This is a genomic window from Nocardia sp. NPDC057353 (genome assembly GCF_042667085.1).
Taxonomy (GTDB): Bacteria; Actinomycetota; Actinomycetes; order Mycobacteriales; family Mycobacteriaceae; genus Nocardia.
Map to the genome: position 1 here is coordinate 167,705 of NZ_JBHVAK010000001.1, position 103,481 is coordinate 271,185.

The window sequence follows — 103,481 nt, forward strand, 5'->3', positions numbered from 1 at the left end:
GCACCCGCTCCTCGGCGCCGCGGTCGGGGTGGCCGAGGCGGGCACCGTCGTGCTCACCGGACTGGTCTCCGCGCGCACCCACCCGTGGGTGGCCGACCACGCTGTCTTCGGTTCGATGCTGCTGCCCGGCACCGCCTTCGTCGAACTCGCCGTGTGCGCGGCGGATCAGGTCGGCTGCGGCCGCGTCGAGGAACTGGTGATCCTCACACCGCTGATCCTCGGCGCCCCTGACGACCCGGCCGTGACCGAACTCCAGGTCGTCGTCGGGAGCGAACAGGGCAGCCGCGGCATCGACATCTACTCCCGTACCCGCGGGGACGGCACCGACCGGCCCTGGACTCGGCACGCCACCGGCACGCTCGCCCCGGAACCGGCGGATCGCGGAGCCGGCGGCCTGCCGCAGCCCTGGCCCCCCGGGGCCCCGATCCCGATCGAGGACCACTACGACCGGTTGGCTGCCACCGGACTCGGCTACGGCCCCGCCTTCCGCGGACTGCGCGGGGCGTGGCGGCACGACGGCGACATCTACGCCGAGGTTGCCCTGCCCGATGCCGCCGCCGACGGCGGCTACGGTGTCCATCCGGCGCTCCTGGACGCCGCCCTGCACGCGGTCGGGTTCACCGGGATCGGCGCGGACACCGAAGCAGGTGCCGGACTGCTGCCGTTCTCCTGGACCGGCGTCGAGCTGCACGCCACCGCCGCCCGCGCGCTGCGAGTCCGCCTGCACCGCACCGCAGCCGACACGGTGACCCTGACCGCGACCGACCCGCTCGGCGCGCCGGTCATCACCATCGAGGGGTTGACCCTGCGGCCGGTGAGCAGGGATCGGCTCCGTCCTGCTGCCCGTGACCTGTACACGGTGGAGTGGACGCCGCACGCCGACCACACCGGGGCCGAACCCGCCGGCTCCTGGGCCGTGCTCGGCTCAGCGGAGCTGTGTGCCGCACTGCTCGCCGCGGGCGCGGACGCGAGGCTGTACGACACCCCCGACGACCGTGATCCGGCCGATGCCGTCGGCCGGGTCCTGGAACTCGTACAATCCCGGCTGCAAGCACCCGAGACCACACCCCTGGTCGTGCTGACCGACCATGCCGTCGGCGTGCAGCCCGGCGACCCGGTGCATCCGGCCGCCGCGGCGGTGTGGGGGCTGGTGCGGTCGGTGCAGACCGAACACCCGGGCCGGGTCGTGCTCATCGACAGCGACAGCACCACCTCGGGCACCGAATTGCTGCGCGCGTCGGTCGCCGGGGAGCCGGAGGTCGCCGTGCGCGACGGGGTGCTGTACACCCCGCGGCTGGTGCCCGAGACCGCGGCGGGGCTCGAGCTCCCAGGCACGGCCTGGCGGCTGACGCCGGGAGCGGACGGATCGCTGGAGAGCGTGTCGGCGGAGCCGGTCGCCGCGGCTGCCGTCGGCGCGGGCGAGGTGCGGGTGCGGGTGCTCGCCGCCGGGGTGAACTTCCGCGATGTGCTGATCGGGCTCGGCCTGTACCCCGGTGCGGCGGTGCTCGGTAGCGAGGGCGCCGGGGTGGTCGAGGAGGTCGGGGCCGAGGTCACCGGGATCGAGGTCGGCGATCGGGTCATGGGGCTCTTCGTCGGCGGGTTCGGGCCGTCGGTGGTGGTCGACCGGCGCACGGTGACCAGCATCCCCGCCGGGTGGTCGTTCGCGCAGGCGGCGTCGGTGCCGGTGGTGTTCCTGACCGCTTGGTACGGCTTGCGGGATCTGGCGCAGGTCCGGTCGGGGGAGCGGTTGCTGATCCATGCCGCTGCCGGTGGTGTGGGCATGGCGGCGACGCAGTTGGCGCGGCTGTGGGGTTTGGATGTGTGTGCGACTGCGAGCCCGGGCAAGTGGGCCGCGGTGGATGTCGAGCGGATCGCTTCTTCGCGTGAGTTGGGTTTCGGTCGGGTGCTGGGCGAGGTCGATGTGGTGCTGAATTCGTTGACCGGGGAGTTCTTGGACGAGTCGTTGTCGATGCTCGGCGCGGGTGGTCGGTTGATCGATATGGGCAAGCTCGATGTCCGGGATCCGGGCGAGGTGGCGGAGCGGTATCCGGGGGTGCGGTATCGCCGATTCGATTTGGCGGAGGCGGGTCTGGATCGGATCCAGCAGATGCTGGCCGAGCTGGCAGCGCTGTTCGAATCGGGCGCGCTCAGCCCACTGCCGACCCGGAGCTGGGACGCCCGCCGCGCCGTGGACGCGCTGCGTTTCGTGCAGCAGGCACGGCACATCGGCAAGGTCGTGCTCACCATCCCGCAGCCGTGGAATACCGAGGGCACGGTGCTGATCACCGGCGGCACCGGTGTCCTCGGCGCGGCTCTGGCACGCCACCTGGCCGCCACCGGGACGACCGGGCTGGTCCTCACCAGCCGCCGCGGCGCCGACGCGCCGGGCGCGGCGGAGCTGATCGCCGAGTTGGCCGGCGCGGGCGCGGCCGTTGAGGTGGTGGCCTGCGATGTCGCCGACCGGCAGGCGGTCGCTGCGCTCCTGACCGGAATCCCGAAGCTGACGGCGGTCGTGCACGCGGCCGGTGTACTCGACGACGGGGTGGTGGAATCGCTCACCCCGCGGCAGGTGCGGTCGGTGCTCGCCGCCAAAGCAGACGCCGCCCGGCACCTACACGAGCTGATCGGCGAGCGAACGCTGGTCCTGTTCTCCTCCGCCGCCGCGGCTTTCGGCAATGCCGGGCAGGCCAACTACGCGGCGGCCAACGCCTACCTGGATGCGCTGGCTACCGCGCGCCGCGCGCAGGGCCTTCCGGCGGTGTCGATCGGCTGGGGACTGTGGGAGCAGGCCAGTGCCATGACCGGTGCGCTCACCGGCGCCGATCACGCCCGCATGATTCGCGGTGGCATGCGCCCGCTACCCACCAGCCGCGGCCTCGCCCTCTTCGACGCGGCCGTCACCGGTGCGGCGACAGCGGTCCTCGCCATCGACCTGGACCACGGCGCGCTCCGCAGGCATCCGGAGACGATCCATCCGTTGCTCCGCGACCTGGTGCGCGCGCAGGCCCGCCGGGTCGCCGCCGACGACGCCGAGACGCCCGCGGGCGCGGCCGCCCGGCTGGCGGCCATGACCGAACCGCAGCGCTACCGCTATCTGTCGGAGCTGGTCCGCGGCCATGCCGCCACGGTGCTCGGGCACCGCGATGCCTCCGGTGTCGACACCGACCGCGCCTTCCGCGACCTGGGGTTCGATTCGCTGACCGCCGTCGAACTCCGCAACCGCCTGGCGAGCAGCACCGGCGTCGCCCTGCCCTCCACCCTGATCTTCGACCACCCCACCCCCGAATCCGTCACCCGTCTCCTGCTCCGGACGCTCCTCACCGACACCGCCGACCGGCCGACCGCGAGCCCGACCGCCGCGGCCACCGGCGACGCCATTGCCGTGGTGGGGATGGCGTGCCGGTTCCCCGGCGGGATCGGCACCCCCGAGCAGTTGTGGGAGCTGGTGATCGGTGCCGGTGACGCCATTACCGTCATGCCGGACGACCGCGGCTGGGACATCGCCGCGGTCTACAACCCCGATCCCGCAGGCGTCGGCACCTCGTACTCGCGCGAGGGCGGGTTCCTGCACGACGCGGGCGATTTCGATGCCGGGTTCTTCGGGATCTCCCCGCGCGAGGCGCTGGCGATGGATCCGCAGCAGCGTTTGATGCTCGAGGTCGCCTGGGAAGCGCTGGAGAGCGCCGGAGTGAACCCGAAATCATTGCGCGACAGTGATACCGGGGTCTTCGCAGGGGTGACCTATCACGATCACGCGTCCCGGTTGCGGAGCGTACCCGAGGGTCTGGAGGGGCTGCTCGGGACCGGTAGTTCGGCGAGTGTGGTGTCGGGCCGGTTGTCGTATGTGCTCGGCTTGCAGGGCCCGGCCATGACGATCGATACCGCGTGCTCGTCGTCCCTGGTCGCCACCCATCTGGCGGCACAGGCGCTGCGCGGCGGCGAATGCTCACTCGCGCTGGCCGGTGGCGTGACGGTCATGGCAACCCCGAGTACCTTCGTGGATTTCAGCAGGCAGCAGGGGCTCGCGGCCGATGGCCGGTGCAAGGCCTTCGATGCCGCCGCGGACGGTTTCGGCCCGGCCGAGGGTGTGGGTGTGTTGGTGCTGGAGCGGCTGTCGGACGCGCGGGCCAAGGGTCATCCGGTACTGGCGGTCCTGCGTGGTAGCGCGGTGAATCAGGACGGTGCGTCGAACGGGTTGACGGCGCCGAACGGGCCGGCTCAGCAGCGGGTGATCCGGCAGGCCCTCGCGTCGGGCGGGTTGCGTCCTTCCGAGGTGGATGTGGTCGAGGCGCATGGTACGGGGACCGCGCTCGGTGATCCCATCGAGGCGCAGGCGCTCATCGCCACCTACGGGCAGGACCGCGACGAGCCGTTGTGGCTGGGGTCGATCAAGTCCAATATCGGGCATACGCAGGCCGCGGCCGGGGTCGCCGGGGTGATCAAGATGATCATGGCGCTGCGGCACGAGGTGCTGCCCGCGACGCTGCACGTGGACGAGCCGACGCCGCATGTGGATTGGTCGTCGGGTGCGGTCTCGCTGCTGCGGAGTGCGCGGGAGTGGCCGGTCAACGGCCATCCGCGGCGCGCGGGGGTCTCCTCGTTCGGGATCAGCGGCACGAATGCGCACGTGATTCTGGAGCAGGCGCCCGATAGTGCCGAGCCCGAGCCGCTGGTCGCCGAGGGGCCGGTGGCGTGGGCGTTGTCCGCGCGTGGGCCGGAAGCACTGGTCGCGCAGGGGAAGCGGCTGGCTTCCTGGGTACGCGAGCACCCCGAGTTGGACCCAGTCGATATCGGCTGGTCGCTCTCGACCCGGTCGGTGTTCGAAGACCGTGCGGTAGTGGTCGGGCGTGATCGCGACGAACTGCTCGCCGCGCTGGCGGCGGGCGTGGTCGCCGGCCGGAAGGCGGGTGGGCTGAGCGTGATCTTCGGCGGGCAGGGTTCGCAGTGGGTCGGTATGGGTCGTGAGCTCGCGGCGGCGTTTCCGGTGTTCGCGGAAGCCTTGGACGAGGTGTGCGGGTATCTGGACGAGTCGTTGCGGGGGGTGATCGACGACGATCCGGTGCTGTTGAACGAGACCCGTTATACCCAGCAGGCGTTGTTCGCGGTCGAGGTCGCGTTGTTCCGGCTGCTCGAATCCTGGTCGATCACCCCCGATTACGTGCTCGGGCATTCGATCGGCGGCCTGGCGGCGGCGCATGTGGCGGGGGTTCTTTCGCTGCCGGATGCTGCGCGGGTGGTGGCCGAGCGTGGCCGTTTGATGCAGCGGCTTCCCGGTGGTGCGATGGTCTCCATTCGCGCGGGTGAGCGAGAAGTTCGTGGATCGTTGGTGCCGGGTGTGTCGATCGCGGCGGTCAATGCCGTCGATGCCGTGGTGATCTCGGGTGATGAGGACGCTGTCCTGGCGGTGGCCGCGAGGTGGGGGCGGACCAAGCGGTTGGCGGTCTCGCATGCGTTCCATTCCGCGCACATGGACGCCGTGCTGGGGGATTTCGCCCGGGTACTCGAGGGTGTCGAGTTGTTGCCGCCGCGTATTCCGGTGGTGTCGGACCGTACCGGTGAGTTGTTGACCGTCGAGCAGGCGACCTCGGTCGAGTACTGGGTGTCCCATGTGCGGGAGACGGTCCAGTTCTCGAAGGCGCTCGATGTCCTGGCCGATACCCATCACCTCGATGTGATGAAGCTGTTGCGCGGCGAGCGCGAGCTCCTGGAAGGCGTGGCCCGCGCGTTCACGGCAGGCACCGATGTGGACTGGTCCGTGGTGAAGCCAGGACGTCGAGTGCCGTTGCCCACCTATGCCTTCCAGCACGAACGCTACTGGCTCGAATCCACCACGGACGACACCGCATTCTGGCAGCTGATCGAGTCGGGGGACGACGACACCCTGACCCCGGTGCGCGATGCCCTCGCGGCCTGGCGCTCCTCCCGCCGCGCGCACGCGCAGCTCGACTCCTGGCGCTACCGCATCACCTGGAAGTCCGCGACCGAACCGCTCGGCACCGGCGTGCTCACCGGCACCTGGCTGATCGTCACCGCCTCCGGCCTCGATGAGCTCACCGCGGCGTGCGCTCGCGCGCTCACCGCGCGCGGCGCCACGATCGTCGTCACCGACGCCCCGGACGAACTTCCCGGCACGGCGGCACCGTTCACCGGCGTGCTGTCCCTGCTCGGCCTGCTCGACCTGCCGGATTCCACCGGGGTTACCCCCGGGCTCGCGCGGACGGTGCGCCTCATCCAGACGCTGAGCAGGAAGGAAGCGGGCGCACCGCTGTGGTCGGTGACCCGCGGCGCGGTCTCGACCGGCGCGGGCGACGAGCTGACCGCGCCCGCTCAGGCGATGGTGTGGGGCCTCGGCCGCGTCGCCGGGCTGGAGCACCCCGCACGCTGGGGCGGGCTCATCGACCTGCCCCCGGATGTCGACGCCGACGCCGAACGCGCGCTCTGCGCGGTCCTCTCGGGCACGACCGGTGAGGATCAGGTCGCGATCCGCCCGACGGGGGTGTTCCTGCGTCGCCTGCTCCCCGCACCCGCGAACGGCGCGCTGCCGGGAGTGGTTCCGGTCGCGGGCGGCACGGTCCTCATCACCGGCGGCACCGGTGCGCTGGGCGCACACGTGGCCCGCTGGGCCGCCGCTCAGGGCGCGAGCCGGATCCTGCTGCTCTCCCGGCGCGGCCCGGACACTCCCGGAGCCGGTGAGCTGATAGCCGAACTGCGTCCGTCGGCAACCGAGATCGCGGCGGTGGCCTGCGACATCACCGACCACGATGCAGTGGCGGGGATCATCGCCGCGATTCCGGACGAGCACCCGCTCACCACCGTCGTGCACACGGCGGGTGTCAGCACGCGGAGCGCCGTTGCCGATCTGGACACCGCCGGGCTGGCCGCGGTGACGGCGGCCAAGGTAGGCGGAGCGCTGGTGCTGCACCGGGTGCTCGCCGCGCTGCCGAACCCGGTGCGGCTGGTGCTCTTCTCCTCGGCCGCGGGCATCTGGGGCGGTGGCGGGCAGGGCGCCTACTCGGCGGCCAATGCTTACCTCGACGCCCTCGCCGAGCACCGGGCGGCCACCGGCGCGCCGACCACCGCCGTCGCATGGGGGCCGTGGGCGGCGGGCGGCATGGTCGACCGGGCGGCCAGTGAACAGCTGGACCGGCGCGGGCTGATCCTGCTGCCCCCGGACGCCGCCGTGCGCGCGCTGCACCGGGCGCTCGAGCTCGGCGACACCGCGATCACCGTGGCCGATATGAACTGGTCCCGGTTCTACCCCGCCTACGCCGATGCCAGGCAGCGCCCGCTGCTCGGCGACCTACCGCAGGTAGCGGCGCTGCTCGCGGCGGCGGAGCCGGATCCGGGCGGTGCCGGGCACCCGGCGCTGGTGGATCGGTTGGCCGAGCTGAGCGAGGCCGAGCAGCGCAAACACCTGCTCGAGCTCGTCCGTTCCGAGGCGGCAGGCGTTCTCGGCCACGCGAGTTCCGCCGCGGTGCCGACGACGCGCGGCTTCCTGGACTCCGGTTTCGACTCGCTGCTCGCGGTCGAATTCCGGAACCGGCTCGGCGTGGTCACCGGGCTCGCGCTGCCGTCCACCCTGCTTTTCGACTACCCCACGGTGGCCGCGGTCGCGGAGCACCTGCACGACCAGCTCTTCGACGTGGATGCCGGGTTGGCCGCCGCCCTGGAGCGTCTCGAGGCGATCCTGTCCCGGGAATCCGCCACCGACGATGTGCGCCTGCTGGTGAAACGCCGGATCGATCCGCTGCTGAACGGACGGCCGGATGCGAACGCGAACCCGGACCGGTTCCGAGAGTTCACGCCGGACGACATGTTCAAGCTCATCGACGACACCCTGGGTCTCGGATCAGCGGATGCCTCGGCTCCGAACGAGGAGGATGCGTAATGTCCACTGATCAGAAGATGTTCGACTACCTCAAGCTGACCGTCGCGCAGCTGGAGAACAGCCGCCGCCGCATCAGTGAACTGGAGGGCCGCTCGGGCGAGCCGCTCGCCATCGTCGGCATGGCGTGCCGGTTGCCCGGCGGGGTGCGGAATCCGGAAGAGCTGTGGCAGCTGGTGCTGCGCGGTGCGGACGCGATCACCGGATTCCCGGCGGGCCGCGGCTGGGATCTGGCCGGGCTCTACGACCAGGACCCGGACAATCCCGGGACCTCCGCCACCCGCGAAGGGGGATTCCTGCACGACGCGGGCGAGTTCGACGCCGACTTCTTCGGCATCTCCCCGCGCGAGGCGCTCGGCATGGACCCGCAGCAGCGGCTGCTGCTGGAGACGAGTTGGGAGGCGCTCGAGGACGCCCACATCGACCCGAAGACATTGCACGGTAGCAATACCGGTGTCTACATCGGCAGCAATGCGCAGGACTACGGGATCGTGGCGCAGGGCTCAGCGGCGCGGTCCGACGGCTACCTGCTCACCGGCACCGCGGGCAGCGTGCTCTCCGGGCGGGTGGCGTACACGTTGGGGTTGGAGGGGCCCGCGGTGACCGTCGACACCGCCTGCTCGTCGTCGCTGGTCGCGCTGCACCTGGCCGGGCACGCGCTGCGCGCGGAGGAGTGCTCGCTGGCGCTGGTCGGCGGGGTGGCGGTGATGGCCACTCCGACCGGATTCGTGGAGTTCACCCGGCAGCGCGGGCTGGCCGCAGACGGCCGGTGCAAATCCTTCGCCGGCGCCGCCGACGGCACCGGCTGGGGCGAGGGTGTCGGCATCCTCGTACTGGAACGTCTCTCGGACGCGCGGGCGAAGAACCACCGGGTGCTCGCGGTGGTCAAGGCCGGTGCGGTGAACCAGGACGGCGCCTCCAGTGGCCTGACCGCGCCGAACGGCCCGGCCCAGCAGCGGGTGATCCGACAGGCGCTGACCGCCGCCGGGCTGGACGTCGCCGATGTCGATCTCGTCGAGGCGCACGGCACCGGTACCTCCCTCGGTGACCCCATCGAGGCGCAGGCGCTGCTGGCCACCTACGGGCAGGACCGCACCGAGCCGCTGCGGCTGGGGTCGATCAAGTCGAATATCGGCCACACCCAGGCCGCCGCCGGTGTCGCCGGTGTCATCAAGATGGTGCAGGCATTGCGGCACGGGGTGATGCCCGCGACGCTGCACGTGGACGAGCCGACGCCACAGGTGGATTGGGCGTCGGGCGCGGTCGAGCTGCTGACCGAGGCGCGGGACTGGCCGGAGCGCGAGCGTCCGCGCCGGGCCGCCGTCTCGTCGTTCGGGATCAGTGGGACCAATGCGCACGTGATTCTGGAGCAGGCGCCGGAGGCCGACGAGGTCGAGCCGGTCGAGGCTCACGGGCCGGTGGCGTGGGTGGTTTCGGGCCGGGGCCGGGATGCTGTCGCGGCGCAGGCGGGCCGGTTGGCGGAGTGGGTGCGGGAGCGTCCGGAGCTGCTGCCGGTGGATGTGGCGGGCTCGCTGGTGGCGACGCGGTCGGTGTTCGAGGACCGCGTGGTGGTGGTCGGTGCGGACCGCGACGAACTGCTGGCGGGGCTCGACGGCGCGGCACAGGGGTTCCCGCATCCCGGCGTGGTGACCGGTACGGCGGGTCCGGAGTCCGGTGTGGTGTTCGTATTTCCCGGCCAGGGTGGTCAGTGGGTCGGGATGGGCCGTGAGCTGCTGGCATCGTCCCCGGTATTCGCGGCACGAATGGGAGAGTGCGAAGCGGCGCTCGCGCCCCATGTTTCCTGGTCTCTGCGTGACGTTCTGTCCGAGGAGGACGCGCTGGCGCGGGTGGATGTCGTGCAGCCGGTGCTGTGGGCGGTCATGGTGTCCCTCGCCGCTGTCTGGGATTCGCGGGGTGTGCGTCCCGCCGCGGTGATCGGCCACTCGCAGGGCGAGATCGCCGCCGCCGTCGTCGCAGGCGCGCTGAGCCTCGAGGACGGTGCCAGGGTGGTGGCGCTGCGCAGTGCCGCGCTGCGTTCCCTGAGCGGCAGCGGAACCATGCTGTCGGTCGCCGCTCCGGTGTCGGAACATCCCGGCGTCTCCGTCGCGGCGATCAACGGCCCCGATTCTGTCGTTCTTTCGGGCACGATCGAAGCCTTGCAGCAGGTCGTGGACGAGCTGGGCGACGACGTCCGGACCCGTTGGCTCCCGGTCGATTACGCTTCGCACTCCCCGGCGGTGGAGACCCTGCGCGAAGAACTGGCCCGGCAGCTCGCCGGTCTCGCACCGGCGCGGTCGCGGGTGCCGCTGTACTCCACGGTCACCGCGGGCGTCCTCGACACCACGACGATGGATGCCGCCTACTGGTACGAGAACCTGCGCACCACGGTCGATTTCCACGGCGCGGTCACCGCCGCGCGAGAAGACGGTCTCACCAGACTCGTGGAGGTCTCCCCGCACCCCGTACTGTCCGGCACGGTCACCGTCGGCACGCTGCGCCGCGATCAGCCCGAGCAGCGCCAGTTCCTGCTCGCGGCGGCGGAACTGTTCGTCACCGGCACCCCGATCGACTGGGACACGGCGGGCCGCCGCATCCCGCTGCCCACCTACGCCTTCCAGCACCGGAACTACTGGGTCGAACCCGCCACCGAAACCGTCGACGCCGAGTTCTGGCACCGGGTCGAGCAGGGCGATATCCCCGCGCTCGCCACCTCCACCGCCCCCGAGTCCTGGGAAGCGGTCCTGCCCGACCTGCTCGCCTGGCGCGACCGCAAGCAAATCCGCGGCCGCGTCGCCTCCTGGCGCTACCACGTCACCTGGACACCGCGTCCGGCCCGGCCGGTGGCCGCACCGACCGGAACCTGGCTCGTCGTCGCCGCCGACGAGGACCCGCACGCCGAGGCGCTCGCGACCGCCCTCGAGCACGCGGGCGCCACCGCCAGGATCATCCGCCCCGACGGCGCGGAGATCGGTGCGCGTGCCACCTGGACTCCGTCCCTCACCGGTCCCTGCTCCGGCGTCGTCTCGCTGCTCGGCCTGGCGGAGCAGCCGCATCCGCGCTATCCGACGGTCCCGACCGGGCTGGCAGGCACCGTGAGCCTGCTGCAGGCGCTCGGTGCCGCCGGAATCGACGCTCCGCTGTGGTGCCTCACCCGGGGCGCCGTCGCCACCGGGCACGGGGACGAGTTGCGCAACCCCACCCAGGCGCTGGTCTGGGGAATCGGCCGGATCGCCGCGCTCGAGCATCCGGAGCGCTGGGGTGGGCTGCTCGACCTGCCGCCCGACCCCGGCGCCGCCGAGTGGGCGGCGGTCTGCGCGGCACTTGCCGCCGACGACGGCGAGGACCAGCTGGCGCTGCGCCCCACGGGCGTCCGGGTGCGGCGGCTGGTGCCCGCGCTGCCGGTGAGTGCCACGGCACACGATGATGACTGGGCCGGTGGCACGGTGCTCGTCACCGGCGGCACCGGGGCGCTCGGCGCGCACATCGCACGCTGGGCCGCGCGGCGCGGCGCCGCTCGGTTGCTGCTGCTCGGCCGCCGCGGGCAGGCGACGCCCGGGATCGAACCGCTGCTGGACGAGCTGCGGGCCACCGGCTGCCGGGCCGACGTCGTGGCCTGCGACGTGGCCGACCGCACCGCGCTGGCCGGTGTCCTCGCGGATATCCCGGTCGAATTCCCGCTGACGGCGGTGATCCACGCGGCGGGCGCGCTCGATGACGACCTGCTGGACGCGCTGCACCCGGCCCGCATGGAGACACCGCTGGGCGCGAAGGTGACGGGCGCGTGGAACCTGCACGAGCTGACCGCGGAGCAGCCGCTGCGGAAATTCGTCCTCTTCTCGTCGTTCGGCGGCGTCGTCGGCTCGCCCGGCCAGGGGAACTACGCCCCGGCCAATGCCTACCTCGATGCCCTTGCCCAGTACCGGCGCGCCCGCGGGCTGCCCGCCACCGCGGTCGCCTGGGGCGCCTGGGCGGGCGACGGCATGGCGCGGCAGCCGACCATCGACCGCTTCATCCGGCACGGCGTCCCGCCCATGGCGGTCCCGGACGCACTGCTCGCCTGGGAGACCGCGCTCGCCGCCGACGAACCCGCCGTGCTCATCGCGGATATCGACTGGCAGAAGTTCTGGGTCGCCAACAATGCCGAGCGGCGCAACCACCTCTACGATGACATCCCCGGCCTCGGTGACCGGATCGCGGAGCTCGGCGCACCCCGGGCGGGCCGCCACGACCTGGCCCGGCAGCTCGCGGGCAGCTCTGCGGCCGAGCAACGCGCCACCGTGCTCGAACTGGTCCGGCGCACGGTCGCGACCGTGCTCGGGCACACCGGAGCGGAACGCATCGAGGTAGGCCGCGCCTTCCGCGACCTCGGTTTCGACTCGCTGACCGCGGTCGAACTCCGCAACCGGCTGGGTGCCGCCACCGCCGTTCCGCTGCCCGCCACCCTGGTGTTCGACTACCCGACCGCCGACGCCGTTACCGACCACATCCTCGGTGAACTCTTCGGCGCCGCGGCTGCGGACCCACCGATCACCCGCGCCGGCGAGCCGGGGGAGCCGCTGGCCGTCGTCGGCATGGCCTGCCGGTACCCCGGCGGGGTCGGCTCCCCGGACGAGCTGTGGCGGCTGATCCTGGACGGCGGCGACGCCATCACCCCCTTCCCGGCCGATCGCGGTTGGGATCTCGACGCCCTCTACGACCCGGATCCCGACAGTCGCGGCACCACCTACGCCCGTGCGGGCGGATTCCTGCACGACGCGGGACGATTCGATGCCGCCTTCTTCGGCATCTCCCCGCGCGAGGCGCTCGCCATGGACCCGCAGCAGCGGCTGCTGTTGGAGACGAGCTGGGAGGCACTCGAGCACGCCGGAATCGACCCGACGACCCTGCGCGGCAGCGATACCGGCGTCTTCACCGGTCTGAGCTACCACGACTATCTGTCCGGCATCGACACCCTGCCCGACGGCGTCGAAGGGTTCGTCGGCACCGGCAGCTCCGCGAGCGTGGTCTCGGGGCGGATCGCCTACCTCTTCGGACTGGAGGGGCCCGCCGTCACGCTGGACACCGCCTGCTCGTCCTCGCTGGTGGCCATGCACATGGCCGCGCAGGCGCTGCGCTCCGGCGAGTGCTCGATGGCGCTGGCCGGTGGCGTGACCGTGATGGCGACGCCGTCCGGGTTCGTGGAGTTCTCCCGCCAGCGCGGGCTCGCCGAGGACGGGCGCTGCAAGGCGTTCGGCGCGGCCGCCGACGGGTTCGGCCCCGCCGAGGGCGTTGGTGTGCTCGTCCTGGAGCGGCTCTCGGACGCGCAGGCGAACGGCCATTCGGTGCTCGCGGTGCTGCGCGGCAGCGCGGTGAACCAGGACGGCGCTTCCAATGGGTTGACCGCGCCGAACGGGCCGTCCCAGCAGCGGGTGATCCGCCGGGCGCTGGACGCCGCCGGTGTGACCAGCGCCGAGGTGGATGTGGTCGAGGCGCACGGCACCGGGACCGCGCTCGGTGATCCCATCGAGGCGCAGGCGCTGCTGGCGACCTACGGGCAGGACCGTTCGGAGCCGTTGTGGTTGGGGTCGGTGAAGTCGAATATCGGCCACACTCAGGCCGCGGCCGGGGTTGCGGGGGTGATCAAGATGGTGATGGCGCTGCGGCACGGGGTCATGCCGCCGACGTTGCACGTCGAGGAGCCGACGCCGCACGTGGATTGGTCGTCGGGGGCGGTCGAGTTGCTCACCAGCGCGCGGGAGTGGCCTGTTGATGGTCGTCCGCGGCGGGCGGGGGTCTCCTCGTTCGGGATCAGCGGCACGAACGCGCACGTGATCCTCGAGGAGGCGCCTGATAGTGCCGAGCCCGAGCCGCTGGTCGCCGAGGGGCCGGTGGCGTGGGCGTTGTCCGCGCGTGGGTCGGAAGCGCTTGCCGCGCAGGGGAAGCGGTTGGCGCAGTGGGTGCGGGAGCATCCGGAGCTGGACCCTGTCGATATCGGGTGGTCGCTGGCGCGGACCCGTGCGGTGTTGGAGGACCGTGCGGTGGTGGTCGGGAGCGGTCGCGGCGAGTTGCTGGCGGCGCTGGAGGCGGGTGTGGTTCCCGGGCGGCGTGCGGGTGGGCTGAGCGTGATCTTCGGCGGGCAGGGTTCGCAGTGGGTCGGTATGGGTCGTGAGCTCGCGGCAGCGTTCCCGGTGTTCGCCGCAGCCCTGGACGAGGTGTGCGGGTATCTGGACGAATCGCTGCGGGACGTGATCGACGACGATCCCGAGCTGTTGAACGAGACCCGCTACACTCAGCAGGCGCTGTTCGCGGTCGAGGTCGCGTTGTTCCGGCTGCTCGAATCCTGGTCGGTCATCCCCGATTATGTGCTCGGGCATTCGATCGGCGGCCTGGCGGCGGCGCATGTGGCGGGGGTTCTTTCGCTGCCGGATGCTGCGCGGGTGGTGGCCGAGCGTGGCCGTTTGATGCAGCGGCTTCCCGGTGGTGCGATGGTCTCCATTCGCGCGGGTGAGCGAGAAGTTCGTGAATCGTTGGTGCCGGGTGTGTCGGTCGCGGCGGTCAATGCCGTCGATGCCGTGGTGATCTCGGGTGATGAGGACGTTGTCCTGGCGGTGGCCGCGAGGTGGGGGCGGACCAAGCGGTTGGCGGTCTCGCATGCGTTCCATTCCGCGCACATGGATGCCGTGCTGGGGGATTTCGCCCGGGTACTCGAGGGTGTCGAGTTGTCGCCGCCGCGTATTCCGGTGGTGTCGGACCGTACCGGTGAGCTGTTGACCGTCGAGCAGGCGACCTCGGTCGAGTACTGGGTGTCGCATGTGCGGGAGACGGTCCAGTTCTCGAAGGCGCTCGATGTCCTGGCCGATACCCATCACCTCGATGTGATGAAGCTGTTGCGCGGCGAACGCGAACTCCTGGAAGGCGTGGCCCGCGCGTTCACCGCGGGCGTCGACGTCGACTGGTCCGCGGTCAAACCCGGTCACCGAGTGCCGCTGCCCACCTATGCCTTCCAGCACGAGAACTACTGGCTGACCTCGACTCGAACCGGCCCCGCCGCCCTCGGCCTCGGCCCGGCGGCCCATCCCATGCTCGGCGCCGTCATCGGCATCCCCGAGACCGGGGTCACCGTCCTGACCGGCCACCTCTCCCTGAGCACCCTCCCGTGGCTGGCCGATCACGCGGTGATGGACACGGTGCTCCTGCCCGGCACGGCCTTCGTCGAACTGGCGGTGCAGGCCGGGGATCGGGTGGGCGCGGCCGGGCTGGAGGAGCTCGTGCTGCACGTTCCGCTGGTGCTCCCCGACGCCGGTGCCGGGCGGGATCTCCGGGTGATCGTCGGCGGGGAGCAGGAGGCCGGGCTGCGGGCCGTCGACATCTACTCCCGCGACCCCGCCGATACCGCCGCCTGCGAGGACAACTGGATCCGGCACGCGAGCGGCATCCTCGGCGCGGTGCGCCCGGCCGGGAGCGGCGACCCCGAGTTCGCGACCTGGCCGCCGACCGGTGCGGAACCGCTGGAGCTGACCGGCTTCTACGCGGGGCTGCACGATCTCGGCTTCGACTACGGCCCGGTATTCCGCGGCCTCCGCCGAGCCTGGCGGCGCGGCGACGACATCTTCGCCGATGTCGCGCTGCCGCAGCAGGATCGGACCGCCGCCGCGGACTACGCCCTGCACCCCGCCGTCTCGGACGCGGCGCTGCACGCCATCTCGCTCTTCGACACCGAGCACACCGGCGGCGGAATGCCGTTCGCCTGGGCGGGGGTGTCGCTGCACGCCAACGCGGCCGCCGAGCTACGGGTCCGGGTGACCCGCCGGGCGGACGGGGCCATTGCCGTCACCGCCGCCGACCCGGGCGGCGTGCCGGTGCTCGATATCGAATCGCTGACCCTGCGCCCGGTAGCCGGGGAGCTGCTCGGGCGGCCGCACCCGGCCAGGGCGGACGATCTGTTCGTCCTCGACTGGGTGGCCGCCGTCGCCGAAGCGCCCCGGGAGGTCGGGACGTGGACCGAGCTGTCCGGGCTCGAGCAGATCGGTCCGGGCAATGCCGTACTCCCCGTTACCGCGGGCGATGTCGCCGACACCGTGCAGCACGTCCTCGATGTGCTGCGAGCCTGGCTGACCGAGGCGGACAGCTCCGCCCGGCTGGTGATCGGCACCGCCGGCGCGGTGGCCGTCGGCCCGGACGACGACGTGCAGAGCCCGGCGGGCGCGGCGGTCTGGGGGCTGGTGCGCACCGCGCAGTCCGAGCACCCGGATCGGCTGATCCTGCTGGACGCCGACCGGCAACAGCTCGACCCGCCGACGCTCGCCGCCGTGCTCGCCTGCGGCGAACCCCAGGTCGCGCTGCGCGGCGATGTTCTGCACGTGCCGCGGCTGCACCGGGCGCAACCCGCCGCCGAGCAGCAGGCCGTGCGCTGGGACGAGGCCGGGACGATCCTCGTGACCGGTGGCAGCGGCGCCCTCGGCCGGGTGATCGTCCGGCACCTGGCGGAGCAGGGCGCCCGGCACTTCCTGCTCACCGGCCGCCGCGGCGAGGACGCACCGGGGGTCCCGGAGTTCCGCACCGAACTCCGGGGCCTCGGCGCCGACGTCGAGGTCGTCGCCTGCGACATAGCCGACCGGGGCGCGGTGGCCCGGCTGCTCGACGCCATCCCGCCGGAGCGTCCGCTCTCCGCCGTGGTGCACGCCGCGGGCATCGTCGACGACGGCACCCTCGAATCGCTCACCCCCCGGCAACTGCGCACCGTCCTCGCCCCGAAGGTCGACGGCGCCCGCCACCTGCACGAGCTGACCGCTGGGCTCCCGCTCTCGGCCTTCGTGCTCTTCTCCTCGGCCTCCGGCACCTTCGGGAACGCGGGGCAGGCGAACTACGCGGCGGCCAATGCCTTCCTGGACGGGCTGGCCGCGCACCGGCGCCATCGCGGGCTGCCCGCGGTATCGCTCGGCTGGGGGCTGTGGGCCGAGGCGAGCGGGCTGACCGGCGGGCTGAGCGAGGTCGACCGCAGCCGCATGCGCCGCGGTGGCGTCGCCGCGCTCTCCAACGAGCAGGGCACCGCGCTGTTCGATGCCGCGCTGGTGGCCGGGCGGCCCGCCGTCCTCCCCATCCGGCTGCGGCTCACCGGCCGGGACGATCTCGCCGCACCGGTGCCGCCGCTGCTCCGCGACCTGATCCGCACCCGCCGGAACGCCGGAACCGCCGCGGCCGAACCGGATACGCTCGTCCGGCGGCTGCGCGGGGCCGCGCCGGACGAGCAGCGCGGCACCGTGCTCGAGCTGGTACGTACGCAGATCGCGAGCACGCTGGGGCACAGTACCGCGGGCCGGATCGACGAAGATCGGGCGCTGCGCGAGATCGGCTTCGACTCGCTGACCGCGGTCGAGCTGCGCAACCGGCTCGGCGCGGCCACCGGGCTGCGGCTCCCCGCCACCCTGACCTTCGACTACCCGACCCCGGCCGCCATCGCCGAGCACCTGCTCGGCGAACTCCTCGGCCGGAACGAAGCCGTCCGCGCGGCGGCGGCCCCGGTGGGCTCGGACGAGCCGCTCGCGGTGGTGGGGATGGCCTGCCGGTATCCGGGCGGTATCACCAACCCGGACGAGCTGTGGCAGCTGGTCGCCGAGGGCCGGGAGGGCATCACGCTGTTCCCGGGCGATCGCGGCTGGGATATCGACGCCCTCTACCACCCGGATCCCGGCAACCGCGGCACCTCCTACGCGCGGGAGGGCGGTTTCCTGCACGAGGCCGGGGAGTTCGACGCGGGCTTCTTCGGAATCTCCCCCCGCGAGGCGCTGGCGATGGACCCGCAGCAGCGGCTGCTGCTGGAGACCGGCTGGGAGGCGCTGGAGAACGCGGGGATCGACCCGAAGTCACTGCGGGGCAGCGATACCGGCGTCTTCGCCGGGCTGATGTACCACGACTACGTCACCAGGTTGACGGCCGTCCCGGACGGTGTCGAGGGGTACATGGGCACCGGCAACGCGGGCAGCGTCGTCTCGGGCCGCGTGGCCTATGCGCTCGGGCTGGAGGGTCCGGCGGTGACGGTGGACACCGCGTGCTCGTCGTCGCTGGTGGCATTGCACTGGGCCGGGCAGGCGCTGCGGTCGGGGGAGTGCTCGATGGCCTTGGCCGGCGGGGTGACGGTGATGGCGACGCCGGGAACCTTCGTGGATTTCAGCCGTCAGCGGGGGCTGGCCGCGGATGGCCGGTGCAAGTCCTTCGCGGGTGCCGCCGATGGGACGGGGTGGAGTGAAGGCGTGGGTGTCGTCGTGCTGGAGCGGCTCTCCGATGCCATCGCCAACGGGCATCCGGTGCTGGCGGTGCTGCGCGGGAGTGCGGTGAATCAGGACGGCGCCTCGAATGGCCTGACCGCGCCGAACGGCCCGGCTCAGCAGCGGGTGATCCGCCGCGCACTCGACGCCGCCGGCTTGACCACCGCCGAGGTGGACGTGGTGGAGGCGCACGGCACCGGCACCGCGCTCGGTGACCCCATCGAGGCCCAGGCGCTGCTGGCCACCTACGGCCGGCACCGCACCGAGCCGCTGTGGCTCGGTTCGATCAAATCGAATATCGGTCACACCCAGGCCGCGGCCGGGGTCGCGGGTGTCATCAAGATGGTGATGGCCATGCGGCACGGGGTGCTGCCCGCGACCCTGCACGTGGACGAGCCGACGCCGCACGTGGACTGGGCGTCCGGGGCGGTCGAGCTGCTGACCTCCGCGCGGGACTGGCCTGACGCCGAGCGCCCGCGGCGGGCGGCGGTGTCGTCCTTCGGGATCAGCGGCACGAACGCGCACCTGATCCTGGAGCAGGCGCCCGAGCTCGCGGCACCGGAGCCGGTCGCCGCCGCCGAGGGGCCGGTGGCCTGGGTGGTGTCGGGGCGGGGCCGGGACGCCGCGGCGGGCCAGGCCGGGCGGCTGGCGGCCTGGGTGCGGGCGCGCCCGGAGCTGCGGCCCGTCGATATCGGCTGGTCGTCGGTGACCTCGCGATCGGTGTTCGAGAACCGGATCGTGGTGCTCGGCCGGGACCGCGATACGCTCCTGGCCGGCCTGGACGCCGCGGCCGCCGGGGCCCCGCACCCCGGCGTGGTGTCCGGGGCCGTGCTCGCCACCGATTCCGGTGCGCGGCCCGGCCTCGCCCTGCTGTTCGCGGGGCAGGGCTCGCAGCGGCCGGGGATGGGGCGCGAACTCGCCGCCGCCTTCCCGGTGTTCGCCGCGGCGCTGGACACCGTCTGCGCGGCACTGGACGAATGGCTGCCGCGCCCGCTGCGCACGGTGCTGTTCGCCGAGCCGGGTACGCCGGAGGCGGCGTTGCTGGACGAGACCCGCTACACCCAGGCGGCGCTCTTCGCCGTGCAGGTGGCGCTGTTCGAGCTGCTCGAATCCTGGTCCGTCACCCTCGGTCACCTGCTCGGGCACTCGATCGGCGGGCTGGCCGCCGCGCATGTGGCCGGGGTCATGTCGCTCGGCGACGCGGCGCGGGTGGTGGCCGAGCGCGGGCGCCTGATGCAGCAGCTGCCCCGCGGCGCCATGGCCGCCATCCGCGCCGGAGAGCAGGAAGTGCTGGACTCGCTCACCGCGGTGCTCGGGGCCGACGCGCCGCAACGGATCGGGATCGCCGCGGTGAATGCCCCCGACGCCACGGTGATCTCCGGTGATCCGGACGCCGTCGCGGCGCTCACCGAGCACTGGATGGCCGCCGGGCACCGGGTCAGAGAGCTGGCGGTCTCGCACGCCTTCCACTCGCCGCAGATGGACTCGGTCCTGGACGACTTCCGCGCGGTGCTCGAGACCGTCGAATTGCATCCGCCGCGGATCCCGGTGATCTCGGACAGCACCGGCGAGCCGCTCACCGCCGAGCAGGCGACCTCCCCGGAGTACTGGGTGCGCCATGTGCGCGAGACCGTGCGGTTCTCCCGGGCGCTGGCCGGGCTCGCGGAGCGGGGCGTCGGGTACTTCGTCGAGCTCGGGAACGGCGGCCTGGCGGGGCTCGCCGCCCACCACACGACCACGGGAGCCGAGGTGTCGGTAGGGCTGCTGCGCGGCGCGACCGAGCCGGAGGCGGTGCTCACCGGGGTCGCGCGGATCTTCGCCGCCGGGGTGCAGGTGGACTGGTCCGCGGTACGCCCCGGCCACCGGGTTCCGCTGCCCACCTACGCTTTCCAACGGCAGCGGTACTGGCTGGAGGCCGATGCGGCGCACGCTGCCGATGTCACGGGCGCGGGGCTGGATCCAGTCGCGCACCCGCTGCTCGGGGCCGCGGTCAGCACCGCCGACGGCGGTACGGTCGTGCTCACCGGCCGGCTCTCGACCCGGAGCCAGCCGTGGCTGGCCGAGCACACCGTGCTGGGGACCGTGCTGCTGCCGGGCAGCGTCTTCCTCGAACTGGTGAGCCGCGCAGGCGCCGAGGCCGGATGCGGCCGGATCGACGAGCTCGTGCTGCACAGCCCCGCCGTCCTCGACCACGACGGCCTCGACCTCCAGGTGCTGGTCGGCCCGGCGGACGCGGCGGACACCCGCGCGGTGGACGTCTACTCCCGCGCCGATCGAGGCGAGTGGACCCACCACGCCACCGGACGGCTCTCGAGCGCGGCCGAGGTGCGGGCCTCCGCCGCGACCCCGTGGCCGCCCGAGGACGCGGAGCCCGTCGATTTCGCCGAGCTCTACGACCGGCTGGCGCTGGCCGGTATCGACTACGGCCCTACCTTCCGCGGGCTGCGCGGCGTGTATCGCGCCGGTGCGGAGGTCTTCGCCGATGTCGCGCTGCCCGCTGCCGATCCCGACGGCGCCGGTTTCGGGCTGCACCCCGTGCTCGGCGACGCGGCCCTGCACGCCGTCGGATTCACCGCGCTCGCCCGGGACGGCGGCATCGGCACCGGCGGGCTGCCCTTCACCTGGAGCGGGGTCACGGTGGCGCGGACCGGGGCGCAGGCGCTGCGGGTGCGGCTGCGTCCGACCGGCGCCGACACCCTGGAGCTGCTCGCCACCGACACCGCGGGCACCCCGGTGCTCTCGATCGACTCGCTCACCCTGCGCGCCGTCGCCGCGCCACCGCGCGGTACCCGCGATCTCTACACGGTCTGCTGGACGCCGCTCCCGGCCGTGCCGGGCAGCTCCCCGCTGATCCGCATTCCGGCCGTCCCCGCGGAGCCGTCCGCCACCGCCACCGCCGTGCTCGACCTGACCGCGCACGGCGGCCCGGAACCGGCCGCGGTGCACGCGGCGGTGACCACCGCGCTCGACGCCGTGCAGCGCTGGCTGGCCGCCGACGGCACCGCCCGGCTCGCCGTCCTCACGAGGCACGCGGTCGCGATCGACGAGACCGACGCCGCGCCGGACCCGGCGGCCGCCGCGGTCTGGGGGCTGGTCCGCACCGCGCAGTCCGAACACCCGGACCGGTTCGTCCTGATCGATGTCGACCACCTCGACCCCGACGACCGGGAGCTGGAACGCGCTCTGGCACGGCCGGAGCCGCAGTTGGCGCTGCGCGGCGGCACCCCGCACAGCCCCCGGCTGCGCCGGGCCCGGGTACCGGACGGCATCGAACCGCCGGAGTGGACCGGGACGGTGCTCATCACCGGAGGCACCGGCGTGCTCGCCGCCGCGCTCGCCCGTCACCTGGCCCGCGCGGGCGCGCCGCGGCTGCTGCTCGCGAGCAGGCGCGGCCCCGACGGCGACGGCACCGCCGCGCTGGTCGCGGAGCTTGCCGCCGCCGGTGCGCACGCCGAGGCCGTCGCCTGCGATGTCGCGGATCGTGAGTCGGTGGCCGCGCTGCTGCGCGGCATCCCGGCGAGCCATCCGCTGACCGCCGTCATTCACACCGCGGGCGTGCTGGACGACGGGGTGCTCGACGCGCTGACGCCGGAGCGCATCCGGACGGTGGCGGCGCCGAAGGTGGACGGGGCATGGAATCTGCACGACCTCACCCGCGAGCTCCCACTCACCGCCTTCGTGCTGTTCTCCTCGGCAGCGGCGACCTTCGGCAATCCGGGGCAGGCGAACTACGCGGCGGCCAACGCCTACCTCGATGCCCTGGCCCGCCACCGGCACGGCGCGGGGCTACCGGCGACCGCGCTGGGCTGGGGGCTGTGGGCCGAGACCGGCGGCATGGCGGGCCACCTCGATCACGGCCGCGCCGACCGGATGGACGCGCTCTCCACCGATCAGGGGCTCGCGCTCTTCGATCTCGCGGTGGGACAGCCGCAGGCCTGCCTGCTGCCGATGCGCGTCGGGCGCGAGGCACTGCGACCCGACGGGCCGACGCATCCCCTGCTGCGGGAGCTGGTGCGGGCACCGACCCCCGGCGGCCCCGACCCGGGTGACGTGCCTCCGGTCGAGCGGCTGGCCGGGCTCGCCGAGCCCGAGCAGCGGAAATACCTGCTCGATCTGGTGGCCGCGCACATCGCGCCGGTGCTCGGCTTCGCCGGCCCCGCGGAGGTGGATCCGAACCGGAATTTCCTGGAGATGGGGTTCGACTCGCTGGCCGCCATCGAGCTCCGGAATCGGCTCGATACCGCGACCGGGCTGCGGTTGCCGACGAGCCTCGTCTTCGACCAGCCGACGCCGACGGTGCTGGCGCTGCACCTGCTGGAGCAGCTGCGGCCGAGCCGGGAATCGCAGCTCGCGGAGGTGTTCGACGCCATCGACCGGGGCCTCGACCGGCTGCTCCGGCTCGGGCTGGAGGAGCCGGACGGCGGCGGCGAATCGGCGGCCGCGCAGCGGTTGAAGGCGCTGGGCGCGCGGGTGGCGAAGCTCAGGACCGACGGTGCGGCTGCGTCGGCGACGGGCGATCTCGCCGATCTCGACGACGACGAAATGTTCAGTCTCATCAGCAAGACCCTCAATATCTCCGAGGACTAGGCGGGCGCGATCATGAATACCGAGGACAAACTTCGCCGCTTCCTCAAGGAAGTCACCGCCGAGCTGATGGACACCCGCAAGCGGCTCGACGACGTGGTCGCGGCGGCGCAGGAGCCGCTGGCCGTGGTCGGCATGGCCTGCCGCTACCCCGGCGGCGTCCGCACGCCGGACGAGCTGTGGCGGCTGGTCGCCGAGGGCGGCGACGGGATCGGCGCCTTCCCGGCCGACCGCGGCTGGCCGCTGGACGCGCTCTACGACCCGGACCCCGAACACCCGGGCACCTCCTACACCCGAGAAGGCGGATTCCTGCACGAAGCCGCCCTTTTCGATCCGGCGCTGTTCAACATCTCACCGCGCGAGGCACTGGCCATGGACCCGCAGCAGCGGTTGCTGCTGGAGACCGGGTGGGAGGCGATCGAGAGCGGCGGTATCGCGCCGAAATCGCTGCAGGGCAGCGATACCGGCGTCTTCGCCGGGATCATGTACCACGATTATTCGTCCCGGCTGCACTCGGTGCCCGAGGGTGTCGAAGGCTTCCTCGGCACCGGCAATGCCGCGAGCGTGCTCTCCGGCCGGCTCGCCTACACGCTCGGCCTGGAGGGGCCTGCGGTCACCCTGGACACCGCCTGCTCGTCGTCGCTGGTGGCGTTGCACTTGGCCGCGCAGGCGCTGCGCCGTGGCGAGTGCTCGCTGGCGCTGGCCGGTGGGGTGACGGTCATGGCGACTCCGGCGACATTCGTCGATTTCAGCCGCCAGCGCGGGCTGGCCGCCGACGGACGGTGCAAGTCCTTCGCCGGCGCCGCCGACGGCACCGGCTGGGGCGAGGGCGTCGGAGTCGTGGTGCTGGAACGGCTCTCGGACGCGAAGGCCAAGGGGCATCGCGTCCTGGCCCTGCTGCGCGGGAGCGCCGTCAACCAGGACGGCGCCTCCAGCGGGTTGACCGCGCCCAACGGCCCGGCGCAGCAGCGGGTGATCCGGCAGGCGCTGGCCGCCGCCGGGCTCAGCGCCGCCGATGTGGATCTGGTGGAGGCGCACGGCACCGGGACCTCGCTCGGTGATCCCATCGAGGCCCAGGCCCTGCTGGCCACCTATGGTCGTGACCGCGAGTTCCCGCTCGGGTTGGGGTCGATCAAGTCGAACATCGGGCACACGCAGGCCGCCGCGGGTGTCGCCGGGGTGATCAAGATGGTGCAGGCGCTGCGGCACGGGGTGATGCCTGCGACGCTGCACGTGGACGAGCCGACGCCCCAGGTGGATTGGGCGGCCGGGGCGGTGGAGTTGCTGACCGCTGCTCGGGAGTGGCCGAGAACGGGGCATCCGCGGCGGGCGGCGGTGTCGTCGTTCGGGATCAGTGGCACGAACGCGCACGTGATTCTGGAGCAGGCGCCGGAGGTCGACGAGGTCGGGCCGGTCGCAGCCGGTGGTCCGGTGGCGTGGGTTGTGTCGGGCCGGGGCCGGGACGCTGTGGCGGCGCAGGCGGGCCGGTTGGCCGAATGGGTGCGCGAGCGCACGGAGCTGGCACCGGTGGATGTCGCGGGGTCGCTGGTGGCGACGCGGTCGGTGCTCGAGGACCGCGTGGTCGTGGTCGGTGCGGACCGCGAGGAATTGCTCTCCGGCTTGGATGCCGCGGCCGCCGATCTCCCGCACCCCGGTGTCGTCACCGGCGCGGCCGGTCCCGGTTCGGGTGTGGTGTTCGTGTTCCCCGGCCAGGGTGGTCAGTGGACCGGGATGGGTCGCGAGCTGCTGGCGTCCTCGCCGGTTTTCGCGGCGCGGATGGACGAATGCGCCGAGGCTCTCGCCCCGCACGTGTCGTGGTCGCTGCGGGACGTTCTCTCCGATGAGGATGCGCTGGCGCGGGTGGAGGTCGTGCAGCCGGTGCTGTGGGCGGTCATGGTCGCGCTCGCGGCGGTCTGGGAAGCGCGGGGCGTCGAACCGGCTGCGGTGATCGGTCACTCGCAGGGCGAGATCGCCGCCGCTGTGGTCGCCGGTGCGCTGAGCCTCGAGGACGGTGCCCTGGTGGTGGCGCTGCGGAGCGCAGCGCTGCGCCGGCTCAGTGGCAGCGGGACCATGCTGTCGGTCGCCGCCCCGGTGGAGGAGCGCCCCGGGATCTCGATCGCCGCCGTGAACGGCCCCGACTCGGTGGTCCTGTCCGGCACCACGGAGGCCCTGCAGGAGTTCGCCGCCGAGCTGGATCCGAGCGTGCGAACCCGCTGGCTTCCGGTCGATTACGCTTCACATTCACCCGCTGTAGCGGTCCTGCGCGAGGAACTCGCGCGAACGCTGGCGAGCGTACGTCCCGGCCCGAGCCGGGTTCCGCTGTACTCCACGGTCACCGCGAGCATCCTCGACACCGCGACGATGGATGCCGCCTACTGGTACGAGAACCTGCGCAGCACCGTCGATCTGCACGGCGCGGTCACGGCAGCGCGAGCAGACGGTCTCACCAAGCTGGTGGAGGTTTCCCCGCACCCGGTACTCCCGGGCACCGTCACCGTGGGCACCCTGCGCCGCGACCAGCCCGAGCAGCGCCAGTTCCTGCTCTCGGCGGCGGAGCTGTTCGTCACCGGCACCCCGATCCACTGGGACTTCGGTGGACGCCGGATCGCGCTGCCCACCTATGCTTTCCAGCACCAGCGCTTCTGGCTGGATGCAGGCACCTCCGCCCCCGGCGGATCACCGCACCCCCTGCTCGACGCGGTGGTGGAGGTCGCCGAGGCGGGCACCGTCGTCCTCACCGGCCGCCTCGCGCACGGCACCCACCCGTGGGCCGCCGATCACCGGGTCATGGGCGCGCCGCTGCTCCCCGGCACCGCCTTCGTGGAACTGGCGCTGTACGCAGCGGACCGGATCGGGTACGGCAGGGTCGAGGAGCTGATCATCCACACCCCGCTGGTGCTGAGCGAGGCCACCGAACTCCAGCTGGTCGTCGCCACCACCGAGGCCAGGACCTTCGACATCTACTCGCGCCCCGGCGAGGACGATGCCGCGGAACGGCCCTGGGTCCGGCATGCCACCGGAACCCTGACCCCCGGTGGCACCGTGCCGCCCCCGCCGGACCTGGCGTGGCCGGCGCCCGGCGCGGCGCCGGTGCCGGTCGAGGGGCTGTACGACGACCTCGCCGCCGCCGGGCTCGACTACGGCCCCGCCTTCCGCGGCCTGCGCGCCGTCTGGCAGGCCGGGGACGAGACCTACGCGGAGATCGAGCTGCCCGACGCCGGTACCGGGTTCGGCATCCACCCGGCCGTCCTGGACGCCGCGCTGCACGCCGCCGGATTCACCGGGGCCGGTGCGCCGGGGCTGCTGCCCTTCGTGTGGACCGGCATCGAGCTGTACGCCACCGACGCCCGCGCACTCCGGGTGCGGCTGCGCCGCACCGGAACCGGCGGCGACACGGTGACGCTGACCGCCGCCGATCCGACCGGTGCGCCGGTCGTCGCCATCGAGGGGCTGACCTTCCGGCCCGCCGCGCGGAACCAGGCCGCCCGGGCCCTTCCGCGCGATCTGCACGTTCTCGACTGGACCCCGCTCACTGCCGAGATGGCAGCGGGCGAACCGGTTTCGTACGAAGTCCGGCAGCCGGGCAACGGTGCTTCCGAGGTACCCGCCGCACCCGCCGCCGACTCGCCGGACCTGCGCATCCTCGATCTCACCGCGGTGCCCGCGGAGACCGGCGCCACCGACCTCGTGCGCTGGGTGCTCGAGCAGATGCAGGAAGGGTTGCGGGCCGGACCGTCCCTGGTGGTGCTGACCACGGCCGCGGTGGCGGTGCGGCGCGGCGATCCGGTCGATCCGGTGCGGGCCGCGGTCTGGGGCTTCGTGCGCTCGGTACAGACCGAGAACCCGGACCGCGTGGTGCTCGTCGATACCGACGCCCCGGGCGACGGCCCGGCCCTGCTCGCCGCGGCTGCCTCGGGCGAACCGCAGGTCGCGCTGCGCGCTGCGGTGGTGTGGCGACCGCGCGTGGTGCGTGGCGCCGAGCCGCGGCTCGCGCTGCCCGGCGCGGGGGTGTTCGACGGCGCGGACTGGCGGATCAGCGGCGGCACGGACGGATCGCTGGAGAGCGTGGCCGTGACCGTCGCGCCGCCGGTGCCGCTCGCGCCGGGGCAGCTCCGGATCCGGGTGCTGGCGTCGGGGGTGAACTTCCGGGACGTGCTCATCGGGCTCGGCGTGTACCCCGGCGATGCCGGGCTAGGCAGCGAGGGCGCCGGTGTGGTGACCGAGGTCGGCCCCGAGGTCACCGGGGTCGCGGTGGGCGATCGGGTGATGGGGCTGTTCGTCGGCGGGTTCGCACCCAGTGTGATCGTGGATCGGCGCATGGTGACCCCCATACCCGCCGGGTGGACGTTCGCGCAGGCGGCATCGGTGCCGGTGGTGTTCCTCACCGCCTGGTACGGCTTGCGGGATCTGGCCGGCGTTACCGCGGGCGAGAAGCTGCTGGTGCACGCCGCCGCCGGTGGAGTGGGAATGGCGGCGCTGCAACTGGCGCGGCACTGGGGCCTCGATGTCCGCGCGACCGCGAGCCACGGCAAGTGGCCGGTGCTGCGGGCGGCCGGGATCCCGGACCAGCACCTCGCATCCTCGCGGGAGCCGGGCTTCGCCGACCGGCTCGGCGGCGTCGACGTGGTGCTGAACTCGCTGACCGGGGAACTCCTGGACGAGTCGCTCTCGATGCTCGGCCCCGGTGGTCGCCTGATCGACATGGGCAAACTCGATGTCCGCGACCCGGACGAGGTCGCCGAGCGGTGGACGGGGGTGCGGTACCGGCAGTACGACCTCGCCGAGGCCGGGCTGGACCGCATCCAGCAGATGCTGCGCGAACTGGGTGAGCTCTTCGGCACCGGCGCGCTGTCGCCGCTGCCGGTGACCTGCTGGGACGCGCGCGAAGCGGTCGGGGCGCTGCGATTCGTGCAGCAGGCCGGGCACATCGGCAAGGTCGTGCTGACGATCCCGCAGCCGTGGGATCGGGCGGGCACGGTGCTCGTCACCGGCGGCACCGGTGTACTGGGCACTGCGCTGGCACGGCACCTGGTGGCGGCGGGCGCGCAACGCGTGGTGCTGACCAGCCGCCGCGGTGCCGAGGCGCCGGGCGCCGCGGAGCTGGTGGCCGAGCTGACGGGAGCCGGTGCGCGGGCCGAGGCGGTGGCCTGCGATCTGACCGACCGGGATGCCGTCGCCGCGCTGCTGGCGGGGATCCCGGAGCTGACGGCGGTCGTGCACGCGGCCGGAGTCCTGGATGACGGCGTGGTCGAGTCGCTGACCCCGCAGCGGATCGACGCCGTGCTGGCCGCCAAGGCCGATTCCGCCCGGCACCTGCACGAGCTGACCCGCCTGCTCCCGCTCTCCGGATTCGTGCTCTTCTCCTCCGCCGCATCGACCTTCGGCAATGCCGGGCAGGCCAATTACGCGGCCGCCAATGCCTACCTGGACGCGCTCGCCACCGCGCGCCGCGCGCAGGGCCTCCCGGCCGTCTCGATCGGCTGGGGGCTGTGGGAGCAGGCCAGTGCGATGACCGGCGCGCTGACCGAGACCGACCACGCCCGGATGACCCGCAGCGGCGTCCGCGCCCTCTCCACCGCAAGGGGGCTCGCGCTCTTCGATATCGCGGCGGCCGCGGCCGACCCCGCCCCGCTGGCGATCGGCCTCGACCACCGTGCGCTGCGCGCCGGAGCGGTCCACCCGCTGCTGCGGGATCTGGTGCGCGCCCCCGCCCGGCGCACCGCGGGCGACCGGGTCGCGGGCGACACCCTGGCCGACCGGCTGGCGACGCTGAGCGACGACCGCCGCCACCGCTATGTCCTCGACCTGGTCCGCGCCCACACCGCCACCGTCCTCGGCTACACCGACACCACCGGCATCGGCGCCGACCGGGCCTTCCGTGACCTGGGCTTCGACTCGCTGACCGCGGTGGAGTTCCGGAACCGGCTGGCCGGGAGCGCGGGCGTCGCGCTGCCGTCGACCCTGGTCTTCGACTACCCGACACCCGACGCCGTCACCGGCTACCTGCTGCGCGCCGTGCTGCCGGGAACGGCGGCCGCCGCAGCCGGTCCCGCCACGTCCGGGACCGGTGACGACCTGGTCGCGGTGGTCGGCATGGCGTGCCGGTTTCCTGGCGGCGTCACCACCCCGGAGCAGTTGTGGGGGCTGGTGGCCGAGGGCGGGGACGCGATCACCGTGCTGCCGGACGACCGTGGCTGGGACGTCGACGGCATCTACGACCCCGACCTCGGCAGCGTCGGCACCTCCTACACCCGCGAGGGCGGCTTTCTGCACGACGCCGGTGATTTCGATGCCGGGTTCTTCGGGATCTCGCCGCGCGAGGCGCTGGCGATGGATCCGCAGCAGCGGTTGATGCTCGAGGTCGGCTGGGAGGCGCTGGAGAGCGCCGGGATCGATCCGAAGTCGTTGCGCGACAGTGATACCGGAGTGTTCGCCGGGGTCACCTACCACGACCATGCCGCCCGGTTGCGCTCGGTGCCCGATGGCCTGGAGGGGCTGCTCGGGATCGGCAGCTCGGCCAGCGTGGTCTCCGGCCGGTTGGCCTATGTGCTCGGGTTGCAGGGGCCGGCGATGACGGTGGACACCGCGTGCTCCTCCTCGCTGGTGGCGATCCACCTGGCCGCGCAGGCGATCCGGTCGGGAGAGTCGGCGCTCGCGCTGGCAGGCGGGGTCACCGTGATGACCACGCCGGGCACCTTCGTGGATTTCAGCAGGCAGCAGGGGCTCGCCGCCGACGGGCGGTGCAAAGCCTTCGATGCCGCCGCCGACGGCTTCGGTCCGGCCGAGGGTGTCGGTGTCCTTGTCCTGGAACGTGTCTCGGAGGCACGGGCGAAGGGGCATCCGGTGCTGGCGGTGCTGCGCGGCAGCGCGGTGAACCAGGACGGCGCCTCCAATGGGCTGACCGCGCCCAATGGCCCGTCCCAGCAGCGGGTGATCCGGCAGGCGTTGGCTGCCGGTGGGCTCACCGGCGCCGAGGTGGATGTGGTGGAGGCGCACGGTACCGGGACCGCGTTGGGTGATCCCATCGAGGCGCAGGCGCTGTTGGCGACCTACGGGCAGGACCGTTCGGAGCCGTTGTGGTTGGGGTCGATCAAGTCCAATATCGGCCACACCCAGGCCGCCGCCGGGGTCGCCGGGGTGATCAAGATGGTGCTGGCCATGCGGCACGGCCGCATGCCGCGAACCCTGCACGTGGCCGAGCCGACGCCGCACGTCGACTGGTCGGCCGGGGCCGTCGAGCTACTCGCCGCCGAACGGGAGTGGCCGGTCGGCGATCGGCCGCGCCGCGCCGCCGTCTCCTCCTTCGGGATCAGCGGCACCAATGCGCACCTCGTGCTCGAGCAGGCCGAAGTGCCCGCCGAACAGCGGCCGGACGACGCCGGAGCCGCCGAGCCGGTGGCCCTGGTGCTCTCCGGCCGCGGCCACGACGCGGTCGCCGCCCAGGCGGCCCGGCTGGCCGAACGGCTCCGTGTACGGCCCGAGCTGACCGCCACCCGGTGGGGCATCACCGATATCGGCTGGTCGCTGGCGGCGACCCGCGCTGTGTTCGAGGACCGCGCGGTGGTGATCGGCGCGGACGGCGCCGAACTGCTCGCCGGGCTCGACGCCGTGGCCGCCGGTGCCCCTCATCCGGCCGTGGTGTCCGGCTCCGCGACCGCGGGTTCCGCTGTGGCGTTCGTCTTCCCGGGCCAGGGCGGCCAGTGGGTGGGGATGGGCCGTGAGCTGCTGGCGTCGTCGCCGGTCTTCGCGGCGCGGATGGACGAATGCGCCGAGGCGCTCGCCCCGCACGTCTCCTGGTCGCTGCGCGAGGTCCTCGGTGACGAGGAGGCGCTGGCGCGGGTCGACGTCGTGCAACCGGTGCTGTGGGCCGTGATGGTGTCGCTCGCCGCGGTGTGGGAGTCGCTGGGCGTCGAGCCCGCCGCGGTGATCGGGCATTCGCAGGGCGAGATCGCGGCCGCTGTCGTCGCGGGGGTGTTGAGCCTGGGGGACGGCGCCAGGGTGGTGGCGCTGCGCAGTGCCGCGCTGCGGTCGCTGAGCGGCACCGGCACCATGCTCTCGGTCGCGCTGCCCGTCGCCGAGATCCGGGAACGGTTCGCCGACGACCTCGCCACCGAGCGGGTCGCGGTCGCGGCGGTGAATGGCCCCACCTCGGTGGTGCTCTCCGGCCCGCGCGCTGCCCTGGAGCAGATCGCGGGCCTACTGGGTGAGCAGGTCCGGATCCGCTGGCTCCCGGTCGACTACCCCTCGCACTCGCGCGCCGTCGAGGTGCTCCGCGACGAGCTGGCCGGGACGCTGGCCGGGATCAGCGCCGGGCCCGGCCGGGTGCCGGTCTACTCGACGGTGACCGCAGGCCCGCTCGACACCACCGCCATGACCGGACGCTACTGGTACGAGAACCTGCGCGCCACCGTCGCCTTCCACGGCGCGGTCACCGCCGCGCTCGGCGACGGCATCACCGGCTTCCTGGAGATCTCGCCGAACCCGGTGCTCAACGCCGCCGTACAGGAGACGCTCGACGCGAGCGAGCACACCGGCGTCGCGGCGGGTTCGCTCCGCCGTGACCAACCCGAGCAGCGGCAGCTGCTGGCCGCCGCCGCGCAGCTGTTCGTCACCGGCATCGCCGTCGACTGGGCCGGGCTGCACCCCGGCGGGCGCCGAATCGAGCTGCCCACCTATGCCTTCCGGCACCGCCGCTACTGGCTGGAGACCGGAACCGAACCGCGCCGCGACGTGCTCGACGAGCAGTTCTGGCAGCTGGTCGAGCGCGGCGACCCCGACGAGCTGAGCCGCGCCATCGCCGCCGACGCGGGCACCGCCGGAGCCTGGGAATCGGTGCTGCCCGAACTCGCCGCCTGGCGGGAGCGGCGCGACGCCCGCGCCAGGGCCGAATCCTGGCGCTACCACGTGACCTGGAAACCGCACACCGTCGCCGACGCGCCCCGGCCCGCGGGCACCTGGCTGCTGCTCACCCCGGACGGCAGCGACACCACCGGCTGCGCGGCCGCGTTCGAAGCGCTCGGCATGACCACCGTGACCGCCGCACCGGGCACCGACCGCGCCTGCCTCGAAACCGTCGCGGCGGAGCCGCTCTCCGGCGTGCTCGCGCTCACGGCGGACTCCGAGGATCCGCTCGCCACCACCGCGACCGCCGTCGCCCTGATCCAGGGTCTCGGCGCTGCCGGGATCACGGCACCGCTGTGGTTCCTGACCCGCGGCGCCGTCTCGACCGGGCCGGCCGACGTGCCGCGCAGGCCGCTGCAGGCTGCGCTGTGGGGGCTGGGCCGGGTGACCGCGCTGGAGCACCCCGGCCGCTGGGGCGGGCTGATCGACCTGCCCGAGACCGTGGACGAGGGCACCTGGCGGTTGGTGTCGCTGCTGATCACCGCCGCCGACGGGGAGGACCAGCTGGCCGTCCGCTCAGCGGGCGTCTTCCGCCGCCGCCTGCTCCCCGCACCGGCCGTGGCGCGGCCGGCCGAGCCGGAGCCCGATCCGGAGGGGACCGTGCTGGTCACCGGCGGCACCGGTGCGCTGGGCAGCCATATCGTGCGCCTGCACCTCGCGCGCGGCGCCCGGCACGTGCTCGTGCTGAACCGCACCGGCGCCGATCCGAAGGGTCCGTTCGCCGGGGACGACCGGGTCGAGGTCGTCGCCTGCGATATCGCGGACCGCGCGGCGCTGGCCGGGGTGCTCGCCACCATCCCGGCCGGATGCCCGCTCACCGCGGTCGTGCACGCGGCCGGGGCGCACGGGGACGGCCCGGTCGAGGCACTGACCCCGCAGAGCGTGCGGGATTCGCTGCGGGCCAAGGTCGAGGGGGCATGGAACCTGCACGAACTCACCGGCGGGCTCGGGCTGCGTTCGTTCGTGCTGTTCTCCTCGCTCGCCGCGGTACTCGGCTCGCCCGGGCGCGGCGCCGACGCACTGGCCAATTCCTGTGTGGACGCGCTGGCCGCATACCGCCGTGGCCACGGCCTGGCCGCCACCACCATTGCCTGGGGCCCCTGGCACACCGGCGAGACCACCCGCGGAACGGCGGCATTCGACACCTTCGTCCGGCATGGCGTGCCGCCGCTCGACCCGGCCGTCGCGCTGGAGGCCTGGCGCGGCACGGCGGGCACCGACGTCCTGGTGGCCGATATCGCCTGGAAGAAGTTCTGGGTCGCGACCAATGCCGAGCGGCGCAACCCGCTCTTCGACGAGATCCCTGCCGTCCGAGAGCAGGCAGGCGAGCTCGCGGCACTGGAGCCGGAGGCCAGGTCGGCGTTGGCCGATCGGCTCGCCGGGCGGGCGGCGGCCGAGCAGCGCCGGACCGTGGTCGAGCTGGTGCGAGCGCACGTCGCCGCGGTACTGGGGCACGAGAACCCGGGCGACGTGGTGCTCGGCCGCGCCTTCACCGAGATGGGGTTCGACTCGGTCACCGCGGTGGAGCTGCGGAACCGGCTGAACGCCGCGACCGGCCTGACCCTGCCCGCCACGCTCGTCTTCGACTACCCGACCATCGAGGCCGTCGCCCGGCATGTGCTCGAACTCCTCGGCATCGCGGCCGCGGCCACCGGCGCCGCGCGCCCCCCGGGCGCTGCCGCCGCCGACGAGCCGCTGGCCGTGGTGGGTATGGCCTGCCGGTTCCCCGGCGGCGTCACCGATCCGGAGCAGCTGTGGCGGCTGGTACTCGACGGCGGGGACGCCATCAGCACGCTGCCTACGGATCGCGGCTGGGATCTGCGTGGCCTGTACGACCCCGATCCCGACCGGCCGGGCAGCTCGTACACCCGCGAGGGCGGATTCCTGCACGAGGCGGGGCAATTCGACGCGTCCTTCTTCGAGATTTCCCCGCGCGAGGCGCTGGCCATGGACCCCCAGCAGCGGCTGCTGCTGGAGACCAGCTGGGAGGCGATCGAGAGCGCCGGGATCGACCCGAAGTCGTTGCGCGGCGGTGATGTCGGGGTTTTCGCGGGAACCAACGGCCAGGACTACGCGGCGGTCGTGCAACACGTGCTGCAGGACGCCGGCGGCTATCTCATGACCGGCAATGCCGCCAGCGTCTTCTCCGGCCGCATCTCCTACGCCCTCGGGCTGGAGGGCCCGGCGGTGACGGTCGATACGGCGTGCTCGTCGTCGCTGGTGGCGCTGCACTGGGCCGGGCAGGCGCTGCGGGCGGGGGAGTGCTCGCTGGCCCTGGCGGGCGGGGCGACGGTCATGGCGACGCCCGGCACGTTCGTGGATTTCAGCCGTCAGCGGGGGCTGGCTGTGGACGGCCGATGCAAGGCTTTCGATGCCGCCGCGGACGGTTTCGGCCCGGCCGAGGGTGTGGGTGTGCTGGTGTTGGAGCGGCTGTCGGACGCGCGGGCCAACGGCCATCCGGTGCTGGCGGTGCTGCGGTCGAGCGCGGTGAATCAGGATGGTGCGTCGAATGGTTTGACTGCGCCGAACGGTCCGGCTCAGCAGCGGGTGATCCGGCAGGCGCTCGCGTCGGGTGGGCTCACCGGCGCCGATATCGATGTGGTGGAGGCGCACGGTACCGGGACCGCGCTGGGTGATCCCATCGAGGCGCAGGCGCTGTTGGCGACCTACGGGCAGGACCGTTCGGAGCCGTTGTGGTTGGGGTCGATCAAGTCCAATATCGGCCACACCCAGGCCGCGGCCGGGGTTGCGGGGGTGATCAAGATGGTGATGGCGCTGCGGCACGGGGTCATGCCCGCGACTCTGCACGTCGAGGAGCCGACGCCGCACGTGGATTGGTCGTCGGGGGCGGTCTCGCTGCTGCGGAGTGCGCGGGAGTGGCCGGTCAACGGTCACCCGCGACGGGCTGCGGTCTCCTCGTTCGGGATCAGCGGCACGAACGCGCACGTGATCCTGGAGCAGGCACCCGAGGTTCCGGCGCCCCCGGCGGCCGAGACGGTGCCGGAGGCACCGACGGCATGGGTGGTCTCCGCACGCGGGCCGGAGGCGGTCGCCGGGCAGGCCGCCAGGCTGGCGGAGTGGCTGCGGGCCAGGCCGGAGTCGTCGCCCGCGGACATCGCCTGGTCGCTGGCGTCCACCCGCTCGGTATTCGAGGACCGCGCGGTGATCGTGGGGCACGATCGCGGTACGTTGCTGGCCGGGCTGGCCGCCGTGGCCGCGGCGGAGTCGCATCCGGGTGTGGTGTCCGGCTCCGCCGCCGGTGGTTCCGGTATCGCCTTCCTGTTCGGCGGGCAGGGTTCGCAGCGGGTGGGCATGGGCCGCGAGCTCGCGGCCGCGTATCCGGTCTTCGCCGCAGCTTTCGACGAGGTGTGCGGGTACCTGGACGGGTCGTTGCGGGAGGTGATCGGCAACGATCCGGTCTTGTTGAACGAGACGCGGTACACCCAGCAGGCGTTGTTCGCGGTCGAGGTCGCTTTGTTCCGGTTGCTCGAATCCTGGTCGATCACGCCCGACTACGTGCTCGGGCATTCGATCGGTGGCCTGGCCGCCGCGCATGTGGCGGGAGTGATGTCGTTGCCGGACGCCGCGCGGGTGGTGGCCGAGCGCGGCCGGTTGATGCAGGAGCTGCCCGGTGGTGGCGCGATGGTGTCGATCCGGGCCGGAGAACGGGAAGTGCTCGATTCCATCGGGCTGGTACTGCCGGACAGCGGTGCGGTCTCGGTGGCGGCGGTGAATGCCGCCGATGCGGTGGTGATCTCGGGTGACGAGGACGCGGTCACCCAGGTCGCCGGATACTGGCTGGCGGCGGGGCGGCGAACCAAGCGCCTTCCGGTCTCGCACGCTTTCCACTCGCCCCACATGGACCCCGTCCTGGACGAATTCCGCGACGTTCTTGCCGGCGTCGAGCTGCATCCCCCGCTGATCCCGGTGATCTCCGACAGCACCGGGGAACTGCTGACGGCCGAGCAGGCCACCTCCCCCGACTACTGGGTGCGGCACGTGCGCGACAGCGTCCGGTTCGCCGGTGCCCTCACCCACCTGGCCGGACGCGGGGTCGCGCACTACCTCGAGCTGGGTGACGGGGGTCTGGCGAGCCTGGTGCACGAGGGCGTCGCGGCGGGGCTGCTGCGGGGTGGGAGCGAGGCGGCGGCGGTGCTGACCGGGGTGGCCCGGGTCTTCACCGCGGGCGTCGACGTCGACTGGGCGGCGGTCACCGCGGGCCCGGCCGTGCGCCGGGTTCCGCTGCCCACCTATGCCTTCCAACGCCGTCGCTACTGGGTCGAGGCCGGCCCGGCCGCCGAGCCCGCGGAGACCGACAGCGTGGACGCGGAGTTCTGGCGCATGGTCGAATCCGGTGACGTGGAGCAGCTCGCTCCGCTGCCCTCCGACACGGATCCGGCAACGGTGCTCGCGGCGCTCTCGGCCTGGCGCGCCGCCCGCCACGCGCGGTCGGTCATCGACTCCTGGCGCTACCGGGTCGAGTGGCGGCCCGCGACCGCGCCGCTCGGCAGCGGGCGGCTCACCGGCACCTGGCTGATCGCCGCCGGTACCGCGACCGACCCGCTGGTAACCGCGTGCGAGCGCGCCCTCACCGCGAACGGGGCGAACAGCGTTGTGCTGGGCGGCGGCTCGGAGCGTGAGCAGTGGGCGTCCCGGTTGGCGGACCTCGCCGGCCCCACGATCGCCGGAGTCCTGTCTCTGCTCGACCTCCCGGATACCGGAACCCGCGGCCCCGCGGGCACCCTGGCCCTTGTCCAGGGGCTCGGCGACGCCGGGATATCCGCGCCGATGTGGTCGGTGACCCGCGGCGCGGTCGCGGTGGGGCCGTCCGAGGTGGTGGAGTCCCCGGCCCAGGCGATGGTGTGGGGGCTGGGCCGGGTCGCGGCGCTCGAGTACCCGGACCGCTGGGGCGGGCTGATCGATCTGCCCGAGGTAGTGGACGCCCGCGCGGAGCGGGCACTGTGCGAGGCGCTGTCGGGTGCGGGCGCGGAGGATCAGGTGGCCATCCGCTCGGCGGGCGCCTTCCTGCGCAGGCTGGCGCCCGCGGCCGCCGGCCCCGCCCTGGAGGCCGAAATCACCGGTACGGTGCTGATCACCGGTGGTACCGGCGCCCTCGGCGGGCACGTCGCTCGGTGGGCGGCGGCGCGCGGCGCGCGGCGGCTGGTGCTGCTCTCCCGCAGCGGCCCCGGCGCGGCGGGCGCCGGAGCCCTGCTCGACGAATTGCGCGGTGCCGGAGCGGAGGCGGAGCTGCTGCGCTGCGATGTCACCGATCCGGAGGCGGTGGCCGCAGTGCTCGCCGGTATCCCGGCGGAGCATCCCCTGAGCCTGGTGGTGCACGCCGCGGGCGTCGGCACCATGGCCGGGCTCGACGAACTGGACAGCGCCGGGCTGGCCGCGGTCACCGCGGCCAAGGCGGGCGGTGCGGCCGTGCTGCACGGTGCGCTCGCCGAGCTCGCGATCTCGCCCCGACTGGTGCTGTTCTCCTCCGCGGCGGGGGTGTGGGGCGGCGGCGGCCAGGGTGCCTACTCGGCGGCCAACGCCTACCTCGACGCGCTCGCCGAGTACCGCGAGCGGAGCGGGCTGCCCAGCACGGCGATCGCCTGGGGCCCGTGGGCCGACGGCGGCATGGTCGACCGCGGGGAGGGCCAGCAGGAACGACTCGGCGACCGCGGAATGGCGCTGCTGGCACCGGAATCGGCGATCCGGGCGCTGGAGTATGCGCTCGGCGCCGGGGACACCACCGTCACCGTGGCGGAGATGAACTGGTCCCGCTTCTACCCGGTCTACGCCTTCGCCCGGCCCCGCCCGTTCCTGCGCGACCTGCCCGCGGTGGCGGCGCTGCTCAGCGCCGACGACGAGCCGAGCGCGGCTACCGCGACCGCCCGGTCGGGATTGGTCGAGCGGCTCACGACGCTGCCGGAAGCGGACCGCGCCCCGCTGCTGCTCGACCTGGTCCGGAATCAGGTCGCGGCGGTGCTCGGCCACCCGGACCACCGGGAGATCGGCGAGGCACGGTCGTTCCGCGAACTCGGGCTGGACTCGCTCACCGCGGTCGAGCTGCGGAACCGGTTGAATACCGAGACCGGGCTCGGCCTCCCGGCCACCCTGGTCTTCGACTACCCCACCGCGCGGGACATCGCGGACCACCTGCTGGACGCGCTGCTCGGCGGTGATCGGAGCGAGGCCGCGGAGGTCGACGAGAGCGCATTCCGATCGGCGCTGGAACAGGTCGGCTACGAGCAACTCCGGGAGTCCGGCGTGGTCGCCTTCGTCATGCGGGTGCTGGATTCGGCGCGCGACGCCGCCGCCGAGGCGGGCACCGAGATCGACGACCTCGATACCGCGGGGCTCCTGGAGATGGTTCGACGAAACAGGATCGAGCGCGATTTCGCGCTGGACGGTCGGGAAGCGGAATAGCCATGGATGCGAACGAGCTGATCGAGGCGCTGCGGGATTCCCTCAAGGAGATCCGGTCGCTGAAGGACGAGAAGGCCGAGCTCCTGCACCGGAGCACCGAGCCCATCGCAGTGGTCGGGATGGCGTGCCGATTCCCCGGCGGCATCGACGACCCCGGACAGCTGTGGCGATTCGTCGTCGCGGGCGGCGACGCGATCACCGATTTCCCCACCGATCGCGGCTGGGACATCGAGGCGCTCTTCGACCCGGATCCGGACAGCCGCGGCACCTCCTATACGAGGGCGGGCGGATTCCTGCACGACGCGGGCGATTTCGACCCCGGATTCTTCGGCATCTCACCGCGCGAGGCGCTGGCCATGGACCCGCAGCAGCGGCTCATGCTGGAAACCAGCTGGGAGGCGCTGGAGAACTCCGGCATCGCCCCGGCCTCGCTGAAGGGCACCGACACCGGCGTCTTCTCGGGGGTGACCTACCACGACTACATCTCCGGGCTGCGGAACCTGCCGGACGGCGTGGAGGGCTTCCTCGGCACCGGCAATGCGGCCAGCGTGCTCTCCGGCCGGGTGTCCTACGTGCTCGGGCTGGAAGGACCCGCCGTCACGCTGGACACCGCCTGCTCCTCGTCGCTGGTGACGATGCACCTTGCCGGCCAGGCGCTGCGCCGCGGCGAGTGCTCGCTGGCGCTCGCGGGCGGGGTGACCGTGATGGCCACCCCCGGCGCCTTCGTGGATTTCAGCAGGCAGCGCGGCCTCGCCGCCGATGCCCGCTGCAAGGCGTTCGCGAAGGGCGCGGACGGCACCGCGTGGGGCGAGGGCGTCGGTGTGCTGGTGCTGGAGCGCCTCTCCGACGCCGAGGCCGCAGGCAGGCGCGTGCTGGCGGTGCTGCGCGGCAGCGCGGTGAACCAGGACGGCGCCTCCAACGGCCTGACCGCGCCGAACGGCCCGTCGCAGCAGCGCGTGATCCGCCGGGCCCTGGCCGCGGCCGGGCTGACCACTGCCGATATCGACGCGGTGGAGGCGCACGGCACCGGAACCTCCCTGGGTGACCCCATCGAGGCGCAGGCGCTGCTGGCGACCTACGGCCGGGACCGCACCGACCCGCTGTGGCTGGGGTCGATCAAGTCGAATATCGGCCACGCGCAGGCGGCGGCGGGCGTCGCCGGGGTGATCAAGATGATCATGGCGATGCGGCACGGCGTCCTGCCTGCGACGCTGCACGTGGACGAGCCGACCCCGCACGTCGACTGGTCCGCCGGGGCGGTGCGGCTGCTCACCGAGCGGCGGGACTGGCCGGTGAACGGGCATCCGCGCCGGGCCGCGGTGTCCTCGTTCGGGGTCAGCGGCACCAATGCGCACGTGATCCTGGAGGACGCGCCCCGCGCCGAGCGGGAACCCCCGCGGGACGACGAGGCGCCGGTGGCGCTGGTGCTCTCCGGCCGGGGGCCGGAGGCGGTCGCCGCGCAGGCCGGGCGGCTCGCCGAGCGGCTGCGCGAGGAATCCGCTCCGACACCGGTCGAGGTCGCCCGGTCGCTGGTGTCGACGCGGTCGCTGTTCGAGGATCGGGTGGTCGTGGTCGGCGTCGACCGTGGGGAGTTGCTCTCGGGGTTGGATGCGGCGGCGGGGGGGTTCCCGCACCCGGGTGTGGTGTCGGGGTCTGTGCGTCCGGGTTCGGGTGTGGTGTTCGTGTTCCCGGGTCAGGGTGGGCAGTGGGTGGGGATGGGTCGTGAGTTGTTGGCGTCGTCTCCGGTTTTCGCGGCGCGGATGGATGAGTGTGCGGAGGCCCTGTCCCCGTATGTTTCGTGGTCGTTGCGTGATGTCCTCGGTGACGAGGAGGCGTTGGCGCGGGTGGATGTGGTGCAGCCGGTGCTGTGGGCGGTGATGGTCTCGCTGGCGGCGGTGTGGGAGTCGCTGGGCGTCGAGCCCGCTGCGGTGATCGGGCATTCGCAGGGTGAGATCGCGGCCGCTGTGGTCGCGGGGGTGTTGAGCCTGGGGGATGGTGCCCGGGTGGTGGCGTTGCGCAGTGCGGCGCTGCGTTCGCTGAGTGGCAGCGGGACCATGCTGTCTGTCGCCGCACCCGTCGGTGAGCGGCCGGGCATCTCGGTCGCCGCGGTGAACGGCCCGGAGGCGGTGGTGCTGTCCGGCACGACGGAAGCCCTCGAGGCGTTCGCCGCCGAGCTGGATGCCGAGGTTCGGACCCGGTGGCTTCCGGTCGATTACGCCTCGCACTCCCCGGCTGTCGAGTCCCTGCGGGACGATCTGCTGCGGGTGCTGTCCGATGTGCGGCCCGGGCCGGGCCGGGTGCCGCTGTACTCGACGGTCACCGCGAGCATCCTCGACACCACGACGATGGATGCCGCCTACTGGTACGAGAACCTGCGTACGACGGTCGATTTCCACGGTGCGGTCACCGCTGCACGCGCGGACGGCCTCACGAAACTGGTGGAGGTCTCCCCGCACCCGGTGCTGCCGGGCGCGGTCACCGTGGGCACGCTGCGCCGCGATCAGCCCGAGCAGCGCCAGTTCCTGCTCTCGGCGGCGGAGCTGTTCGTCACCGGCACCCCCGTCGACTGGAGCGCCGTGCACGGCACCGACCCGCACTGGGTCGAGCTCCCCACCTATGCCTTCCAGCACCGGCGCTACTGGCTCGAATCCGGCCGGGCCGGGGGCGGGGACGCATCCGGCCTCGGACTCGATCCGGTCGAGCACCCGCTGCTCGGCGCGGTGGTGGCGCTCGCCGAGGCCGATACCGTCGTGCTGACCGGACATCTTTCGGCCCGGACGCACGCGTGGGTGCTCGACCACACTGTGCTGGGATCGGCGCTGCTGCCGGGTACCGCCTTCGTGGATCTGGCCATCTGCGCCGCCGATCGGATCGGCTACGACCGGGTGGACGAACTCGTCATCCACACCCCCCTCGTGCTCGGTGAGCCGAGGGACCTGCAGATCGTCGTCTCCGGTGCCGACCGCGGCCGGACCATCGACATCTACTCCCGCCCGCACGGCAACGACACCTGGACCCGGCACGCCACCGGCACCCTGACCAGGGAACCGGCCCCGGCACCGCACGACGACCTGCCCGGTGAGTGGCCGCCCGCCGAGGCCGAGCCGGTGCCGCTGGACGACTTCTACGATCGGCTCGCCGATGCCGGGTTGGCGTACGGCCCGGCCTTCCGCGGTTTGCGCGCCGCCTGGCGGCACGCGACCGATGTGTACGCCGAGGTCGCGCTGCCCGACCGGGACGGCTCGGCCGAGGCGGGTTTCGGCGTGCACCCGGCGCTGCTGGACGCGGCGCTGCACGCGTCCGGGCTCGCCGGGATCGGTGCGGAGACCGCCGCGGGGACGGGGCTGCTTCCCTTCGCCTGGACCGGTATCGCGCTGCACGCCACCGACGCCCGCTCACTGCGGGTCCGGTTGCGCCGCACGGCGGATGACACCGTGGCGGTGAGCGCCACCGACCCGCTCGGCGCCCCGGTGATCACCATCGACGGGCTGACGCTGCGCCCCGTCACCCGCGAGCACATCGCGGCCGACGACGGCGCCGCCCGCGATCTCTACACCGTCACCTGGGTGCGGCATCCCGCCGATCCCGAGCCGGGCATCGAGATCGACTGCACGGTGCTGGCCGCGGCCGCCACCGACCTGGCCGCGGTGGTCGCCGCACCGCCTGCGGTACTGGTCCTGGCAATCCCGGACGGCACCGAATCCGCCACCGCGCTCCTGGGTCGGACTCTCAGCGTTGTCCAATCCTGGCTCAGCGCTGCGGAATTGGGCAGCACGCGGCTGGCCGTGCTGACCCGCAATGCCGTGGCGGTGCGCCCCGCCGACCTTGTGGACCCGGCCGCGGCCGCGGTCTGGGGGTTCGTGCGCTCGGTGCAGACCGAGAACCCGGACCGGGTGCTGCTGATCGATACCGATACCGACGGCATTCCCAGCACGGCCATCGCGTCCGGGCAGGCGCAGGTCGCCGTGCGCGGGGGCGAGCTGTCGGTGCCGAGGATCGGGCGCGGTCACGCTGCAGGCACCACCTCGCTCGCCACCCCGTCGACGGTGTTCGGGGGCACGGAGTGGTGCATCGGCGGCGGCACCGACGGGTCGCTGGAGAGCATTGCCGCCCGCCCGGCGGAGCCCGGCGCGGTGGGCCCCGGCGATGTGCGGGTCCGGGTGCTGGCGGCCGGCGTGAACTTCCGTGATGTGCTGATCGGCCTCGGGGTCTACCCCGGCGACGCCGTCATGGGCAGCGAGGGCGCAGGCGTGGTGGAGGAGATCGGCGCCGAGGTCACCGGGGTTGCGGTGGGCGATCGGGTGATGGGCATGTTCGTCAGCGGCTTCGCACCGACGGCGGTCATGGACGCGCGCATGGTGACCCGGATGCCGTCGGGATGGTCGTTCGCGCAGGCAGCGTCGGTGCCGGTGGTGTTCCTGACTGCCTGGTACGGCTTGCGGGATCTGGCGCAGGTCCGGTCGGGGGAGCGGTTGCTGATTCATGCCGCTGCCGGTGGTGTGGGCATGGCGGCGACGCAGTTGGCGCGGCTCTGGGGTGTGGATGTGTGTGCGACTGCGAGCCCGGGCAAGTGGGCCGTGGTGGATGTCGAGCGGATCGCTTCCTCGCGTGAGTTGGGTTTCGGTCGGGTGCTGGGCGAGGTCGATGTGGTGCTGAATTCGTTGACCGGGGAGTTCTTGGACGAGTCGTTGTCGATGCTCGGCGCGGGTGGTCGGTTGATCGATATGGGCAAGCTCGATGTCCGGGATCCGGGTGAGGTGGCGGAGCGGTATCCGGGGGTGCGGTATCGCCGATTCGATTTGGCGGAGGCGGGTCTGGATCGGATCCAGCAGATGCTGGCCGAGCTGGCAGCGCTGTTCGAGTCGGGCGCGCTCACCCCGCTGCCGACGACCTGCTGGGATGCCCGCGATGCGATCGACGCGCTGCGCTACGTCCAGCAGGCCAGGCACATCGGCAAGGTCGTGCTCACCGTTCCGCAGCCGTGGAATACCGAGGGCACGGTGCTGATCACCGGCGGCACCGGTGTCCTCGGCGCGGCACTTGCGCGGCACCTGGTCGCGGCCGGCGCCCGCAAACTGGTCTTGACCAGCCGTCGCGGGGCCGAAGCGCCCGGTGCCCCTGAGCTGATGGCCGAACTCGCCCGCACGGACGCCCGAGTCGAGATCGTGGCCTGCGATGTTTCGCACCGTGATTCGGTCGCCGCGCTGTTGGCAGGGATCCCGGACCTGACGGCGGTCGTGCACGCGGCCGGTGTGCTCGATGACGGCACGGTGGAAACGCTGACCCCGGAGCGGATCGAAGCCGTGCTGGCCGCCAAGGCCGACGCCGCCCGGCACCTGCACGAGCTGACCCGCGATCGGCCGCCTGCGGGCTTCGTCCTGTTCTCCTCCGCCTCGGCGACCTTCGGCAATGCCGGGCAGGCCAACTACGCGGCGGCCAACGCCTACCTGGATGCGTTGGCTACCGCGCGGCGGGCGCATGGCCTTCCGGCGGTGTCGATCGGCTGGGGGCTGTGGGAGCAGGCCAGCGCGATGACCGGTGCGCTGACCCGCGCCGATCACGCCCGCATGAGCCGCGGCGGCACTCGCGCGCTCTCCACCGCGCGCGGCCTGGCCCTGTTCGACATCGCCGCGGCCGCACCGGAGCCCACGCCGCTCGCCATCGTTCTCGACCACGACGACCTGCGCGCCCGCGCCCGCTCCGGCGCGGTGCACCCGCTGCTGCGCGACCTGGTGCGCGTGCCCGCCCGCCGTTCCGCCGCGGCGGGTCCGGAGACGGCCGCGGGGCTCGGTGCCCGGCTGACGGCCATGACCGCGGGGCAGCGCCACCGGCATGTGCTCGACCTGGTCCGCGCGCACACCGCGACCGTGCTGGGCTACCCGGACGCCGCCGGTATCGGCGCCGACCGCGCCTTCCGGGACCTGGGGTTCGATTCGCTCACCGCCGTCGAGTTCCGCAATCGGCTGGCGGCGAGCATCGGCCGCACCCTACCCTCGACCCTGGTCTTCGATTTCCCCACCCCGGACGCCGTCACCCGGCACCTGCTGGAGGCCATCGACCCCGGCCCCACGGCCACCGCGAGCACCGCCACCGGCGAGGCAACCACCGAGGACGCCGTGGTCGTGGTGGGGATGGCGTGCCGATTCCCGGGCGGGGTCGGCACCCCGGAGCAGCTGTGGGACCTGGTGATCGGCGCCGGTGATGCCATCACCCCGCCCCCCGGTGACCGTGGCTGGGATCTGGACAGCCTCTACAACCCCGACCCGGACAGCGCGGGCACCTCCTACACCAGCGAGGGCGGATTCCTGCACGGCGCGGGCGATTTCGATGCCGGGTTCTTCGGGATCTCCCCGCGCGAGGCGCTGGCGATGGATCCGCAGCAGCGGTTGATGCTGGAGGTCGGCTGGGAGGCGCTGGAGAGCGCCGGAGTGAACCCGAAGTCGTTGCGCGACAGTGATACCGGTGTGTTCGCGGGCGTGACTTATCACGATCACGCGTCTCGGTTGCGGAGCGTGCCCGAGGGGCTGGAGGGGCTGCTCGGGACCGGTAGTTCGGCGAGTGTGGTGTCGGGCCGGTTGTCGTATGTGCTGGGTTTACAGGGCCCGGCCATGACGGTGGACACCGCGTGCTCGTCCTCGCTGGTGGCGGTCCACTTGGCGGCACAGGCGCTGCGCGGCGGCGAGTGCTCGCTGGCCCTGGCGGGCGGCGTGACGGTCATGGCGACGCCGGGCACCTTCATCGATTTCAGCCGCCAGCGCGGGCTGGCCGGGAACGGCCGCTGCAAGGCCTTCGATGCTGCCGCCGATGGTTTCGGCCCGGCTGAGGGTGTGGGTGTGTTGGTGCTGGAGCGGCTCTCGGACGCGCGGGCGAAGGGCCATCCGGTGCTCGCGGTGCTGCGTGGCAGCGCCGTGAACCAGGACGGCGCCTCCAACGGGTTGACGGCGCCGAACGGCCCGTCCCAGCAGCGGGTCATCCAGCAGGCGCTCACCGCCGGTGGGTTGACCACGGCCGAGGTGGATGTGGTCGAGGCCCACGGCACCGGCACCGCGCTCGGCGATCCCATCGAGGCGCAGGCCCTCATCGCCACCTACGGGCAGGACCGCGAGGAGCCGCTGTGGCTCGGGTCGATCAAGTCCAATATCGGCCACACCCAGGCCGCCGCCGGGGTCGCCGGGGTGATCAAGATGATCATGGCGCTCCGGCACCGGGTCATGCCGCCGACGCTGCACGTCGAGGAGCCGACACCGCACGTGGACTGGTCCGCGGGTACGGTCGAGCTGCTCACCAGCGCGCGGGAGTGGCCGCGCAACGGCCACCCGCGGCGCGCGGCGGTCTCCTCGTTCGGGATCAGCGGCACGAACGCCCACCTCATCCTGGAACAGCCGCCCGAGCCCGCGCCTGCCGCGACCCCGGAGCCCGCCCTCGAGGGCCCGGTGGCCTGGGTGGTCTCCGGTCGCGGCCGCGCCGCCGTGGCCGCGCAGGCCGGCCGGCTGGCTTCCTGGGTACGCGAGCACCCCGAGTTGGACCCGGTCGATATCGGATGGTCACTGGCCTCGACCCGTGCGACCTTCGAGGACCGCGTCGTCGTGGTCGGCGACGATCCCGGCACCCTGCTCGCCGGGCTCGACGCGGCCGCCCGTGACGAACCGCACCCCGCCGTGGTGTCCGAGCCGGATGCGGGCGCCGCCACCGGCCTCTGCCTGCTGTTCGGCGGACAGGGTTCGCAGCGGGTCGGTATGGGGAAGGAACTCGCGGCCGCGTACCCGATCTTCGCCGATGCTTTCGATGAGGTGTGCGGGTATCTGGACGATTCGCTGCGGGAGGTGATCGACAACGATCCGGTGCTGTTGAACGAGACCCGCTATACCCAGCAGGCGTTGTTCGCGGTCGAGGTCGCGTTGTTCCGGCTGCTCGAATCCTGGTCGATCACCCCCGATTACGTGCTCGGCCACTCGATCGGTGGCCTGGCGGCCGCTCATGTGGCCGGAGTCATGTCGCTGCCGGATGCCGCGCGGGTGGTGGCCGAGCGTGGCCGGTTGATGCAGGAGCTTCCCGCTGGCGGCGCGATGGTGTCGATCCGGGCCGGTGAGCAGGAAGTGCTGGACTCGATCGGGCTGGTGCTGCCGGACAGCGCGGTGGTGTCGGTGGCGGCGGTGAATGCCGCTGATGCGGTGGTGATCTCGGGTGATGAGGACGCGGTCACCGAGGTGGCGGGCTACTGGCTGGCGGCGGGGCGCCGGACGAAGCGTCTTCCGGTTTCGCATGCTTTTCACTCGCCCCGTATGGATCCTGTCCTGGACGAGTTCCGTGGGGTCCTGGCGGGTGTCGAGCTGCGTCCGCCGTTGATTCCGGTGATCTCCGACAGCACGGGGGAGCTACTGACGGTCGAGCAGGCCACCTCGCCGGAGTACTGGGTGCGGCATCTGCGTGACACCGTCCAGTTCTCCCGCGCGCTGTCCGGTCTCGCCGAGCAGGGCGTGAACCGTTTCCTCGAGCTCGGCGACGGTGGTCTGGCGAGCCTGGTGCACGAGGGTGTCGCTGCGGGACTGTGGCGGGGTGAAAGCGAGGTGACGGCGGTGCCGACCGGGGTGGCGCGGGTCTTCACCGCGGGCGTCCACGTCGACTGGGCGGCGGTCACCGCGGGCCCGGCCGCGCGCCGGGTTGCGCTGCCCACCTACGCCTTCCAGCACGAGCACTACTGGCTCCCCAGCGGGAGCGCACCCGCCGCATCGGCGGATGGAATCGACGCCGAATTCTGGGCCATGGTCGATGCCGGGCAACTCCCCGCGCTGCCGTCCGGCACCGATCCGGCGCCGGTACTCGCCGCGCTGGCGGAATGGCGGAGCGCGCGCCGAGCCAGGTCGGAACTCGACGAGCTGCGCTACCGGGTCGACTGGATCCCGGCCACCGCGCCGCTCGGCGACGGGCGGCTCGCCGGCACCTGGCTGCTCGTCACCGCACCGGGCGCGGAGGAGACCGCCGCCGCGTGCGCGCGGGCGCTCACGGCGCGCGGCGCCACCGTCCGGGAGTCGGCGGCCGGTGATCGGCAGACCTGGCAGGAGCGCCTGGCCTGCGAGCCGCCGACCGGAGTCCTGTCCCTGCTGGGGCCCGCGGGCACGCTCGCCCTGGTGCAGGGGCTCAGTGCGGCAGGGCTGCGGTCACCGCTGTGGTGCGTGACCCGCGGCGCCGTCTCGGTGGCGGGCTCGGACCCGCTGACCGCGCCGGAACAGGCCATGATCTGGGGCCTCGGCCGGGTCGCCGGACTCGAACACCCGGATTGCTGGGGCGGATTGATCGATCTTCCCGCCCAGCTCGATACCCGCGCGGAGCGGGCCCTGGCCGAGGTGGTGACCGGCACCGGCGGGGAAGACCAGGTGGCCATCCGCTCGGCGGGGGTGTTCCTGCGCAGGCTGGTCCCCGCTCCGGGCGCGGGCGCGGAACCGCCCGCGGAGCTGGACGGCACCGTCCTCGTCACCGGCGCCGCCGGTGCGCTCGGCGTGCACGCCGCCCGCTGGGCCGCCGCCCGCGGCGCCCGGCGGCTGGTGCTGCTCAACCACGACGATGCCGCGGAGGAGCCGGCCGGTCTGCCGGTGCGGACGGTGCGGTGCGATCCCGCCGATCGGGCCGCGCTCGCCGCGGTGCTCGCCGAGATCCAGCCGCTCAACGCTGTCGTGCACGCCGCCGTGCGCGGTGCCGACGACGTCCTCGAGGCCATCGACCCCGACCGGCTGGAAGCCGTGCTCGACGCCGAGCGGACGGCCGCCCGCACCCTGCACGAGCTCACCGCCGCGCTCCCGCTCTCGGCCTTCGTGCTGTTCTCCTCCGCCGCGGGCGTGTGGGGCGGCGGTGGTCAGGGCGCGTTCTCGGCCGCCAATGCCTATCTCGACGCGCTGGCCGAGCATCGCCGCCAGGCCGGGCTGCCCGCCACCGCCATCGCCTGGGGGCCATGGCAGGAGAACGGCGGGCACGAAGGTGCGCAGGCTCGCGAGCGTTTCGATCGGCAGGGCCTGCGCACCATGGACCCGGCCGCCGTGATGGCCGTGCTGGACGGCGCGACGGCCGCGGGTGGGCGCACGCTGGCGGTCGCGGACGTCGACTGGGCCCGGTTCTACCCGACCTTCGCGCTGGCCCGCCCGCGCCCGCTGCTCGCGGCGCTTCCCGCCGTCGTCGAGCTGCTGAACCGGCAGGACGACGACGGCGCGCCGAACGAGGCGAAATCGGAGTGGGTGGCCCGGCTCACCGCGCTCTCCGGCGCGGACCAGCAGCGGCTGGCGCTGGACCTCGTCTGCACCCACGTCGCCACCATCCTCGGGCACGCGGGGCCGCGGTCGGTCGAGCCCGACCGGCCGTTCCGGGAGGCCGGGTTCGACTCGCTCACCGCCGTCGAACTCCGCAATCACCTGAACCGCGCCACCGGCCTCGCGCTCCCGGCGACGTTGATCTTCGACTACCCGACGCCGAGGGAGATCGCGGACCACATCCGCGCGCTGCTCGGTGCGGAGCGGAACGGCGAGGCGACGCCGGTGGCCGAGCGGGTGGCCGCCCTCGAGCAGGAGGTGACCAGGGCGATCGCGGAGTTCACGCGGGCGCCGGAGCGGATCGATCCGGACGAGATCGCGAGCGTGGTCGCCCGGATGAAATCGGTGCTCTCACGGTACGAATCGGTGCGATCGCTGGCCCGGCCGGAAGCCGGGGACCGTGATCTCGAAGCCGCGTCCGTGAACGAGCTGCTCGATTTCATCGACGAAGAATTCGGAAGCGTTGCGGAATAGAGGGCTTTCCCATGGTTGAGAACGACACGCCGATGGTCGACAACGACACACTGGTCAAATATCTGCGCCGGGTGACCGCCGAGCTGCGGGACAGCCGCCGCCGGGTGACCGAACTCGAGGAACGCACGGCCGAGCCGCTCGCGCTCGTCGGCATGGCGTGCCGGTACCCGGGGAACGTGCGCTCCGCCGACCAGCTGTGGCAGCTGGCCGCGACGGGTGGCGAGGGCATCTCCGGATTCCCGGCCGACCGCGGCTGGGACGTGGAGGCGCTGTACGACCCGGACCCGGAGAACCCCGGGACCTCCTACACCCGCGAGGGTGGCTTCCTGCACGACGCGGGGCAGTTCGACGCCGGATTCTTCGGGATCTCGCCGCGCGAGGCGCTGGCCATGGACCCGCAGCAGCGGTTGCTGCTGGAGACGTCATGGGAGGCGTTCGAGACCGCAGGAATCGATCCGAAGTCGCTGAAGGGCAGCGATACCGGTGTCTTCGTCGGCATGAGCTACCACGACTACCTCGCTCAGCTGGAATCCGTCCCGGAGGGGTTGGAGGGATACCTCAGCACCGGCAATTCGGCGAGCGTGCTCTCCGGCCGGATCGCCTACGTCTTCGGATTGGAGGGCCCGGCGGTCACGCTGGACACCGCCTGCTCCTCGTCGCTGGTGGCGCTGCACCTGGCAAGCCAGGCGCTGCGCCGGGGTGAGTGCTCGATGGCACTGGCCGGGGGAGTGGCGGTGATGGCGACCGCTGCCTCCTTCATCGATTTCAGCCGCCAGCGCGGCCTGGCCGCGGACGGTCGGTGCAAGGCCTTCGCCGGCGCCGCCGACGGCACCGGCTGGGGCGAGGGCATCGGCGTGGTCGTGCTGGAGCGGCTCTCCGACGCCCGCGCGAAGGGGCATCCGGTGTTGGCGGTGCTGCGCTCCAGCGCGGTGAACCAGGACGGCGCCTCCAATGGCCTGACCGCGCCGAACGGCCCCGCCCAGCAGCGGGTGATCCGACAGGCGCTGACCGAGGCCGGGCTGAACGCCGCCGATATCGATCTCGTCGAGGCGCACGGCACCGGCACCTCCCTCGGCGACCCCATCGAGGCGCAGGCGCTGCTGGCCACCTACGGACAGGACCGCACCGAGCCGCTGCGGCTTGGGTCGATCAAGTCGAATATCGGCCACACCCAGGCCGCCGCCGGTGTCGCCGGTGTCATCAAGATGGTGCAGGCGCTGCGGCACGAGCTCATGCCCGCGACGCTGCACGTGGACGAGCCGACGCCGCACGTGGATTGGACCGCGGGTGCGGTCGAGCTGTTGACCGAGCCGCGGGCCTGGCCCGCCAACGGCCATCCGCGCCGGGCCGCCGTGTCCTCGTTCGGGATGAGTGGGACCAATGCGCACGTGATTCTGGAGCAGGCGCCGGAGGCCGACGAGGTCGAGCCGGTCGAGGCTCACGGGCCGGTGGCGTGGGTGGTTTCGGGTCGGGGCCGGGATGCTGTCGCGGCGCAGGCGGGCCGGTTGGCGGAGTGGGTGCGGGAGCGTCCGGAGCTGCTGCCGGTGGATGTGGCGGGCTCGCTGGTGGCGACGCGGTCGGTGTTCGAGGACCGGGTCGTGGTGGTCGGTGCGGATCGCCAGGAGTTGCTGTCCGGATTGGATGCGGCGGCAGCCGGGCTGCCGCACCCCGGAGTGGTGACCGGCACGGCGGGTCCGGAGTCCGGTGTGGTGTTCGTGTTCCCGGGCCAGGGTGGTCAGTGGGTGGGGATGGGGCGCGAGCTGCTGGCGTCCTCGCCGGTCTTCGCGGCGCAGATGGACGAGTGCGAAACGGCGCTGGCGTCCCATGTTTCGTGGTCGCTGCGCGATGTCATCGGTGACGAGGAGGCGCTGGCGCGGGTGGATGTGGTGCAGCCCGCCCTGTGGGCGGTCATGGTCTCGCTGGCCGCCGTCTGGGAATCCGCGGGCGTCGAACCGGCCGCGGTGATCGGTCACTCGCAGGGCGAGATCGCCGCCGCTGTGGTCGCGGGTGTGCTGAGTCTCGAGGACGGCGCCCGCGTCGTGGCACTGCGCAGCGCCGCGCTGCGTTCGCTGAGTGGCAGCGGAACCATGCTCTCGGTCGCCGCCCCGGTCGAGGAGCGGCCGGGAGTGTCGGTTGCCGCCGTGAACGGCCCGGATTCGGTGGTCCTCTCGGGCACGACCGAGGCCTTGCAGCGGGTGGTGGACGAACTCGGCGATGAGGTCCGCACCCGCTGGCTCCCGGTGGATTATGCCTCGCATTCCCCGGCGGTGGAGACTCTGCGCGATGAACTGGCACGCAGCCTGGCCGGGCTGACGGCGGCCGCGGGTCGGATCCCGTTGTACTCCACGGTCACCGCGGGCGTCCTCGACACCACGACCATGGATGCCGGGTACTGGTACGAGAACCTCCGTGCCACTGTCGATTTTCACGGTGCGGTCACGGCCGCACGGACTGACGGCCTGACCACCCTGGTGGAGGTCTCGCCGCACCCCGTTCTGCCCGGTGTCACCACCGTGGGCACCCTGCGCCGCGACCAGCCCGAGCAGCGGCAACTCCTGCTCGCGGCGGCGGAGCTCTTCGTCACCGGCACCCCGATCGACTGGGATACAGCGGGCCGCAGAGTCCCGCTGCCCACCTACGCCTTCCAGCACCAGCGGTACTGGCTCGAGTCCGCCCGCTCGGCCCGCGCGGACGTGACCGGCCTCGGCCTCGGCTCCCTCGGACACCCCCTGCTGGGCGCGATGGTGGGCGTCGCCGAAGCCGATACCGTCGTGCTCACCGGCACGGTGTCGCCGCGCACCCACCCGTGGGTGGCCGACCACGCCGTGCTCGGCTCGATCCTGTTGCCCGGCACCGGGTTCGTGGAGCTCGCGATCTGCGCCGCGGATCAGATCGGCTACGGCCGGGTGGACGAACTGGTCGTCCACGCACCGCTGCTCCTCGGCACGGTCACCGAGCCGGCGCCGGGGGTGACCGAGATCCAGATCGTCATCGGCGGCGCCGACCCGGACGGCGGCCGCGGGATCGATATCCACTCCCGCCCGCAGGACGGGGACGTCCCCGATCTGCCCTGGACGCACCATGCCACCGGCGTCCTCACCCCGGACGCCGCCGCACCCACCGAAGGCGAATCGGGGGCTGCCTGGCCGCCCCGCGGCGCGGAGCCGGTGGCGATCGACGGCCTCTACGAGGCGCTCGGCACCGCCGGATTCGGCTACGGCCCCGCCTTCCGCGGGCTCCGGGCGGTCTGGCGGGCGGGCAGCGACGTCTACGCCGAGGTCGCGCTGCCCGGCACCGTGGAGAACGCGGGCTTCGGCCTGCACCCGGCGCTGCTCGACGCCGCCCTGCACGCGATCGGCGCGACCGCGCTGATCGGGGCCGACGGCGCGGGACAGCTGCCGTTCTCGTGGTCCGGGGTCACCCTGCACGCGAGCGCCGCCGAGACGCTGCGCATCCACCTGCGCCGCTCCGGCGCCGCCGACGCCGTCACCCTGACCGCCACCGACCCCACCGGCGCGCCGGTCGTCACCGTCGACTCCCTCGCGCTGCGCCCGGTCACCGCCGACCAGGTGCGGGTCCGCCGCGGGCCGGACGACCTGTACGTCCTGGACTGGACCCGCACCGCGACCCCGACGGCCGCGGCGAGTACCTGGGCGGTACTCGGCACCGCCGGACACGGTGTGGCGCCTGCATTGTCGGCCCGCGGGGCCGCGCCCGCGGTATACGCCGGCGTGGCCGAGGCGGCGGCCGACGGCGCCCCGCCGGAGTTCGTCGTGCTCGATCTGACCGAGCCCGCCCAAAGCGGCCCCGCCGCCGTGCGCGATCGGGTCTGCGCGACCCTCGCGGTGGTGCAGGAGTGGTTGCGCACGCCGGAGCTCGATTCCGCCCGGCTGGTGGTGGTGACCCGCGGTGCCGTCGCGGTGCCGGACGGTGATGTCACCGATCTCGCCGGCGCGGCGGTGTGGGGGCTGATCCGCACCGCGCAATCGGAGGAGCCGGACCGCTTCGTCCTGGTGGATCTCGACCCCGCCGCGGTGCGCACCGGGCTGCTCCCGGAGGCGGTAGCGACCGGCGAGCCGCAGGTGGCGCTGCGTGCGGACGCGGTGTTCGTGCCTCGCGTGCACACGATGGATCTCGGCGCCGCAGCGCCCGTGGATCTCGGCGCCACGGCGTCGACGGACCTCGGCACCGAGGCGTCGCCGGTGACCTGGGGCGAGGGCACCGTGCTCGTCGTCGGTGGCACCGGTGTGCTCGGCGCGATGATCGCGCGGCACGTCGTCGCCCGCGGCGCTCGGCACCTGCTGCTCACCAGCAGGCGCGGCATCGAGGCGCCGGGCGGGCGGGAGCTGGTCGCCGAACTCGCGGCCGCGGGCGCCGAGGCCGAGGTCGCGGCCTGCGATGCCGCGGACCGTGCCGCGCTGGCCGCTGTGCTGGCAGGCATTCCCGCCCACCGTCCGCTGCGCATCGTCCTGCACACCGCCGGTGTGCTGGACGACGGCGTGCTCGATTCCCTGACTCCGGAGCGGTTCACGACCGTCTTCGCCGCGAAGGTCGACGCGGCCTGGCACCTGCACGAACTCACCGCCGAGCTGCCGCTGGCGGCGTTCGTGCTCTTCTCTTCGGCATCGGGCACGTTCGGCAACGGCGGGCAGGCCAACTACGCGGCGGCGAACGCCTTCGTGGACGGCCTCGCGCACCATCGGCGCGCCCGCGGGCTGCCCGCGGTATCGCTGGGGTGGGGTCTCTGGGCCCAGGCCAGCGGCATGACCGGGCACTTGGCCGAGGAGGACCGCAAGCGGCTCGATCGCAGCGGCGCCGCGGCGCTGCCCAGCGCAACGGGGCTCGCCCTGTTCGACGCCACCGTCACCGCACCCCGCCCGGCCGTGCTGCCCATGCGGATCAATATGGCGCTGCTCCGCAAGCAGGCGGCGAGCGGCGCGCTGCCCGAGACCTTCCGCGAGCTGGTGCGGGTGCCGAGCCGCCGGGCCGCGAGCAGCGGCACCGGCGCCTCGGGTGCGTTGGCCGACCGGCTCGCCGGGCTGCCGGAGGCCGACCAGCTCGGTGCCGTGCTGGAGGTGGTGCGCGCCCACGTGGCGGCCGTGCTCGGCCACACCGACGCCGGGCAGGTCAGCGTCGACCAGGCGTTCCGCGACCTCGGCTTCGACTCGCTCACCGCCGTCGAGCTGCGAAACCGGCTCGGCGCCGCAACCGGGCTGCGGCTGCCCGCCACCCTGATCTTCGACTACCCGACCCCGACCGCCATCGCCGAATTCGTGCTGCCCCAGGTATCGGGCCGGGCGCCGGAGCGGCATCGGCCGGGACCGATCCGTGCGGCAGGCACCGACGAGCCGCTGGCCGTGGTCGGCATGGCGTGCCGGTTCCCCGGCGGCATCGGCTCCGCCGACGAGCTGTGGCGCTTCGTCCTGGACGGCGGCGACGGGATCTGCGATTTCCCGACCGACCGCGAATGGGATGTCGAGGCGCTCTACGACCCGGATCCGGAGAATCCCGGCACCTCCTACACCCGGGAGGGTGGATTCCTGCACGAAGCCGCGCTGTTCGACCCGGGGTTCTTCGGGATCTCGCCACGCGAGGCGCTGGCCATGGACCCGCAGCAGCGGTTGCTGCTGGAGAACTGCTGGGAGGCGCTGGAACACGCGGGAATCGATCCGCGGTCGCTGAAAGGGAGCGACACCGGGGTTTTCGCCGGTGTCATGTACCACGACTACTCCGCGCGGCTGGCCGCCGTGCCCGAGGGGATCGAGGGCTTCCTCGGCACCGGGAACGCGGCGAGCGTGCTCTCCGGCCGAGTGGCCTACGTGCTCGGGTTGGAGGGGCCCGCGGTCTCGGTGGACACGGCCTGCTCCTCCTCGCTGGTGGCGCTGCACTGGGCGGCGCAGGCGCTGCGCTCCGGCGAGTGCTCGATGGCACTGGCCGGCGGCGTCACGGTGATGGCGACGCCGACCAGTTTCGTGGAGTTCTCCCGCCAGCGCGCGTTTGCCCCCGATGCCAGGTGCAAGGCGTTCGCCAAGGCCGCCGACGGCACCGGCTGGGGTGAGGGCGTCGGGGTGCTCGTGCTGGAACGGCTTTCGGATGCTCAGGCCAAGGGGCACCGGGTGCTGGCGGTGCTGCGCGGCAGCGCGGTGAACCAGGACGGCGCCTCCAACGGGTTGACCGCGCCGAACGGCCCCTCCCAGCAGCGGGTGATCCGCCAGGCGCTGGCAGCCGCGCGGCTGACCACCGCGGAGGTGGATCTGGTCGAGGCGCACGGCACCGGCACCTCCCTGGGTGACCCCATCGAGGCCCAGGCGCTGCTGGCGACCTACGGCCAAGACCGCACCGAGCCGCTCCGGTTGGGGTCGATCAAGTCGAATATCGGCCATACCCAGGCCGCCGCAGGTGTCGCGGGCGTCATCAAGGCGGTGCAGGCGCTACGGCACGGGGTGATGCCCGCGACGCTGCACATTGACGAGCCGACCCCGCAGGTGGATTGGTCCGCGGGCGCGGTCGAGCTGCTCGGCGCCGCGCGCGCGTGGCCGGAGCACGGCCGCCCGCGGCGGGCCGCGGTCTCCTCGTTCGGGATCAGCGGGACGAATGCGCACGTGATCCTGGAGCAGGCGCCGGAGATCGCCGAGCCGGAGCCGGTGGCTGCCGAGGGGCCGGTGGCCTGGATCGTCTCCGGCCGCGGGGCCGGCGCGGTCGCGGAGCAGGCGGGCCGGTTGGCCGGGTGGGTGCGCGCGCATCCCGAACTCGCACCGGTCGATATCGCCGGTTCGCTGGTGTCGACGCGGTCGCTGTTCGAGGATCGGGTGGTCGTGGTCGGCGTCGACCGTGGGGAGTTGCTCTCGGGGTTGGATGCGGCGGCGGGGGGGTTCCCGCACCCGGGTGTGGTGTCGGGGTCTGTGCGTCCGGGTTCGGGTGTGGTGTTCGTGTTCCCGGGTCAGGGTGGGCAGTGGGTCGGGATGGGTCGTGAGTTGTTGGCGTCGTCTCCGGTGTTCGCGGCGCGCATGGATGAGTGTGCGGAGGCTCTGTCTCCGTATGTTTCGTGGTCGTTGCGTGATGTCCTCGGTGACGAGGAGGCGCTGGCGCGGGTGGATGTGGTGCAGCCGGTGCTGTGGGCGGTGATGGTCTCGCTCGCCGCGGTGTGGGAATCGTGGGGTGTGCCTCCGGCGGCGGTGATCGGTCATTCCCAGGGTGAGATCGCGGCCGCTGTGGTTGCGGGGGTGTTGAGCCTGGGCGATGGTGCCCGGGTGGTGGCGTTGCGCAGTGCCGCGCTGCGTTCGCTGAGTGGCAGTGGGACCATGCTGTCGGTTTCGGCCCTGGTGGAGGAGCGGCCCGGTGTCTCGGTCGCGGCTGTGAACGGCCCGGAGGCGGTGGTGCTGTCCGGCACGCCGGAAGCCCTCGAGGCGTTCGCCGCCGGGCTCGACGAGCAGGTTCGGACCCGGTGGCTTCCGGTCGATTACGCCTCGCACTCCCCGGCTGTCGAGTCTCTGCGGGACGATCTGCTGCGGGTGCTGTCCGATGTGCGGCCCGGGCCGGGCCGGGTGCCGCTGTACTCGACGGTCACCGCGGCCGTGCTCGACACCACCGCCATGGACGCGAGCTACTGGTACGAGAACCTCCGTACGACGGTCGATTTCCACGGTGCGGTCACCGCTGCACGCGCGGACGGCCTCACGAAACTGGTGGAGGTCTCCCCGCACCCGGTGCTGCCGGGCACGGTCACCGTGGGCACGCTGCGCCGCGATCAGCCCGAGCAGCGCCAGTTCCTGCTCTCGGCGGCGGAGCTGTTCGTCACCGGCACCCCCGTCGACTGGAATTTCGGCGGACGACACATCCCGCTGCCCACCTACGCTTTCCAGCACCAGCGCTTCTGGCTGGAATCCGGTGCCACCGGCACCGGCGACGCTCGCGGCCTCGGCTTGGGCGTGGTCGCGCACCCGCTGCTGAGTGCGGTGCTGGAGGTGGCCGAGTCCGGCACCGTCATCCTGACCGGCCGCCTCTCCGCGCGCACCAGCCCGTGGGTGGCCGATCACGCCGTGCTCGGCTCGATCCTGCTGCCCGGAACCGGATTCGTCGAGCTCGCCGTCTGCGCGGCCGACCGGGTCGGCTGCGGCCGGGTCGAGGAGCTGGTCATCCACACGCCGCTGATCCTCGGCGCGGCCGACGATCCGGCCCCGGCCGCGACCGATGTGCAGCTCATGGTCGGAAAACCCGGCCCCGACGGCGGCCGGGAGATCGACATCTACTCCCGCCCGCACGAGGACGACAGCCCGGACCGGCCGTGGACCCACCACGCCACCGGCACTGTCACCCCGGACACCACCGAGCCTCCCGCGCTCGGGGACTGGCCGCCGCACGGCGCCACCCCCGTCGAGATCGACGGTCTCTACGACAACCTCGCCGCCACCGGCTTCGCCTACGGCCCCACCTTCCGCGGGCTGCGCGCGGTCTGGCGGACCGGCGACGACGTGCACGCCGTGGTCGCGCTCCCCGACGGTGCCGAAAGCAGCACCGCCGGAGCCGCATTCGGTCTGCACCCGGCGCTCCTGGATGCCGCGCTGCACGCCGTGACGCTCAGCGCCGACGACCGGCTCGACCTCGGCGGCGACGGCTACGGGCTGCTGCCCTTCTCGTGGTCCGGCGCGGTGCTGTACGCCACCGGCGCCTCCACGCTGCGGGTCCGGCTGCGCACCATCGGCCCGAACACCGTGCGGCTGCTGGCCACCGACCCCGCGGGGGCACCGGTCGTCTCGGTGGACTCGCTGGTCCTGCGGCCCGTGGCCGCTGACCAGGTCAAGGCGCAGCGCCCCACCGAGAACCTGTACGCGGTGCGGTGGGTTCCGCTGCGTTCCGCCACCGACCAGGTACCGGAGCGGTGGACCGTGCTCACCGCACCGGACTCGGCAGGCTTCGAGGAGCTGACCGGCCCCGGCAGGCCGGCGGCGACGCTCGACCACCTGCTCGCGGCCGGCCCGCCGGAACTCGTCCTGCTTCCGTGCACCGGGCCCGCCGAGCAGGCCGGTGCCGGGGTGCGCGCCGCGCTCGAGATCGTCCAGGCCTTCGTCACGGCTCCGCAGCTCGAATCCGCGGTGCTGGTGGTCGTGACCAGGGACGCGGTCGCGGTCGACCCCGACGAGCCGATCGCGGGGCTGACCGGCTCCGCGGTGTGGGGGCTGCTGCGCGCGGCCCAGGCCGAGCACCCCGGCCGCTTCGTTCTCGTCGACATCGGCCGCGACCCCGTTGACCCCGCGGCCCTCGCCCAGGCCATGGCCAGCGGCGAACCGCAGCTGGCGCTGCGCGGCGCCGCGATCTCGGTGCCGCGGCTGCACCCGGTCCGGCCCGAACCCGCCGAGCCGCCGCCCGGCCGGGACGGCACCGGCACGGTGCTGATCACCGGGGGCACCGGCACGCTCGGCGCCGCGGTGGCCGAGCACCTCGCCGCCACCGGGGCCGAACGGCTGCTGCTCGTCGGCAGGCAGGGCCCGGCCGCGCCCGGCGCGGACGACCTGGCGGCCCGGCTCCGGGCGCTCGGCGCGGAGGCCGAGATCATCGCCTGCGACGTCGCGGATGTCGACGCCGTGCGTCGGCTGCTCGCGGAGATCCCCGCCGATCGGCCGCTGCGCTCGGTGGTGCACACCGCGGGCGTGCTGGACGACGGCGTCCTCGAATCGCTCACGCCGGACCGCGTCGACCGGGTCTTCGCGCCGAAGGCCGACGCGGCCTGGAACCTGCACCTGCTCACCGCGGAGCTGCCGCTGGAGTCGTTCGTGCTGTTCTCCTCGGCCGCGGGTACTTTCGGCAGCGCCGGGCAGGGCAACTACGCGGCGGCGAACGCCTTCCTGGACGGGCTGGCCCAGCACCGCCGGGCCCGCGGCCTACCCGCCATCGCGCTCGCCTGGGGGCTGTGGGCGGAGGCCAGCGGCCTCACCAGCCACCTCGACAGCACCGATCGCAGCCGGATCAACAGGGCGGGCGGGCTCGCGCTCTCGACCGAGCAGGCGCTGGCGCTCTTCGACGCGGCGGTCGGCGGCGGCTGCCCCGCAGGCACCCTGCCCATCCGGATGGATACCGCCGTACTGCGCGCCCAGGCCGACGCGGGCAGCCTGCCACCGCTGCTGCGCGACCTGGTGCGGACCCCGATCCGGCGGGCGGCCGCCGGCGCCGCGGCGAGCGGCGGCGAATTCGCGGCCAAGCTGGCCGCGCTGTCCGAACCCGAGCGCCGCGTGGCCGTACTCGACCTGGTCCGGGCGCACGTCGGCGCGGTGCTCGGCTTCACCGACCCCAGGAGCGTCGACGTGCGGCGGGCCTTTCGGGAGCTCGGCTTCGACTCGCTCACCGCGGTGGAGCTGCGCAACCGGCTCAGCACCGCCACGGCGGTGCGGCTGCCTGCCACGCTGATCTTCGACTACCCGACCCCGGCCGCCATCGCGGATTTCGTCCTCGAGCGGGTGGCCGGAACGGCGTCCGCGCAGCCCCGGATCACCACCGCCGCCGCACCGGACGGCGAGCCGATCGCGGTGGTCGGCATGGCCTGCCGCTTCCCCGGCGGCATCCGCACCCCGGAGGAGCTGTGGCAGCTGGTCGCCGACGGCGGCGACGGCATCGCCGGTTTCCCGCTGGACCGCGGCTGGGACATCGGCGCGCTCTACCACCCGGACCCGGAGAACCCCGGCACCTCCTACACCCGTGAGGGCGGCTTCCTGCACGACGCCGGCGGGTTCGACGCGGGCTTCTTCGGGATCTCCCCGCGCGAGGCGGTCGCCATGGACCCGCAGCAGCGGCTGCTGCTGGAGACCAGCTGGGAGGCGCTGGAGAACTCCGGTATCGACCCGAAGTCGCTGAAAGGCAGCGATACCGGGGTCTATGCCGGGCTCATGTACCACGACTACTCGGCCCGGCTCACCTCGGTGCCGGACGGCGCCGAGGCATTCCTCGGCATCGGCAACGCGGGCAGCGTCGCCACCGGCCGGGTGGCGTACGCCCTCGGGCTGGAGGGTCCGGCGGTGACGGTGGACACCGCGTGCTCGTCGTCGCTGGTGGCCCTGCACTGGGCCGGGCAGGCACTGCGGTCGGGGGAGTCCTCGCTGGTGCTGGCGGGTGGGGTGACGGTCATGGCGACGCCGGGGACCTTCGTGGACTTCAGCCGTCAGCGCGGGCTGGCGGCGGACGGCCGGTGCAAGTCGTTCGCGGGCGCCGCCGACGGCACCGGATGGAGCGAAGGCGTCGGTGTCGTCGTGCTGGAGCGGCTCTCCGACGCGATCGCGAAGGGGCATCCGGTGCTGGCGGTGCTGCGCGGCAGCGCGGTGAACCAGGACGGCGCCTCCAACGGCCTGACCGCGCCGAACGGCCCGTCCCAGCAGCGGGTGATCCGGCAGGCCCTGGCCTCGGCCGGGCTCGGCACCGCCGACATCGATGTGGTCGAGGCGCACGGCACCGGAACCTCCCTGGGCGACCCCATCGAGGCCCAGGCGCTGCTGGCGACCTACGGCCAGGACCGCACCGACCCGCTGTGGTTGGGGTCGATCAAGTCCAATATCGGCCACACGCAGGCCGCGGCCGGGGTCGCCGGGGTGATCAAGATGGTGATGGCGCTGCGTAACGGCGTCATGCCCGCGACCCTGCACGTGGACGAGCCGACACCGCACGTGGATTGGGCGTCGGGCGCCGTCGAGCTGCTGACCTCCGCCCGGGACTGGCCGGTCAACGGCCACCCGCGCCGGGCCGCTGTGTCGTCGTTCGGGATCAGCGGCACCAATGCGCACGTGATCCTCGAGCAGGCGCCGGAGATCGCCGCACCCGAACCGGCCCCGGTCGAGGGCCCGGTGGCCTGGGTGCTCTCCGCCCGCGGCCCGGACGCGCTGGCCGCGCAGGGGCAGCGGCTGGCCCGGTGGGTGCGCGAGCGCCCCGAGCTGGCGCCCGCCGATATCGGCTGGTCGCTGGCGGCGGCGCGCTCCCTGTTCGAGCATCGCGCCGTGGTGATCGGGAACGATCGCGACGAGCTGCTCGCGGCCCTGGACGCGGGCGTGAGCTCCGGCCGGAGCGCGGGTGGGCTCGGGATGATCTTCGGGGGGCAGGGCTCGCAGCGGCCGGGCATGGGTCGTGCACTCGCGCGGGCATTCCCGGTCTTCGCGGCGGCACTCGACGAGGTGTGCGGCCATCTGGACGAATCGCTGCGGGACGTGATCGACAACGATCCCGAGCTGCTGAACGAGACCCGCTACACCCAGCAGGCGCTGTTCGCGGTCGAGGTCGCATTGTTCCGGTTGCTCGAATCCTGGTCGATCACCCCCGACTACGTGCTCGGGCACTCCATCGGCGGCCTGGCGGCGGCGCATGTGGCGGGGGTGCTGTCGCTGCCGGACGCGGCCAAGGTCGTCACCGAACGCGGCCGGTTGATGCAGGAACTCCCCGGCGGTGCGATGGTCTCGATCCGCGCGGGCGAGCAGGAGGTCCGCGGTTCGCTCGAACCCGGTGTCACCATCGCGGCGGTGAATGCCCCCGACACCGTGGTGATCTCGGGTGACGAGGATGCGGTGCTCGCGCTCGCCGGGCACTGGGAACGGTCCGGGCACAAGACGAGGCGGCTCGCCGTCTCGCATGCCTTCCACTCCCCGCACATGGACGCCATGCTCGCGGATTTCGCCCTGGTACTCCAGCAGGTGGAGCTGTCGCCGCCGCGCATCCCGGTCGTCTCGGACCGCACCGGTGAACTGCTCACCGCCGGCGAGGCGACCTCGGTGGAGTACTGGGTCCGGCACGTGCGCGACACGGTCCAGTTCTCCCGCGCACTCACCTACCTGGCCGAGCGGGACGTCACCAACCACCTCGACTCGGCCGCTCTGCTGCGCGGCGAGCGGGAATTACTCGACGGGGTCGCGCGGGTCTTCACCGGGGGCATCGACGTGGACTGGACCGCGGTCCGGCCGGGCCGCCGGGTTCCACTGCCCACCTACGCTTTCCAGCATCGCCGCTACTGGCTGGAGTCGACCCCGGAGAACGTCGACGCCGAATTCTGGCGGCTGGTCGAATCCGGCGACGCCGACGAGTGGGGATCGGTGCGCGACGCCCTGACGGCCTGGCGCTCCGCCCGGCTGGCCCGCACCGCGGCCGACTCCTGGCGGTACCGGGTGCAGTGGCGGCCATCGGCGTCCCCGCTCGGCACCGGCAGCCTCTCCGGCACCTGGCTGCTCGTCACCGCCTCCGGACACGAGCAGACCGCCGCCGCCTGCGCGGCCGCGCTGCGCGACCACGGCGCCACCCCGGTGACCGTCGACCCGGGGCCGGACGGCGCCGACTGGCCCGCGCTGCTCGGCGCGGCGACCGAAGCCCCGATCGCCGGGGTGCTCTCGCTGCTCGGGCTGCTGGACGAGCCACTCCCCGGTGCGGGCGGTGTCTCGCGCGGCCTGGCCGGAACGCTAGAGCTGGTCCGCGCGCTCGGCGCCGCCGATGTGCGGGCGCCGCTGTGGTGCGCCACCCGCGGCGCCGTCGCGGTGGGGGACTCCGATCCGCTCACCGCGCCGGTGCAGGCCATGGTGTGGGGGTTCGGGCGGGTGGTCGCGCTCGAACACCCCGAACGGTGGGGCGGGCTGATCGATCTCCCGGAGACCATCGACACCCGCGCCGGGCGCGCGCTCGGCGCGGTGCTCTCCGGTACCGACGGTGAGGACCAGGTCGCGATCCGGTCGTCGGGCACCTTCCTGCGCCGCCTCGTCCCGGCCCCGGCAGACCCCGGCGCCAACGACGGCGAGCTGCTGCGGGGAACGGTGCTGATCACCGGCGGCACCGGTGCGCTCGGCGCGCACATCGCCCGCTGGGCGGCGGCGAACGGGGCGCAGCGGCTGCTGCTGGTCTCCCGGCGCGGACCGGCCGCGCCCGGCGCCGCCGACCTCGTCGCCGAGCTGACCGACACCGTGCCGGTGCGGGTGGCTGCCTGCGACGTCACCGATCGGGCCGCGCTGGCCGCGGTGCTCGCCGAGATTCCCGACGAACACCCGCTGACCACCGTGGTGCACGCGGCGGGCGTCGACGTCCACCAGTACGCGCCCGCCGCCGAACTGGACCTGGAGCTGCTCGCCCCGGTGGTCGAGGCCAAGCTGTCCGGCGCGACCGCGCTGGCCGAGGTGCTCGAGGCGTACCCGGAGGTCGGATCGTTCGTCTTGTTCTCCTCCGCCGCCGGGGTGTGGGGTGGCGGCGGCCAGGGCGCCTACTCCGCCGCCAATGCCTACCTGGACGCGCTGGCCGAACAACGTCGCGGCCGCGGCCTCCCGGCCACCGCCATCGCCTGGGGGCCGTGGGCCCAGACCGACGGCGCCGGGATCACCACCACCGCGCAGCAGCAGATGGAGCGCCGCGGCTTGCCCGCCATGGCGCCGGAATCGGCGCTGGACGCGCTGCACCGGGCCATCGCCAACGCCGACACCGCGCTCACCGTCGCCGATGTGGAGTGGGAGCGCTTCCACGCCTCCTTCGCGCTCTCCCGCCCCCGGCCGCTGCTGCACGACATCCCGGAGGTACGGGCCGCGCTGCAGGAGGCGGTCGGGGAACAGCCGGACCGGACGGCGTTCGCCGAGCACCTGGCGGGGCTCGCCCGCGCCGAGCAGCAGCGGGCCGTGCTGGAACTGGTCCGCGCCGAGGTCGCGGAGGTGCTCGGGCACGGCGATCCGGCCGAAGTCGATCTCACCCGGGCATCGCGCGATCTGGGCTTCGATTCGCTGACTGCGGTACAGCTGAGCCGCCGGTTGCAGGTCGCGGCGGGGCTTCGGCTGCCCGCCACCCTGATCTTCGACTATCCCACCTTCGCCGAGTTGGCCGCACACATCCACGAGCAGCTGACCGACCGCACCGGCGAGCTGTTCGCCGTGCTAGAGCAGCTCGAGGGCCGGATCGCCGATCCCGCCCTGGACGCCACCGCGGGCATGGCGGCGGTGGAGCGGCTCGCGCAGGCCGTGGCGCGGCTGCGCGCCGAACTGACCAGCCGGGGCCCCGCGGCCGACACCGCGGCCCGGATCGATGAGGCATCGGACGACGAGATCTTCGAGCTTCTCGACCTGGAGCTCGAATGACCGGGCCGACGAGGGGAATGCGATCATGACCGAAGAGCGGCTCCGGGACTACCTGAAGCGGGCCACCACCAATCTGATCGAGGCGCGCCGCCGGATCACCGAACTCGAGGATCGCGCGAAGGAACCGCTGGCACTGGTGGGTATCGGCTGCCGGTTCCCGGGCGGGGTCCGCACGCCGGACGAGCTGTGGCGGCTGGTGGCCGACGGCGGCGACGGCATCGCCGAATTCCCCGCCGATCGCGGCTGGGACGCCACGGCGCTCTACGACCCCGACCCGGAGAACCCCGGCACCTCCTACACCCGCGCGGGTGGATTCCTGCGCGACGCCGGTCTCTTCGATGCGGGGTTCTTCGGAATCTCACCGCGCGAGGCGCTGGCGATGGATCCGCAGCAGCGATTGCTACTGGAGAGTTCCTGGGAGGCGCTGGAGCACGCGGGGATCGATCCGCGGTCGCTGAAGGGCAGCGACACCGGCGTCTTCGCCGGGACGAACGGCCAGGACTACGGCGTCGTCGCCCAGCTCGCACTGGACGACGCAGGCGGATATCTGCTGACCGGCAATGCCGCCAGCGTGATGTCCGGGCGGGTGGCCTACGTGCTCGGGCTCGAAGGCCCCGCCGTCACCCTGGATACGGCGTGCTCGTCGTCGCTGGTCTCGATCCACCTGGCCGCGCAGGCGCTGCGCCGCGGCGAGTGCGCGCTGGCACTGGCCGCGGGCGTCACCGTGATGGCGACGCCGACCAGCTTCGTGGAGTTCTCCCGGCAGCGCGGGCTGGCCGCCGACGGCCGGTGCAAGGCCTTCGCGAAGGCGGCGGACGGCACCGGCTGGGGCGAGGGCGCCGGCGTCGTCGTACTGGAACGGCTCTCGGACGCCGAGGCCAACGGGCATCGGGTGCTGGCGGTGCTGCGCGGCAGCGCGGTGAACCAGGACGGCGCCTCGAATGGGTTGACCGCGCCGAACGGCCCTTCCCAGCAGCGGGTGATCCGGCAGGCGCTGGCCGATTCCGGGCTCACGACCGCGGATATCGACGTGGTGGAGGCGCACGGCACCGGCACCGCGCTCGGTGATCCCATCGAGGCCCAGGCGCTGCTGGCCACCTACGGGCGCGAGCGCGAGAAGCCGCTGTGGCTCGGTTCGATCAAATCGAATATCGGTCACACTCAGGCCGCGGCCGGGGTCGCGGGTGTCATCAAGATGGTGATGGCCATGCGGCACGGGGTGCTGCCCGCGACCCTGCACGTGGACGAGCCGACGCCGCACGTGGACTGGTCGGCGGGAGCGGTGCAGCTGCTGACGGCCGCCAGGGACTGGCCTGACGCCGAGCGCCCGCGGCGGGCGGCGGTGTCGTCCTTCGGGATCAGCGGGACGAACGCGCACGTGATTCTGGAGCAGGCGCCTGCGGCGGCCGCACCCGAGCCGGTCGACTCCAGCGGGCCGGTGGCCTGGGTGGTGTCGGGTCGTGGCGCGGATGCCGTCGCCGCCCAGGCGAGCCGGTTGGCGGCCTGGCTGCGCGAGCGTCCGGAGCACACAGTGGCCGAGGTGGCCGGTTCGCTGGTGTCGACGCGGTCGCTGTTCGAGGACCGGGCGGTGGTGGTCGGCGCCGAGCGCGACGAACTGCTGGCGGGGCTGGACGCGGTGGCACAGAGGGTTCCGCATCCGGATGTGGTGTCGGGGTCCGCACGTCCGGGTCCGGGTGTGGTGTTCGTGTTCCCGGGCCAGGGTGGGCAGTGGGTCGGGATGGGTCGTGAGCTGTTGGCCTCGTCACCGGTCTTCGCGGCGCGCATGGACGAGTGCGCGGAGGCCCTGTCCCCGTATGTGTCCTGGTCGCTGCGCGATGTCCTCGGTGACGAGGAGGCGCTGGCGCGGGTGGATGTGGTGCAGCCGGTGCTGTGGGCGGTGATGGTCTCGCTCGCGGCGGTGTGGGAGTCGCTGGGCGTCGAGCCCGCTGCGGTGATCGGGCATTCGCAGGGTGAGATCGCGGCCGCTGTCGTCGCGGGGGTGTTGAGCCTGGGGGATGGTGCCCGGGTGGTGGCGCTGCGCAGTGCGGCGCTGCGCTCGCTGAGCGGCAGCGGGACAATGCTGTCGGTCGCCGCCCTGGTCGAGGAGCGGCCCGGCATCTCGGTCGCCGCGGTGAACGGCCCGGACGCGGTGGTGCTGTCCGGCACGACGGAAGCCCTCGAGGCGTTCGCGGCCGAGCTGAATGCCGACGTTCGAACCCGGTGGCTGCCAGTTGATTACGCCTCGCACTCACCGGCGGTCGAGGTCCTGCGCGAGGAGATCACGCGAACGCTGGCGGACGTGCGGCCCGGCCCGAGCCGGGTGCCGCTGTACTCGACGGTCACCGCGGCCGTGCTCGACACCACCGCCATGGACGCGAGCTACTGGTACGAGAACCTGCGCGCGACAGTCGATTTCCACGGTGCGGTCACCGCTGCACGCGCGGACGGCCTCACGAAACTGGTGGAGGTCTCCCCGCACCCGGTGCTGCCGGGCACGGTCACCGTGGGCACGCTGCGCCGCGACCAGCCCGAGCAGCGCCAGTTCCTGCTCGCAGCCGCCGAACTCTTCGTCACGGGCACCCCCGTCGACTGGCCCCGAACCGGCGACCGGATCCCGCTGCCCACTTACGCGTTCCGGCCCGACCGGTACTGGTTGGAGCCCGGCGCCATCGGCGTCGCCGACGCGACCGGCCTCGGGCTGGACTCGGTCGACCACCCGCTGCTCGGCGCCGCGCTCGGCGTGGCCGAGGCCGACACGGTGGTGCTGACCGGCCGCATCGCCACCGCCACCAACCCGTGGGTGGCCGACCACGCGGTGCTCGGCTCGGTGCTGCTCCCCGGCACCGCCTTCGTCGACCTGGCGCTCTGCGCGGCGGACCGGGTCGGCTGCGGGCGAGTGGACGAGCTGATCGTGCACACCCCGCTCGTCCTCGGCGCGGCCGACGCGGGCCTGCAGGTCGTGGTCTCGGGCACCGGCGAGGTCAGGTCGATCGCGATCTACTCCCGCCCGCACGACACCGACCTGCCGTGGACCCACCACGCTACCGGCGCCCTCGCCGCCGGTGACCCGGCCCCGCCCCCGCAGCGGGACTGGCTCCCCGCAGCAGCGGTGCCGATCGGGATCGACGGGCACTACGACGATCTCGCCGCCGCCGGTTTCGGCTACGGCCCCACCTTCCGCGGCCTGCGCGCGGTCTGGCAGGACGGCGACGACATCTACGCCGAGGTCACGCTCCCCGACACCGCGGAGAGCGCGGGGTTCGGGCTGCACCCTGCGCTCCTGGACGCCGCCCTGCACGCCGTCGCCGCCACCCGGCGCGACGATGTGCGGACGGCGCGGATGCTGCCCTTCTCCTGGGCGGGCGTCACCCTGCACGCCACCGGAGCCACCACCCTCCGGGTCCGGCTGCGGCCCGACGGCACCGGACTCGCGCTCACCGCGGTCGACCTGACCGGCGCACCCGTGATCACCGTCGAATCGCTGACCCTGCGCCCGGTGCGGCCCGAGGGGATCGGGCCCGCCGAGCAGCCCGCTCACCGGCACCTCTTCGCCCTCGACTGGGTACCCGTCGAAACCGCCTCGGCCGCGACCCGGTCGGCTACCTGGGCGGTACTGGACACCGGCGAGCTGTGCGACGAGGCCGGGATCGGCAACCTGGTCCAGGGCGCCGTCCTGCGGGGTGTGGAGGTCGAGGTGGTGAACGATCTCGACCGCATCGGCGCGGCCGGGCAGCGGGTGGACGCCGTCGTCCTGCCGGTTGCCATCGCCGACGTTGCCGCCGAGCGCGCCGCCGTCGTCGTCCGGACCTTGCTCACGCTGGTGCAGCGTTACCTCGCGGCACCGGCGCTCGGGTCGGTCCGCTTCGTCGTGCTGACCACGGGAGCGGTCTCGGTCGGCGCGGACGACCCGCTCACCGACGTTTCCGGCTCCGCCGTGCTCGGCCTGCTGCGCACCGCGCAATCGGAGAACCCGGACCGGTTCGTCCTCGCCGACCTCGACGCCGCCGCCCTCGGGACCGGCGCCCTGCTCGACGCCGTGCTGGGCACCGAACCGCAGCTCGCGGTCCGCGGCGACCGGTACTACGCCCCGCGCGTGCACCGCCTCGCCGCGCGCCCAGGCGAACGCCCGCCCGCCCGTGGAACGGTGCTGATCACCGGTGGAACCGGAGTGCTCGGCAGTGCCGTCGCCCGGCATTCGGCGGCCGGGGGTGCGCAGCGGCTGGTCCTGCTCTCCCGGCGCGGGCTCGACGCGGCCGGGGCCCGCGAGCTGCGCGACGAGCTGCGCGCCGCGGGCGCCGAGGTCGAGATCACCGCGTGCGACCTCACCGACCGGGCCGCGCTGGCCGCGGTGCTGGCCGACATCCCGGCGGCCCATCCGCTGGTGGCCGTCGTGCACGCTGCGGGCACGCTGGACGACGGGGTGCTCGAGTCGCTCACCCCGGACCGGGTGGATACCGTTTTCGGCCCCAAGGCACTCGGCGCCTGGCACCTGCACGAGCTCACCGCCGGGCTGCCGCTGACCGATTTCGTGCTCTTCTCCTCGGCCTCTGCCACCTTCGGCAACGCCGGGCAGGGCAACTACGCCGCGGCCAATGCCTACCTGGACGGGCTGGCCGCGCACCGCAGGGCGCTCGGCCTGCCCGCCGTCTCGCTGGGCTGGGGGCTGTGGGCGGAGCGCAGCGAGATGACCGGCGACCTGGCCGCCGACGCCCGCGGCAGGCTGCACGACGCCGGCTCGGCGGCGCTCTCCACCGAGAGCGGGCTCGCGCTCTTCGACATCGCCACCGGCGCGGGTCCGGCCTGCGTGCTGCCGGTGCCGCTGGACCCGCGCGCACTGCGGGCGCAGGCCGCGAGCGGCCTCGCCCACCCGCTGCTGCGCGACCTGGTCGAGGTGCGGGCGCGCCGCACCGCGGTGAACGAGATCGACACCGCGGGCGCGCTCGCGGCGCTGCCCGCGCCCGAACGTGCCCGGGCGATCGAAGAATTCGTGATCGCCACCGCTGCGGCGGTCCTCGGGCACCGCGGCCCGGAGACCGTCGGCCCGGACCGGAACTTCCTGGAGCTCGGCTTCGACTCGCTCACCGCCATCGACCTGCGCAACCGGCTCGGGCACGCCAGCGGGCTGCGGCTGCCCGCCAGTGTGGTCTTCGAGTTCGCGACCCCGGCCGAGCTGGCTGCGCGGCTCACCGCCCTGCTCTCCGAGACCGCGGCCCCGGCGCCCGCGCCGCCCGCGGCGGCCGCCGTCGATATCAAGACGCTCTTCGCGCAGACCTGCGCGCGCGGCAGCCACGACCGCGCCCTCGACATGCTGATGACCGTCGGCGATCTAATGCCGAGCCTCGCCGACGCAGGCGATGCCGAGCCCCAGGAGCCGGTGTGGCTGTCGCGCGGGGCCGAGACCCCGCGGCTGGTCTGCTTCCCGGCCTTCGGTGCCATGTCCGGCCCGCACGAGTACGCACGATTCGCTGCGCATTTCGCCGGGAAGCGCGATGTCGCCGCGGTGCGGTACCCGGGATTCGCCGGGGAGCCGCGCACCCCGGACTCGGTGGCGGTGCTGGCCGACCTGCTGGCCGCCACCATCGCCGAGCACCTCGCCGACCGGCCCTTCGCGCTGCTCGGGCACTCCGCGGGCGGCATGGTGGCCCAGGCGACCGCCGAGAGGCTCGAGGACATGGGGCTGGAGCCGGCCTGCCTGTTCCTGATGGACGTCTTCCTGCCGCGCCGCGGCGAGATCCTCGCCGTCGGCGCGCCGATGATGGACAACTTCCTCGCGCGCGACGGCGGTGCCGTCCCGATCACCGACCGGACGCTGCTGGCGATGGGGCGGTACTTCCGGATCTTCGGCGACTGGGAGCCGGCGCCGACCGCGGCCCCCGCGGTCTTCGTCCGGGCAGGCGACCCGCTTTCCGAGCAGGACGCGGCGCGCGACTGGCGCCCGGTCTGGCCGCACGACCACACGGTTCTCGACGTCGACGGGAACCATTTCTCGATGATGGAGGAGCACGCGCCGCGCACCGCCGCCGCGCTGGACGAGCACCTCCGAGCAGCGCCGATTCCCGGCCGCTGACATTCCCCCCCCGAAGTGAGGTTCTCTCGTGACCGCTGTCGACCCCACCCCGACCTGCCCGCATTTCCCGTTCGGCGCGGGCCGTCCGGTGGAATTGGAGCCCGAGTACATCGAATACCGGCGGAACAAGCCCGTCGCCCGGGTCGAGCTGCCCTTCGGCGGCCAGGCCTGGCTGCTCACCCGGATGCCCGAAGTGAAAGCACTGCTGAGCGATTCGCGATTCAGCCGACAGGCCATGCGCGGGCTCTCGCCCCGCTACCTGGAGGATCCGATCGCCGACGAGGGCGGTCTGCCCATGATGGACGCGCCGCAGCACCCGCGCACCAGGCGGCTGCTGAACAAGGCGTTCAACCGTCGCAGGATCGAGACCATGCGGCCCGCGGTCCGGCAGATCGTGGACGATCTGATCGATGCGATGCTCACCCAGGACGGGCCGGTGGACCTGGTGGCCGAGTTCGGCTCCGCCATCCCGCGCGAGGTGAACTGCGCCCTGCTCGGCGTGCCCGCCGCGGACTGGGATCACCTCGGCTCGCTCGTCGACGACGTGGTGCACCAGGGGCTGATCCCGCAGGAACAGCTCGTCGCCTCCTGGATGGCGCTCACCGGCTACTTCACCCAGCTGATCACGGCACGGCGCGCCGCCCCTGAGCACGATCTGATCAGCGCCCTGACCGAGGTGCTCGACGGCGACGACGTCTTCTCCGACGAGGAGATCATGATGAACGCCGTCGTCATCTTCGTCGCAGGCTACGAGACCACCGCCTGCCAGATCGTCAACATGGTCTGCGCGCTGCTGCGCGACCCGGACCAGATGCAGTGGCTGCGGGAAAATCTCGACCGGATCCCGGAGGCGGTGGAGGAGCTGCTCCGGTTCGTCCCGCTGACCGCGGTCGGCGTCATGCCCGCCAAGGCGACCGAGGACGTGGAGATCGGCGGGGTGCGGATCGCGAAGGGCGACGCCGTGTATTCCTCCGTGGTCTCCGCGAACCGGGACGAGGACGTCTTCACCGAGCCGGAGACGCTGAACCTGCGGCGCGGGCGGGAAGCCGGCCAACACATCGCCTTCGGGTACGGCCCGCACTTCTGCCTCGGCGCGCCGCTGGCCAGGGTCGAGCTACAGGTCGCGTTGGAACGGCTGCTCACCCGGCTCCCTGGCATCGCGCTCGCCCGCCCGGAGGCGGAGCTCCCGCTCAAGGACGGGCTGGTGCTACGCGGCTTCGAATCCTTCCCGGTCACCTGGTGACCGGGGTGGACGACTCGGCGCGGTTGCCCGCCTTCCCGTTCGAGGACGCGGGCGAGCTGGGGCCGGGGCCGCGGTACGCGGAGTTCAGGGAGCGGGCCGGGCTCTCCCGCGTCGACATGCCCTACGGCGGGCCCGCCTGGCTCGCCACCCGGATGGCCGACGTGAAGACCGTACTCGGCGATTCCCGGTTCAGCAGGACGGCATCCGCGCGCCCCGGCGCCCCCCGCTACACCCCGGAGCCGCTGCCTAGCGGCGGCGTCCTCGTCGGCCTGGACGCTCCCGACCACACCCGGATCCGCAGGCTCGTCGCCAAGGCGCTGACCCCGCGGCTGATGGACGGCATGCGGCCCTGGATCCGAAAGACCGTCGACGAGATCCTGACCACCATGATCGACCAGGGTCCGCCCGCCGACCTGGTGCACGAACTCGGCGACCGGCTGCCCCGCGAGACGGTCTGCAAATTGCTCGGTATGCCGTACCGCGACCGCGACCGCTTCGACGAGTCGGTGGACGTGGTCGTCTCCATGGCCACCCGCTCGCGTGACGACGTCGGGCGGGCCTGGAGCACGCTCTCCGCCTACATCGGTGAATTGGTGCGGCATCGGCGAACCGCACCCGAGGACGACCTGATCAGCGCACTGCTCGCGGTGCGGCACGACGGCGACGGCTTCTCCGAGCGGGAGGTGATCACCAACGCCATTGCCATCCTGGTGGCCGGCTACGAGAGCACCGCGACACTCATCACCAGCATGGTCTACGTCGTGATCACCCACCCCGGGCTGGCGGCCGGGATGCGCGCCGACCCGGCCGGGATCCCGGCCGGCGTCGAGGAGCTGCTGCGCTACATCGCGCTCAGCCCCTCCGGCGCCATGACCTGCACGGCGCTGGAGGACGTTGCGATCGGCGAAACGATGGTGCGCAAGGGTGATGCGGTAGTGCCCTGCCTGGTCTCCGCGAACTACGACGAGGCGGTCTTCGAGAACCCCGGCGTGCTCGACCCGGAGCGGCCGGGCGCGGGCAGGCACGTCGCCTTCGGCTTCGGCCCGCACTTCTGCATGGGCGCCAGGCTGGCGCGTATCGAACTCCAGGAGACGCTGACCGCCATCGTGCAGACGATGCCGTCTCTCCGCCTCGCCGTCGACCCGAAATGGTTGCCGCGCAGGGACGGAATGGGGATGCGCGGCTTCGCGCGCCTCCCCGTGACCTGGTGACCCCGACCCGAAAGGATTGGTCCATGACCACACCCGTCGACACGGGGCTCTGGCTCCGCAGCTACCACGAGGCGCCGGAGGCCGGTGCCCGATTGATCTGCTTCCCGCACGCGGGTGGCTCGGCCAGCTACTTCTTCCCGGTCTCGACCGCGCTGACGCCGGAATTCGACGTGCGCGCCGTGCAGTACCCGGGCAGGCAGGACAGGCGCAACGAGGAGTTCGTCCCGTCCATCGAGGAGCTCGCCGATCGGGTGCACGCCGCGCTGATCCCGGCCATGGAGGGCCCGGTCGCCTTCTTCGGCCACAGCATGGGCTCGGTGCTGGCATTCGAGGTCGCGCGGCGCTTCGAGGCGAGCGGTGCCGGGCCGCTGGTCGTCTTCGCCTCCGGCCGCCGGGCGCCGAGCGTGATCCGCGACGAGAGCGCGCGGTTCCGCGACGATGCCACCATCGTCGCGGAAATGCGCGCTCTCGGCGGCACCGATTCGCGCGTCCTGGACGACCCGGAGATGCGCGCCATGGTGCTTCCCGCCATCCGCAACGACTACCGGGCCGTCGAGGCCTACCACGCCGAGCCGGATACCACGATCACCGCCCCGATCGTCGTCCTGACCGCAACCGACGACCCGCGCACCACGGTGGCCGAGGCCGAGCGGTGGCACCGGCACACCACGGGGAACGGCGCCCTGCACACCTTCGACGGCGGCCACTTCTACCTGGAGAAGCACGCGAAGCGGGTGGTCTCGGTGATCGCCGAAACACTGCGCGAACTCACGCGATGACCGCGGAATCGGGGCTCCAGGTCTCGGATCGGTGGCTCGGATGGTGCGCGCGGCGACCCGGTGGAATGACACCCTGACGGGGTCGTATTCGCTCTCCAGATCGGACACAATGGGCGCAAGGCGATTCCGATGCAGCTCGCGGGGGTGCCTGATGATCGCTACAGCCCGTTTCCGCCGTCCGGACGAGTCACCCGTCCGTGCCGCCGAACCTGCCCCTCCCGGCACGCTCCGCCGCCGGGTCCGCGCCGTCGTGCGCCGCCTGTGCTCGATCGACGGCTCACTCGATCTGGGTCGGGGGAGTTGGTGACCCGATCACGTGCGAAAGAGATTGAGTTTGTAGGTGGCGACCGGCGGCGCCCACCGGAAGAGCCGTAACAACCGTCGCTGCCTGGCGGGCCAGCGCGCGGCGACGGCGGGCTGCGGGGTGCCGAAGGTGCGGGAGTCGACCAGGGTGAGGCCGAGGGAGGCGAGTTCGGCGGGCTTCGCGCAGGTCCACTTCATGCGCGCGCTGACCGCGCGGAAGACCGGGTTGCGGTCCTGGGTCTTCATCATGGCGGGGCCGCCGGTGTCGAAGGCGACGGGGCTGTCGGGGAAGCGGCGCACCCAGTCGCGCAGCACGGCGTGCACCTGCTCCTCGGGGAAGTAGAGCAGCACCGCCTCGCTGAGCAGGAAGATCGGGCCGCCGCGGGCGGTGACCACGTCGTGCCAGTCGCTGTCGAAGAGCGAGCCGTCGAGCATGGTGTAGCGCTCGCCGTCCCGGAAGAACCGGCGGCGCAGCGCCATGGTGTCCGGCACGTCGAGGTCGAACCAGTGCGCGGTGCCGTTGTCCAGGCGGTCGAAGCGGGTGGAGAGGCCGCAGCCGAGGTCGACGACGGTGCCGTCGGGGTGCGCGGTGAGGAAGTCGCGGACGTACTGGTCGAAGATCGAGGCCCGCAGCACCGACCCTGCCAGCGAGGGGCCGCGGAACCTGGCGAAGTCGTAGTCGATCGCCTCGACCAGCTCCACCGCCCTGCGGTCGGCGAGCACGCTGTGCGGGCCGCGCGCGTCCTCCGCGCGGCCGAACAGCGGGATCAGCAGTGTCTCCTGGATTGCGCCGAGCTGTACCGGTTCGCCCATGAAGCCCACCCTAACTAAGGGCAGCCTAATTCGCTATGGCTCGCTACCAGCCCGCGTCGAAGTGCGGATCGGAGAGGGTGCGCCAGGCGGCGGCCCAGCCGGCGGCCGGTCGGTCGCAGCGCCAGATCGTGACGCCGGCGGAGAGGCCGGGGAAGCCGAGCGGGCGATCCGCGCTCGCCACCGCGGTGGCGGCGGGGAAGAGGGCGCGCCAAGCGGGTTCCGGTGCGCCGGTGAGGACGTAGAGGACGGCCCGCGCGCTCTCCGGCGGCGGCCCGAATGTGGCATAGCCGCGGTTCGGGCTGTGCACCGCGGGGAGCTCGGTGAGCGCTTCCAGACCGGCTGCCTGCCAGTAGTTCTCGGTGACGATCGGGGTGCCCGCCGGGGCGCGGGCGTGGGCCTGCTCGGCGGTGGCGACGAACTCGGCCCAGCCGGTGGTTCCGGTGTACCGCAGCCGATCGGACATCTCCCGCTGGGTGCGCGCGGGTTCCCGGACGGCGGGGACGGGCAGCGCGAAGAGCAGCACCAGGGTGAGCGCCACCGAGACGGCGCCGAGCGCGGCGGCGCCGAGCCGCAGCAGCGCCCTGCTGTGCACCACCGCCACCGCGCCGACCCCGAACACCACCGGGAAGAGCCCGGCCAGGTAGTAGGGGCGCCCGCCCGCGAGCGCGACGAAGGCCGCGAGCAGCGCGGCGGCCGCCGCCAGGAACCGGTAGTCGCGCAGCTCCGGCGTGCGCACCAGGGCCCAGAGCCCGGCCAGGCCGAGCGCGGTGCCGAGCGGCCCGGTGAGCGTGACGACGTGCACCGGCAGCTGCACGATGCCGCCCGCCACCGCCTGCTGCTCGCCGCGGATCACCGCGCCCATGGCGAGCTGCGGCCAGCCGTGCGCGGCCTGCCACAGCACCGCGGGCAGCGCGGTGAGCGCCGCGGCCCCGCCCGCCGCCCACAGCGCGGGCCTGCCGAGCAGCGCGCGCGGCCCGAAGGCGAGCACGCCCAGGACGACTCCGGCGAGCAACACCGGGACCAGCGGCTTCACCTGGAACGCCAGCGCGGCGGTGAGCGCGGCGCCGACCAGCAGCCCGTCCCGCCCGGTCCGCACCCAGCGCACCAGCAGCCAGAGCAGCAGCGCGACCAGCAGGGAGTCGACGGCGTAGGTGGAGAGCGCCGCGGACTGGAAGATCAGGAACGGGGCGCCCGCCGCGCCCACCGCGGCGAAGACCTGGGCCCTGCGGTCGCCGCCGAACTCCCTGGCGCACACCGCCGTCAGCACGATCGAGGCCACGGCGCACAGGATCGCGGGCAACCGGAACACCGTGCGCGAGCCGGGGGCGACGGCGTCCATGGCGTAGGCGAGCAGCGGCAGCACCGGGCCCTGGTCGACGTAGCTGACCGCGGGCCGGTGCCCGGCGGCGAGGAAGTACAGCTCGTCGCCGTACCAGTCGTAGCGCCCGGCGCGCAGCAGCAGGAGGGCGAGGGTGCCGAGCGCGATCACCGTCACCCAGCCGGTCGCGAAGGCGGGCAGCGGATCGCTGCCGCGGTACCCGGTGATCGGGGCGGGCAGCGCGCGGGCGAGCCTGGTGCGCACGGACGTCTGCTCGGTCATGCGGCGCCCCATCCGAAACGGGCCACGGTGCCCCTCCCTGTCCTCCGGGTCGCTCCGAGTGAACAGCACGAGACCGGGCAGAACGGTGGTCCGGCACGGATTTGTGACCGATACCAGCGATCCCCGGAATCGATTCGCCACGCATCCCAAGAAACCGGGAAAACGGCTGTCGCTTGGGCGAATCGGCCCTAGCTTCGGGATATTACCGCTGCTCAGGAGGTGTCCCGTGCCGAAAGGAGGCCGTCTCCGTCGCGCCGTGCTGCACGCCTGCTGCCTCGCGGTGCCGCTGCTCACCACGGTGCCGCTCGCTGCCCCCGCCGCGGCGGAGCCACCGGGGGACGGCCGCGCGCAGCGGGTCACCGTGTACTCCGACGCCATGCGGAGGGACATGGGGCTCACCGTTTTCCCTGCCCGCGACCCGGACGCCCCCGCCCCGGTGCTCTACCTGCTCAACGGCGCCGCGGGCGACATCGACGAGAGCGGCTGGACCGACCGCGCCGACCTGGCGGGCTTCTTCGCGCAGGAACAGGTGACGGTGGTGGTCCCCGACGGCGGCGCGGGCAGCTACTTCGCCGACTGGCGGGTGGACGACCCCGCGCTCGGCAGGCAGCGCTGGACCACCTTCCTCACCGCCGAGCTGCCCGCACTGATCGACCGGCGATTCCACGGCACCGGCGCCGCCGCCGTCGCCGGGATCTCCATGGCCGCCGCCTCGGTCTTCCAGCTCGCCGTCGCCGCGCCCGGCCGGTACCGGGCCGTCGGCTCCTACAGCGGCTGCGTGCGCACCTCCGACCCGGTCGGGCAGGCCATGGTGGCCGCGGTCGTCGCGCGCTGGCGCGGCAACCCGGTCAATATGTGGGGTCCGTTCACCGACCCGGCCTGGGCCGCCAACGACGCCTACCTGCACGCCGAGAAGTTGCGCGGGGTCACGCTGTACGTCAGCGCGGGCACCGGCGCGCCCGGCCGGTTCGACACCGTCGAGGAGCTCGACGGCGACCCGGGCAAACTCGCCGACCAGATCACGCTCGGCGGCGCGCTGGAGGCGATCACCGCGCGCTGCACACACCAGCTCCGGGATCGCCTGCGGCAGCTGGACATCCCCGCCACCTTCGACTTCCGCGCCACCGGCACGCACTCCTGGAAGTACTGGGAGCAGGACCTGCGCACCTCGTGGCCGCTGTTCCGGGCGGCGCTGCGGCGGTGAGCCGCCGTTGTGACGGTTACCAGCGGGCACCCCGGGTTTTCGGCGCCCGTCCCAACTCCGCGCGAACCCCCTTGCCGGAAACGGCGACGGCGTCCTAGCGTTCGGCCTCACAACTGTTCGATGGAGCACGGGAGGTGCCTCGTGGCCGGTTCCCGTGCGCGGCGGCGTCGCGGTGGGTTCGCCGTTCCCCTGCTCGCCGCCGTCGTCCTCGCCCCGCCGGTCTCCGCCGCCCCGGTGCCCGCGATCGCACCGGAGGGGCCTGGCATCGCCGCAGCGGGCTCGCGGCTGGTGGCGACGAACCGGACGGCGAGCCGGGCGCTGGAGGTCAGCGTCTTCTCGGCGGCCATGCGCCAGGACATCGCGCTCACCGTGCTCCCCGCGCGCGACCCGTCCGCGCCTGCCCCGGTGCTCTACCTGCTCAACGGCTCCAGCGGCGGCGAGCTGGGCAGCAGCTGGATCGAGCAGACCGACGTCCTCGACTTCCTGGCCGACGAGCAGGTCACCGTGGTCATCCCGAACGGCGGCGCGGGCAGCTACTACACCGACTGGCGCGCCGACGACCCGCTGCTCGGCAGGCAGCGCTGGGCCACCTTCCTCACCGCCGAGCTGCCGCCGATCGTGGACGCCGCCTTCCACGGCACCGGCGCCAACGCCGTGGCCGGGATCTCCATGGCGGCCACCTCGGCGCTGCAGCTCGCGGTGGCGAAGCCGGGGCTGTACCGGGCGGTGGGCTCGTACAGCGGCTGCGTGCGGATCTCGGATCCGCGCGGGCAGGCGGCGGTGGCCGCGGTGGTCGGGCGCTGGGGCGGCGACCCGGTGAACATGTGGGGGCCGTTCTCCGACCCGGCCTGGTCGGCCAACGACGCCTACCTGCATGCCGATGCGCTGCGCGGCACCCTGCTCTACATCACCACCGGCACCGGCCTGCCCGGCCCGCTGGACACCCCGGACCCGGCCCGCGACACCCCCGGCGAGCTCCTGGACCGGGTCACCGTCGGCGGCATCCTGGAGGCGGTCACCGACGAGTGCACGCACCAGCTCGCGGATCGCCTCGCGGAGCTGCGGATTCCCGCGACCTTCGACTTCCGCCCCGCGGGCACCCACTCCTGGTCCTACTGGGAGCAGGACCTGCACAACTCGTGGCCGCTCTTCCGGGAGGCGCTCGCCCGCTGACCGGGCGTCAGCCGAGCCGGTCGAGCAGCGTGCGCGGCCCCACCGTCCGCGCGCCCACCGCCTCGACCCGGCGCCGCAGCTCCCGATCGGCCGTCACCACCGTGACGTCGGTGCCCGCGGCGGCGGCCACCTCGACGACGGTGTCGTCGCCCGTGCCCGGCGCCGCCACCACCCGCACCCCGGTGTACTCGGTGCCGTCCAGCGCCGCCCGCGCCGCCCCCTCGAGCACCACGACCACGTCCTCCGACAGCGCGGCCGCGGCGAGTTCGGCGAGCAGCCTGCGCGCGGCCCCGGCCCGGTCCCGCCACCAGCCGTCGGCCCTGGCACCCACCACGTTCGCGGCATCGACGACGATCACCCGGCCACCCTACGATCCGGGTTTCCACCCCACCGGCCGGGGCATCCGGGCCACATGACTGCCGACGAGGTCACCCCCGACCAGCTGCGCGCCCTGCTGGCCGCCGACGAATCCGCCGCGCTCGTCCTGACCGGCGGCCAGGTCACGCAGGTGACCGGCTGGACCGACGACTCCCAGGCCGGGCTGCTCGTGGTGGACCGCGCCGACCTGCGCGGCAGGCTCGGCGCCGAGCCGGACCCCACCGCGCTGCGCGATGCTGCCGCGGCGCTCACCGAGGAAGTGCGGTTGCGCGGCGCATGAGCACCTCCGCGAACGGCGACCTCGACGGCTGGGAGATCGAGGGCATGCCCGGTGAACAGGAGATCGCCGACGACGGCCGGTCGTTCCGGCTCGGCCCCGGTGGCCGGATCGCCAGGTCCGTCGCGGTGCGGCCGGGCACCGGGTACACCCTGGCCTTCGAGATCGGCACCGCCGAACCCGCCGCCGCGGCCACGGTCTCCGTGCACGGCGACGGCGAGATCCTGGAATCCCGGCCCTTCCCCGCGGGCGCGCACACGCTCGACTTCACCGCCCCCGGCGCCGAGGTCACCCTGCGGGTGCTCGCCGACGGCGGTGCGCTGTCGGTCCGCGCTATCGCGCTGCGGAGCTGATCAGCCCCGGGCGGTGAGCCGCAGCACCGCGGCGGCGGTGAGCGTGGGCAGCGCGGCGTGCGGTCCGATTTCGGTGTCGCGGACGAAGGCGCGCACCAGGTTCACGTAGATCAGCGTGCGGTCGAGCGGGGTCGCGGCGGTGGCCGCGCAGAGATCGGCGAGGTTGCGTTCGGTCCGCGCGAGCAGCTCCGCCGCCGCGCGGGCGCGGTCGTCGCGGACGGTCGGGGCGGGGTGCCCGACCCCGTCGCTGAGACCGGTCAGCGCGGCGGCGGCGAAGACGGCGAGCGATTCCGTCTCCGGCTCGGTGGCGAAGCGCTCGGTGAGCTGCATGAACCGGGTGACCCGGTCGGTGCGGGGCATCGCGGCCGCGACGGCGGCCAGGCAGGAGTCCAGGCTCGCCTCGGCCCGCGCGCAATCCTGATCGGCGCGGGCCAGCGCCGCGGTCTCGATCCGTCCTCGCATTGGAGGAGAATATCATTCTCCTCCGGGTGTGAGCGCTGCTGTCATCCGGTCGAGATCGGCGAGCAGCGCCCGCAGCCGGGCGGCGGGCAGGGTGGCGATCATCCGCCGTTCCACCGCGTAGACGGCGCCGCGCGCGCCGTCCAGCCTGGCCTGCCCCGCGGCCGTGAGGTGCACGGGCAGCGCGCGGCCGTGCTCGGCCGCGGCCGGGCGGGTGATCAGCCCCGCCTCCTGCAGTCCGCGCAGTACCACCGCCGAGGACTGGCGGGTGACGAAGGTGCCGCGGGCCAGCGCGGCCCCCGAGATTCCCGGTTGCTCGTCGAGCAACTCCAGGCAGGAGTACTGCGGCACCGTCAGGTCGTGCTCGCGCAGCGCGAGGTCCATGGCCGAGCGCAGCGCCGCCGCGGCGCGTTTGAGCCGGTAACCGACGTGCTCGGTGATGTCCGCGGCGGCGTGCGGCGGGGTCGCCTGCTTCTTCGACATGTCAGCAGTTTGACATACCGGCCCGGCCGCGCCTACTGTCGGTGATGTCAAAGTACTGACATTGAAAGGAGCACGGCATGACCGTGACCGGACCCGATTTCCTCGCTCTGCAGGTGCGCGACGTCGACGCCGCGGCCGCCTTCTTCGAGCGGCACCTCGGCCTCACCAGGGCGCCCGCCGCGCCGCCGGGGGCGGTCGTCTTCGCCACCGAACCGATCCCGTTCGCGGTCAGGGAGCCGCTGCCCGGCACCGACCTGGAGCGCGGCCCCGCCGGGCTCGGCATCGCGCTGTGGCTCGCCACCGATGACGCCGACGCGCTGCACGAACGGCTCACGGCCGCCGGAATTCCGATCGCCGACCCGCCGCGGGACAGCCCCTTCGGCCGGACCTTCACCGTCGCCGGGCCGGAGGGCTACCTCCTCACCATCCACGACGGCTGATCGGGTGGTTGTATGGGGTGATGCGCACCCGCTTCCACGAGGACCTCGAACAGCTCACCGTCGTGCTCGAGCAGATGTGTCTGCGGGACGGTGACGCCATCGGCATCGCCACCGATGCCCTGCTGAACGCCGACATCGAGCAGGCCGAGCGCGCCATCGACCTGTGCGCGCAGGTGGGCACGATGGGCGAGGAGTGCGAGGAGTCCGCGGTCATGCTGCTGGCGCTGCAGGCGCCGGTCGCCTCCGAGCTGCGCCGGGTGGTGACCGCGCTGCAGCTCTCCGGCAACCTCGCCAGGATGGGCGGGCTCTGCGCGCACATCGCCGAGCTGGTCCGCCGCCGCCACCCGGACCCGGTGGTGCCGGATTCGCTGCGCACCACGGTCGCCAGGATGGGCGCGGCGGCGGTGCAGATGGCAGGTGACGCGGCCAGGGTTCTCGCCACCGGTGACGTGCAGGGCGCCGCCGCGCTGGACGCCGAGGACGACGTCATGGACGGGCTGCACCGCGACCTGCTCAATGCCGTGCTCGGCCCGGAGTTCTACGACGGCGCCCCGACGGCGGTGGATCTCGCGCTGCTCGGCCGCTACTACGAGCGCTTCGCCGACCACACCGTCGAGGTCGGGCGCCGCACCATCTTCATGACCACCGGGACCGTGCTGCCGGAGTAGCCCGGCTCAGCGCAGATCGGCCACATCGAGGCCGAGCATGTCCAGCAGCGCGCTGCACTCGGCGGCGTCCCTGGAGTACTCGGCGACCGTCTTGGCGGCCAGCGCGGCGCGCTGCTCGTCGGCCGCCTTCTCCGCGGCGCGCACGTGCGCGAAGGTCCTGGCCTCGTCGTGGTCGGTCTCGGTGGTGTGGGGCGCGGGCAATGCTGCTCCTCGACTCGTCCCGGCGGGAACCCGGGTGCCGTCACCCGAAGCCGGAAACGGCGGTGGCCGCCCCCGGGAAAGCGGGGGCGGGTTCGCCGATCGACCTGACGCTACCCCGTCGGCGCCGCATCGCGCCCGGCTACCGGGGAACGCCCACGTCGGCGGCGGTGCTACCCGGCAACGGCGTGGTGCGCGTGCGCGACGAGCGCGGAGCGCAGCGTCCAGGCGCCGTCGACGGTGGTCAGGTCGTAGCCGGTGAGCCGGGTGATCCGCTTGATCCGCATGTCCAGGGTGTTCGGGTGGATGCGCAGCTCACGGGCGGTGCGGCGGCGGCGCAGCTCGTTGCGCAGGTGCGTGCGCAGCGTGGTCAGCAGGTCGGGCTGCTCCTCGAGCGGGCGCAGCACGGCGGCGAGCCGGTCGCGGGCGGGGCCCGGCATGGTCAGCTGGTATTCCAGCGCCATGTCCTCGAACAGGTAGAGCCCGCTCGGGTAGTGCAGCGCGGTCAGCGTCCCGAGCAGCCGCTGCACCCGCTGCGCGGCGGCCGGGATGCGCGGCACCGCGGCCGACTCCACCGTCGCGAGCAGCGTGCACTCGGCCGCCTCGGTCAGCTCGGAGATCAGGGCGCGGAGCTCGCCGGTGCCGCAGCGGTCCGCCGGGAGCAGCACGATGCCGCCGGTGTCGTCGAGCAGCGCGAGGGTGTCCTCGCCGCAGCGGCCCGTCAGCACCGCCCTGACCCGCCGCAGCCGCCGGTGCGGCACCTCGACGTCGTCCAGGTCGGCGGCGAGCGCGAGCACCAGGTAGCGCGGGGCGATCCGAATGCCGTGCTCCGCCGCGGGCGCGGCATCGAGCGTGCCCGCGAGCAGCGCGGAGGTCATGGCGCGCACGGCGTGCCGCCGCTCCTCGATCAGGATCCGCAGCTCGCGCAGGTAGCCGGTGGCGACGGTGGTGATCATCAGGTCGAGCACCTCGACCATGCGGCGCAGCCTGCCCGCCAGGTCCGGATCGCCCGGCCCCGCGGTCGGGTCGAGCGCGGCGGTCACCGCTTCGTGGATCGCGTGCTGGATGACGTCGAGCGGCTGCTCGTCCCGCGCCCCCTGCACCGCCAGCTGCTCCAACCGGGCGACGGTGCCCGGCTCGTCGTGGCCGTCGAGCAGCGCCTGCGCGCACTCGGCGCAGGTGCGCGCGAGCATGCTGTTACCAGCGATTCGTAGTGCGGTCATGTCCGTGGCTGCCGATCGGTCCTATCCAGGGCTGGTCGGGCTCTGCCCGATGCGTAATAAGTTACTGAAGATTCTTCCGTCTGCCTAGGGGTAGCCGGGCGAGTGCGATGAGCGCGGTAGGCTCGCCGCACTGCTTTCCCGCCGCGTGGAAGGAGTCAGGCCCGATGTCGCCGATCGTCCCGCTCCGTTCGCTGCTGCTGGTCGGCGCGGGCGGGCTGGCCGGTGCCGCGCTGCGCTACCGGCTCGGGCTCTGGTTCCCGCACCGGGCCGGCGGCTGGCCCGCCGCCACCTTCGCGATCAACGTCACCGGGGCCTTCCTGCTCGGCGTGCTGCTCGAGGCGCTGCTGCGGGCGGGGCCGGACACCGGGTGGCGGCAGCGGGTTCGGCTCGCCGTCGGCACCGGATTCCTCGGCGCCTTCACCACCTACAGCGCGCTCGCCGTCGACACCGACCTGCTGCTCCGCGACGGGCATCCGTGGGTCGCGGCCGGGTACGGGCTCGGCACGGTATTGATCGGCGGGTTCGCCACCACCGCGGGCATCGCGCTCGGCGCGGTCGTGCACCGCCGCGGTACGGCGGCGTGACCACGCTCTGGGTGGCCGTCGCCGGGGCCGCGGGGGCGATGGCCCGGTTCGCCGTCGACGCCGCCGTCCGGCACCGCTGGGCGCCGACGCTCCCGCTGGCCACCCTGCTCGTCAACGCCACCGGCTCGCTCCTGCTCGGCATCCTCACCGGCCTGGTGCTCGAGCGCGGCGCCGACCCACACCTGCTGCTGATCCTCGGCGTCGGGTTCTGCGGCGGCTACACCACGTTCAGCACCGCCAGCTTCGAGACCGTTCGGCTGGTCCGGGACCGCCGCTACCGCGCCGCGCTCGGCTACGCCCTCGGCAGCCTCGCCGTCACCGTGCTCGCCGCGGCCGCGGGGTTGGCGCTGACCGCGCACTACCCTCACCCCCTGTGACCGTGCTGCGCTCGATCCTGCTGTTCGCCGCGGCCGCGCTCGCCGAGATCGGCGGGGCGTGGCTGGTCTGGCAGGGGGTGCGCGAGCACCGCGGGTGGATCTGGATCGGCGCCGGGGTGCTCGCCCTCGGGGTGTACGGCTTCGTCGCCACCCTGCAGCCGAACGCCGACTTCGGCCGCATCCTGGCCGCCTACGGCGGGGTCTTCGTGGCGGGTTCGCTGCTCTGGGCCATGGCGCTGGACGGCTTCCGCCCGGACCGCTGGGACGTCACCGGCGCGCTGCTCTGCCTGGCCGGGGTGGCGGTGATCATGTACGCCCCGCGGGATTGACCGGCGACGATCCGGGTACCGCTGGAATCGAACACACGTTCTGTCGAGTGGAGGGAGTGGCCATGGTGCAGCCGACGCCGGAGAAGGACCCCGAGGAGTGGACCACCGGGGACGAGCCGATGACCGGCCCGCAGGAATCGTACGTGCACACCCTCGCCCAGGAGGCGGGGGAGGAGGTCCCGGACGAGCTGACCAAGGCGCAGGCCTCGCAGCTCATCGATGAATTGCAGCAGCGCACCGGCCGCGGGGCCTGAGCAGCGCGGCGAATCCGGCGCAACCCGCGCCGATGCCGCAGACTGCTTGCATGACGACCCCCGAACCGCACACCGGCGCGATGTTCCGGTGGACGAAGGTCGACACCGGCGGCGTCATCGGGCCCGGCGAGCGGCTGACCTGGCCGCGCACCGTCGGCATCGGGCTGCAGCACGTGGTCGCGATGTTCGGCGCCACCTTCCTGGTGCCGGTGCTCACCGGCTTCCCGCCCTCGACCACGCTGCTGTTCTCCGGGATCGGCACGCTGCTGTTCCTGCTGATCACCCGGAACCGGCTGCCCAGCTACCTGGGCTCCAGCTTCGCGATCATCGCGCCGGTGCTCGCGGCCACCGCCTCGAACGGGATGGGGGCCGCGCTCGGCGGGATCGTGGTGGTCGGCGCGCTGCTGGTGGTGATCGGGGTCGTGGTGCAGGTCGCCGGGACCGGCTGGATCGAGGCGCTGATGCCGCCGGTGGTCACCGGCACCATCGTGGCGCTGATCGGGCTGAACCTGGCGCCCACCGCCAAGGCCAACTACGAGCAGGACGCGATCACCGCGACGGTGGTACTGGTGCTGCTCGTGCTCTGCCTGGTGCTGTTCCGCGGGCTGCTCGGCCGGTTGGCGATCGTGGCCAGCGTGCTGCTCGGCTACCTGTTCGCGCTGGCCCGCGGCGAGGTCGACACGTCAGGCATCGCCGACGCGGCCTGGGTGGGGCTGCCGGAGTTCCACGCCCCGAGCTTCCAGCTCGCGGTGCTGCCCATGTTCCTGCCGGTGGTGCTGGTGCTGGTCGTGGAGAACATCGGCCACGTCAAGTCGATCACCACCATGACCGGCATCGACTACGACAAGCGGATGGGCCGGGCGCTGGCCGCCGACGGCATCGCCACCGTGCTGGCAGGCAGCGGCGGCGGCTCGGCCACCACCACCTACGCCGAGAACATCGGCGTGATGGCGGCGACCAAGGTCTACTCGACCGCGGCCTACTGGGTCGCGGGCGCCGCCGCGGTCGCGCTCAGCCTCTCACCCAAGGTGGGCGCGGTGATCGCCGCAATTCCGGCGGGCGTGCTCGGCGGGGTCACCACCGCGCTCTACGGCCTGGTCGGCATTCTCGGCGTGCACATCTGGGTGACCAACCGAGTGGACTTCGGCAAGCCGATCAACCAGTTCACCGCCGCCATCCCGCTGGTCGTCGGCATCGCCGACTTCACCTGGCGGATCGGCGACCTGAACTTCGGCGGCATCGCGCTCGGCGCGTTCGCCGCGCTCGCGATCTACCACGCCATGCGGGTGATCGGCGGCCTGCGCGGGACGGTCGAGCCCGATCACCCCGGCGCCGGTCAGAGCTGAGCCCAGACCGACTTGGTCTTGAGGTACGCCTCGATGCCCTCGCGGCCGAACTCGTGGCCCCAGCCGGACTGCTTGTAGCCGCCGAAGGGCACGTTGTGGTCGAAGTTCAGCTGGCTGTTCAGCGTCACCGTGCCCGCCTGCAGCTTCTTGGCGATCCGGTGCGCCCGGCTGAGATTCGTGGTCCATGCGGTCGCGGCCAGGCCGTAGCTGGTGTCGTTGGCCAGCGCCGCGGCCTCCTCCTCGGTGTCGAAGGGCAGCACGGTGACCACCGGGCCGAAGATCTCCTCCTGGTACAGCCTGCTGGTGGCCGGGTCGACGCCGGCGAGCACGGTCGGGTGCACGAAGTAGCCGGGGCGGTCCAGCCGGTAGCCGCCGGTGACCACCTCGACGCCGTCCGCCTTGCCCTCGTCGATGTAGCCCATGACCCGCTTCAGTTGCTTGGCGCTGATCAGCGGGCCGCTCATGCAGCCTTCCTCCTTCGGGCTGCCGAGCTTGAAGTTGTTCGCGACGGTCGCGAGCCCCTCCACCACCCGGTCGTAGACCCCGCGCTGCACGAAGATCCGGGAGCCGCAGACGCAGCCCTGGCCGGAGTGCACGAAGATGCCCATGGCGGCCATGAAGATCGCCATGTCCAGGTCGGCGTCGTCGAAGATCAGCACCGGTGACTTGCCGCCCAGCTCGAGCATGACCTTCTTCAGGTTGCCGGTCGAGGCCTCCACGATCTTCTTGCCGACCTCGGTGGAGCCGGTGAAGGCGATCTTCTCCACGTCCGGGTGCGTGGTGAGCGCGGCGCCCGCGGTGTGGCCGTAGCCGGTCACCAGGTTCGCCACGCCGTCCGGCACGCCTGCCTCGCGGATCAGCCGGTCCAGCAGCACCGCCGAGAGCGGCGTCTCCTCGGCGGGCTTGATCACGCTGCTGCACCCGGCGGCGAGCGCGGGCGCGATCTTGGCGCAGGCGTTGAAGATCGGCCCGTTCCACGGGAAGATCAGCCCGACCACGCTGTGCGGCTCCTTGAGCGTGTACGCGTGCATGTTGGCGTAGTTGCCGGAGACGCCGCCGGACATCTGCACCTCGTAGGCGCTGCCGTTGGTCTTGGTGCACCAGCCGGCGTAGTAGCGGAAGAACTCGGCGCTGGTCGGCAGGATCATCTTGGCCTGGGCCAGCGGCATGCCGGTGTTCAGCGAGTCCAGCTCGGCGAACTCGTCGGCGTGCGCGTCCATCAGGTCGGCGATCTTCCACAGCACCTTGGCGCGCTCGCGGGCGGGCTGCTCGTGCCAGACCCCGGACTCGAACGCGGCCTTGCCGCGCGCCACCGCCTCGTTCACCGCCTCGCCGCCGCCGTCGGTGAACTCGGTGATCTGCTCCTCGGTCGAGGGATCGATGACCGGGATGACGTCGCCCGTGCCCGGGCGCTCGCGAATGTCGTCCAGTACCGACTGCAGTGTCATGGCGAATCCCTTCCGGTGCCGAGCCCCGATGCCCTCGAGCGCTGTGCACATGCTTAGCACCGCCGCGAAGCGCTGGTCAATATCTTGCTCTCGAAAAAAGAGAGTGTTATTCTCGCCCGGTATTTCCACTCGGACGGAGTCAATGCCGATCCCGATCAGCGGGACAGAAGCGGACTGTACGGCTTCGACTCAGTAGTTTGTGTCGATGTTCACAGTGCGGCTCGGTGTCCGGACGAGGGTTTTGGCCATCGCGCTCGTCCCGAGTCTTTCCCTGCTCGCGGTGGGCGTCGGCACCACCGCGTACCTGGTCACGCAGAGCAACGACACGCACGCCTGGGCGGTGGAGACCGGCAGCGTCATCGATTCCAGCCGTGCGCTGGTGGAGTCGCTGCAGGCCGAGCGGCTCGGCACGATGGCGCGGCTGGCCGGCGACACCGACGCGGCCGCGGGGCTGCCCGCGGCGCGCACCGAGTTCCAGGCCGCGGTGGACGCGCTGAACGCCGCCAAGGGCGAGCTCGGCGCGGTCGACACCTCGCTCACCGAGGACGTCGGCGGCATCGACACCATGCTGCAGTACCTCTCCGGCGTTCGCACCGCGACCGATGCCGGGCAGCTGCCGCCCGCCGACGCCTACAACTTCTTCAACCAGGTGCTGGACAGCGTCGTGGTCGGCTCGCAGCTCTCCCAGCAGCTCGCCCCGGACGCCGAGATCGGCGTCGAGCTGGCCGAGGCCATGCAGATCCTGAAGTCCGCCGAGTCGATGGCGCGCAGCCACGCGCTCGCCATCGCGCTGGAGTCCGGGCAGGGCGCGCTGACCGTCCCGGTGGAGGAGTTCGCCCGCCAGGTCGGCTACTACCGCATCGAGATCGGCAACCTGAGCCGCGATATCGACCCCGAGCAGAGCGCCGCGGCGAACGCGCTGATCAACAGCGAGGCCTGGCGCAAGCTGGACGTGGTGGAGAACGTCATCGGCTGGCGCGCGGTGACCAGGGCGACCGCCGCTGCCGCCGGGCCGGGCGCCGCGGCTGCCGCTGCCGCGCAGCTGCCGCCGCTGCCGATCCCGGCCGCGGAGTGGCGGGCGGCGGCCGCCGAGATCAACCGGCAGCTGATCGACATGTGGGTCGCGCAGAGCACGCGGACCCAGCAGCTCGCCGCCGACAAGGCCGCCGATGACTCGCGCAACGCGCTGCTCGCGGGTGCGGGCGTCGGCCTCGTCAGCCTGCTCGCCATCGGCATCTCGGTGGTGCTCGCGAACCGGATCATCCGGCGGCTCAAGCGACTTCGCTCGGAGACGCTGACCCTGGCCGATGTCACGCTGCCGGAGATGATGCGCAAGCTGGAGAACAGCGAGCCGGTCGACCCCGCCGCGGGGGCCCCGAACCTGGACTTCGGCGCCGACGAGATCGGCGAGGTCGCCGAGGCATTCGGGCACGCGGCGGGCACCGCGGTGAACGCCGCGGTCGCCGAGGCCCGCACCCGTGACGGCGTGAAGTCGGTGTTCCTGAACATCGCGCACCGCAGCCAGGTCGTCGTGCACCGGCAGCTGGAGATCCTGGACGAGGCCGAGCGCAAGCAGGAGGACCCGGCCATGCTGGAGACGCTCTTCCGCCTCGACCACCTCGCCACCCGCGAGCGCCGCAACGCCGAGAACCTGATCATCCTCGGCGGCGGGCAGGTCGGGCGGCAGTGGCGCAACCCGGTCGCGATGATCGACCTGGTCCGCTCGGCCGTGGGGGAGACGCTGGACTACTCGCGGGTGCGGGTGGCGCGGATGCCCCAGGTGCACGTGCACGGCGGCATGGTCGCCGACCTGGTGCACCTGCTCGCCGAGCTGGTCGACAACGCCACCAGCTTCTCCCCGCCGCAGTCGCGGGTCGAGGTGACCGGCAGCGTGGTCGGGCGCGGCGTCGTGGTCGAGATCGAGGACCAGGGTATGGGCATGCCCACCGGCGATATCGTGCGCGCCAACGAGATGCTCACCGCACCGCCGGATTTCGGCGTCGCGGCGCTCTCCGGTGATTCCCGGCTCGGGCTCTTCGTGGTCGCCCGGCTGGCGGCGCGGCACGAGATCGCGGTGAAGCTCGCCGAGTCGGACTACGGCGGGATCAGGGCGGTCGTGCTCATCCCGGCGACGCTGCTCGCCAGCGTGCTGCCGGGGGAGACGGTCACCGACGGCGCGGCGATGGGGCGCGCGCCGCAGCAGCCCGCGCTGGAATCGCCGGGCTCGCCGCAGGCCAGGCGCTCCGCGGTGCTGGTCGCCGACCCGCTCGCCGAGACCCAGAGCTTCCGGCCGGTCTCCGCTCGCCCGGCCCGGCCGTACCCGGGGGAGGCGCCGGAGCAGCAGCCGGTCTCGCAGCCGCTGCGGCTGCCCCAGGACGGCCGCCCCGAGCTGCCCAAGCGCAACCGGCAGGCCAACCTCAACCCGCACCTGCACGGCGCCACCGCCGCGGCGCCGCGCACCGCGGAGCGGCCGCGGCTCACCGCCGAGCAGGCCAGGGAGATGATCTCCACCATCGAGAACGGGACGCGACAGGGGCGGCGGGCGAGCGCCGCCGAGCAGGCCGACGGCAAGGAGAGCTGAGATGACCGCACCCGAACCCGCCGACCTGAACTGGATCCTGGACGACCTGGTCGAGCGGCTCGCCGGGGTCAGGCACGTGGTGGTGCTCTCCACCGACGGGCTGCTGCTCGGCCGCTCGGCCGCGCTGACCCAGGAGGACGCCGAGCACTTCGCCGCCATGTCCTCCACGCTCTACGGCCTCGCCCGCAGCGCGGGCGCCCGCTTCGAGGGCGGCGGCGTGCGCCAGGCCATGATCGAGCTGGACCGCGCGGTGCTCTTCGTGACCGCCGCGGGCCCGAACGCCTGCCTGGCGCTGCAGACCACCGACGCGGCGAACCTCGGCACCGTCGCCTACGAGATGAACCTGACCGTGCAGCGGGTCGGCAGTTACCTCACCACCACCCCGCGGCACGGCCTGGCCGGTCGCTGAGCTCAGCCGTCGGTCGCCTCCGCCGCGGCGACCACGACCGCGGTCACCTCGCCCGGCCGGGAGACCAGCGACGCGTGCGCGGCGTCCACCTCGGTGGTGGTGCCCGGCGCCGCCCGCGACGCCATGAAGCGCTGCAGCGCGGGCGGGATCACCCGGTCCTGCTGCGACACCAGGTACCAGCTCGGGACCGAGCTCCAGGAGGGGGCGCCGGAGGGCTCCAGGTTGGCGGTCAGCGCGGCCGACTTCTGGTGCGCGAACATGTCCGCCGCGGTGGCGGCATCGACGTCCTGGGCGAAGACCTCGTGGAAGTACGGCTCGGCGATGTAGCCGTCCAGGTTGCTGCCGCCGGGGCCGGTGGCGTCGGCGACCACGCCGAGCTGCAGCGCGGGCGGGAGCAGCCTGCTGCCCGGGTAGGTGATCGGGTTCAGCAGCCCCTGCACGAACTCGCCCTGCGCCGGGGCGAAGGCCGCGATGTAGACGCCTGCGACCACGTCCGGGTCGTGCGTGTTGGTGATCACCGCGCCGCCGTAGGAGTGGCCGACCAGCACGATCGGCCCCGAGATCCCGGCCAGCGCGCGCTCCAGCGCCGCGGAATCGTGCGACGGCCCGCGCAGCGGGTTGTCGAAGGTGCGCACCGGGTAGCCCTGCGCAGCGAGCTGGGCGGCGACATCGCGCCACCCGGACGAGTCGGCGAAGGCGCCGTGCACCAGCACGACGGTCGGCTTGGTGCCGGGCTGGGCGGCCGCCGGGCCCGCGGCGAGGCCGAGGACGGCCGCGGAGACGGCGATGGCGGCGGCGAGGCGCCGCAGGCAGGTGGTGCTCGGATCGGACATCGGTTCGGTCCCTTTCGTACGGTTCGCTTGCGCTCAACGTAGAACCGGACGCGGCGCCGGATCTGGCTGTGCGTGCACAGCGCTGTTCCGAGAGCGCAGCTGCTCCGTGAGTACAGAACCGTGCGCGCAGACGCAGTTCGCGGCGGTGCCGTTGGCCTACCTTCGGCCGGGTCAGGGCACGAGCCACCACCCGACCGCGAGGGCGAACCATGCCGATCCACACCACCGCCGACGGCACCGAGATCTACTACAAGGACTGGGGCCGCGGCCGCCCGGTCGTGCTGAGCCACGGCTGGCCGCTGAACTCCGACAGCTGGGAGGGGCAGCAGCTGTTCCTGGCCGAGCACGGCTACCGGGTCATCGCGCACGACCGGCGCGGGCACGGCCGCTCCACGCAGAGCTGGGACGGCAACGAGATGGACACCTACGCCGACGACCTGGCCGGGCTCATCGAACACCTCGACCTGCGCCAGGTCACCCTGGTCGGCTTCTCCACCGGCGGCGGCGAGGTGGCCCGCTACCTCGGCAGGCATGGCAGCGCGCGGATCGCGCAGCTGGTGCTGGTCGCCGCGGTGCCGCCGTTCATGCTGCGCACCGAGGACAACCCCGGCGGGGTGCCGATCGAGGTCTTCGACGGCATCCGCGCGGGCTCGCTCGCCGACCGCTCGCAGACCTACCGCGACCTCGCCGACGGCCCCTTCTTCGGCAACAACCGGCCCGGGCAGCACCCCTCGCAGGGCATGCGCGATGCCTTCTGGCGGCAGGGGCTGCAGGCGGGCGCGCGCAACGCCTACGAGTCCATCGCCGCCTTCTCCGCCACCGACTTCCGCCCGGACCTGGACGCCGTCGACGTGCCGACGCTGGTGATCCACGGCGACGACGACCAGGTGGTGCCGTTCGAGGTCGGCGGCAAGGCCGCCGCCGCCCGCATCCGCGGCGCCGCGCTGACCGTGTACCCCGGTGCGCCGCACGGCATCACCGACACTCACCGCGACGAGCTGAACGAGGACCTGCTCGCCTTCCTCCGCACCGTCTGAGGCCAGCTGCCGCGCCCGCCGATCATCATGGGCCACTCCTTCGGCGGCACCCTGACCCAGCTGCTGGTCGCGCGTGGTCTACGACCGCTACGCCATCCCGGCGCCGGGGTCGTGGGTCTTCGAGTACGGCCTCTTCGCCAATTTCACCCCCGGCCACCAGGAGACCGCCCGGGAACTCGTGGCAGTCGGTCACCGCCGCGGACTTCCGGTACGTGCGGTGGTTCCCCCGGTTCACCGAGGGCGGCATGATGTGGTCGCCGCCGCCCGCGACGAAGAGCAGCGGGGCGCGGTCCCCGCGACGGTAGTCGACCCAGGAGAAACGCATGGCAGTGATCGTCGGCGGCCCCGGCTGCGACCGCTCCGCCGAGCCCGCCACCGCCCGCGGCGTGTTCCGCCGCAACAGCCCCGTCTCGGCGATCGACTTCGACACCTCCGGCGCCAACCCGGTCTGCGTGGAGGCGTGGAGCTTCGGCAGCGTGAGCATGATCCGCACCGCGGTCTCGGAGATCCGGCTCGCGCGCTCGCCGCGGGACATCTCGCACGGCCCCACCGGCACGCTCGGCCTCGCCGTGCAGGAGCGCGGCATCGGCCGGTTCGAGCAGTTCGGCCTCGCGCATGTGGTGCACCCCGGCGAGCTGCTGCTCGCGGACCTGGACGCCCCCTACACCTTCCACTGGGCGGGCGGCGGCAGCTCGCGCTGCGTCCGGATCCCGGTCGCCGCGCTGGAGATCCCGCACACCGAGCTCGCCCGCGCCGCGGGCACACTGCACCTCAGCCCGCTCTACGACCTGGCGCGCGGGCACATCGGCACGCTCGACATCGGCAGGGCGGGCGAGATCTCGCGGGCCGCGGGGGAGGCGCTGAGCACCGCGACCATCGCGCTCGCCGAAGCCGTGCTCGGCACCACGCGCCGCCGCCGGAGCCGGGGGTGAGGAGGTGGCCGTCATCTACCACTCCGGAAGCCTGCCGAGCCGGGACCGCGAGGACGCCGCCAAGACCGCGATCCTGGAGGCGGCCTGGCCCGCCACCATCGAGCTGGGCGCGCTCATGCTCGACTACCTCGACGCACCGGTTCCGGGATGCCTTCGGCTGCTCGCCCTCGGCGTGGCGCCGGGCCAACCGGCACCCGGCCGACGCCTGAGCTCAGTCCGCGAGCGCGGCGGCCAGGTCGTCGTAGACGTCGAGCACCCGGTCCAGCCCGGTGACGCCGAGCGGGCGCCGGACCGCGGCCGAGGCCACGACCCGCAGTCGGGCCCGGTGGTGCACGTCGACCAGCACCTCCAGCCCGGAGGAGTCGAAGAACTCGATGCGCGAGAGGTCGAGCACGGTCGGCAGCCCCGACGGGTCCTGGGCCCGGTCGAGGGCCTCACGAAGCCGCGCCGCCGTCACCATGTCCACCTCACCGGACGCGGTGACCACCACCGCCGCCTCGCGCGGTTCGGTCGCGATCTCGAATCCGGACCACTGCTGCCCCATGCCGTCCATGCCCTCCGCCGTGGTCCCGTCTCGGTTTCTCGCGGGTTACCCAGCCGCCGGCGGCTCTATCGGTGCTGGTGGCAGCATCACACCGGCGGTGGTGGCGGGCAGGTGTGATTCGGGCGCGGCCGGGTACGCACCCGAACGACGAGGAGGAAGAGCATGATCGCTACCGACGGTGAGGAGGCCGCGCTGCGGGTCGAGTTCCCGGCCGCCGCCGAGGAGTTGCCCGCGGTGCGCAGCAGGCTGCGCGGCTGGCTGGCCCGCGCCGTCCCCGACGCGGACCGCGCCTACGATCTGCTCCTGGCCGCGGGCGAGGCCTGCACCAACTCCGTCGAGCACGGGCACCGCGGCGACCGCGGCCCGGTGCGGCTCGTCGCCGAGCTGCGCCGCGGCGAGGTCAGGATCACCGTCACCGACAGCGGGCGCTGGCTGCCGCGCGCGACCATCCGGGAGAACGGCACCGTGCAGCGCCGCGGCCGCGGCCTCGCCCTCATGCGCGAGCTGACCGCGCACACCCGCCTCACCATCCTGGAGTCCGGCACCACGGTCGAGCTCTGCGCTCCCGCCGTCTGACCGACCGCGCGCCGGCGTGTGCTCGCCGGTAACCATCGCGCCGCGGCAGTGCCGCGGCAGCGCACCGGCAGGGATTGCGACGCGCGGGTCACGCACCCGGCCGTATCCTGGAAGCCGGAATCCGTTGCTGTGGCGGGTTTCCGCGCGCGCGTCTGAGCTGGATGTTTGCTTCTTGCTCTTGCGGTGGAGGTGCCGATCGAGACATCGTTGTTACGAACGATAATCATGTGCACCTGAACCGTGGCGTGACGGTGGAGCTCGAAGGGGGTGCCGTGGACGCGGACCTGGTGCTGAGACCGCGCGTCGATGGTTTGCTGACCGAGGTGCTCGCGGCGCCGGAGCGGCTGGCGGAGCTGGTCGAGGCGCTCGGCTCGCCGCTGAACCTGGTCCTGCCGCGGCGGCTGGCGGAGAACGCCGCGGCCTTCCGCGCGGTCTACGCGGAGCACCGGCTCGGCGGCACGATCTACTTCGCGCACAAGGCGAACCGCTCCACCGCGCTCGTCCGCGAACTCGCGGCGACCGGCTGCGGGATCGATGTCGCCTCGCTCGGCGAGCTGCGGCACGCGCTCGCGGCCGGCTTCGCCGGCGAGCGGATCATGGCCACCGGCCCCAAGGACGCCGAGTTCCTGTGGCTCGCGGCGCGGGTCGGCGCGGTGGTCGGCGCGGACTCCGCGGCGGAGTTGACGAGCCTGGCAGGCATCGTCGACCGGTTCGGCTTCGACCCGGTGCGGGTGCTGATCCGGATCGGCGGCTTCGACTCGCCGGGCGTGCCGATTCTGAGCAGGCCGAGCCGCTTCGGCGTGCACGCCCGCGAGCTGCCCGCGGTCTACGACCTCCTCGACCGGCACCGGAGCGAGCTGCGGCTGCTCGGGACCGCCTTCCACCTGGACACCACCGGCATCGAGGAGAAGGCGCTCGCGCTGGAGGGCTGCCTGCTCGCCATGGGCGAGGCGATGGCGCGCGGTTTCGCCCCGACCGCGATCGACATCGGCGGCGGCTTCGGCGTGAACTACCTGGCCGCCCGCGCCGACTGGGAGCGCTACACCACCGAGCTCGGCCGCGCGGTGCTCGGCAGGCGCCCGGCCATGACCTGGCAGAATTACGGCTACGGGCTGCGCGCCGATGGCGCGACGCTGCGCGGCGGGCTCGGTCTCTATCCGGCGCACCGCGACCTCGCGGGCGCCGACTACCTCGCCGAGCTGCTCGCCCGCGAGTCCGCCGCGCTCGGCAGGCCGCTGGCGACGCTGCTGCTGGAGAACCTCTACGACCTGCACATCGAGCCCGGCCGCGCGCTCACCGACCAGTGCGGCCTCACCCTGGCCCGGGTCGCCGAGGTGCGGACCCTGCACACCGGCGACACCCTGGTCCGGCTGGCCGCCAACTCCCGCGACATCAGCACCGAAGACCATGCGGTGCTGATGGATCCGGTGCTGCTGCCCGCGCGGCAGGCGCCGGGCGAGCAGGCCCCGGTCTACCTCGGCGGCAACCTGTGCCTGGAGGACGACTTCCTCACCCGCCGCGCGGTGCTGCTGCCGCGGCTGCCGGTCCCGGGCGACCTGCTGGCCTTCGTGAACACGGCGGGCTACTTCATGGATTTCGCCGCGGGGCCCGCGCTGATGCAGGCGCAGGCCCGCACGGTCGCGGTCTACCCCGAGGACGGCGGCTGGGGCTGGTGCCTGGATGAGCAGTATTGGCCGGGGAAAGGTGACCGATCGTGAAGTTCGAGAGCATTCTCGATGTCATCGGCGACACGCCGCTGGTCCGGATCGCACCGGAGGTGCACGGGCTGAGCAACATCGACCTCTACGCGAAACTGGAGATGCTGAACCCCTTCGGCTCGGTGAAGGACCGGCCCGCCTGGAACATGGTGCGCGACGAGCTCCCCGACGCCGTCGAGCGCGGCGCCGCGGTGGTGGAGCTCTCCAGCGGCAACACCGCCAAGGCGCTGGCGGTGATCGCGGCCATGCACGGCCTGCCGTTCAAGAGCGTGACCAACCGGATGCGGGTGCCCGAGGTCAAGGACCTGCTGCTGCTGCTCGGCGCGCAGATCGAGGAGCTGCCCGGCCGCACCGAGTGCCTCGACCCCACCGACACCGAGGACCCGCTGACCCGCATGTACCGCTCGCTCTCCGCGGCGGGCACCGGATACCTGCACACCGACCAGTACTTCAACCCGCGCAACCGGGACGCCCACCGGGCGGGCACCGCGCCGGAGATCATCAAGGACCTCGACGGCACCGGCCCGGACATCTTCGTCGCGTGCGTCGGCACCGCGGGCTCCTCCACCGGCGTGGCCGGGATGCTGCGCGAGGCCAACCCCGGGGTCTCGGTGCTCGGGCTGGTCGCGGCCAAGAGCGACTTCATCCCTGGCATCCGCAATATCGACGAGGTCAACGAGGTCGGGCTCTTCGACCCGGCGAACTACGACGGCATCGACGCGGTGACCGCCGACGAGGCGATCGACGGCATGCTGGTGCTGAACCGTCGCTGCGGCATCCTCGGCGGCCCCACCTCGGGCGCCGCCTACGCGGGCGCGCTGCGGCACCTGGCCGCGCTGGACGCGGAGCTCACCGAGCGCCGCACGGCGGTATTCATCGTGTGCGATCGAGTCGAGAGCTACATGAGCTACCTCCGCAAGCGCCGCCCCGCGCTCTTCAACCAGCCGGAGCGCGCCGACTCGCCCGCGACCGTGACCGACGCCGAGGTCGCCGCCGTCGCGCAGCTCGACGTGGCCGCCGCCAGGGCGTGGATCGAGGCGGAGCGCCCGCTCGTGGTCGACCTGCGCGGCTCGTTCGCCTACACCGCCAGGCACATCCCGGACTCGATCAATATCGTCGACGAGCTCTTCGGTGAGCTCACCCGCGGCGGGCTCCCGTTCGGCGCGGGCAGGCCGGTGCTGCTGGTCTGCCCCGTCGGGGAGCAGTCCGCCCGGTACGCCGCGCTGCTGACCCGCCTCGGCCACCGCGATGCGCGCAGCCTGCTCGGCGGCGTCGTCGCCTGGCGGGACGCGGGCGCCCCGCTGGTCAGGGACTGATCACCGTGTCCGACCCGACCCTGACCCGGCTGGCGGAGTGGCAGCGCGACCTGCGCGCGCAGTTCCCGATCATCGCGGCCAACCCCGACCTCGCCTACCTCGACAACGCCGCCACCACGCAGAAGCCCGCGGCGGTGCTGGACGCCGTCACCGAGTACCTGACCACCGGCAATGCCAATGCCGCGCGCGGCGCCTACCCCTGGGGCACCGCGACCACCGCCAGGATCGAGGCCGCCCGCGACCGCGTCCGAACCGCGCTGGGCGACACCGGGACCGGGTCGACGGTGGAGTTCGTCGACGGCACCAGCGGCGGGCTGCGCGCGGTGGCGGGGGACTGGCTGGCCGGGCAGCTGCGCGACGGCGACGAGATCATCGTCCCCTTCGGCGACCACGAGGCCAACCTGCGGCCATGGCTCGACCTGCGAAAGCGGCTGGAGCAGGCCGGAATCGGCATCCGGGTGCTCGCGCTGCCGGTCGACCCGGCCTCCGGCGACTACGACCACCGTGCGCTGCCCGCGCTCGTCGGCCCGCGCACCCGGTTCGTCGCGGCCACCCAGGTGCACCACGTCTTCGGCGCGGACATGAACCTGCACCGGGTGCGCGCCGCGGTCGGGCCGGAGGTGCCGATCTGCGTGGACGCCGCGCAGGCCGTCGGGCACCGGCCGGTCTCGGTCGCCGAGACCGACGCCGACTTCGTGGTGTTCTCCGGGCACAAGATGCTCGCGCTGCCCGGCGTCGGCGCGGTCTGGGCGCGCAACCGGCTCGGCCCGCGGTTCGAGCTCGGCGGCTGGCGCGGCACCCCGAACACCGCCGGGATCGTCGGCCTCGCGGCCGCGTTCGACTGGCTCGACGCCGCCGGGCTACCCGAGATCCTGGCCTGGACCACGGCTTTGACCACCCGGCTCACCGACGGGCTGCGCCGCCTCCCCGACATCGAGGTACTCGGCTGCCAGGACAGCCTGGCCGCCGATTCGCCGGTGCAGCGCCGGGAGGGCATCGTGACCTTCCGGCACGCCCGCGTCCGCTCCGACGACCTCGGCTTCGTACTGGCCGACGAGGGGATCATGGTCCGCGCCGACAGCCACTGCCAGGCCGGGCGGGACTCCCGCGACCACGCGGTGCGGGTCAGCGTGCACGTCTACAACACGCCCGCGGAGATCGATCGGGTGCTCGAGGTGGTCCGGCGCTGCGCGGCGATGCCGAGCTGATCAGCGCTCGGGTCGGCGGCCGCGGAAGCCGGTGCGCGCGGTCAGCAGGGTGAGGTCGGCGCGGTGGCCGAGCCAGGCCCGCGCCTCCGGGTCGAGCAGCTGCGCCCAGGCGGCGGCGTCGTCCGGGGTCAGGAACGGCCCGGCCCGGCGGACCCTGGCCGCGAGCTCGGCCAGCACCACCGCGCGGACCTCGGCGCTCAGCGGGGCCGGGATGTCCACCAGCGCGGTGAACGCGGTCACGTCGGAAAGTCCGGCGTCGCCGAGGATCTCGGCCCAGCCGCGGGCCGGCCGCCGCGCCCCCGGCCTGCCGAAGAACCACTGCGTGAAATGCCGGTCGTGCGCCTCGTCGAGCCGCACCTCCAGCCCGGGCCGCCCGATCCCGATGTCCCACGGCAGGCACCGGGTCGGCAGCCCGCCCTCGGCCAGGCACAGCACCCCGCCCGGCCGCAGCAGCCCGGTCAGCGCCCGCGCGGCGGCGTCCCAGTCGCGCGCATGGTGCACGCACCACGACGACCACACCGCGTCGGCGGGCTCGGGGAGCGGCGGCACCCCGTCCTCGATGTCGTGGCAGACCGCGCGGATCCGCTCGGCCACCCCCGCCACCGCCGCGGCGGCCAGCGTCGCGTCGAGCATCGAGCGGTCGAGGTCGACGGCGTAGACGCGCCCGCGCTCGCCGACGGCCTGCGCCAGCGCGACCGTCGCGGAGCCCGCGCCCGGGCCGATGTCGACCACGACGTCGCCGTCGCGCACGCCGAGCGGCTCCAGCAGCCGCCGGGTCGCGTCGAGGTAGACCGCCTCGGCCGCCGCGGGGTCGTCGGTCGAGGTCCCGGTGCCCGGCTTGCCGGTCCGCTGCTGCTGGCTGGTTGTCACGCCGGGGATATTACTGAATATGATTTTCAGTGTGTGGGCGGCTCGCGGGTCGCCCGTCGGATAGTGTCCGGCGAGTCGATCTTCGGGAGGGGTGCGTTCGTGGTCGCGCAGGATGGCACGCGGCGTCTCTCCTCGACCTGGCTGCTCGCCGGTCTGGTGATCGCCGGGGTACTCGCACAGGGGGTGCTGACGAACGCGGTGGCCGCGTCGGTGCGGGCGCGGGCGGCCTGCACTGTCTTCGCCGGGGTCTTCGTGCAGGCGGTCCCGTTCCTGGTGCTCGGGGTGGTGCTGAGCGGCTTCATCGCCGCCTTCGTCTCGCCGCGGCTGATCGGGAAGGTGCTGCCGCGCAACGAGACCGCGGCGATCGGCGTCGCCGGGCTGGCCGGTGCGGCGGTGCCGGGCTGCGAGTGCGGCGTGGTGCCGGTCGCGCGGCGCCTCACCGACCAGGGCGCGCCGGGCGCCGCGGCGCTGGCCTTCATGCTCTCGGCGCCCGCGATCAACCCCATGGTGCTGATCGCCACGGCGGTCGCGTTCCCCGGCGAGCCCGGGATGGTGGCGGCGCGGTTCGCCGGCTCGCTGGCGACCGCCGTGCTGATGGGGCTGCTGTGGTCGCGGTTCGGGCAGCCCGGCTGGATGACGCCGACCCCCGCGCACCTGCACCACACGGCGGGGCGCACGCGCTGGGCGGTCTTCACCGAGGCGGCCAGGCACGACCTGGTGCAGGCGGCCGCCTTCCTGGTGGTCGGCGCGGGCGCGGCCGCGCTGCTGCACGTCGCCGTCCCGCCCGACTGGTACGAGCACCTCGCCGGGCAGCTGCTGCTCGCCGTGCTCGTCCTGGCGGTGCTGGCCGTGCTGCTCGCGCTCTGCTCGGAGGCCGACGCCTTCGTGGCCGCGAGCATGTCCGCGCTGCCGCTGCTGCCCCGGCTGGTCTTCCTCGTGGTCGGCCCCGCCGTCGACGTCAAGCTCTTCGCCATGCAGGCAGGCACCTTCGGCCGCGCCTTCGCGCTCCGCTTCGCCCCGCTGACCTTCGCGGTGGCGGTGCTCTGCGGCACCGCGGCCGGGCTGCTCTTCCTCGGCGGCGCCCGATGAGGCGCGAGACCGAGAACCTGCTGCTCCTGCTCGTCGGCGCCGCCGTCCTGGTGATCACGCTGAACGGCAGCTACCTGCGTTACGTCAAAGCGGGGCTCTACCCCTTCCTGCTGGCCGCGGGCGCCTGCTTCGTCCTGCTCGCGCTGATCGCCATCGCCCGCGACATTCGCCGCGGCGGCAACGCCCTCCCGCACACCCACGGCCGCGCCCCCTGGCTGCTGCTGATCCCGGTGGCCGCACTGCTGCTGATCGCGCCCCCCGCGCTCGGCTCCGAGGTGCTGGTCACCGGCTCCGCCGTGCGGCCCGCCGAACCGGAGGAGGGAACGGCCCAGCGCGCGATGCCGCCGCTGCGGGACGGGGAGGCGCCGCGGCTGCAGATCGTGGACCTGGTGAACCGGGCGGTGTGGGACACCGCAGGCTCGCTCGACGGGCGCGAGGTCCGCATCAGCGGCTTCGTCGCCGGGCCCGACCTCGTGCGGGTCGTGATCAGCTGCTGCGTCGCCGATGCCCGTTACGTGTCCGTGCACCTGGCCGGGATGCCGGAGGCGGTCGAGGACGATGCCTGGATCGAGGTGCGCGGTCTCGTCGAGCCGGGCAGTGCCCGGCGCGACCCCGACCTCGTTCCCACCGTGCGGGTGGTCGGGTACCACCGGATCGAGGCTCCGGAGGGGCGCTACGAGTACGCGCGGTAGCCGGGCGCTCAGGGGGTGACGATCGAGAACGCCGGGTCGAAGGTGTCCAGCAGCTCGCCGAGCCGCGTCAGCGCCTCTCGTCGCCGGTCAGCCGGAGCGCGCCCGCGGGCAGCTCGGCCAGCGCGTCCGGCCGCAGCAGCACCGCGACCAGCGCCTGCTTCGGCCCGGCGAGGGTGAGCTGCGCCTTCGGCGAGTGTCCCCGCCGCGCGTTGAGCACCCCGCGCCGGATCCAGGTGTTCCACCGCCCGTCCGCGTCGGTGAAGTCCAGGTTCAGGTGGATGTCGGCGTCGGCGGCCCGCTCGCCGACGATGTGCACCGCCACGAAGTCGAAGAGCAGGTCGATCGGCATGGCCAGGACACTGTCGGCGCTGGCCGTCACGTACGGCGGCGGCTGGGTGCCCTCGCGCAGCTCCTTGGCCGCGGAGAGGAAGATCCCGCGCCACTGCGGCCCCTCGGACTGGTACCCGAGCTGCTCGTAGGCGTCGGCCTGCAGCTGCTTGGCCGCGGTGTGCTCCGGCTCGGCGAAGACCAGCGCGTGCAGGATCTGCGCCGCCCACCGGTAGTCGCCCGCGTCGAAGGCGCGCCGCCCCTCGGCCAGGATCCGGTCCGCCCCGGCGAAGGCCACCAGCCGCTTCGCCGATGCCACCGGCGGGTGCGGGTGCAGCGAGACCGGGTCGCCGTCCCACATGCCGAGCTCCTTGGTGAAGACCGCGCGCACGTCGTGGTGCAGGGTGCCGTGGTAGCTGCGGTTCGGCCAGTCGCGGCCCAGCTCCTCGGGGAGCTCCAGGATCTCGGCCGCCTCCAGCGGGGTGTAGCCCCGGTTGGCCAGGCGCAGCGCCTGGTCGTGGATGAACTTGTAGGTGTCGCGCTGGGATTCGAGCAGGGCGGCGATGTTCTCGGTGCCCCACACCGGCCAGGTGTGCGGGCCGTAGTGCACCTCGGCGTCGTCGCCCCAGCGCTCAAGCGTCTCGTCCAGGTAGCGGGCGAAGTTGCGGGCGTCGCGGGTACGGGCGCCGCGCAGGGTCTGGATGTTGTGCAACGCATGGTTGGCGTTCTCCGCGCAGGTCAGCGCGCGCAGCTCGGGGATCCAGATGTGCATCTCCTCCGGCGCCTCGGTGTCGGGGGCGTAGAGGAACTCGAACTCGATCCCGGCCAGCTCCCGCTTCTGCCCGGTCGCGGTGATCGTATCGGTGGGCGACAGGTAGGAGACCGAGACGCCCTTCGCGGTGTCGACGCCGATGCCGCAGGTGAGATGGCCGCGCGGCCCGTGGTCGAGCAGCGCGCCGAAGGCGTAGAAGCTGCGCCGGGCCATGGCGTTGCCCGCGACCACGTTCTCCCCGATGGCGTATTTGTCGAAGGCGAGCCCCGGCGCCACGATCGGCACCCGGCCCGACGCCACGTCGTCGGCGTCCACCACGCCCTTCACCCCGCCGTAGTGGTCGATGTGGGTGTGCGTGTAGATCACCGCCGCGACCGGCTTGTCGCTCACGTGCTCGCGGATCATCCCCATGGCCTGCCGCGCCGCCTCCACGCCTGCCATGCAGTCGATCACCACCAGCCCCGCCGCGCCCTCGACCACGGTCAGGTTGGCGATGTCGTTGTTGCGGACCTGGTAGAGCCGGTCGGTCACCCGGAACAGCCCGCCGCGCGCCAGCAGCCTGCTCTGCCGCCACAGGCTCGGCTCCACCGAGTCCGGCGCCTCGTCCCCGGCCTCGGAGAGGTAGGCGTAGTCGGCCGGGTCGAAGGCGACCGCGCCGCCGGGGGCGGTGTAGGCGCCGGGCAGCTCGGCGATCAGGCCGCGCCGGGCGTCCTCGAAGTCGCGGCGGTCGTCCATGGCGTACTGCCGCACCGCCGCCCGGTTCGCCGCGGTGGTGTACGAGGTCGGTTCCTTCGGGCACATGGGTTCCTCCACGGGACGGCGCGGCCGGGTGTGCGTCCCAGTCTCGGCACGGCGGGCGGGCACCGGCCTCACCCGTTCCGGGTGAACCCCGGTATCACCCGATTCGGGCGAGGCGCCCGACCCCCGCGTTTCCTACCGTCGGGCGCAGGCGGGCCGCCGGGTCGCGCCTCCCCGACGAAAGGACCTGAGCTGTGGCCACCACCCTGACCGTGTGGAAGTTCCCGACCGCCACCGGCGCCGACCAGGCGATCAACACCCTGGAGGAGCTGCAGCGCGAGCAGCTCATCGAGGTGCACGACGGGGCCGTCGTCAAATGGCCGGACGGCGCGAAGAAGCCCAAGACCGAGCAGCTGCGCTCGCTCACCGGCGTCGGCGCGCTCGGCGGCGCGTTCTGGGGCCTGCTGTTCGGGCTGCTGTTCTTCGTGCCGCTGCTCGGCGCTGCCGTCGGCGCGGGCATCGGCGCGCTCACCGGGTCGCTCGCCGACGTCGGGATCGACGACGGCTTCATCAACCGGGTGAAGCAGCAGATCACCCCGGGCACCTCGGCGCTGTTCGTGCTGACCTCCGACGCCGCCCTCGACCGGGTGCACGAGCGGTTCGCAGGCCAGCAGGCCGAGCTGCTGTCGACCAACCTGACGCACGAGCAGGAGGCCAAGCTGCGCGAGGTCTTCGCCGCCTGAACCACGGCAGCCTCGCCG

Annotated in this window: 42 protein-coding genes and 2 pseudogenes (1 of these 44 cut by a window edge); 32 read left to right on the top strand and 12 right to left on the bottom strand. The window is 73.2% G+C overall.

The genetic code is table 11. The features are described 5' to 3' along the window. From ACFUUZ_RS00720 to ACFUUZ_RS00765, 10 genes and pseudogenes are all read left to right on the top strand, one after another. On the top strand, window positions 1–7,888 hold the final stretch of the coding sequence (locus tag ACFUUZ_RS00720) for a type I polyketide synthase (protein WP_378690763.1). It extends 12,455 nt beyond the left edge of the window; 7,888 of the gene's 20,343 nt are visible here — the last part of the coding sequence; its start codon lies beyond the left edge, outside the window; the stop codon is at window positions 7,886–7,888. Then, on the top strand, window positions 7,888–22,716 hold the full coding sequence (locus tag ACFUUZ_RS00725) for a type I polyketide synthase (RefSeq protein WP_378690766.1): 14,829 nt from the start codon (window positions 7,888–7,890) through the stop codon (window positions 22,714–22,716). The genes ACFUUZ_RS00720 and ACFUUZ_RS00725 overlap by 1 nt, the downstream gene beginning before the upstream one ends. Window positions 22,717–22,728: 12 nt before the next feature. After that, entirely contained in the window at window positions 22,729–38,031 is a 15,303-nt protein-coding gene (locus ACFUUZ_RS00730; protein WP_378690768.1) for a type I polyketide synthase, read from the top strand. A 2-nt stretch (window positions 38,032–38,033) separates the two neighbouring features. Then, window positions 38,034–48,803 carry a type I polyketide synthase gene (locus ACFUUZ_RS00735; protein ID WP_378690771.1) on the top strand — a complete coding sequence of 3,590 codons (10,770 nt, stop codon included), beginning with the start codon at window positions 38,034–38,036 and terminating at the stop codon, window positions 48,801–48,803. A 32-nt stretch (window positions 48,804–48,835) separates the two neighbouring features. Then, entirely contained in the window at window positions 48,836–63,868 is a 15,033-nt protein-coding gene (locus tag ACFUUZ_RS00740) for a type I polyketide synthase (RefSeq protein ID WP_378690889.1), read from the top strand. A gap of 22 nt (window positions 63,869–63,890) precedes the next feature. After that, window positions 63,891–66,437, top strand: a pseudogene (locus ACFUUZ_RS00745) (type I polyketide synthase); the annotation flags it as partial. Window positions 66,438–66,593: 156 nt separating this feature from the next. After that, a pseudogene (locus tag ACFUUZ_RS00750) lies at window positions 66,594–69,935 on the top strand (type I polyketide synthase); the annotation flags it as partial. Between the two features lie 28 nt (window positions 69,936–69,963). Beyond that, window positions 69,964–71,178, top strand: a complete 1,215-nt coding sequence (locus ACFUUZ_RS00755) for a cytochrome P450 (RefSeq protein ID WP_378690772.1) — start codon at window positions 69,964–69,966, stop codon at window positions 71,176–71,178. Then, the gene (locus ACFUUZ_RS00760; RefSeq protein ID WP_378690775.1) at window positions 71,175–72,389 is read left to right on the top strand and encodes a cytochrome P450; all 1,215 of its coding nucleotides are present in this window, start codon (window positions 71,175–71,177) and stop codon (window positions 72,387–72,389) included. The genes ACFUUZ_RS00755 and ACFUUZ_RS00760 overlap by 4 nt, the downstream gene beginning before the upstream one ends. 23 nt (window positions 72,390–72,412) lie before the next feature. Next, the gene (locus ACFUUZ_RS00765) at window positions 72,413–73,168 is read left to right on the top strand and encodes a thioesterase II family protein (RefSeq protein ID WP_378690778.1); all 756 of its coding nucleotides are present in this window, start codon (window positions 72,413–72,415) and stop codon (window positions 73,166–73,168) included. A 312-nt stretch (window positions 73,169–73,480) separates the two neighbouring features. On the opposite strand, the gene ACFUUZ_RS00770 is transcribed toward ACFUUZ_RS00765, so the two are convergent. Together ACFUUZ_RS00770 and ACFUUZ_RS00775 are read right to left on the bottom strand one after the other, a co-directional pair. After that, complete coding sequence (locus ACFUUZ_RS00770; protein WP_378690779.1) at window positions 73,481–74,284, bottom strand: class I SAM-dependent methyltransferase; 804 nt, start codon at window positions 74,282–74,284, stop codon at window positions 73,481–73,483. A 43-nt stretch (window positions 74,285–74,327) separates the two neighbouring features. After that, the gene (locus tag ACFUUZ_RS00775) at window positions 74,328–75,884 is read right to left on the bottom strand and encodes a glycosyltransferase family 39 protein (protein ID WP_378690782.1); all 1,557 of its coding nucleotides are present in this window, start codon (window positions 75,882–75,884) and stop codon (window positions 74,328–74,330) included. Between the two features lie 226 nt (window positions 75,885–76,110). On the opposite strand from ACFUUZ_RS00775, the gene ACFUUZ_RS00780 reads away from it, so the two are divergent. After that, window positions 76,111–77,088 carry an alpha/beta hydrolase gene (locus ACFUUZ_RS00780; protein ID WP_378690785.1) on the top strand — a complete coding sequence of 326 codons (978 nt, stop codon included), beginning with the start codon at window positions 76,111–76,113 and terminating at the stop codon, window positions 77,086–77,088. Between the two features lie 120 nt (window positions 77,089–77,208). Then, entirely contained in the window at window positions 77,209–78,261 is a 1,053-nt protein-coding gene (locus ACFUUZ_RS00785; protein ID WP_378690788.1) for an alpha/beta hydrolase, read from the top strand. Window positions 78,262–78,268: 7 nt separating this feature from the next. On the opposite strand, the gene ACFUUZ_RS00790 is transcribed toward ACFUUZ_RS00785, so the two are convergent. Next, complete coding sequence (locus ACFUUZ_RS00790) at window positions 78,269–78,619, bottom strand: hypothetical protein (protein WP_378690791.1); 351 nt, start codon at window positions 78,617–78,619, stop codon at window positions 78,269–78,271. A gap of 54 nt (window positions 78,620–78,673) precedes the next feature. Between ACFUUZ_RS00790 and ACFUUZ_RS00795 the strand changes: the two genes are divergently transcribed. Both ACFUUZ_RS00795 and ACFUUZ_RS00800 read left to right on the top strand, forming a co-directional pair. Next, on the top strand, window positions 78,674–78,919 hold the full coding sequence (locus ACFUUZ_RS00795) for a hypothetical protein (protein WP_378690793.1): 246 nt from the start codon (window positions 78,674–78,676) through the stop codon (window positions 78,917–78,919). Beyond that, window positions 78,916–79,269, top strand: a complete 354-nt coding sequence (locus ACFUUZ_RS00800) for a hypothetical protein (RefSeq protein WP_378690795.1) — start codon at window positions 78,916–78,918, stop codon at window positions 79,267–79,269. The genes ACFUUZ_RS00795 and ACFUUZ_RS00800 overlap by 4 nt, the downstream gene beginning before the upstream one ends. Here ACFUUZ_RS00800 and ACFUUZ_RS00805 read toward each other — a convergent pair whose 3' ends face one another. Together ACFUUZ_RS00805 and ACFUUZ_RS00810 are read right to left on the bottom strand one after the other, a co-directional pair. Next, on the bottom strand, window positions 79,270–79,731 hold the full coding sequence (locus ACFUUZ_RS00805; RefSeq protein ID WP_378690798.1) for a hypothetical protein: 462 nt from the start codon (window positions 79,729–79,731) through the stop codon (window positions 79,270–79,272). Between the two features lie 12 nt (window positions 79,732–79,743). After that, complete coding sequence (locus ACFUUZ_RS00810) at window positions 79,744–80,211, bottom strand: MarR family winged helix-turn-helix transcriptional regulator (RefSeq protein WP_378690801.1); 468 nt, start codon at window positions 80,209–80,211, stop codon at window positions 79,744–79,746. A gap of 77 nt (window positions 80,212–80,288) precedes the next feature. Here ACFUUZ_RS00810 and ACFUUZ_RS00815 point away from each other — a divergent pair, with 77 nt between their 5' ends. Together ACFUUZ_RS00815 and ACFUUZ_RS00820 are read left to right on the top strand one after the other, a co-directional pair. Then, window positions 80,289–80,651: a VOC family protein gene (locus ACFUUZ_RS00815; RefSeq protein WP_378690803.1), complete on the top strand. Its 363-nt coding sequence runs from the start codon at window positions 80,289–80,291 to the stop codon at window positions 80,649–80,651. 20 nt (window positions 80,652–80,671) lie between these two features. After that, window positions 80,672–81,319: a phosphate uptake regulator PhoU gene (locus ACFUUZ_RS00820; protein WP_378690806.1), complete on the top strand. Its 648-nt coding sequence runs from the start codon at window positions 80,672–80,674 to the stop codon at window positions 81,317–81,319. A 6-nt stretch (window positions 81,320–81,325) separates the two neighbouring features. Here the strand turns inward: ACFUUZ_RS00820 and ACFUUZ_RS00825 are convergent, their stop codons facing one another. Continuing rightward, on the bottom strand, window positions 81,326–81,520 hold the full coding sequence (locus ACFUUZ_RS00825) for a hypothetical protein (RefSeq protein WP_378690809.1): 195 nt from the start codon (window positions 81,518–81,520) through the stop codon (window positions 81,326–81,328). A gap of 170 nt (window positions 81,521–81,690) precedes the next feature. Continuing rightward, window positions 81,691–82,710: a PucR family transcriptional regulator gene (locus tag ACFUUZ_RS00830; RefSeq protein WP_378690811.1), complete on the bottom strand. Its 1,020-nt coding sequence runs from the start codon at window positions 82,708–82,710 to the stop codon at window positions 81,691–81,693. A gap of 194 nt (window positions 82,711–82,904) precedes the next feature. On the opposite strand from ACFUUZ_RS00830, the gene ACFUUZ_RS00835 reads away from it, so the two are divergent. From ACFUUZ_RS00835 to ACFUUZ_RS00855, 5 genes are all read left to right on the top strand, one after another. Continuing rightward, window positions 82,905–83,324 (top strand): fluoride efflux transporter FluC, encoded by a 420-nt coding sequence (locus tag ACFUUZ_RS00835; protein ID WP_378690814.1) that lies wholly within the window; start codon window positions 82,905–82,907, stop codon window positions 83,322–83,324. Beyond that, window positions 83,321–83,701, top strand: coding sequence for a fluoride efflux transporter CrcB (crcB, locus tag ACFUUZ_RS00840; RefSeq protein WP_378690817.1), 381 nt, complete (start codon window positions 83,321–83,323; stop codon window positions 83,699–83,701). Before ACFUUZ_RS00835 ends, crcB begins: the two co-directional genes overlap by 4 nt. Further along, on the top strand, window positions 83,698–84,030 hold the full coding sequence (locus ACFUUZ_RS00845) for a YnfA family protein (protein ID WP_378690818.1): 333 nt from the start codon (window positions 83,698–83,700) through the stop codon (window positions 84,028–84,030). Before crcB ends, ACFUUZ_RS00845 begins: the two co-directional genes overlap by 4 nt. A 62-nt stretch (window positions 84,031–84,092) precedes the next feature. Then, complete coding sequence (locus tag ACFUUZ_RS00850) at window positions 84,093–84,284, top strand: DUF3072 domain-containing protein (RefSeq protein WP_233018708.1); 192 nt, start codon at window positions 84,093–84,095, stop codon at window positions 84,282–84,284. Between the two features lie 80 nt (window positions 84,285–84,364). Beyond that, window positions 84,365–85,630, top strand: a complete 1,266-nt coding sequence (locus ACFUUZ_RS00855; protein WP_378690892.1) for a uracil-xanthine permease family protein — start codon at window positions 84,365–84,367, stop codon at window positions 85,628–85,630. Here the strand turns inward: ACFUUZ_RS00855 and ACFUUZ_RS00860 are convergent. Continuing rightward, complete coding sequence (locus ACFUUZ_RS00860) at window positions 85,621–87,078, bottom strand: aldehyde dehydrogenase family protein (protein WP_378690821.1); 1,458 nt, start codon at window positions 87,076–87,078, stop codon at window positions 85,621–85,623. The two genes, ACFUUZ_RS00855 and ACFUUZ_RS00860, sit on opposite strands and share 10 nt — an antisense overlap. Before the next feature lie 241 nt (window positions 87,079–87,319). Here ACFUUZ_RS00860 and ACFUUZ_RS00865 point away from each other — a divergent pair, with 241 nt between their 5' ends. Together ACFUUZ_RS00865 and ACFUUZ_RS00870 are read left to right on the top strand one after the other, a co-directional pair. Then, window positions 87,320–89,659 carry a nitrate- and nitrite sensing domain-containing protein gene (locus ACFUUZ_RS00865; RefSeq protein WP_378690824.1) on the top strand — a complete coding sequence of 780 codons (2,340 nt, stop codon included), beginning with the start codon at window positions 87,320–87,322 and terminating at the stop codon, window positions 89,657–89,659. A 1-nt stretch (window position 89,660) separates the two neighbouring features. After that, the gene (locus ACFUUZ_RS00870) at window positions 89,661–90,068 is read left to right on the top strand and encodes a roadblock/LC7 domain-containing protein (RefSeq protein WP_378690827.1); all 408 of its coding nucleotides are present in this window, start codon (window positions 89,661–89,663) and stop codon (window positions 90,066–90,068) included. 2 nt (window positions 90,069–90,070) lie between these two features. On the opposite strand, the gene ACFUUZ_RS00875 is transcribed toward ACFUUZ_RS00870, so the two are convergent. Then, window positions 90,071–90,901: an alpha/beta hydrolase gene (locus ACFUUZ_RS00875; RefSeq protein ID WP_378690829.1), complete on the bottom strand. Its 831-nt coding sequence runs from the start codon at window positions 90,899–90,901 to the stop codon at window positions 90,071–90,073. A gap of 209 nt (window positions 90,902–91,110) precedes the next feature. Here ACFUUZ_RS00875 and ACFUUZ_RS00880 point away from each other — a divergent pair, with 209 nt between their 5' ends. Further along, window positions 91,111–91,938 carry an alpha/beta fold hydrolase gene (locus tag ACFUUZ_RS00880; RefSeq protein WP_378690832.1) on the top strand — a complete coding sequence of 276 codons (828 nt, stop codon included), beginning with the start codon at window positions 91,111–91,113 and terminating at the stop codon, window positions 91,936–91,938. 323 nt (window positions 91,939–92,261) lie between these two features. Continuing rightward, window positions 92,262–92,870 (top strand): hypothetical protein, encoded by a 609-nt coding sequence (locus tag ACFUUZ_RS00885; protein WP_378690835.1) that lies wholly within the window; start codon window positions 92,262–92,264, stop codon window positions 92,868–92,870. 211 nt (window positions 92,871–93,081) lie between these two features. Here ACFUUZ_RS00885 and ACFUUZ_RS00890 read toward each other — a convergent pair whose 3' ends face one another. Beyond that, window positions 93,082–93,423 carry an STAS domain-containing protein gene (locus tag ACFUUZ_RS00890; protein ID WP_378690837.1) on the bottom strand — a complete coding sequence of 114 codons (342 nt, stop codon included), beginning with the start codon at window positions 93,421–93,423 and terminating at the stop codon, window positions 93,082–93,084. Between the two features lie 153 nt (window positions 93,424–93,576). Between ACFUUZ_RS00890 and ACFUUZ_RS00895 the strand changes: the two genes are divergently transcribed. The 4 genes from ACFUUZ_RS00895 (at window position 93,577) to ACFUUZ_RS00910 (ending at window position 98,232) form a co-directional block, all read left to right on the top strand. Continuing rightward, entirely contained in the window at window positions 93,577–93,990 is a 414-nt protein-coding gene (locus ACFUUZ_RS00895; RefSeq protein WP_378690840.1) for an ATP-binding protein, read from the top strand. Window positions 93,991–94,217: 227 nt separating this feature from the next. Then, on the top strand, window positions 94,218–95,708 hold the full coding sequence (locus ACFUUZ_RS00900) for a Y4yA family PLP-dependent enzyme (RefSeq protein WP_378690843.1): 1,491 nt from the start codon (window positions 94,218–94,220) through the stop codon (window positions 95,706–95,708). Beyond that, complete coding sequence (locus tag ACFUUZ_RS00905; RefSeq protein WP_378690846.1) at window positions 95,705–97,024, top strand: pyridoxal-phosphate dependent enzyme; 1,320 nt, start codon at window positions 95,705–95,707, stop codon at window positions 97,022–97,024. Before ACFUUZ_RS00900 ends, ACFUUZ_RS00905 begins: the two co-directional genes overlap by 4 nt. 5 nt (window positions 97,025–97,029) lie before the next feature. After that, on the top strand, window positions 97,030–98,232 hold the full coding sequence (locus ACFUUZ_RS00910; protein WP_378690849.1) for an aminotransferase class V-fold PLP-dependent enzyme: 1,203 nt from the start codon (window positions 97,030–97,032) through the stop codon (window positions 98,230–98,232). Here the strand turns inward: ACFUUZ_RS00910 and ACFUUZ_RS00915 are convergent, their stop codons facing one another. Beyond that, on the bottom strand, window positions 98,233–99,102 hold the full coding sequence (locus ACFUUZ_RS00915) for a class I SAM-dependent methyltransferase (protein WP_378690852.1): 870 nt from the start codon (window positions 99,100–99,102) through the stop codon (window positions 98,233–98,235). A 99-nt stretch (window positions 99,103–99,201) separates the two neighbouring features. Here ACFUUZ_RS00915 and ACFUUZ_RS00920 point away from each other — a divergent pair, with 99 nt between their 5' ends. Together ACFUUZ_RS00920 and ACFUUZ_RS00925 are read left to right on the top strand one after the other, a co-directional pair. After that, window positions 99,202–100,191, top strand: a complete 990-nt coding sequence (locus ACFUUZ_RS00920; protein ID WP_378690854.1) for a permease — start codon at window positions 99,202–99,204, stop codon at window positions 100,189–100,191. Continuing rightward, window positions 100,188–100,883 carry a TIGR03943 family putative permease subunit gene (locus ACFUUZ_RS00925; RefSeq protein ID WP_378690857.1) on the top strand — a complete coding sequence of 232 codons (696 nt, stop codon included), beginning with the start codon at window positions 100,188–100,190 and terminating at the stop codon, window positions 100,881–100,883. Before ACFUUZ_RS00920 ends, ACFUUZ_RS00925 begins: the two co-directional genes overlap by 4 nt. A 67-nt stretch (window positions 100,884–100,950) precedes the next feature. Here ACFUUZ_RS00925 and ACFUUZ_RS00930 read toward each other — a convergent pair whose 3' ends face one another. Then, window positions 100,951–102,783, bottom strand: coding sequence for an alkyl/aryl-sulfatase (locus ACFUUZ_RS00930; RefSeq protein WP_378690860.1), 1,833 nt, complete (start codon window positions 102,781–102,783; stop codon window positions 100,951–100,953). 191 nt (window positions 102,784–102,974) lie between these two features. Between ACFUUZ_RS00930 and ACFUUZ_RS00935 the strand changes: the two genes are divergently transcribed. After that, window positions 102,975–103,463: a DUF1269 domain-containing protein gene (locus ACFUUZ_RS00935; RefSeq protein ID WP_378690862.1), complete on the top strand. Its 489-nt coding sequence runs from the start codon at window positions 102,975–102,977 to the stop codon at window positions 103,461–103,463. Window positions 103,464–103,481: the final 18 nt, after the last annotated feature.

What these genes read in the sequence shown, in the direction of transcription:
- ACFUUZ_RS00785 (WP_378690788.1), top strand. Translation starts at nt 77,209, where the DNA reads ATGGAGCACGGGAGGTGCCTCGTGGCCGGTTCCCGTGCGCGGCGGCGT.
- ACFUUZ_RS00775 (WP_378690782.1), bottom strand. Translation starts at nt 75,884, where the DNA reads ATGACCGAGCAGACGTCCGTGCGCACCAGGCTCGCCCGCGCGCTGCCC.
- ACFUUZ_RS00930 (WP_378690860.1), bottom strand. Translation starts at nt 102,783, where the DNA reads ATGTGCCCGAAGGAACCGACCTCGTACACCACCGCGGCGAACCGGGCG.
- ACFUUZ_RS00810 (WP_378690801.1), bottom strand. Translation starts at nt 80,211, where the DNA reads ATGTCGAAGAAGCAGGCGACCCCGCCGCACGCCGCCGCGGACATCACC.
- ACFUUZ_RS00735 (WP_378690771.1), top strand. Translation starts at nt 38,034, where the DNA reads ATGGATGCGAACGAGCTGATCGAGGCGCTGCGGGATTCCCTCAAGGAG.
- ACFUUZ_RS00730 (WP_378690768.1), top strand. Translation starts at nt 22,729, where the DNA reads ATGAATACCGAGGACAAACTTCGCCGCTTCCTCAAGGAAGTCACCGCC.
- ACFUUZ_RS00740 (WP_378690889.1), top strand. Translation starts at nt 48,836, where the DNA reads ATGGTCGACAACGACACACTGGTCAAATATCTGCGCCGGGTGACCGCC.
- ACFUUZ_RS00885 (WP_378690835.1), top strand. Translation starts at nt 92,262, where the DNA reads ATGGCAGTGATCGTCGGCGGCCCCGGCTGCGACCGCTCCGCCGAGCCC.
- ACFUUZ_RS00890 (WP_378690837.1), bottom strand. Translation starts at nt 93,423, where the DNA reads ATGGACGGCATGGGGCAGCAGTGGTCCGGATTCGAGATCGCGACCGAA.
- ACFUUZ_RS00765 (WP_378690778.1), top strand. Translation starts at nt 72,413, where the DNA reads ATGACCACACCCGTCGACACGGGGCTCTGGCTCCGCAGCTACCACGAG.
- ACFUUZ_RS00870 (WP_378690827.1), top strand. Translation starts at nt 89,661, where the DNA reads ATGACCGCACCCGAACCCGCCGACCTGAACTGGATCCTGGACGACCTG.
- ACFUUZ_RS00805 (WP_378690798.1), bottom strand. Translation starts at nt 79,731, where the DNA reads ATGCGAGGACGGATCGAGACCGCGGCGCTGGCCCGCGCCGATCAGGAT.
- ACFUUZ_RS00835 (WP_378690814.1), top strand. Translation starts at nt 82,905, where the DNA reads ATGTCGCCGATCGTCCCGCTCCGTTCGCTGCTGCTGGTCGGCGCGGGC.
- ACFUUZ_RS00725 (WP_378690766.1), top strand. Translation starts at nt 7,888, where the DNA reads ATGTCCACTGATCAGAAGATGTTCGACTACCTCAAGCTGACCGTCGCG.
- ACFUUZ_RS00875 (WP_378690829.1), bottom strand. Translation starts at nt 90,901, where the DNA reads ATGTCCGATCCGAGCACCACCTGCCTGCGGCGCCTCGCCGCCGCCATC.
- ACFUUZ_RS00850 (WP_233018708.1), top strand. Translation starts at nt 84,093, where the DNA reads ATGGTGCAGCCGACGCCGGAGAAGGACCCCGAGGAGTGGACCACCGGG.
- ACFUUZ_RS00815 (WP_378690803.1), top strand. Translation starts at nt 80,289, where the DNA reads ATGACCGTGACCGGACCCGATTTCCTCGCTCTGCAGGTGCGCGACGTC.
- ACFUUZ_RS00770 (WP_378690779.1), bottom strand. Translation starts at nt 74,284, where the DNA reads ATGGGCGAACCGGTACAGCTCGGCGCAATCCAGGAGACACTGCTGATC.
- ACFUUZ_RS00820 (WP_378690806.1), top strand. Translation starts at nt 80,672, where the DNA reads ATGCGCACCCGCTTCCACGAGGACCTCGAACAGCTCACCGTCGTGCTC.
- ACFUUZ_RS00855 (WP_378690892.1), top strand. Translation starts at nt 84,365, where the DNA reads ATGTTCCGGTGGACGAAGGTCGACACCGGCGGCGTCATCGGGCCCGGC.
- ACFUUZ_RS00800 (WP_378690795.1), top strand. Translation starts at nt 78,916, where the DNA reads ATGAGCACCTCCGCGAACGGCGACCTCGACGGCTGGGAGATCGAGGGC.
- ACFUUZ_RS00925 (WP_378690857.1), top strand. Translation starts at nt 100,188, where the DNA reads ATGAGGCGCGAGACCGAGAACCTGCTGCTCCTGCTCGTCGGCGCCGCC.
- ACFUUZ_RS00795 (WP_378690793.1), top strand. Translation starts at nt 78,674, where the DNA reads ATGACTGCCGACGAGGTCACCCCCGACCAGCTGCGCGCCCTGCTGGCC.
- ACFUUZ_RS00880 (WP_378690832.1), top strand. Translation starts at nt 91,111, where the DNA reads ATGCCGATCCACACCACCGCCGACGGCACCGAGATCTACTACAAGGAC.
- ACFUUZ_RS00860 (WP_378690821.1), bottom strand. Translation starts at nt 87,078, where the DNA reads ATGACACTGCAGTCGGTACTGGACGACATTCGCGAGCGCCCGGGCACG.
- ACFUUZ_RS00830 (WP_378690811.1), bottom strand. Translation starts at nt 82,710, where the DNA reads ATGCTCGCGCGCACCTGCGCCGAGTGCGCGCAGGCGCTGCTCGACGGC.
- ACFUUZ_RS00895 (WP_378690840.1), top strand. Translation starts at nt 93,577, where the DNA reads ATGATCGCTACCGACGGTGAGGAGGCCGCGCTGCGGGTCGAGTTCCCG.